Genomic DNA, 111560 nt, shown 5'->3' on the forward strand with positions numbered 1-111560 from the left:
CAGTTCCAGAAGGGTTACATCCTGCCGCCCAACGCGCTGGAGCAAATTCCGATCGGCGCGAGCCAGGATCAGGTGCTGATCGTGATGGGCACCCCCTCCACGGTCGCAACCCTCGACGGCGAGGTGTTCTATTATATCTCGCAGCGCTCGGAGCGCATGGTCGCCTTCATGAACCAGAAGGTGGTCGACCAGCGCGTCATCGCCGTCTATTTCGACAAGTCGCGACGCGTGCGTCGGCTTGCGAATTACGGTCTCCAGGACGGCAAGATCTTCGACTTCGTCAGCCGCACCACGGCGACGTCGGGCCAGGAGATGAGCTACCTCACGCCGATCTTCAAGCTGCTGAGCTTTAACTGAGCCTTCAGCCTGCGGCGTCGTGCCGCTGCGTGCGACTTGCCGTTGCGCGTCCTGTTCCATACGCTCCTTGCAAAACAAGAAGCAGGGAGTGGATTCGTGCCCAATAGATTGCTGTCCCGCCGTCGCGTGCTCACCGGTGCTGCCGGCCTCTCGGCCGCAGCGATCCTGCCGCGATCGAGCCTGGCAGACTGGAAACCCACCGAAAACGTCCGCGTCGTGGTGCCCGCCGCCGCCGGCGGTTCGACCGACGTGATGGGCCGGCTCCTGGCCGCGCATCTGCAGACCGCCTGGGGCCAGTCGGCCGTCGTTGAAAACCGCTCCGGTGGCGGCGGCACGATCGGCGCGGCCGAGGTGGTCCGTTCGAAGCCGGACGGCCACACCATCCTGATCGGCAATCCCGGTCCGAACGCAATCGCCTACAGCATTTTCAAGAACCTCACCTACAAGCCGGACCAGCTCCAGCCGGTCTCCAACATGATCCGGATCCCGAACATCGTCTCGGCGCATCCGAAGACCGGCATCAAGTCGATCGCCGAGCTGATCGCCTATCTCAAAACCAATCCGGACAAGCTCAGCTACGCCTCCTCCGGCGTCGGCCAGAGCCCTCACCTCACCGGCGCCTGGTTCCTCCAGCTCACCGGCCTGAAGATGACGCATATCCCGTTCCGCGGCGCCGGTCCCGCGCTCCAGGCGGCGCTCGCCGGCGACATCCAGATTCTGTTCGACAACCTCTATCCGAGCCTGCCGCAGGTGCAGAACGGCACCCTCACCGGCCTCTGCGTCACCACGACCGAGCGCAGCGATCTCGCGCCGAACCTGCCGACCATGCGCGAGAGTGCGCCGGAGCTGGCGAATTTCGACGTCTCGTCGTGGTTCTCGGGTTTTCCTGCCGAAGGGCGTTCCTCCTGCCGTGCTCGAGGCGCTCAATCTCCAGGTGAAGGCGATGCTCGAGCGCGACGACATCAAGAAGAACATCGTCGCTATGGGCGCCCGTGCCGACTACGGCACGCCGCAGCAGTTTGCCGAATTCGCGGACGTCGAGACGAAGAAGTTCGCCGGCATCATCCAGAAGGAAGGGCTGCAGATGGACGTGCAGTAGGCGTCACTTCCGTCATGCGAGCGCAGCGAAGCAATCCAGAATCCCTCCGCGGAAAGACCCTGGATTGCTTCGTCGCAAGAGCTCCTCGCAATGACGGGGTGAAAGCATCCAACCCATCGAACAGAAAACCCCGCGGCTCACGCCGCGGGGTTTTGTCTTGTTCGTTCGCGCCGCTCAGTGCGCCAAAATCGCCAGCAGCAGCAGCGCCACGATGTTCGTGATCTTGATCATCGGATTCACCGCGGGACCTGCCGTGTCCTTGTAGGGATCGCCGACGGTGTCGCCGGTCACGGCCGCCTTGTGAGCATCACTGCCCTTGCCGCCGAAATGACCGTCCTCGATGTACTTCTTGGCGTTGTCCCAGGCGCCGCCGCCCGAGGTCATGGAGATCGCGACGAACAGGCCCGTCACGATCACGCCGAGCAGCATCGCACCCACGGCCGAGAACGCCGCCGACTTGCCGGCCACGCCGCCGCCCGCGATGGCGTAGATCAGGAAGTAAACCACGATCGGCGATAGAACCGGCAGCAGCGAGGGGATGATCATCTCCTTGATCGCCGCACGGGTGAGCAGGTCGACCGCCTTGCCGTAGTCCGGCTTGTCGGTGCCCTGCATGATGCCCGGCTTCTCGCGGAACTGCCGGCGCACCTCCTCGACGATCGCGCTCGCCGCGCGGCCCACAGCCGTCATGCCCATCGCGCCGAATAGATACGGCAACAGACCGCCGAACAGCAGGCCCACCACCACGTAGGGGTTGTTGAGCGAGAAGTCCGGATTGACGGCCGGCGAAGTAAGGATGGTGCGCGGAGTCTGCAACGAAGAACTTGAGGTCCTGGTTGTAGGCCGCGAACAGCACCAACGCACCGAGACCGGCGGAGCCGATCGCGTAGCCCTTGGTCACCGCCTTGGTGGTGTTGCCGACCGCGTCGAGCGCGTCGGTCGACTTGCGCACCTCCTTCGGCAGGCCCGCCATCTCGGCAATGCCGCCGGCGTTGTCGGTCACTGGACCGAACGCGTCGAGCGCGACGACCATGCCGGCCAGCGCCAGCATGGTGGCAGTCGCGATCGCGATGCCGAACAGGCCGGCGAGGCTGTGGGTGACAAGGATGCCGGCGATGATGACGATCGCGGGCAGCGCGGTCGATTCCATCGAGATGGCAAGGCCCTGGATCACGTTGGTGCCGTGGCCGGTCACCGAGGCCTGGGCGATCGACTTCACCGGACGATAGTCGGTGCCGGTGTAGTATTCAGTGATCCAGATGATCAGCGCGGTGACGATGAGGCCGACCACGCCGCACTCGAACAGCGCCATGCCGGTGTAGTCGACGCCGTCGAGCTTGCCGAATCCGATCAGGTAATGGATCACGCCGGCGATGCCGACCAGCGACAGGATGCCGGTTGCGATCAGGCCCTTGTAGAGCGCGCCCATGATCGACTGGCTCGGCCCGAGCTTCACGAAGAAGGTGCCGATGATCGAGGTGATGATGCAGATGCCGCCGATGGCGAGCGGCAGCGTCATCATATCCATCAGGATCGGCGTCTTGGCGAAGAAGATCGCCGCGAGCACCATGGTGGCGACCGCGGTCACCGCATAGGTCTCGAACAGGTCGGCAGCCATGCCGGCGCAGTCGCCGACGTTGTCGCCGACGTTGTCGGCGATGGTCGCCGGGTTGCGCGGATCGTCCTCGGGAATGCCGGCCTCGACCTTGCCGACGAGGTCGCCGCCGACGTCCGCCCCCTTGGTGAAGATGCCGCCGCCGAGACGGGCGAAGATCGAGATCAGCGAGGCGCCGAAGCCGAGCGCCACCAGCGCGTCAACCACGGTCCGGCTATCGGGCGCGAGCTTCAGCGAATGGACCAGGAAGCCGAAATAGAGGGTCACGCCGAGCAGCGCGAGACCCGCCACCAGCATGCCGGTGATCGCACCCGCCTTGAAGGCGAGTTCGAGGCCGCCGGCAAGCGATGTCGTCGCCGCCTGCGCGGTGCGCACATTGGCGCGGACCGAGACGTTCATGCCGATGAAGCCGGCCCCTCCCGACAGGATGGCGCCGATCAAAAAGCCGACCGCGACATAGAGACCGAGCAGATAGGCAAGCAGCACGAAAATGACGATACCGACGATACCGATCGTGGTGTATTGACGCCGCAGGTAGGCCTGTGCGCCTTCGCGTACTGCCTCCGCGATCTCCTGCATGCGCGGCGACCCCGCATCCGCACTCAAAACCGAAGATGTCGCCCAGATCGCGTAGACGACGGAAAGCACTCCGCAGAGCACAATCAACCCATAATGCTGTCATGTGATTTTTTGCCTCAGATCCTTGATGAACGTACCCCCGGCGCCTTTTATTTTCCGTCGTGCGGTGCGGCGCCTTGATGTTGAACAAGGCCGCCCTTGCCCGAAGGCGCGGCCCTAGTCGGTCACAAGCTTGCCAAAATCAAATTGAGGGTGCAACGCCGGATAAGGCGAAAAAGCCGATCTCGGCAGGTATTTAGGCTCAGTCGGAGAGACTGGACGCCGGTTTGGGGCAATTCCTAGAAGTGGCTGTAGGACAGCCGCTTCAAGACCAGTTCCTGGCCCTGCCCGTCCAGGAAGCGCGGCCGCTCATGGCCCGCGACGATCGTGCCGATAGCCGTGACGGCAAGGCCTGCTGCCCGTCCCAAGGCAATCAGCGCGTCGCCTTGCGCCGGCGGCACTGTGCACAGCACCTCGTAATCGTCACCCCCGGCCAGCAGCGTCTCAACGCAAACGACGTTGGCCGCGATCAGGCCGGCCGCAGCAGCCAGAGAGCGGCACGCTCGCCACGTCGATCGTGGCCGAGACGCCTGATGCCGCACAGAGCTTTGTCAGATCTCCGGCAAGGCCGTCGGAGACATCCATCGCAGCCGTCGCATGCTTACGCACCGCCTGCGCGAGACCATTGCGCGGCTGCGGCACGCGATAGCGCGAGATCAGCACCTCGCACGCGTGCGGATCGGAGGCCAGCGCGACCGCCGCCTCGCCGCCCTTGAGCACGTCAAGGCCGAGCGCGGCGTCCCCAATTGTCCCCGTCACCAGGATGCGGTCACCCGGCCTTGCGCCGGTGCGGCCGACCATCTGCCCCCGCGGCACGCGGCCGAAGGCGGTGATTGAGATCATCTGCGGCCCCGGCGTCGACACCGTGTCGCCACCGAGCAGCGGGCAGGCAAATGTTTTCGCGTCCTCGCCCAGCGCATCCGCGAACGGCCTGAGCCAGGCGTCCTCCTTGCTGCGCAGCGCCAGCGTCAGCACGAAGCCGGCAGGGGTCGCGCCCTTGGCCGCGAGATCGGACAGATTCACCCGCAGCGCCTTGCGCGCGATGGTGTCGGGCGGATCGGTGGCAAGATAATGCACGCCCTCCACCACCGCATCGGTGGTGACGACGATATCCTCGCCTTGGGATTTCAGGATGGCGGCATCGTCCACCAGCCCTAGCGCGCCGGGATCGGTCGCCAGCGGCTTGAAATAGCGCGCGATGAGGGAGTCTTCGGCGGATACCGGTTCTTTGTCCTGCGTCACGGTACTAGACCCGTCATCCTGAGGTGCGAGCCCTTGCGAGCCTCGAAGGATGCGTGGCCGAGATGCACCCTCGGTGGCACGCCGCCGTCCTTCGAGGCCTCCGCTTCGCTCCGGCACCTCAGGATGACGGCTACGGCGGAGGTCGTCTCAATCTACCCCCGCCCGAACTCGTCACCGCGAAACTGGCGGCCGATCTGGTCGAGCACCGCGTTGACCATGCCGGTCTCCTCGCGATCGACGAAGGCGTTGGCGACGTCGACATATTCGGAGACCACGACGCGGCCCGGAACGTCCTTGCGGTGCTCCAATTCGTAGGCCCCGGCCCGCAGCACCGCGCGCAGGATCGCTTCGATGCGCTTCAGCGCCCAGCCCTTCGACAGCGCCTCGTCAATCAGGGGATCGAGCTTCTTCTGGTCGCGTACGACGCCGGAGACGACGTCGCGGAAGAACGCCGCTTCCGCCGGCAGATAAGTGTCGCCCTCGACCTCGTTGCCGAGCCAGTGGCTCTCGAACTCCGCAAAAATGTCGTTGATGCCGGCGCCGGCGATGTCCATCTGGTAGAGCGCCTGCACGGCGGCGAGCCGCGCCGCACCGCGTCGGTTCGCCTTCTTCTCCGCGCCAGCCGGCGGCCTTTTGTTGTTATCGGCCATGATCAAGCCCGCGCCAGCCGGCGTTTTATCCGCAGCATCGCAATCGCGGCGCGCGCGGCATCGCCGCCCTTGTTCAACTCGCTGGCGCGCGCCCGCGCCCAGGCCTGCGCCTCGGTGTTGACTGTGAGGATGCCGTTGCCGAGCGGCAGCTTGCGCGCCACCGCGAGGTCCATCAGCGCACGCGAGGATTCCTGCGAGACGATCTCGAAATGAATGGTGTCGCCACGGATCACGCAGCCGAGCGCGATCGCGGCGTCATAGGGCTTGCCATTGGCAGCCGCGGCATCGATGGCAATCGCCACCGCCGCCGGGATCTCCAGCGCGCCGGGAACCGTGATGACATCATGGGTCAGGCCCGCCGCCTTCAACTCGGCCACTGCGCCGTCCAGAAGCGCGTCCTGGAGATCGTCATAGAACCGCGCCTCGACAATCAGCGCGCGCGCGCCGGAAATGTCGGTCTGGTCCTTCAGGGGTGCACGCCGTGCGTCAGCCATAATCGATCCGTTTCACAGGGGTTGGCGCTATGTAGTCGCCGCCAGCGGGTAAGCCAAGTTCAAAGACACCGTCACTTCATTTCCGTCAGCCGCGCCGCGTAGCGGGCCATCAAATCGACCTCAATATTGACCTCGGTGCTTGCCTTCCAGGTACCGATCGTCGTGACCGTCAGGGTGTGCGGGATGATCAGCACCGAAAAGGTCACGTCCTTCACCGTATTAACGGTCAGCGACACGCCGTCGAGCGTGATCGAGCCCTTGGTCGCGATGAACCGCGCCAGCTCCCGCGTCGTGGAGAGCTCGAACCGAGCCATGTCGGGCAGGTCCTCGCGGCTGACGAGGGTCGCGATACCATCGGCGTGGCCGGCGACGATATGGCCGCCGAGCTCGTCGCCGATCTTGAGCGCACGCTCGAGATTGAGCCTCGTGCCGACCCTCCAGTGCTTTGCGGTCGTCAGCGCCAGCGTCTCGGCCGCAGCATCGACGTCGAACCAGGTGGAGCCACTTTCGACACCCGAGGCGACGACGGTCAGGCAGACGCCGTTGCAGGCGATCGAGGCGCCATCGGCAATGGTGGTCTGATCGTAGCGGCAGGCGATGCGCAGCCGGTGCAACTGGCCCTGCGCCGTCGGCTTGAAGCCGACGATCTCGCCGATATCGGTGACAATGCCGGTGAACATGTTATGCGCGCTCGTAGACGGTGAGAGTATCGTGCTCGAATGTCTCGCTAGCATGAACCTTGTAGGCCTGCGACTGCGTGATTTTCGACAGGGGCAATGCATCGAGCGCATCCACCCCGTCGGCGCCCACCGCTTCCGCGCCGCGGAACAGCCATATCTCGTCGGCGAGGCCGGCCGTGACGAAGGACGCCGCAACGCGGCTGCCGCCCTCGACCATCAACCGCGTGATGCCCTTCTCGGCCAGCGCCTGCAGCACGGCCGCAAGATCGAGCCCGGATGCGTTGCCCGGCGGTATGCGGATCACCTGCGCACCGGCGGCGCCGAGCCGCGTGGCGGCCGCAGCCTCCGCGAGCTCAGACCCCACCACCCACAGCGGTGTCTCGCGCGCAGAGCCGACGAGCTTGCTCGCGCCGGGAATGCGCAGGCTCCGATCGAGCACCACGCGCACCGACGAGCGCGCCGCCATGCCCGGCAGGCGGCAGTTAAGCTCCGGATCGTCCGCCAGCACCGTGCCGATGCCGATGAGGATGGCGTCGCTCTGCGCGCGCAAGAGATGCACGCGATTGCGCGCCGCCTCGCCGGTGATCGCAACCGGCTTGCCCCCGGCCGCGCCGATCTTGCCGTCGGGCGAGACCGCGAGCTTCAGGATCACATGTGGGCGGCGATCCCGGATACGGCGAAAATGCCCGGCGTGGTCGAAGGCGGCCTCCGCTGCACACAAACCCACATCCACCGTGATGCCGGCAGCGCGCAGGCGCGCGTGGCCTTGGCCGGCGACTTCCGGATTGGGATCCTCGATCGCGGACACCACCCGCTTGATGCCGGCGGCGATCACCGCATCGGCGCAGGGCGGCGACTTGCCGAAATGCGAGCACGGCTCCAGCGTGACGTAGAGCGTGGCGCCGCGCGCGGCCTCGCCCGCACGCTGCAGCGCTTCAGGCTCGCCATGCGGACGACCACCAGGCTGGGTCCAGCCGCGGCCGACGATGACGCCGTCCTTGACAATGACGGCGCCGACGGCCGGATTGGGCCAGGTGCGCCCCTGCCCGCGCCGGCCGAGCGCCAGCGCCAGCGCCATGAATCGTCGATCGGTATCCCTGGACTCGCGGGCCTTCTGTGCAAATTGATCCTCCAGGATGCGGAAGATCATTTGCGGATCGCGGCGAGCCGCGCTTGCTCCTCACCGGAGAGCTCGCCGAGCACGTCGGCGAAATCCTTGGCCTCGCGGAAATTGCGGTAGACCGAGGCGAAGCGCACATAGGCGACGTCGTCGAGCGTGCGCAGATGCTCCATCACGGTCTCGCCGATTACCTCGGAGGAGATTTCGGCCTCGCCCCCGGTCTCGAGCTCGCGCACGATGGTGGAGACCATCTTCTCGACCCGCTCCGGCTCGACCTGCCGCTTGCGCAAGGAGATCGACACCGATCGCATCAGCTTGTCGCGGTCGAACGGCACGCGGCGTCCGTTGCGCTTGATCACCGTGAGTTCGCGCAGCTGCACGCGCTCGAAAGTGGTGAAGCGGAAATTGCAGGCGACGCAAACGCGCCGCCTGCGGATCACGGACGAGTCCTCGGTCGGACGCGAGTCCTTTACCTGCGTATCGAGACTGTTGCAGTTCGGGCAGCGCATCCGTTTAACCCAACCTTACTGGTAGATCGGAAACCGGTCGGTGAGCGCCTTGACCCGTTCCTTGATCGCGGCTTCCACCAGCGGCGCCTTGCCGTCGTCGGACTGCGCGATCGCGTTCAGGACTTCGACGATCATGCTGCCGACCTGCTGGAATTCAGCGACGCCGAAGCCGCGCGTGGTTGCCGCCGGCGTGCCCAGCCGAATACCGGAGGTGACAAACGGCGACGCGGGGTCGAAGGGAATGCCGTTCTTGTTGCAAGTGATGGCGGCGCGGACCAGCGCCTTCTCCGAGACGTTGCCCTTCAGGCCCTTCGGCCGGAGGTCAACGAGCATCAGATGGTTATCGGTGCCGCCGGAGACAATGTCGAACCCGTGGCCCTTGAGCGTTTCGGCCAGCGCCTTGGCGTTCTCGACGACGTTCTTCGCATAGACCTTGAAGTCCGGACGCAGCGCCTCGCCAAAAGCCACCGCCTTCGCCGCGATCACGTGCATCAGCGGTCCGCCCTGAAGACCCGGGAAGATCGCCGAATTGAGCTTCTTGGTCAGCGCCTCGTCATTCCACAGCATCAGGCCGCCACGCGGACCGCGCAGCGACTTGTGCGTCGTGGTGGTGGTGATGTGGGCATGCGGCACGGGTGAGGCATGCACGCCGCCGGCCACGAGGCCCGCGAAGTGCGCCATGTCGACCAACAGGTACGCGCCGACGCTGTCCGCGATCTCGCGGAAACGCTTGAAGTCCCAGGCGCGCGAATAGGCCGAGCCACCGGCGACGATCAGCTTCGGCTTGACCTCTTCGGCCTGCTTGGCGACCGCGTCCATGTCGATGATCTGGTCCTCACGGCGCACGGTGTAGTGCGCCGCCTTGAACCACTTGCCGCTCATGTTGACGGGCGAGCCGTGGGTGAGATGGCCACCGGCCGCAAGATCGAGGCCCATGAACGTGTCGCCGGGCTGGAGCAGCGCCAAAAACACCGCCTGGTTCATCTGGCTGCCGGAATTGGGTTGCACGTTGGCAAAGCCGGCGCCGAACAGCTTCTTGGCGCGATCGATCGCGAGATTCTCGGCGACGTCGACCCACTCACAACCGCCGTAATAGCGCGCGCCGGGATAACCTTCCGCGTATTTGTTGGTCATCACCGAACCCTGCGCTTCCAGCACGGCACGGCTGACGATGTTCTCGGAGGCGATCAGCTCGACCTCATGGCGCTGCCGGCCGAGCTCGCCCTTGATGGCGGCTGCGATTTCCGGATCGGCCTGATCGAGCGAGGCGGTAAAAAACGAATCGGGGGCGGAGGCGGTTTTGGCGAAGGTCATCTTGCGAATATCTCCACCGCCGCAGCCTTTTGGCGGGCTACGGGCGGGTCTGGTGTGGCGATCGGAAGCGGCGAGCGCGATCTACCACATCGCCCGCCCCCGGCCAAGGGTTTGCGGGTCGGGCGTGAGATTTGTGCAAGATATGGTGGGAGTGAAGGTTTTCGGCGCTGGGGCGGTTCTATGGAATCACCCCATCTGCGACCCTCCGAAATGGGGCCGCTTTGAGCCTCAAACGCCGCGCCGGACCCGCCAGGCGAGGTCAGCGTCCCGTCACAGTCCGGTATACCCCGCCTTCACCGGGTCCACACTGCCGTCGAGCTGGCGCAGGTAGGTCAGGCCGCACACCGTCAACCTGTGGGTGTCCTTCTCGCCGGCTTCCATCAACGTATTGAGATAGTTCGTGACCTTGGCCCTCGCCTCCGCGCTCGCCGCAGAGCTGCGGTTGGCGAGCAGGTCATAGGTCTGCATGATGCGGTCGATGGCAGCTTCCATGGCATCCTCTGGTTCTTCGACATGTTGGGAGTCGTGATCAGGCAACCGCTTTGGCCTCGGACTGCGCTTCAAACCTGGCGATGGCCTTGTTGGCCAGCCTGATCTTGTTGAATTCGCCGTGCTGGAGCAGTTTGATGACGATCTCGAGCAGGCGTTCGTCGGTGACGAGGGTGTCGCGGATCGCGCCGGAGCGGCGAAGATAGTTCGCGGCGATGGCATAGGCCTCGCTCACGAGTTCCACGTTCGCCCCCACGCCACGCTCGACCAGCATCATCAGCCTCCGATCCGAAGAGGATAAGCGCGGAACCGGGAACTCGTTCCCACCGGTTAGCGATTTTTTTCGCAACCGCGAAATGACAAAACGCACCGGTCCGGGCAGAGAGCCGGGCCGATGCGCTTGGGGAAGTTCAGGCACGTTCGGGAGGCTTGCCGGTCTTGTTGTGGGGCCGGCTTGGCCAAGTCTCGTCGAACGAACTCAGAGACGATACAGGATCTGGTCGGTCCAGAACCGCTCGAGGCGGTGCAGCGACTTGTTGAGGGTCGAGAACTCCTCACCGGAGATGCCACCGACCTGCTCCACCGTCTTGACGTGCTTCTGGTAGAGAGAGTCGACGATGCGGCGAACTTCCTGGCCCTGCGGCGTCAGGCGGATGCGCACCGAGCGGCGATCAACGCGCGAGCGCTGGTGATCGAGGAAGCCGAGCTCGACGAGCTTCTTCAGATTGTAGGAGACGTTGGAGCCGAGGTAATAACCGCGCGTGCGCAGTTCGCCCGCGGTCAGCTCCTTGTCGCCGATGTTGTAGAGCAGGAGCGCCTGCACCGAATTGATGTCCGCGCGGCCGCGGCGATCGAACTCGTCCTTGATGACGTCGAGCAGCCGGCGATGCAGCCGCTCCACCAGAGTCAAAGCTTCCAGATAGAGCGTCTGCACCGAACCCTGCTGGCCGGAGACGCGCTCTGCGGTATCTGCCGCAGTTGCGACGGCTTTCATCATGACACTTCCCCTGTTGTCGTTTTTATCGACACTCATTCGACGAAACTTGTGCTCCGTCTGATAGGTGCAACTTAAGGGGCTCGTTTGAAGATCGGCTTAAATAAGAGAATAAAGAGATCATGAATTTAAGACAGTGAATTGCGGATTAAGCCTGTGCCACAAGCACTTTCCGCAACCGTCTGTTGACTCTCGCAAGGCCCTGTTCACCCTCCGTCCGCCCCGATTGTCGCATTCCAGAACAGCCTCGCCCCGTTTCGAAACGGGCGCGTAAGAGCTGTGGCGAAATGCACGGAGTCAACGAAAAGTTACCTCGAATTTTAGGCAACCAACGGTCAACCAAGCGCGACACTCTCGTGTCCCGGACAAGCGAAGCGCAGATCCGGGACCCAGATAGCCAAGGCATGGATCGTGGAGAGATGGGCCCCGGCTCAGCCGCGCACCACGCCGCAAGTGCGGCGCGCTGCGCTGCGTCCGGGGCACGAGAATATTGGTGTGTCGAAAGCTTCGCCTATGGCGGCCGTTCCCGCGCCGCCATCCAGGCGAGCGCGAGATAGGCGGCCAGCATGAAGGCTTCGACCCCGACCACGACCAGGCTGCCGCCGTAAATGCCGGGGAACATCAGCTCGATCACCGCCATCGACACCACGGTCGTCAGCCACACCACCGCGCCCCAGGGCGTGGCGAGCCAGAGGCCAACCGCGGCAACGAGCTCGATCACGGCGAAATAAACGGTGGCGGCCTGCCAGGCCATCGACTGGTTCTCGAACGCCTCGTCCTCGCCGCCGACGAAGCCGGTGACCTGGGCCCAGTGATAGAGACCTTTCAGGATCGAGAGCAGCGCCATCACCCGCAGGAACAGCACGAGCCGGCGCGTCCAGACATTGTCGTCGGACTCGGCACGCTCCGACGAGATCGCCGCCACCGACATTGCGTTGTCTCTGGCGTTGTCTCGGATGGCGTCCCTGGCGCTGTCGCGGGCCGCATCGCGGGTGGAGATCTCGGACATGGCCCCTTCTGGCTGCTTTGCCCCGCAAAATCAATCGGCTGCCCAAGTCTTCAATTCTGCCTTGCGGCAGGTCAAGCCGCGGTGACGGGAACCATGCGAACTGGTATAAGAATAATTCCAGCCGGAGGAAGAATGATGGCGATCAAATACGGACGTCCGATCGAATTGCGCGAGGTTTCGCGCCGGGATGGCGCTGGCGCCTCCCCTGCCCTCGATCTGACCATCCGGCCGCGCCGCAACCGCAAGGCCGAATGGGCCCGGCGCATGGTGCGCGAGAACGTCCTCACCACCGACGATTTGATCTGGCCGCTGTTTTTGATCGACGGCAACAACAAGCGCGAGCAGATCGCCTCGATGCCGGGTGTCGAGCGTCTTAGCGTCGATCAGGCCGTGCGCGAGGCCGAGCGCGCGATGAAGCTCACCATCCCTTGCCTCGCGCTGTTTCCCTACACCGACCCTTCCTTGCGCGACGAGGAAGGCTCGGAGGCCACCAACCCGAACAATCTGGTCTGCCAGGCGGTGCGCGCGATCAAGAAGGAGTTTCCGGAGGTCGGCATTCTCTGCGACGTTGCGCTCGATCCCTTCACCAGCCACGGCCATGACGGCCTGATCTCCGACGGCAAGATTTTGAACGACGAGACGGTCGCCGTGCTGGTGCGCCAGGCCCTGGTGCAGGCCGAAGCCGGCTGCGACATCATCGCGCCCTCCGACATGATGGACGGCCGCGTCGCCGCGATCCGCGAGGGCCTGGATCGCACCGGCCTGCTCGACGTGCAGATCATGGCCTATGCCGCAAAATACGCCTCCGCCTTCTACGGCCCGTTCCGCGACGCCATCGGTTCGGCCAAGACGCTCACCGGCGACAAGCGCACCTATCAGATGGACAGCGCCAACACGGATGAAGCGCTACGCGAGGTCGAGCTCGACATCGCCGAGGGCGCCGACATGGTGATGGTGAAGCCCGGCATGCCCTATCTCGACGTGGTCCGCCGCGTGAAGGACACCTTCGCAATGCCGACCTTCGCCTACCAGGTCTCCGGCGAATACGCGATGATCGCGGCCGCCGCGAACAACGGCTGGCTCGACGGCGACCGCGCCATGATGGAGAGCTTGTTGGCGTTCAAGCGCGCCGGCGCCGATGGCGTGCTGAGCTACTTTGCACCGAAGGTGGCGGAGAAGCTGCGGGCGCAGGGGTAAGGCACGCCGGTCCCGGGTTTGTAGCGGTCGCAACTCGCCCCACCGCCCCCGAATCGCCGGAATATTTCGGCTTGTTAACGCCAGCGCGCCCTTGGCACACGGACGGCCTGTTCCCATCTCCTGCCACGGGAGTTTTCCCTTGGGAGGACGGACATGTCTTATTCGGATTCGGGCAACGCCTGGCGCAATGACGGCGGAGCGCAGCCGCACGCCTACGATCCCTATCTGCACCCGGAACTGTTCCGCGGCGTTGCGACGCGGCGGGTGTTCGCCTTCCTGATCGACATGGTCGTGATCTCGGTGCCGGTGATCCTCGGCTACCTCTTCATCGCGGTATTCGGCGTGGTCACGCTCGGCATCGGCTGGGCGCTGTTCTGGCTGGCCTGGCCGGCTTCCGTGATCTGGGCCATCGTCTATTACGGCGCCTGTATCGGCGGTCCGTCGTCCGCGACGATCGGCATGCGCCTGATGGATCTGGAGCTGCGCACCTGGTACGGCGCGCCGGGCTATTTCGTGCTCGGCGCCACCCACGCCGTGCTGTTCTGGGTGACGGTCTCGTTCCTGTCGCCCTTCGTGGTGCTGGTTGGGCTGTTCAACGGCCGCAGGCGCTTGCTGCAGGATTTCGTGCTGGGAACGGTCGTGATCAACAATTCCGTTCGCGCGCCGGTGCCGCAGGGCGCGCGGACCTACTAAACAACGACCTTTTGATCAAGGACCTACTGATCAAGAACCTATCAACCTGGACCCGCTATGCTGACCCATCTGACCTGCCGAGTTGACCGATTGACCAGGGGCTTTGGTAGCGCGATGCTGATACGTATTTTGGAGGCCCACGACGTCCCTTGACCCAGCACTCGCGCGACACCCCCCAATTTTACCTCACGGCGCCCTCCCCCTGCCCCTATCTGCCGGGCCGGCACGAGCGCAAGGTGTTTACGCACCTCGTGGGTGAGCGCGCCGGCGACCTCAACGACCTCCTGACCCATGGCGGTTTCCGTCGCAGCCAGTCGATCGCCTACCGGCCGGCCTGCGACCAGTGCCGCGCCTGCGTCTCGGTCCGGGTGATCGCCAACGAGTTCCGCCCCTCCCGCAATTTCCGCAAGGTGATCGCGCGTAACGCCGACATCATCGGCGAGCAGCGCAGCGCGGTGCCGACCTCCGAGCAATATTCGGTGTTCCGCGCCTATCTCGATTCCCGTCACCGCCATGGCGGCATGGCCGACATGACCGTGCTCGACTACGCCATGATGGTCGAGGACAGCCACGTCGAAACCCGCATCATCGAGTACCGCAGGCGCGGCCCCGACAGCGGCATCACCGGCCGCGGCGAGGAGCTGATCGCGGTCGCGCTGACCGACGTGCTCAGCGACGGCCTGTCGATGGTCTATTCGTTCTTCGAGCCCGGCGAAGTCAGCCGCTCGATGGGCACATTCATGATCCTCGACCACATCGCCCGTGCCCGACGTCAGGGCCTTCCTTACGTCTATCTCGGCTACTGGATCGAAGGCTCCAAGAAGATGGACTACAAGGCCCGCTTCCTGCCGCAGCAGCGCCTCGCGCCGTCAGGCTGGCTGCGCATCGACGCGCAGGGCGATGCGGCGTCCGAGCCGCAGGATTGATCGGCGCGCCGATCTCATAAGCCGGGCAGCTTGTAACCTGCGAGAATGGGACCAGCTCCGGAGGTTTCCTTGTCGAGCACCTATGATCTGATCGCGCGGGGCATGGTCGAGCGCCAACAGGTGCTCTGTTTCTATCAAGGCCACCCGCGCGCAATTTGCCCCGCAATATTGGGCCATACCGATGGCCAGGAACGCACGCTCGCCTTTCAGTTTGCCGGCAGTTCCAGCAAAGGCTTGCCGCCCGGAGGGGAATGGAAGTGCTTTAGGCTGGCGGAGATGACGGGGGTCGAGCTTCAAAGCGGGGAATGGCACGCGGGCTCAAGCCATCGCGAGCGCCAACAATGTGTGAAGGTTGTAGATCTCGACGTAAATCCCCTCAGTCCTTATCAGCCGCGACGCCGGGTCTAGTCTGCGCACGGTCGGTTTGCCGAAAGACAAATGCGTGATTGCAGCTTCGGCATTTGATGCGCAGTGGCGCGCAACAGTCACGATCCGAACAGCGAATCCACGAGCAGCTTCAAGTTCAAAACCACGATGATGCCCGCGACGATCCACGCGATCGCCGCCACCCACACCGGTATGGCGAACTTGCCCATCTTGCGGCGGTCGGAGACGAAGCGGACCAGCGGGATGACGGCGAAGGGCAATTGCATCGACAGCACGACCTGGCTGAAGACCAGCAGATCAGCCGTGCCGCGCTCGCCATAGATCGCGGTGACCACGATCACCGGAATGATGGCGATGCCGCGCGTCAGCAGGCGCCGCGCCCAGCTCGGCAGGCGCAGGTCGAGAAAGCCTTCCATCACGATCTGGCCGGCGAGCGTCGCTGTGACCGTTGAATTCAGGCCCGAGGCGAGCAGAGCCACCGCGAACAGCGTCGAGGCGATGCCGAGTCCGAGCAGCGGCGACAGCAGCTCGAAGGCCTGGCCGATCTCGGCGACGTCAGAGTGGCCGCTCTTGTGGAAGGTTGCGGCAGCCACGACGAGGATCGCAGCATTGATGAACAGCGCCAGCATCAGGGCGATGGTCGAGTCTGTCGTCGCCCATTTGATCGCCTCGCGCCGGCCCGTGTCGTTGCGCTCATAGGCGCGCGTCTGCACGATCGACGAGTGCAGATAGAGATTATGCGGCATCACCGTCGCGCCGATGATGCCGATCGCGATGTAGAGCATTTCAGGGTTGGTGAAGATCTCGGTCTTCGGCACAAATCCCCTCAGCATCTCGGCAACCGGCGGTGCTGCCGCGGCAAGCTGGACCGTGAAGCAGACTGCGATCACAACAAGCATTGCGATGACGAAGGCCTCCAGGAAGCGGAAGCCGCGATTCATCAAGACCAGAAGCAGGAAGGCATCCAGCGCGGCAATCAGCGCGCCGCCGATCAGGGGAATGCCGAACAGGAGTTTGAGGGCGATCGCCGTGCCGATGACCTCGGCGAGATCGCAGGCAATGATCGCCGCCTCGCAGGCGAGCCACAGCATGAAATTCACCGCCGGCGAATAGGTCGCGCGGCAGGCCTGCGCGAGGTCGCGGTCGGTGACGATGCCGAGCCGTGCCGCCAGCGCCTGGAGCAGGATCGCCATCAAATTCGAGAGCAGGATGACGGAGAGCAGCGTGTAGCCGAACTTGGACCCGCCGGCGAGGTCGGTCGCCCAATTGCCGGGGTCCATGTAGCCCCACCGAGACCAGATAGCCTGGGCCGACGAAGGCGAGCAGGCGCCGCCACCACGCACCCGCGATGGGGATTGCGACCGTGGCATTCACCTCGGCCAGGCTCTTGGTAACAGGCGCGTCGGAGCGCCAGCCGGCGGCGTCTCGGGTCAGATCGGGAGAGCGAGCATCCATGGGTAGAGAATACCGAAGCCGAGCCTTATTGCAACTAATTTGCAACTGCATCTAGCCGCATGGGTTCCCGCGGCAGCCGCTCCTTGTCGCCCATGTCGGGAAGCGGGTGGGTTTAGCCGTCCTCGGACGCCAATACTGGCGCCAACTCGACTTTGCAGGAAATGAGCCATGTCAAATCCCCCGCGCCTCCCCGAGACATTCAACCGCCTCGCCTGGTCCAACCTGGCGGCACAGTCGGCCGAACAGATCGCGCTGGCCGCGGCTCCTATCGTCGCGGTGCTGACGCTCGGCGTGGCCGAGGGCCAGACCGGCCTGTTGCAGACCGCACTGACCCTGCCTTTCGTCCTCTTCGCCATTCCAGCCGGCCTGCTCGCTGACCGCATCTCCCGCCGTTCGCTGATGGCTGGGGCCGAGGCGCTGCGGGCTGCTGCCCTTGCGACGATCGTGCTCCTGCTCGCGCTCGGCGCCCTCAATCTGTCGCTGCTGGCGCTGCTCGGCTTCGCCGCCGTGTGCGGCACCGTCGTTTACAGCGTCGCCGCGCCGGCGTTGGTCCCCTCGCTGGTGAGTTCTGACCTCTTGCCGGCCGCCAATGCCCGCATCGAGCTCGCACGCACCATTGCCTTCGCCAGCGGCCCTGCGCTCGGTGGTGTACTGGTGGGATGGTGGGGCGCTAGTCCGGCCTTCGGCTTCGCCGCGGCTCTCTCGGTCATCGCCGTCGTGCTGCTCTCCGGCATCTACGAGCCCGCACGAACGCCGGCTCCACGGCGGCATCCGCTCCAGGACATCCGCGAAGGCGCGGCCTTCGTGTTTCACCATCCGCTGCTGCGGCCGGTGTTCATCACCCAATTCATCTTCAACACCGGATGGTTCCTGCAGATCGCGGTGTTCGTGCCTTACGCCGTGCGTCACCTCGGCCTGACCGCCGCCGGCATCGGCACCGTGCTGACGATGTACGGTGTCGGCATGGTGATCGGCGCGCTGTTCGCCACGCGCGTGATGAAGCGCATCGCCTTCGGCACGGTCGTCGGTCTCGGCCCCGTTACCGGCTTCGTCGCCGCGGTGGTGATGGCACTGACGGTGCTGGTCCCCTCGCCCTGGCTCGCGGGTTTGAGCTTCTTCCTGCTCGGCGTCGGGCCGATCCTGTGGGTGATCTCGACCACGACGCTGCGCCAATCGGTGACCCCGCCGCGCCTCTTGGGCCGCGTCTCCGCCATCAATATCATGAGCTACGGCGCCCGCCCGATCGGCTCGGCACTCGGTGCGATCGTCGGCGGCCTCTGGAGCGCGGAAGCGTGCCTCTATCTCGCGGCGGCGGTATTCGGCGTGCAGGCGTCTGGTCATCTGGCTCTCGCCCGCGGTGACGCTGGATCGGCAGCCGGACATGGTGGGCGATGAGGCGGCGGCGCGATGTTAGCGCCGCTGCGTGTGCTGGAGCAGCCAGCCTAGTTCGTCAGATACCGCTCGTAGCTCCCCGTCACCGGCGCGCTCGCGTCCACCTCCGGATCGAGCGTGTAGAGATCCTGCGCGCGGCCGATGCCGCGCAGCGCGTAGCGGCCGGTGGAGACGAGGTAGCGGCGACCGGCGGCGTCGAGGCCCTTGTAGAATTCCGCCGACGCCAGCAGCTCGCGATCGACCGAACGGCTCATCGAGGCGATGCGACTGACCTCGTTCACGGTGGGACCGACCACGGTGAAATCAAGCCGGTCCTCGCTGCCGATATTCCCGTAAAAGACCTCGCCGACATGCAGGCCGATATAGGCGGACGTGGTGGGACGGCCCTCGGCCTCCCGCCGCAGGTTCAGCGCTGCAACGTTCTTGCGGGACAGATGCTCGGCGCGAAGTGCGGCGCGGCGGGCATCCGCCATGTCCTCGCCGGTGAACATCGCGAGCACGCCGTCGCCGATCAGCTTCAAGACGTCGCCGCCGGCGTCGTGGATCGCGTCGATCACGGCCTGCGCATAGTCGTTGAGGAACGGGATGATCTCGTCGGGGCCGATGCTCTCGCTGATCCCGGTCGATCCGCGCAGATCCGAATACCAGAGCACGGCGTTGATGCGCTCGGTGACGCCGCGCGAGATCCGCCCGCGCAGCACCTGCTCGGAGGCATCGCGGCCGAGATAGACGCGGCCGAGCGTGCGCGCGATGTCGACCTGCTGCGCCGATTTGATCGCGAGCCCCAGCACCGGCACGAGATCGCGCAGAGCCTCGAGCTCGCCTTCGGCGAAGCCGCTGTCGCGGCGCGTGGTCCAGCAGGAATAGAGGCAGTCCATCAGGCCAAGCGCGCCATTCTCGCCGAAGCGATGCACGAAAGCCAGGTAGTGCCGGTGGCCGTCCTCGGCGAGCTCGCCGATCTGGGAAAAATCCATCGACGGCGCGTCGGCGAGGTCGATCACCCTCTCGTCGTCGCCATGCTCGAGCATGTGGAAGAACACCGAGCGGCGCCAGCTCTTGGCCGCGTCGCCTTCGGCGGTCGATCCGTATTCGAACGCATCGCTCTCGTTGCTCGGACGGTCGCTCCAGCGGAAGCCGCGCCCCTCGTAGATCGGATGCAGCGTATCGATCACGACGAGCCCGCGCGAAAGTTCCAGCCCTTCGGCGCGGCAGCGCTCGCAGAAGCCGCGCAACAGATCGGTTTCGGGCAGGCCGGTAAGTCCCTGGCCGGCCAGCCAGTTCATCAGGTCGAGGCGCGAGGTCAATTGCATACGCCATTATGGCGTGCATTCGTGACGAGCGAAAGGCCGCGCGAACGCGTGCAATGAAGGCTCCCGTCCACAGCAGATCGAATATGTCACGGACGCTGTTGACGCGCTCTCGTCGCCGGCTGCAAATGGAATCGATGACACTGCTGACAAGACATACAGGGACATGAGCCAGCACCAGCTTCCGATCATCCTGGCGCTCGGCACCACACAGACCCTGGCCTGGGCTTCCAGCTACTATCTGCCGGCGCTGCTCGCCGATCCCATGGCGCGCGACCTCGGCGTCTCCTCCAACTGGATCTTTGGCGCGTTCTCGGCCTCGCTGGTGATCTCGGCGATGCTCGGCCCGCGCATCGGGCGACAGATCGATCTCGTCGGCGGCCGGCAAGTGCTCTCGGTTTCGAACCTGACGATCGCCGCCGGCCTCGTCCTGCTGGGCCTCTCGCACTCGGTGGCGGTGATGGCGATTGCCTGGCTCGTGCTCGGCATCGGCATGGCGATGGGACTTTATGACGCCGCCTTCGCCGCGCTCGGCCGCATCTACGGCACCGAGGCGCGCAGGTCCATCACCGGCATCACGCTGATGGCGGGCTTTGCATCGACCGTCGGCTGGCCGCTTACCGCGTGGGGGCTGTTGCATTTCGGGTGGCGAGAGACCTGCTTTGCCTGGGCGGCCGCCAATATCCTGATCGGATTGCCGCTCAACTTCTTCATGCTGCCGGCGATCAAGGGCGCCAGGCAGGCCGCGGCGACGGCCGAGAAGCCGCATCTGCCGCTCAACCGCACCATGGTGCTGCTCGCCTTCGTCTTCGCGGCGGTCTGGACCGTCACCGGCGCGATGGCCGTCCATTTCCCGCGCCTGCTGGAGGCAACGGGCGCGACGCATGTCGAGGCGATCGCGGCCGGCGCGCTGATCGGCCCCGCACAGGTGGCCGCGCGCATTCTCGAAGCGGGTTTTCTCAGTCGCTTCCATCCGCTGTGGTCGACCCGGCTCGCCTGCCTCACCCATCCGCTCGGCGCGGCCGTTCTCGCCATCTTCGGCGCTCCCGCAGCGAGCGCGTTTGCACTGCTCCACGGCTCGGGCAACGGCATTTTGACGATCGCGCGCGGCACGCTGCCGCTGTCGATCTTCGGCCCGAAGGATTTTGGCTATCGCCTCGGCATCATCGGCGCGCCGGCACGGATGGCGCAGGCCGTGGCGCCGCTGGCCTTCGGCCTGCTCATCGACGTCATGGGCACCAAGGTGCTGATCGTCTCGTCGGCCCTCAGCCTCTCGGCGCTGGCCGCGCTGTTCATGATCCGCGCGCAACCGCGGCCGGATTGACCGGGCCGGAGCTTTCGCGCACAAGCGAAGCATGACCGAAGACACAAGCCCGCCCCGCACATTCAAAGGCCTCTTGCGCTGGGCGACCACGCCGCCGCAGGCTTGGGGCGTCTATCTCCTCGCCATCATTCTTGTGTGGCTGATCTCGTTCTATGCCGGCTCCCTGAAGCCGAAGAAGGCGCCCGAAGCAAGTCCGCCCGCCGTGACCGCACCGCGGAGCTAAGCCGCCTTGGCATCGCTGGTCGCGATCCAGATGCCGGCGAACACCGCAATCAGCCCGATCAGTAGATTGGGTGTGATCGGCTCGCCGATCAGCAGCGCGGCAAGCAGGGTGGCGGCGATCGGATTGACCGTCATCGTATTGGCGACGCGGGTCGGCGTTGCGCGCGCCAGCGCCATGACCCAGAGGATGAAGGCGAGCGCGCCGCCGCCGATGCCGAGATAGATGCCGGCGATCCACTGCCCCATCGTGAAGTGATCAAGCGCGGCAAAGCTGCCCTTCACGAAGCCCGCCAGCACCAGCACGGCGGCGCCCGCGCCCATGCCGACGGTGAGAAAGCCGAGTGGGCTCGAGCGCTGCATCAGCGGACGCGACAGCACGTTGTAGAACGCCATGCAGAACACGGCACCGCTCATGATCAGCTCGCCACGCCACGCGCCGGGCGGGCTCTGCGCCAGACCCGCGGCCAGCGCCGCCGCCACGCCGAGCACGGCGATGCCGACGCCTGTGATCTTGCGCGCCGTCAGGCGTTCCACGCCGAGGATCGCGCCGACCACCATGGTGTGGAGCGGCAGCGTCGCGAGAGCGAGGCTGGCCCGCGCCGCGGTCGTGTAGGACACCGCGATGTTGTAGAGGATGAAGAACAGCCCGAAGAAGCAGATGCCGAGCAGCGTCACGGCCGGCCAGTCGGACCGCTGCGGCCAGCGCACGCCGAGCATCAGCGCACACGGAAGAAGGCAGAGAAAGCCGATCCCCCAGCGCAGGATTGCGAGCAAGATCGGATCGGCGCCACTAACGAGATAGCGGGTGATCGCCGCGGCCGTGCCGCCGAGACTGCTCGATACCAGCGCGATCGCGACCCCGGCCCATTCTCCCACAAACGTCTCCCGTTGCGGAGCTTGTTGAGGGCGCTAGCACGTCCCTGCTGCCACCATAGTGGCAACAAGGCATTGCGGGAAGCTAGTCGTAAAACTCCGGCGCCATCTTCTGGCTGTCGCGCTGAGCCTTGTCGTGGTTGATCCAGAGCTGCGCCTTCTCCTTGCCGAGCGTGTCGGCGATCTTCTGCATCGAGGCCGCGCTCTGGTCCTTGTTGGCGTTCATGCTGGGCACGCGGCGGTTGTCCCAATTATCCCTGAAGTGCACCGCATCGCCGGACAACACCACCGCGCCGGTCTTCGGCAACTTCACCAGCAGCGACTGGTGTCCCGGCGTATGGCCGGGCGTCGACAGGATGGTCACGCTGCCGTCGCCGAACACGTCCTTGTCGCCCGCAAGCAGCTCGACCGGATGCGACGGCTTGAAGCGCGGCTCGTTGTTGGCGCCGGGCCAATCATATTCGGCCTTCTGCACGTAGAGCGTCGCCTGCGGAAACAGCTCGACATTGCCAATGTGGTCGGGATGGGTGTGCGAGACGGCCATCACCTTGACGTCAGCGGGCTTGACGCCGAGCTGGTCAAGCTGGGCGGCAAGCGTCTTCGGCCGCCGCCAGGTCACGGCCTTGGGATCGGCGGGCGGCAAGCCATTTGGCATCGCCGCGACTGCGTCGGCGATGCCGGTGTCCCACAGGAACCAGCCCTTGGTGTGCTTGATGAGATAGCAGCTATCGACGAAGTCCATCGTCTTGCCCTCGTTCAGGCCGGGCGTCCAGCGCGAGATGTCGCCGGCGGTGCCTTCTCCGCAGTTGAGGACGTAGAGCTTTTCGACACCGGTCTTTTCCGACTGCGCCAGCGCCGCATGACCGGACAGAGCCAGTGCGGCGATGGCGAGAGCGAGCTTGATCCTTGGCATCATTTGTTCCTCCCTGGCAGCCATGTCGGCTGTGACCGAGGATCAACCCCGGCCCGTACGCAGAATTCCCGCAAAGCCATCGTCAATGCGGGCAGGTCTCAACCTCGATCGTGACGTGGCTCAGCCCCTTCAGGCCGGCGAGCCGCCGCTTGTAGACGGCCGGCTGCTTCGGCTGGTCCGACACCACCGAGAGCAGCACCGCGCAATGGCCGGGACCGACCTGCCACAGATGCAAATCGGTGACGCGGTCGTCGCCGACTTCCATTCGCGCGCGGATGGTGCGCTCGAGCTTCTCGTCGGCGCGCACGTCGAGCAGCACCGCGCCGGATGTCTTGATCAGGCCGAACGCCCAGCTTGCGATCACGGCACTGCCGATCAGGCCGACTGCCGGATCGGCCCAGACCCATCCCGAATACATGGCGACCACGAGCGCGGCGATCGCCAGCACCGACGTCGCCGCATCCGCCATGACGTGGACGTAGGCGGCGCGGAGATTGTTGTCGTGGTGGTGGCGGTCATGATGATCATGATCGTGGCCGTAATCATGATGCTCATGGTCATCATGCGCATGGCCGTGATGGTGGTGATCGTGGCTGTCGCGCAAGAGCCACGCACTGGCGAGGTTGACGCAAAGGCCGAGGGCGGCGACCGCAATCGCCTCGCCATAGACGATCGGCACCGGCGTGAACAGTCGCAGCACGCTCTCATAGGCGATCTCGACCGCGATCAAACCCAAAATGATCGCGCTGGCGAAGGCGGCGAGATCGCCGAACTTGCCGGTACCGAAGGTGAAATGCGAATTCCCGAGGTGCCGCCGCGCGAAGCGATACGCGAACGCGGCAATCCCCAACGCCGCCGCGTGCGTCCCCATGTGCCAGCCGTCGGCGAGCAGCGCCATCGAGCCGAACAGCGAGCCGGCGACGATCTCGCCGACCATCATGACCAGCGTCAGGACGACAACCAGCCAGGTGCGCCGCTCGTTCTCGTCGTGCTTGTCGCCCAGAAAAGCGTGGTCATGGGTCCATTGTTCGATGGAATGGGAATGCATCGAGAATTCTCCGATAAGGTCCGGTCCGTTGACCCGCAATATAGACCTGCGGGTCTTCCCGGCAAAATTGGCGAAAACGGGCCGATTGACAGGTCGGCGCGGTTTCGGTGTAATGAAAGTCCATGGGGATTGAGCGATCTCCCCACGAGGCGACATGCCCAAGTATCGCGTCCCGTTGTTTTTTACGAGGGCGCATCATGTCTTCCTACACGACGATATCATCTGAAAAACTGGCACGGCTGATCGGCACGGCAAATGCCCCAGTCCTGATCGACGTGCGCACCGACGAGGATTTTGCCGCCGACCGGCGGCTGATCCCGGGTTCGATCAAGCTCAGCCACGACAATGTTGCGGAATGGGGCGGCGAATTCGCTGGCCGCACCGCGATCGTCTCCTGCCTGCGCGGCGGAAAGCTCGCGCAGGGCACGGCGGCCTGGCTCAGGCAGCTTGGGGTCCAGGCCGAGACGCTGGAAGGCGGCTTCGAGGGCTGGAAGGAGGCAAAGCTGCCGCTGCTCGACACAAGCAAGCTGCCGCCGCGCGACGTCAAGGGACGCACCGTCTGGGTGACTCGTGCGCGGCCCAAGGTCGACCGCATCGCCTGCCCTTGGCTGATCCGCCGCTTCGTCGATCCCAACGCGGTATTCTTGTTCGTGGCACCCCCCGAAGTGGTCGCCGTCGGCGAGCGATTCAAGGCAGCCCCCTTCGACATCGAGAACGTGTTCTGGAGCCACCGCGGCGAGCTCTGCACCTTCGACGTGATGATCGAGGAATTCGGGATCGCGGCACCGGCTCTGCTTCGCCTGGCAACGCTGGTGCGCGGCGCCGACACGGCGCGGCCCGACCTCGCACCGGAGGCCCCCGGCCTGCTCGCGGCATCGCTCGGGCTGTCGCGGATGTACGACGACGATCTCGAACAGCTCGAGGCCGGCATGCTGCTCTACGACGCGTTCTACCGCTGGTGCCGCGATGCCACGGCTGAGACCCACAACTGGCCGACCAACAAGGTGAAGGCGTAATGGATAGCCGTACTATCGAAACAGGAGCTGATGCCGGTCACGGCATCAGCTTCGGTGAAGCCTTTCGCGTCTGGCTCCGCGTCGCCTGCCTGAGTTTTGGCGGACCCGCGGGCCAGATCGCGGTGATGCACCGCATCCTGGTCGAGGAAAAGAACTGGATCTCCGAAGGCCGCTTCCTGCACGCGCTGAACTACTGCATGCTGCTGCCGGGCCCCGAGGCGCAGCAGCTCGCAACCTATATCGGCTGGCTGATGCACCGCACCGCCGGCGGGCTGATGGCGGGCGGGCTGTTCATCCTGCCCGGCATCATCGCCATCATGGGCCTGAGCTACGTCTACGCCGCCTTCGGAAATGTCAGTTTCGTCGAGGCGCTGTTCTTCGGGCTGAAGGCCGCCGTGCTCGCCATCGTCGTCGAAGCCGTGGTGCGCGTCGGCAAGCGCGCCTTGAAGGACCGCATCATGATCGCGCTCGCCGCGATTGCCTTCGTCGCAATCTTCTTTTTCGCGGTCCCCTTCCCCATCATCATCATTGCCGCCGGCATCATCGGCTATGTCGGTGCCAGGCAGGGCCGTCCGGAATTCGCGCCGGCCGGTCACGGCCCTGGCGGCAGCAGCGCCTTGGTCGACAGCATGCTCGGCGGAGCCGTGCCCGATCACGTCCGACCCGACACCGCCCGCACGATTCGCGTGGGTGCGCTGTGGCTGGCGCTCTGGCTGGTGCCGGTAATCGCGCTGCTGCTCGCTGTTGGACAAGACAACGTCTTCAGTCACATCGCGCTGTTCTTCTCAAAAATGGCGCTGGTCACCTTCGGCGGCGCGTATGCGGTGCTGGCTTATGTCGCCCAGCAGGCGGTCGAGCACTATCACTGGCTCAAGCCGCACGAGATGCTGGACGGCCTCGGCATGGCCGAGACCACGCCGGGCCCGCTGATCATGGTGCTCCAGTTCGTGGGCTTCATGGCCGCTTATCGCGATCCGAGCGGCCTGTCGCCGATGCTCGCGGCTACGTTGGGCGGATTGCTCGCGACCTGGGTCACGTTCACGCCCTGCTTCCTCTGGATCTTCGTCGGCGCCCCCTACATCGAGCGGCTGCGCGGCAACACCGGCCTTGCCGGCGCGCTCAGCGCGATCACGGCCGCCGTCGTCGGCGTGATCCTCAACCTCTCGATCTGGTTCGCGCTGCACACGCTGTTCCGCGAGACCGTGCCGGTGCATGCCTTCCCGTTTGCCTTCGACATGCCGGTGCTGACGAGCGTCGACATGCCCGCGCTCGTGCTGTCGATCGCGGCCGCGACCGCGCTCTTCCGGTTCAAGCTGGGCATGCTCACGGTGCTCGCCGGCAGCTGCGCTGCGGGCGTAGCGCTGCGGCTGGCGGGGGTGATCTAGGGAGCCGGCTCATAGGTTCGTCGCATCCGGTTTGCCATCGAAAGGCATCGTTAAGCCGTCAGGGTTGCATGGCGGCCTTGGGCCATTCACGTCGCTCAATCCCTGCCTTCGAGACGTCCGGTCTAGCCCCTGACTCCGGACCTGTCGCTGCACTGCGCCAACCGACGCGATGGGCCAATAGGCGACATTTCCGAAAACAAGAGGCGGCCAACCGCCCGGACGTTCGCTGACGGCCATTGGCAGACGAACGACGAAGCGGTTGCAGTGCTCCGAAGAGCTGGTAGAGCCGCTTCATGCCGTTCCGCTATTCGTGATAGGTTACTCTCAGCCGTAAACGTTTTCAGCCGTGTTGGACAACAACGGAGGCTTTGCCAATGAAATCCAATTTTTACTCACGGCCGGTAGATGAGTTCGCCACAAGTAAAGCTGATGCACTGATCTTGGTAGGTCGCATCCTATTTGCGTGGGTATTCGTCGGAAGCGCCTACGGAGCAATAATCAACTTCAGCGGCTCCGTCGGCTACTCCAGGTCGCTGAACCTTCCAGCACCCGAGCTGTTCACGGCGACGAACATCGCACTGGAAATATTGATATCCGTTAGTTTGGTATTGGGCATCGGAACGCGTTTCTGCGCAGTGCTGACATTTATGTTCGTGCTGGTGGCAACTGCTATTGCACACCGCTACTGGGAGTATCCGGCCGGTGCGCAGCAGATTGGTCAATACAATCATTTTCTGAAGAACATCTCGATCATGGGAGGCGCGATGTTGATCTTCGTCACTGGGGCGGGCCGCTTCAGTTTCGACCGAAGAATGTAGCCCGATCACTTCACCTTGACCTTGAAAGCCTCCTCGATCAGTCGGCGGATGCTCTTTGATAGCGGCTTGAGTGCCTCGCTCACGATCGCGAAGAGAAGCATCAGCCACGTCGCAAGCGCGGCACACCACAGCAATAGTTCAAATGTCTCCGGCATGATGACCTCATCAAAATTATCTGTTCTGAATCGGCAAATGCTACTTCAAATGCTACTTAACGGGACCGAGGCAATCGGCGCGCTCCTGCGGCGGCGTGTATCTCCCTCAACTGCCAGGCTGGGAGTACTTGCCCCGAAGCTGACTTACAGTTTGGCGGACCTTGGCAATTTCGTCCTGCGTCCAAAGCCTGACGAGGTTTACATTGTGGATGGCGACGGATGCCACCACGGTACCGGAAATGGCTGGTGCCGCACTCGGATCGGGCACATCAAAAATCACCAGGACGCCCGGACCTTCAGAAGCGGTGCTATCCATTGAGATCAGTTTCCCGCCGGCGGCTTCGATGAGGTTGTTGGCCGCTTCCACGCGATTGGTCCCAGGCTTGTCCATAATGCTGTTGAGGGATTTTGGTGTGTATTGCCCCGTCATACAAAATGCATGGTGACTTCCTCCTGTCGGAGAATGTTCAGGTCACTAAAGCGCAAGATTTATATCGGGCTCAACAAAATAGGCGGTCATAACCGCGTTGAGCGAAAGACCATATACCCCGCCGTGGCAACATGCCGCTGAGAATAAACGGACCTTCGGCACTGCCCGCTCGCGGCTGAATAAACAGCCTACATCAAAGATCTGTCGCGCGCCAAAAGAATCTGATTCGCTAGCCCTACCGCCAAGTGTCAGCGGGATTTACCTGCATCAGCCATCCCTCGAGCCAAACTATTGTCGGATCTGGGTCAAAGGTGGCGGTCGGACCCGAGTGGGACGACTTCCGCTGTACCTCTCGCTCCGGACATGTCGCTGCGCTGTGCCAGCCAACGTGATGGGCCAGAAGCGGTCGACGCAGCCTGGCGCGATGTTCGCCAGCTTCCGCCCTCAATAGCCGACATGAGTGGTTGTTACGTTCTTCTGCTTAGGCCGCAGCGGAAGTCGCTCGCCTATCCGCCAAACTTTTCTGCCCGCACGTCATTGTGGGCCGGGGAACTGTTACTGCCGCATTGGTTTCACCGAACGGCCACGAGAGAATCCAACGCTAACCAAAGTTCGTGGATAGTGCGTTTGGTTCCCAAACTGAGGAAAGGAATAACCATGCGCATCGTTACTGCATCCGTCATTATTGCAGCACTCTCGCTTGGGATGACCGCTTTCGTGCAGGCTCAAGGAGCGTCCCCGCAACCCAGAGCGCAGGAACCGCCCGCTCAGTCCGACACGGTCATTCGAAGCATACAGGTAGTCGACATCAAGCAATTGCAACCTGCGGTTCGCTCAAAGGTCGATGAAATCGTCGCGCAGACAAGCGAAGAAGATTTGCAATCACTTCGGAAGTCCATTGACGCGGCACCGGCGGCAGTATCTGCGCTTAAAGCGAAGGGCTTGAGCTCGTCGCAGGTTGTTGCCATCAACATCGCCGACGGTGTGCTCACGATGTTCGCCAAGACGGCCTAAAGCGGGAAGTTCTAGTGAAAGCTCCACCATGAATTGTCACCACTCCAAGCTTAACGGTACCGTGTTCGGCATACATGATTGGCTTATCTATCTACGGGATCAAGCGGTCACGTGTCGGAAACTTGTCGAGCAGGCCGACGATCGTCTCGTTAAAACCGAACTGCTTGCGTTGGCGTCGGTCTGCGAGGAGATCGCCGATAACATCGAAGATCATTTGGCAGGCGGGGAAGGCCGCGCGCCGCGTGGGGCAAGGCTGTCATGAAAGAGGCCGCCAACTGCGGCGGCCTCAAATGTCCGCAAGGGGTCAAAATCCGAAATACTCAACCTGCGCTAATCTAGTCCGCCATGCCTCGATTAGCGGACTTTAATGAAGCGGGTCGCCACTTCGCCGATGGGCCAGGACCACACCTGATCGTCTGCAATCAGCTAGCTCCGAATCGAACGGCTTGGATCAGCCAAATCACTGCCGCGAGGTTCAGTAGAGCAGTGCCTGCAGGACCATAGGTTTTCATCGGATCTTTGATCGTCCCGCCTATGACGGCATCACCGGCCTGAACGATGATCATGCTCCATGCGACGGCTTGGAGCCATCCAGTTGACCCCGTAATAAATGGGACCGCGCTCGCGATCACTAAAGCCGTGCTTCTCGCACAGGCATAAAGTGCCATGGTGCGGGCAGTGTTGCTCGCACCTAATGCCGCCGCCATGGAAAATCCAAGACTGATGATTGCGCTGATTGCGGTGATGGATGCGCAAGCGATGAAGGGGAGAGTCATTCAACATCCTGGTGCAGTCGTGGTTCGAAAAATCCAGTTATATACTGCTCCCGTCAGACAAACTATCGTGAGCGCAAAGACGATCGAGATCAATGCGAGCCTGGCTCGACTGCAGTGACTCGACGCGGCTGGTTTGCAGGATCAGTCCTTCGATGTCTGCTTCGGGTCACAAGCGGTCGATGATGACCGCGCCGAACGACTTCCGCTCTGCCCTCGGAAGCTGCCGTCTCTCAGCACGCGCCCTTTGGGCGAAAGCCGTCACCCTCGCCTCCCCGTCCCGTCGGGCAAAACAGCCGCGACCACTTCCGCCACACCGCCTGTCAAGCCCATCTCGCAAAATATTCCACTTTACCGAATTTCTGATTTATCGTACAGACAAAACACCCTGGCCCGAGACAAGGGGCGGATCGCGATCGTCACGAACCGCGGGCTGGGCAGCGATGGACGCGACGGCGTCGGGCGTAACAGGCATTGCAGGGCGGCTTCGGCTGTGAGCAATCGCTTCGCGCCGACGACACGACGCCGACAGCGTCTTCGCATGGCTTCGGGTGTGAGCACACGCCAGCACTCGAAGTCCCAGCGAAGACGTGCGCGGACGAACAAGTCGTGTGGTCCTGACGCCCGGGGTCTGTGCGTCAAGTCCTGCGGTGATGAGGCGGCCCGACCGGGCGCGCGCATCAGCTATCCGCAGGGCGACGGGGGCAATAGTGCATCGCTCCCCGGGGAGAGCACGAAGGACACGTTAAAACCATCGCGCAGGGAAGGCCGGGCGATCCGGCGAACCTGCGGTCCACCCCGTGTGCATTTCTATGGCGCACGGACCTTGCGGGTGCCCGCCGGCGCCCGGCCTTCCCTGCACCCTTTCCTTGAAGGTGGCGCGAGCGGTAGAACTCGGGCGAAATGCGCCGCGAGAATGCGAACTCTCGCCCGCTGTTTGAAATGTGAATTGAAGAGAAACGGCTGAATCTTGCTGCGTCATAAGACCCTCATGGTGAGGAGCGCGAAGCGCGTCTCGAACCATGAAGGCCCGGATATTTGCCCGAGGCCATCCTTCGAGACGCGCGTTCCGCGCTCCTCAGGATGAGGAGAAGAGTGGTTTGACGCAGCAGAACTACCGCCTCATCATCCGCGCAATCGCTTCCCCAATCATCACCGTCGTGAAGTGGGTGTTGGCGCGGCAGTCCGACGGCATGATCGAGGCGTCGGCGACGCGCAGGCCCGCGATGCCCTTCACCGTACCATCAGGGTTGACCACGCCGTCGGCCTGCTTGAAGCCGGTCATGCGGCAACTGCCGGCGGCGTGCTGGATGTCGCCGGTTTCACGCCGCAGCAGCGCATCGAGTTCACGATCCGGCAGCGCGGCTGCTTGCGGCAGCGTCAGATCGGTGTCGGTCAGCCGGATCCAGTCGGCGATGCCTGATAGCGCCGGCTGGGAGGTGATCACGGCCAGCCGTTTCACCGCATCCATCATGCGCAGCATGTCACGGGGATCGGCCAGCATGTTCTCCTCGACAACAGGATCGATCGCGGGGTCGGTCGAGGCCAGTTTAAGTGTTCCACGAGAATACGCGTTGAACAGCCCGGCGCCGATCGCTCCTGATACGCCGATGCCGCGGTGGTTGAAGGCGATCAGGATCATGTCCCGTTTGCCGCCATCGCCAAGGCCCGACGAATAGGTCACGCAGCAATTGGTGTGGCGGGTGTCGGGATCGCTCGGCTGCAGGTTTTCATGGAGCTGGACCGTGGCGCGAAACAGCGGATGGTCGAAGAAGTGGCGGCCGACCGGCAGATCGCGCTCGACCGCGATCCCCATCGCCTTCAGCTCATCGGCAGGTCCAATGCCCGAGCGCAGCAGGATCGCCGGACTATGGATGGCACCGGCGCAGAGCACGATCTGGCGCGCGCTGATCTCGCTGGTGCCCTGCCCCTCGATGTGAACGCGAAGGCCGGTCGCCCGGCCGTCACTGATCAGCACGCGATCGACCAGTGCGTGCCCGCGAATCTCCAGATTGGGGCGGCCGCGCGCGGGCTCCAGATAACCCTCGTTGGTGGTGATGCGGCGGCTGTCGCGGCTGTTGATGGGATAGCAAGCGACGCCCTCGCCGATGGGACCATTGACGTCGGCGCACCAGGGATAGCCGCTCGCCAGCGCCGCATCGCGCAAGCCGCGATCGATCGGGCCCCATTTTTCCGGAGGCGCGCGATAGACCGGCAGCGGTCCGCCGCGGCCATGGCCCGCTGCGTCACCGAATTCCAGATCATCCTCGATCACCGAGAACAACGGCATGACGTCCTTGGCCGACCAGCCGGTGCAGCCATTGGCGGCCCATTCGTCGAACGCATCGGCGACGCCGCGGATGGCGATCTGGCCGTTCATCATCGACGAGCCGCCGAGGCCCTTGCCGCGCCAGTAGAAGCGCGGCTCCTGCCCCGCCACCCGGCGCGTCAGAAGATCAGGCCATTGCCATTTCTCCTGGTACTCGCGCTTGTGGATGATCGGGATGGGATTTGGCGTCATCACTTCCCAGGGCGCCTCGTCGGCGCGCCAGTCGAGACCCGCTTCCAGCAGCAGGACACGCCGTGCGGGATCTTCGGAGAGCCGTGCCGCAACAGCGGCGCCGGCTGAGCCGCCGCCGACAACAATGACATCATACATCGCCGCTACTTCTCAACGTTCCAGAAAACCGGGATGGCGGACGGTATCAGACCGTGCAAACCGGCGCGAGAGGCGGCGGGCTGGGCGGGCGATGATCCGGCCTCACCCGCCGCGCGTTGCGGCATATGAAAACATAAGACAGAAATCGTCGGCGACGATAATTTGCAGGCGCGGCAGTGGCCTTGCGGCTGGTCGGGGTGATCTGAGCCGAGCTCTATGGCGTGAACTTGTAGGACAGGCCGGCACGAACGGTATCGATGGTCTGCCGGCCGCCTCGATCCGTGGTGGGCGTGCCGCCTGGCTCCGTGGTCGTGATGTTGCTGGTCGCTTCCACTGTGCCGAAATCGTAGTGCAGATATTCGATGCGGCCGATCCAGTTCGAGTTGCCGAGGAAGGTCTCGACACCGGCGCCCGCGGCCATCCCGAAATGATTGCGCGCCGTCTCGATCACAGCGGCCGTGACCGGGCTGGGGGCCGAGTTGGCCGAGCTATCGATGCGGTGCGCACGTTCGAACGCGAGACCGCCGGTGGCATAGAGAAGCCAACCGCTCGAGGGTGTCCAGCCGAGACGCCCCCGCAACGTGCCCAGGTATTTGACGTTGTCCGACAGCGCGTCGCTGATGGTGCCCGCGAGCACGGTTGGCGTCGAGCCCTTGATGCCGGTAGCGCTGCCGTCGATCTCGACACCCGCAACGACGCTCGCATACTGCCAGTTGTAGCCGGCCTGGCCGCCGCCGAGCCAGCCTTTCGACCTGATATCGCCGATGGTGACCCCGCCAAGCAGGGAGGCATTCGAAAAATCGTTCTGCTTCCAGCCATAGCCGCCATGGGCGCCAAGATAGAAGCCGGACCAGCTTTGCAGCGATGGCGGCGGGCCCGCCTTGGCGTAGGCAAGCGCAGACACCGGCAAAGCCGCGTCCGGCCCGAACTTGTAGGACACGCCCGCGCGCACGAGATCGACGGTTTGATGGCCGATCGCGGTCGCCGCGGCAAAATTCGCGAGCGGCGGCGAGACGGAAACCAGACTTGAATCCGAACGGACGCGGCCGAAATCGTAGTGCAGATATTCCAGCCGCCCGATCCAGTTGCTGCTGCCGAGCATCATCTCGCCCCCCACACCTGCAACCCAGCCGAAGCGGTCGCTCGGTGTGGCCGTCCGCGTGGTGGTGACGCCCGTCGCGGTGGTGTCCTGCTGCACCTGGGAGATCTCGAGCCGTTCCCAGCCGAGGCCGGCGGTACCGTACAGCAGTAAGGTGTCGATCGGCGTCCAGCCGAGACGGCCGCGCACGGTACCGAGATATTTCACCTTCTCGTCAAACTTCAGCGTCGAGGCGAAGCCAGGAACCGCGATCGAAGCTGTCGAGGTGCTGCCCTTGATGTCGGCCGCGCTGAGGTCGGCCTCGAGGCCGGCGACCACGCGATCATATTGCCAGTTGTGGCCGAACTGACCGCCGGCGACCCAGCCTTGCGACTTTGCGCCGGTCAGTGCGCCATCCGGTGCAAAGTCGAGCAGCGGCAGCGGCAAGTTCGCGGGATCATCGCCCCAGCCATAGCCACCATGGGCACCCGCATAGAACCCGGCCCAGCCGTTGCGCGCCGATGCCATCATGGGCGCCTTGACGTAAGGCACCGGCGCGAGACGCGCCTGCTCGCCAAACTTGTAGGACACGCCGACGCGAACCAGGTCGATGGTCTGCGACCCCGACATCGAGTTCACCTGGCCGATCGCAGCGGTGATCGCGGACGAGTCCGCGATCTGGCCGAAATCATAATGCAGATATTCAATGCGGCCGATCCAGTTCGGGCTGCCCAGCATCGCCTCGACACCGGCGCCGGCGACCCAGCCGAACCGGTCGGTCGGCGTGCGGCTGGACGACAGCGTCGCACTGACCGGCGCAGTCGAGGTCTGCAATGTCTGCGATGTGGAGTCGAGCCGCTCCCAGGCGAGGCCTGCGGTCCCATACAGCAGCACATTGTCGGCCGGCAGCCAACCGAGGCGGCTGCGAACGCTGCCGAGATATTGCGCCTTCTCGCTGAGGGTGATGGTCGTCGCGTCCGTCCCGCCGAGGAGTTGGCTGACCGCGTTGCTGCCCTTGATGTCGGTCGCCGAGAAATCGAACTCGAGCCCGGTGACGGCGCGGCCAAATTGCCAATTGTAGCCGGCCTGGGCGCCGTAGACGGCGCCTTTCCCGCGGATGCCGTTGACCGATTGCGGCGTCGCCAGCGCAAACGCTTCCGACTGTGAGAAGTCGTCGCGCCCCCAACCATAGCCGCCGTGGACGCCGAGATAGAAGCCCGCCCAGGACGCGGCGAGCGCCGGCGCCACCTTGACCACGGGCAAGTCCGCAGCGAGCGCTGAACCGGACAATGCGATGAGCGAGACGCTACATAGAAGCAGGCAGCGCGGCGGACGCAACACCGTGTTCGATCCTGGCCCCATTCCCAGTCCCCAACGAAATTCTCAAAATATCTGGTGCAGATGGAATCACGGAGATTCGTGATTCGCTATCTCTCGTTGAGCGAGCGAATCGCGAAAGCCTTTCGGCGTGTTCAAACGGCAACAGCACGCCGCGGGAAATGCTGCGTTTGTCGGCACAAAGGACGAAATCGCAATCAAACGTTAGGAGGTGCGCGATTTGCGAATCAACAAACCGCACCTCCCGTTTGAACGTCGAGCTACCCGATCACCCTGCCGAACTTGTTCGATTTCGGGAAACCCTTCGGCGCCAGGCGGCCGGCGTCGGCGCGGGTGCCTTGCCACTCGGCCAGTTCCTTCATCGTCGCCGAGAATTCGCGGCCAGCGGAATCCTTCCAGGTCAGCCCCGCCTTGGCGTCGAACACCGCGATGTCCGAAAGGCCGCCGTCCTTGTACTTCTGCAGGCGCGCGCCGCGGCCGCGCGGCATCTCCTGCGTCTGGTCGAGCGGGAAGACCAGCATCTTGCGGTTCTCGCCGATCACCGCGATAGTGTTGCCGAGCACCTCGGTGATCGCGCACGCCTCGTTCGGCATGTCGACGTTGAGGACCTGCTTGCCCTTCTTGGTGGTGCCGACGCAATCGTCCTCGTTGACGACGAAGCCCTGGCCCTCGTGGCTCGCGACCAGGAATTTGCGGCCGCCCTTGTTGACGAACAGCGTGACCGGCGCGGCCTCCGGCTCGAGATCGATGAACTGGCGGATCGGCTCGCCATGACCGCGGCCGCCCGGAAGTTTTGCGACGTCGAGCGAGTAGAATTTTCCGTTGGTGGCGAACAGCAGCAGCTTCGAGGTCGTTTCCGCGAAGAACGCGAACCCGAGCTTGTCGTCCTGCTTGAAGGCCAGCCCCGAGAGATCCTCGACATGGCCCTTGAGGGTGCGGATCCAGCCCTTGTCGGAGACGACGACGGTCACCGGCTCGCGCTCGACCAAGGCCTCCTCCATGGCGGCGAGATCGTGCTCGGGCGCGTCCGCAAAGGTGGTGCGGCGCTTGCCGAGCGCGGTCTTCGGCCCGAACATGTCGCGGACCTTGCCAACCTGCTCGGCGACCTTCTTCCACTGCTCGCGTTCGGACGCCAGCAATCCCTCGATGCCCTTCAGCTCTTTGCGCAGATCCTTGTCCTCGCTGCGGATCTCCATTTCCTCGAGCTTGCGCAGACTTCGCAGCCGCATGTTGAGGATGGCTTCAGCCTGCACTTCGGTGAGCTTGAACGCCTTGATCAGCGCCGGCTTCGGCTCGTCCTCGTTGCGGATGATCCTGATCACCTCGTCGATGTTCAGATAGGCAATCAGCAAGCCGCCGAGAATCTCCAGCCGGCGCTCGATCTCGGCCTTGCGATGGTTGGTCCGACGGATCAGCACGTCGCGCAGATGGTCAAGCCATTCGCGCAGGCACTCCGCGAGTCCCACCACCTTGGGCACACGGCCCTTGATCAGCACGTTGAGGTTCAGCGGAATCTTGTTTTCGAGCTCCGTCAGCCGGAACAGCGATTCCATCATCAGCGCCGGATCGACATTCTTCGACTTCGGCTCGATTACGATACGGACGTCTTCGGCCGACTCGTCCCTGATGTCTCCGACCAGCGGCAGCTTCTTCTGGTCCAGCAGCTCGGCGATCTTCTCGATCAGGCGCGACTTCTGCACCAGAAAGGGTATCTCGGTGACGACGACGACCCAGGTGCCGCGTGCGCCCTCTTCCTGCTCCCATCGGGAGCGGACGCGGAACGAGCCGCGGCCGGTGGTATAGGCTTCAGCGATCGCCTGCTTGGAATCGACGCAGATGCCGCCGGTCGGGAAATCCGGGCCCTTGACCCATTTCAGCAACGCCTTGGATTTCGCGTCGGGCTTCTCGATCAGATGCAGCGCGGCTTCGCAGAGCTCGGCGGCGTTGTGCGGCGGGATCGAGGTCGCCATGCCGACCGCGATACCCTGCGCGCCATTGGCGAGCAGGTTCGGGAAGCCGCCGGGCAGCACGACGGGCTCTTTCGACTGGCCGTCGTAATTAGGGCGGAACTCGACCCCGTCCTCGTCGATGCCGTCGAGCAGAAGCCGCGCGACGTCGGTCATCCGCGCTTCGGTGTAGCGGTAGGCAGCGGGATTATCGCCGTCGATATTGCCGAAATTGCCCTGGCCGTCGACAAGCGGATAGCGCGAGGAGAAGTCCTGCGCGAGGCGGACCATGGCGTCGTAGATCGCCTGGTCGCCATGCGGATGGAACGAGCCCATCACGTCGCCGACGATTTTGGCGGATTTCTTGAACGCCGTGCCGGGGTCGAGCCGGAGCAGGCGCATGCCGTAGAGGATGCGCCGGTGCACCGGCTTCAGGCCGTCGCGGGCATCGGGCAGCGCGCGGTGCATGATGGTGGAAAGCGCGTACGCAAGATAGCGCTCTTCCAGCGCCTCACGCAGAGGCACCTCGTGAATTTCGGCCGGTTCCTCCGGCGGAATCAATCGTTTTCCCATGCCGCCCGGTTAAACCGTGGAAGCGAATCGGGCAAGGATCGATTGGTTCCCTGTGGGCGGCCTACTGGCCGGCCCAGCCTGCGGTGAAGGTCTGGGTGGGTTGCGCGTTTTTAGCCTGCGTGGTGGCCGGGGCATTGGTCAGGCACCGCCGCGCAGTCTCGATCTCGGCCTCCGTCGCACCTTTGGATCGCGCCCATGCCTCTGCTGCTGCAGCGGAATATTTAGCCACATAGAACCTGACAACGGTGCAGGAGGCGCGGCGAAAGACGCCGGGTTGCTCGCCTGCGAGGGCGTCCGGCGCCAGCGTGACAAGCGCCGCCGATATCACAAATCCCTTGATCAGCATGAGGCTTATCCCCGGTTGGAACCCCGAGGGCAAGTCCAGGAAACCCAATTTGGTTCCAATGACGGTTGGCCTATTGGGGCAATGCAGAGCCGCGCCAGCCTCATGGCGCGGGAATCGCGGCCTTCGCCTGCTGTCTCGTCAGCGCGTTGATGAAGCCTGCCCGCGCGTCGGAATGGCCCTGCCCCCGCGGCTCCAGCACATGGCGCAGCAGGAACAGCCCGGTCAACCGAAGGCCGTCCTGAAGATCCTGGTCGGTGACGTCGCTCGCGGCTACGCCACGACGCAAAAACGGCGGCAGCCGCAACAACCGATCCCGCCACGGCTCGCCCGCGCCGCGTGACACCGCGCCGCCTGATTTCGGCGAGACATAGATCAGGTCGGTAGTCTCCCCGGTTACCGCGCAGTTTTCCAGCGCAAGCCCGAAGCCGAGCTCGGCGAGCATCGCCAGCTCGAAATGGATCAGGTGCACGGCGGCGCCGCCGATGTCGTCGAAATCGTCGAGCGAATGCTCGAGCTGCGCCAGGATGTTTTCGTGCGGATCGCGCTCCGGCAGCAACCGCGCAATCGAGGCGAGATGGGTGATGCCATAGACGCCGTGGGGGGATGTCAGCAGCGTCGCCGCGCGCAGCTTGAGGCCCTCGATGGCATAGGTGCCGAGATGCTCGTCGAGCCGCGCCCGCCACACCACGCTGAGGCTGTTGCCGGGCTGCAGCAGCGGCCGCATCCGCGAGCCGGCGCCGCCGCGGACGAGACCGAGATGGCGGCCGTGCGCACGCGTCAGCAGCTCGACGATGGAGCTACTCTCGCCATGCCGCCGCACGCCCAGCACGATGCCTTCGTCGGTCCATTCCATGTGCGGAGTCTAGCGCATTTCAGGCGATCGTAGGGTCGGCAAAGCGAAGCGTGCCCACCAATTTGATCAACCGCGCAAAGCGGCGAACCCTCACGCGTTGAACCAACCCTGTGCATCTCCGCTGAACGAGAAATACAATCCCATCGCCGTCAGCACGCAGGAGACGATCTCGATGGCGCTGTCGAGTTCCATGCCCTTCTCGCCGATGATCTGGCCGAGCGAGATCACCGACAGCACGAGCGCTGCCGCCAGCACCCATCGCGGCCAGTTCTTGCGCCAGCGTGCAGCGAGCCAGACGAAATAGACCAGCAGCAGGATCATGCCGCCGGCGAGCAGCGTCGCCGTCATGATCATCTGCTCGGTCATCTCGGCATTCGGCGTGCGGTCCTGCACCGCGACCGACAGGGCATCCAGCATCAAGGATGCATAGAGCAGCGCTTCGAAGCGCCGTACGTTGCCGGGTACGCTCATCGGTGACCGATCTTTTCTTGGCTATTCTTTGGGAAATTCCAGGCCCATCTCGCGGTAGCGATCGGGATCATCGCCCCAGTTCTCGCGCACTTTGACGAACAGGAACAGATGCACCGGCACACCGAGGATCTCGCCGATCTCCTTGCGTGAGTCCGCGCCAATCGACTTGATCGTCGCGCCGCCCGCGCCAAGCACGATCTTGCGCTGGCTCTCGCGCTCGACGAAGATCGTCTGCTCGATGCGGACCGACTTGTCCTTGCGCTCCTCCCACTTGTCGGTCTCGACCGTGGACTGGTAGGGCAATTCCTGGTGCAGCTTGCGAAAGATCTTCTCGCGCGTGATCTCGGCCGCAAGCTGCCGCATCGGCGCGTCCGACATCTGGTCTTCGGGATAGAGAAAACGGCCCCGGCGGCACGATCTCGGCGAGAGTATGCCTGAGGTCGTCGACGCCGTCGCCGGAGATCGCCGCGATCATGAAGGTCTTCGCGAAGGCCATGCGCTCGTTGGCCGCCTGCGCCACTGCCAGCAGCTTCTCGCGCTGGACCAAATCCACTTTGTTGATGACCAGAATCTTCTCGTGCTTGACGCTTGCGACCTTGGTGAGGATCGCCTCGGCTTCCTCGTCGATACCGGCCTTGGCATCCAGCAGCACGCAGACGAGGTCGGCGTCATGCGCGCCGCTCCAGGCCGTCGAGACCATTGCGCGGTCGAGCCGGCGCTTTGGCAGGAAGATGCCGGGCGTATCGACCAGGATGATCTGCGCGTTGTTCTCGATCACGATGCCGCGGATCAGCGCCCGCGTGGTCTGCACCTTGCGCGAGACGATCGTGACCTTGGCCCCGACCAGCGCATTGACCAGCGTGGACTTTCCGACGTTCGGGGCGCCGATCAGCGCGACAAAGCCGCAGCTCGTTGCGGCGGGCGCCTCGCCACTTGTTTCAACCGTCATTGCCGCCGCCAACACCTTCGCGTTCGATCATCACTGAAGCCGCTACCTTCTCCGCTGCGCGCTTGCTGCCGCCGGTGCCTTCGGCCGGCGCCAACCCCGGCAGATCCACCGCGACACGAAACTCCGGATCGTGATGCGGACCGGTGCGCTCGACCTCGCGGTAGACCGGCGTCGGCAGTCCCTTGCCTTGCGCCCATTCCTGCAGAACGGTCTTGGGATCGCGCAAGGGACGCCGCGGCTTGTGCATGCGTTCGGTCCAGTTGCGCTTGACGAACTCGGACGCCGCCGCGTAGCCGCCGTCGAGGAAGACGGCGCCGATCACGGCCTCGCAGATGTCGCCGAGCACGCTCTTGCGCAGGCGCGCGTCGGCACCAGGACCGACCGAGCCGAGCTTGATGTCGTCGAGTAGACCGAGCGACTTGGCGACGTCGGCGCAGCTCTCCTTGCGCACCAGTTCAGCAAGTCGCTTGGACATCTCGCCTTCGTCGGCGTTCGGGAACGCGTGATAGAGCATGTCGGAGACGACAAGTCCGAGCACGTGGTCACCGAGGAATTCCAGCCGCTGATAGCTGTCGCCACGCTTGCGCCCGGACTTCAGCGCCGAGACATGCGTGATGCCCTGCATCAAGAGGTTTGGATCGGCGAAACTGTGGCCGATGCGGGCCTCAAGCGCCGCGTTCGCATCCGGGCCCTTGGTCTTGCTGCTCCGCACCCGCTTCTTCTTTGCAGGGGTCTTGATTTCAAGGGTGTTGGTCGCAGCTTCGCCGTCGGGGCCCGCTTGCGCCTCGGTCGGGTGGGTCGCGATGTCCTTGACTTCGTCTTTCATCGGACGATTTTGAAGAAGCGATTCCAGCGCACCGCCCACGGCCAGCGCCAGAACATCCAGGCATGCTCGCCTTCGGCGATCGAGAAGAAGATCATCTGGGCGCGCCCGACCAAATTCTCCTGCGGCACGTACCCGACCTGGCCGAGAAAGCGGCTGTCAGTGGAGTTGTCGCGGTTGTCGCCCATCATGAAGAAGTGGCCGGTCGGCACGGTATAGACGTTGGTGTTGTCCACGTAGCCGTTATCGGCGCAGTCCAGCGTCTCGTAGGACACGCCGTTCGGAAGCGTCTCCTTCCAACGCTTCACCCGGGAGACGCCGCCGCCTTCCGAACCGCAGGGATCCTCGCCGACAAATTCGCTCATGCGCTGCCGCTCGACCGGCGTGTCGTTGATGTAGAGCAGACCGTCCCGCATCTGGATGTGGTCGCCGGGAAGCCCGATCACGCGCTTGATGTAGTCCGTGGAGTCGTCCTTCGGCAGGCGGAATACGACGATGTCGCCGCGGCTCGGGTCCGAGCCCCAGATCCGCCCCGAAAACAGCGGCGGCGAGAACGGGATCGAGTAGTGGCTGTAGCCGTAGGAATATTTCGAGACGAACAGATAGTCGCCGACCAGCAGCGTCGCCTTCATCGAGCCGGATGGGATGTTGAACGGCTGGAACAGGAAGGTGCGGATCACGAGTGCGATCAAGAGGGCGTGGATCACGACCCGGATGGTTTCGCCCACGCCGGTCTCAGTTTTGGTCCCTGAAGTCACGCTCATTGCTCTCTCAATTCCGGCCAGCGGTCCACAGCGCGCCCCCCTCCCGCGAACGGCCCGTCGGTTCGCGTCCCAAGGAGATTGTCCTGATTCTGATAATGAGAGCCAATTCCGGCGTAAAGCCGAATTCGCCCAGGCTGATTTGCGTCCGCGGACTTTTAGACGGTTGTCGCAGACCACGCAATCAAGGAACGCATCAAAACTGGATAAGTATTTGATTTTTAATAATAATTATAAAATCGTGGGAGACCCGTCAGGGTTTGGCCAGCGGCACGGCGGAAATGATGACGAAGGCCTGGGCTAACGGCCAGTCATCGGTGATCGACAGATCGATCTGTGCTTCGAACCCCTCCGGCGTCAGGGCCTGGAGCCGGGCCAGCGCCCCGCCCGTCAATTGCATGGTTGGCCGTCCTCCCGGCAGGTTGACCACCCCCATATCGCGCCACCACACGCCGCGCCTTATGCCGGTGCCGAGCGCCTTGGAGCAGGCCTCCTTGGCGGCGAACCGCTTGGCGTAGGTCGCCACAACCATCTTCTCGTTCTTGGCGCGCCGCTCCGCCTTGGCTCGCTCGGCCGCGGTGAAGATGCGATCGAGGAAGCGCTCGCCATGGCGCTCGATCACCTTGCCGACGCGGGTGATGTCGATCAGATCGGAGCCGATGCCGATGATCATGCCCGGCTCCGGCCGCGGTCCATCGCTGCGCGCATGTTGCGCACCGTCTCGGCGAGACCGACGAACAGCGCTTCGCCCATCATGTAGTAGCCGATGTTGAGCTCCATGATCTCCGGCAGGGCCGCGATCGTCTCCGCCGTGGCATAGTCGAGCCCGTGTCCGGCGTGAATCTCCAGCCCTGCCTGCTTCGCCAACTTTACGCCCGCCACGATCCGCCGCCATTCGGCCTCGGCCTTGTCGGTGTGGCCGTCGACGACGGCGTCGCACCAGGCGCCGGTGTGGATCTCGATCACGGGCGCGCGCAGCCGCGCCGCCATCTCGATCTGGGCGGGATCGGCGGCGATGAACAGCGACACCCGGATGCCGGCATCGTTCAGCCGCGCGATATAGGGCGCCAGCGCGTTGTGCTGACCGACGACGTCGAGCCCGCCCTCGGTCGTCACCTCCTGGCGCCGCTCCGGCACGAGGCACACCGCGTGCGGCTTGGTGGCGAGGGAGATGCGCATCATGTCGTCGGTCGCCGCCATCTCGAAATTGAGCGGCTTGGAGATTTCGGCTTTCAGCCGCGCCATGTCCTCGTCGCGGATGTGCCGGCGATCCTCGCGCAAGTGAGCGGTGATGCCGTCGGCGCCGGCCTGGATCGCCAGTAGCGCCGCGCGTACCGGATCTGGATTGCGGCCGCCGCGCGCATTACGCAGGGTCGCGACATGGTCGACATTGACGCCGAGGCGGAGCGGAGGTGCAGGCATTTCAGGACTCACGGAACCATAGGGACAGACCAAGACAGAAGGCGTCTATCCATTAACACGTTCGACGCGGGCGACGACCGCCTTCGCGCGCAGCTGGGCCAGGATCGCGCTCAAATGCTTCAGATCGTAGACTTCGAGATCGATCGTCGTCTCCGTGAAGTCCGGTGAGCGGCGCTGCATGCTGATGTTGTCGATGTTGCCGTCGTGCTCGGCAATCACGGTCGCGATCTGCGCCAGCGCGCCGGGCTCGTTGACGTTCTCGACCCTGATGCGGGCCGGGAAGCGCTGCGGCGCGGAGTCCTCGATGTCCCAGCGGACGTCGAGCCAGCGCTCCGGCTCTTCCTCGAAATCCTTCAGGGCAGGCGCCTGGATCGGGTAGATGGTGATGCCCTCGCCCGGCGTGACGATGCCGACGATGCGGTCACCGGGCACGGCGCCGCCGTTTCGGCGCGAACTTCACCGGCAGGTCCGAATTGATGCCGCGGATCGGGATCGCGACCGAGCTGCGCGGCGGTTCCGACGACTTCTCCTTGAACTTGGCGGCAAGCCCCTTCTTGACGCCGTAGCGCGCGATGCGCTCCTCCTTGTAGTCGGGATACATCGCACGCGCGACGTGGGAGGCCTTGATCTCGCCGCGCCCCACAGCCGCCATGACGTCCTCGATCGAGGTCCGCGCGAGCCGCGGCAGCGCGCCCTTGAGCTTGTCGTCGGCGTATTCGATCTTGGCGCGCTCGAACAGGCGTTCCACGATGCGCCGGCCGAGACCGACATATTGATCGCGTACCGCAGTCCTGGTGGCGCGGCGGATCGCGGCGCGCGCTTTGCCGGTGACCGCGAGCGTTTCCCAGGCGGACGGCGGCGCCGCTTGCGCTTCCGAGGTCAGCACCTCGACCTCGTCGCCGTTCTGGAGCTCCGATGACAGCGGCGCGAACTGGCCGTTGATCTTGCAGCCCACCGCGCTGTTGCCGACGTCGGTGTGCACGGCATAGGCGAAGTCGATCACGTTGGCATGGCGCGGCAGCGCGATCAGCTTGCCCTTCGGAGTGAAACAGAACACCTGGTCGTGGAACAGCTCGAGCTTGGTGTGCTCAAGGAATTCCTCCGGGTTCGCACTTTCGGAGAGGATGCCGATGGTGTGGCGCAGCCAGGCGAACGCGTTGGACTCGCGCTTGAGGAACTCGGTCGGCGAGCCGGCGCCCTCTTTGTAGAACACGTGCGCGGCGATGCCGCGCTCGGCGATCTGGTCCATCGCCTCGGTGCGGATCTGCAGCTCGACGCGCTGGTTGCCAGGGCCGATCACGGTGGTGTGGATCGAGCGGTAGTCGTTTTGCTTCGGGGTCGAGATGTAATCCTTGAAACGCCCCGGTACGACCGGCCAGGTGGTGTGGACGATGCCGAGCGCGCGATAGCAGGACTCGATGTCGTTGACGACGAGGCGAAAGCCGAAGATGTCGGACAATTGCTCGAAGCCGACCGATTTGCGCTCCATCTTGGTCCAGATCGAGAACGGCTTCTTGCTGCGGCCATAGACCCGCGCGCCAAGGCCCCTGTGCCGCAGATTGTTGGAAAGCTGCGCCTCGATCTCGCCGATCAGATTGCGGTTGCGCTCGGCGAGCGCATCGAGCCGCTGCATCACCACCGAATAGGCTTCGGGATCGAGAGTCCGGAAGGACATATCCTCCAGTTCCTCGCGCATTTCCTGCATGCCCATGCGCCCGGCCAGCGGCGCATAGATGTCGAGCGTCTCCTCGGCGATGCGCCGTCGCGATTCCGTCGGCACGAAGTCCAGCGTGCGCATGTTGTGCAGGCGATCGGCGAGCTTCACCAGCAGCACGCGGACGTCGTCGGCAATGGCCAGCAACAATTTGCGCAGATTCTCGGCCTGCTTGGCCTCCCGCGACACCAGCTCCAGCCGCTTCAGCTTGGTCAGACCCTCGACCAGCGCGCCGATCTCGGGCCCGAAGATCTGGTCGATCTCGGCCCGCGTCGCTTCGGTGTCCTCGATCGTGTCGTGGAGCAACGCAGCCACGATGGTTGCGTCGTCGAGCTTCAGATCGGTGAGAATCGCCGCCACTTCGAGCGGGTGCGAGAAATACGGGTCGCCTGAGGCGCGGGTCTGCGAGCCGTGCGCTTTCATGGCGTAGACATAGGCGCGGTTCAGCAGGTCTTCGTCAGTGTTGGGATTGTAGGACCTGACGCGCTCGACGAGGTCGTATTGACGCATCATGCGCGCGCGGGACTTCGCCGGACGCGCCACCGGCGCAGTCGGGGCCACGGCAACCGATTCGGTTGCGGCCTGCATCTGCGTTTGTGTGCGACGCCGATATACCATGCCGTCCTGCCTTCAAACGGGCCACGAAGCAGCCCGTTGCATACATCTTAGCTCCGATCGCGCGCGTGTCCGATCAATTCGGTGACAGGGCCCCGCGCGAACCGACAACACTATGGTAACCACGAAAACGCCAACAAAAGCAAAGGCCCGAACAACGGTTCGGGCCTTTGCCAAGATCACAAGAAGTCGATGACTGCGACGGGACGATCTACTCGTCCTCCTCGGGCTGCTCCTCGGGTGGCGCGAGGCCTTCGAGACCCTTCAGGAGCTCCTCTTCCGTCATGCGCTCGACCGCGACTTCGGTATCGTCCGCGTCTACGCTTGCACCGGCGGAACCGATCAGCGGCACAGTGTCCGGCTCCGGCTCGTCGACTTCGACGAACTTCTGCAGCGAGTGCACCAGCTCCTCGCGGAGGTCCTCCGGCGAGATGGTCGAGTCAGCAATTTCACGCAAAGACACAACAGGGTTCTTGTCGTTATCGCGGTCAACCGTTAGTTGTGAACCAGACGAAATCATGCGGGCCCGGTGGGCGGCCAGCAGGACCAGGTCAAACCGGTTGTCGACCTTGTCGATACAATCTTCTACGGTGACGCGAGCCATGGACTGTCGCTCCGTTGTGGGTGGGACGAAATATGTGGATGATTGGCGCTAGTTATAGGGGCCGGGACGGTTTCGCAAGGCCAATTTGTAATTTGGCCTCGCCAAACGGCTCTGCTACGCCCACATTGGGGCTGGGATGGGTGGTTTCCCGGGCTGCCATCGAGGGCGGCGCGGGGTGTATGCAAGTCCGCCATAACTATACCTTGATTGCCCCGGCTTCTCCGGATTTGCGGTTTCGACGGGTTTCGGCGGGACTTTAGAACTGCGCGGCTTGCTGTCGCCGCGCCAACAATAAACGATCAATCACGAACTCTACGCGAGCAAACTGAATGTCACCTTCCTCTACCGACAAGATCGCGCTCTTCATCGACGGAGCCAATCTCTACGCGACGGCGAAAACTCTCGGCTTCGATATCGATTACAAGCGCCTTCTGAAGGAATTTCAGAGCCGCGGGACACTGACGCGGGCATTCTACTACACCGCGATCATTGAGGATCAGGAATACTCCTCGATCCGCCCCCTGATCGACTGGCTGGACTACAACGGCTACACGGTCGTGACCAAAGCGACCAAGGAGTTCATCGACGCCTCCGGCCGCCGCAAGGTCAAGGGCAACATGGACATCGAGCTCGCCGTGGACGCCATGGAACTCGCCGAACACATCGACCAGATGGTGCTGTTCTCGGGTGACGGCGACTTCCGCTCCCTTGTCGAGGCCGTTCAGCGCCGCGGCGTGCGGGTCACCGTGATTTCCACGATCGCCAGCCAGCCGCCGATGATCGCCGACGAGCTGCGCCGCCAGGCCGACGTCTTCACCGACCTCGTCGAGCTGCAGGCCAAGCTCGGCCGCGACCCGTCCGAACGCCCCGCCCCGCGTGACCGCGGTGACCGCGAGCCGCGCCATCATGCCCCGCAATTCCTCCAGCGCGCGACGACGATGGCGCCGAGGGGCGATGACGACCTCGACGAGTGAGGCGGCGCGGCCAAGCCGCCCGCCCCTCACAGTCGTCCCCGACCGTGACTGTCCGCTCTGTCCGCGCCTGGTTGCCTTTCGCGAGGCCAACCGTGCGCGCGAGCCATTGTGGCACAATGCGCCGGTTGCGCCTTTCGGCGACATCAAGGCGCGCCTGCTGATCGTCGGCCTCGCGCCGGGGATGCAGGGGGCCAACCGCACCGGCCGTCCCTTCACCGGCGATTATGCCGGCGACCTGCTCTACGCCACGCTGCTCGAATACGGTTTCGCCAAGGGCAAATATCAGGCGCGTCCCGACGACGGCCTGAAGCTGGTCGACTGCCGGATCGCCAATGCGGTGCATTGCGTGCCGCCGCAGAACAAGCCGCTGCCGGTCGAGATCCACACCTGCCGCCAGTTTCTCTTGGCGAATCTCGCAACGATGCCGAACCTGCGCGCGATCATCGCCCTCGGACGCATTGCGCACGACACTGTGCTCAAGCCGCTGAACCTGAAGGCATCGCAAGCCCCCTTCGGCCACGGCGCGGTGCACCAGGCCGGCGCGTTCAGGCTCTACGACAGCTATCACTGCTCGCGCTACAACACGAACACCCGCGTGCTGACGCCAGACATGTTCCGCTCCGTGTTCGCGAAGGTGAAGGCGGATCTCGACTAGGTCTTGGCCGGATTGGCCTTCAACCAGTCCAGGACATCGCCGGCGTTCCGGTCGGGCGGGAACACCGGATAGAACACATGCGTGATCTCTGCGTCGTCGACGATCAACGCGAGGCGCTTGATCAGCGTGAGGCCTGCGACCTCCATGGTCGGCAAATTCAGGGCGCGCGTGAGCGCCAGCTTCTCGTCCGACAGCACCGGGAACGGCAGATGCAGCCGCGAGGTCATCTCGGTCTGGTACGCGTTGCTCTGGGTCGAGAGGCCGAACACCTGCGCGGCGCCGGCGGCCTTCAGTTCGGCGAACAGATCGCGAAACGCGCAAGTCTGCGGCGTGCAACCGCGGGCGCCGGGAATCATGTCCCAATCGTCGACGAGCGAGATTTTGCCGGGCTCGCCAGTGCGTGGATAGGCGAACACCACGGTGCGACCGGAGAGCGCCGACAGCGTCACCGAAGTGTCGTCGGTCGCGAGCAGGCTGATCGCGGGCAGCGTCATGCCTTTCAGATGCGCCGCGCCGCCGTCATCTGCGGGTGCGGGAATCCGGCTCCAGTCGACCTCAAGCAGGTTTTTCTGAGTCATCTCGCTAGCCCCTCGCGCGCAGCAGGCGGCCCTTCTCCCGGCTCCAATCGCGCTTCTTCTCGGTCTCGCGCTTGTCGTGCAGCTTCTTGCCCTTTGCAACCGCGAGCTGCAGTTTGGCGCGACCGCGCTCGTTGAAGTAAAGCTTGAGCGGGATCAGCGTCATGCCTTCGCGATCGACCGCGCCCATCAGCTTGTTGATTTGCTTGCGATGCAGCAGCAGTTTGCGCGGCCGCTTCGGCTCGTGATTGAAGCGGTTGCCCTGGAGATATTCCGGAATGGTGGCGTTGATCAGCCAGATCTCGCCGTCCCTGGAATCGGCGTAGGACTCCGCGATCGTGCTCTTGCCGCTGCGGATCGACTTGACCTCGGTGCCGGTCAGCGCAATGCCCGCCTCGACCGTATCCTCGATCGCATAGTTGAAGCGGGCCTTGCGATTCTCCGCCATGACCTTGATAGGACGTTCGTTCTTATCGGCCATGACAGACAGATCCGGTCGAGATGCGCGCGTAAGCTAACAGTTTGGATGAAGCGCGCGCGTCACTTCTTGAGGAGATCGCGGATCTCGGTCAAGAGCGCGACTTCCGCTGACGGCTTCGGCGGCTCCGCGGGCTTGGCCTCGTCCTTGCGCTTGAACTGGTTCATGGTGCGGATGACCATGAACAGCACGAAAGCGATGATGACAAAGTTCACGACCAAGGTGAGGAAGTTGCCATAGGCCAGTACCGCACCCTGCTTCTTGGCTTCGACAAGATTGGTCTGCGTGACCTGCTTGGAGAGTCCAACGAAGTAGTTGGAGAAATCCAGGCCGCCGGTGGCTGCACCGATGATCGGCATGATGATGTCGTTGACCATCGACGTCACGATGGCACCGAAGGCGGCGCCGATGATGACGGCAACGGCGAGATCGACGACGTTGCCCTTCATTGCGAATTCGCGGAATTCCTTCAGCATATCCGTCCCCTTCCTTCGATGTCACGCGCGGGACCAGCCAGTGCGGATTCCCAGATCTCAGTTGATCAGGCCAGCGTGCACCATAGCGCTGCGCACGGCAACGCGCGTCGGTTCGGTGACCGGAACCATCGGCAGCCGCAGCGTCTCGTCCAGCTTGCCGAGCAACGACAGCGCGTACTTGATCGGCGCCGGGTTGCTCTCGATGAACAGGTTGTTGTGCAGCGGCATCAGCTTGTCGTGCAGCTTCAGCGCAGTGGCATGATCGCCCTTGGCCCAGGCGGCCTGGAACTCCGAGCACAGGCGCGGCGCGACGTTCGAAGTCACCGAAATGCAGCCATGGCCGCCATGGGCCATGTAACCGAGGATGGTCGCATCCTCGCCGGAGAGCTGGTTGAATTCCTCGCCCATCGCCGCGCGTTGCTGCGAGACGCGGACCATGCTGGCAGTGGCGTCCTTGACGCCGGCGATGTTCTTCAGCTCCCACAGCCGCTTCATGGTGTCGACCGACATGTCGATCACCGAGCGCGGCGGAATGTTGTAGATGATGATCGGAATCCCGATCGCGTCGTTGATCGCCTTGAAGTGCTGGTACATGCCTTCCTGGGTCGGCTTGTTGTAGTAAGGCGTTACGACCAGCACCGCGTTCGCGCCCGCCTTCTCGGCGTGCTGGGCGAGCTCGATCGCCTCCTTGGTCGAGTTGGAGCCGGCCCCGGCGACGACGGGCACGCGGCCCTTCGCTTCCTCGATGCACCATTCGACGACCTTCTTGTGCTCGTCATGGCTCAGCGTCGGGCTCTCGCCGGTGGTGCCGACGGGGACCAGGCCGTTGGTGCCCTCTGAAATCTGCCAGTTGACCAGGGAGCGGAACGCCGACTCGTCCAGCGAGCCGTTCTTGAACGGCGTGACCAAGGCGGTGAACGAACCCCGGAATTTCGTCTTGGCTGCCATGGACTTCCTCCTCCGTACGGCGATCTCGAGAGCAAGCCGCATTCATATCGGGTCTATCCCGCCGGTAAAAGACCCGCCTCCGTGTGACGCACCGTTTAGGCCGCGATTTTGCCGCTGTGGTGGTGCAAACCCGGCAAAGGTAAGCGGCTGTTGGTATTTTGTCCGCATATTCAATCAAATACAGCCAAATCTTGTACAACTGGGTCTGAGCCAATTGACTGATTCGGGGGACGAAACGCCATGACCTCCTTTCCGCGTGCCACATGGCGATTGACCGGTCTGGCCGTGTGCCTGATGGCAGGGCTGTCGGTCGGCTGCGCCGCCTGGGCCAAGTCCAATGAGACGACCGCGGAAGGGACCAAGGATACCGCGAAGGACACCGCGAAACCAGCCGCCAGGACCACTGCAAAAGGATCGTCCAAGGGAACCGGCAAGGAAACTTCGAAGGACGCCGCCAAGGGCGCGAGCAAGGGTGCGACCAGCGCCCCCGCCAAGGATGCCGCGAAGAAGCCTGCCACGAATGCCAGCAAGGATGCTGGCAAGAACGCCGACAAGCAACCCGCGAAGGACAAGCCCAGGCCTGCGGCGGCCGCCGCGCCAAAATCAAGGCCGACCGCCAACGGTTCGCCCCCCAAACCCGCACCCGCGCCGTCCGTGACGGCCACCGTCAGACCGACCGCCCCGACCCCCGCCAAGCCCGTCCCGGCTCCGGTCCTGGCGCCAGCGACCCGCCAGCATGCCGCGCCGCGCAAGCCGGTCACGCCGGCCGCGGTTGCTGCGACCTCCTCGACGTCGCAAGCCGACAAGGACACGCTGGAGACCGTTATCGAGCTCGTGCGCAAGCGCAGGTCGGGCGACGCCACCAATGCCGCGGCCACGATGTCGGATCCCGTGGCGCGAAAACTCGCGGAATGGATCATCCTGCGCGGCGAGGATAATGGCGCCACCGTGGAGCGCTACCGCGCCTTCCTGTCCGCCAATCCGAGCTGGCCGTCGCAGACCTTCCTGCGCCGACGTCTGGAGGCCGCGATGTGGGACGACAGGCGCGACGATTCAGTCGCGTGGTCGTGGTTCGAGAATGAATCCCCCGTGTCCGCCAAGGGCCGCTTCACGCTCGCCAAGGCGATGCTGGCGCGCGGCGACCGCGCCAACGCCGAACGTCTGGTGCGCGAGGCCTGGCGCAGCGATGCGATGTCGGAAGACACCGAGAACAACGCGCTCGACCAGTTCGGTGCGCTGCTGACGCCCGGCGATCAGAAGGCGCGGATGGACACGCTGCTCTACGGCAGCGAGAACGAGGCCGCGCTGCGTGCTGCAAAGCGCCTCGGTGCCGGCTATGTCGCCCTCGCCAAAGCCCGCATCGCCTCCCTCAGGAAAGCGCCGAACGCACGCGCGCTGCTCGAGGCCGTGCCGCGCGAGCTGCATGGCGATCCCGGCTTCATCTTCAGCAAGATCCAGCTGCTGCGCCGCGAGGAGAAATTTGCAGAAGCCGCCCAGCTCATGCTGTCGGCACCGAAGGATCCGGGCCGGCTCTACAATCTCGACGAATGGTGGATCGAGCGGCGCCTGCTGGCGCGCAAGATGATCGACACCGAGGAATTCCGCACCGCCTATCTGATCGCGCGTGATGCGGCCCTGCCCTCGCGCGACATCTACAAGACCGAGCAGGAATTCACCGCCGGCTGGATCGCGCTGCGCTTCCTCAACGATCCCGCGGCGGCCACCCAGCATTTTGCCCGCATCGGGATCGGCAGCGTCAATCCGACCACGCTGGCGCGCGCCGGCTATTGGCAGGGCCGCGCCGCCGAAGCGGCAGGCCGCCAGCAGGAGGCGCGCAACGCCTACGCGCGGGCAGCCGAGCAATCTACCAGCTATTACGGCCAGCTCGCACGCGCCAAGCTCGGCCTGCCGCAGATCGAGCTCAACAGCCAGCCACGCGGCCGCGGCGCCGAACGGCTGGAGATCGTGCGCGCCGCGCAACTGCTCTACGAGCTCGATGAGCGGGAGATGGCGGTGCCTGTTCTCGCCGATATGGGCGAGAACGGCGATCCCGAAGCGCTTGCCGGCCTCGGCGAGCTCACCCAGCGCTACAGCGACGCGCGCGGCATGCTGCTGCTCGGCAAGGCCGCGCTCAATCGCGGGCTGCCGTTCGATTTCTATGCCTATCCCGTCAATGGCATTCCGCAGTTCACGCCGATCGGCCCCGAGGTCGAGCGCAGCATCGTCTACGCCATCGCGCGGCAGGAGAGCGCCTTCAACCCCTCAGTCGTCTCGCCGGCGCAGGCCTATGGGCTGATGCAGGTGACGCCGGACGCCGCGCGCTATGTCTGCAAACGGCACGGCGGGACCTACGATCTGGGGCGGCTGAAGAACGATTCGGTCTACAACGCCACACTCGGCTCGGCCGAGCTCGGCGGCCTGCTCGAGGATTATCGCGGCTCCTACATCATGACCTTTGCCGCCTACAATGCCGGCCGCGGCAGTGTGAAGAAGTGGATCAATCGCTACGGCGATCCGCGCGACCCGAAGGTCGACGCGGTCGACTGGGTCGAGCTGATCCCGTTCTCCGAGACGCGCAACTACGTGCAGCGGATCATGGAGAACCTTCAGGTCTACCGCGCCCGCTTCGGCGGCGGCACGCGCTTGCAGATCGAGGCCGATTTGCGTCGCGGCGCCGGCAGCGTGGAATAAAGGCCACCCTCTTTGCTCGCTGCCGGGAAGGCCCATTGAGGACGACGGCCCGGCGCGGGGGCGGCTCCTCGGTTTGGCGAACGGGTTGTCGAACTAATGGCGAAGGAACTTCCTGCAGCCTGACTAAGATCGAACCCCTGTCAGCCGATTTACGAGAGACGGGGCGCGAATATGCGACGGCAGAAAGAAATAATAAAATCAATGGCTTAACAGCATCGGCGGGACGGATTCGAATCATTGACAGGCTTCTCTCGAGCAAGCCGCCTCCCATTTGTAAGCAAATTCAACTATTTAGCCGGGTTCAACGAGACCGAAACCCTCCTTGCTACATCCGCAAAAGGTCCAGCGCCGTGTCCGTTGTCGCGACGTTATGTTCTCGCTCCGGGAGCAAACCGCTTCGTTTCGAAAATCGCTGGGAATATTCGAGCGAAAACACGCGCTTCCAAATTGACCGGCCCAAGTAATTAGATGCATAAGGCTCGCACCGGAGAGGTGGCCGAGTGGCTGAAGGCAACGCTTTGCTAAAGCGTCATACGGTCTCAAGCTGTATCGAGGGTTCGAATCCCTCCCTCTCCGCCATATCCTTCGTTGTCCAGCCCGGAGACATCGGTAACAGATTGTACCTAAGACATGGGTGACAACCTCGTGCCGAACGGGTTGTCGAGGGGTTGCAGGGTTTTCTGCTCCAGGTCGAAGTATCCCAAATCATAGTGCATGAAGCTGACGAGCCAAATGCCGTCGTCGACCTCCTTGATGCCGAGTTTCTGGCCGGCCAGCACGGTCGAGATGTTGATTCGCTTGCGATGCAGGCAGAGGCGCCCGCAAGCGGTCACGAGAATCTCGCGATCGTGGAACGGATAGATCAACTCGGGCAAGCCATCGTAACGGCGTGGTGAGGCGCGATAGAGTTCGGCGGGGCATTTCATCTGCAGCGCCTCATGCGGCCGTTCGGTATTGAACTCGCGGACGAAGGCGTCGAAGCGTTCCTGCTGCTGCAGGCTGTTGGCGCCCGGCGGACGGGTCGTCTCCTTCTTGAGGGTGAGATGCATGCGCTCATGGCGGCCGTTCTGCTGTGGATGGCCGGGCTTGATGCGTTCGATGACGATGCCGAGCCTCAGCCACCAGACCGCGAGCTTTGAGAGATTGAACAGGGCATTGGGACTGGCAAAGGGCACGCCGTTGTCGGAGCGGATGGCGAACGGCAAGCCGCGCTCGCGGAACAGCCGTTCAAAGGCGGTAATGGCAGGCTCTTCACGCGTGGAATCGAGCGCCTCGCACAACAGCAGGAAGCGCGAGGCATGATCGGTGACGGTCAGCGGGTAACAGTAGCGGCCATTGCCGAGCTTGAACTCGCCCTTGAAGTCGGCGCACCACAGATCATTGGGTCCCGTGCCCGCGGAGAGCGGCGTGCCGCGCGCGCGGTGGCGCGGCCCGCCGGCGCGCTTGACCAGGTCATGGCGGTCGAGGACCGCATGGATGGTACTCTTGGCCGGAACCCGGATATCGCCGTCCAGCCGTCGGACCAGCAGTTCCCGGATCTTGCGCGCGCCCCAGTGCGGCTTCTCGCCCTTGAGCCGGACAATCAGGCTCTCGATCTGCTCCGGCAGCTGGTTGGCGTAGCGCACCGGCCGCCGCGAGCGATCGCTCAGGGCCTCAAGACCGTGCTCCTTGTAGCGATCGAACATCTTGTAGCCGGTCTTGCGCGAGACGCCGAAATCCCGGCACACGTCCGTCATGGCCTCCCCGTCCAACAGGCGGGCGACAAAGCGCAGGCGTTCTTCCATGACCGAACTCGCTTTCCACGGCATCCACACCTCCCGCTTGCAAAAAAGCGAAAAGTGTAACCCATGTGTCCGGTACGAAATGCCACCTATGTCTCGGGCCGCTCACGTGTCCAGCCCGGAGACATCGGTAACAGGTCGTCCCTAAGACATGGGTGGCGGCCTTGAGCAATCGCTCGAGGCGGCCGGTGCGCTATGCCACCTATGTCTCGGGCCGCTCAATCAAAGATCCGTGCGTTCCATCATCTGAAAGCGATCGTTGAGACGGTGCGCAAGCCTGGCGCAAGGATCAGCGCCACGAGCTCAGCTCGATTCGCGCTCTCCTGATATAGGTGTGTCCGCATCCGGCGGATGGATCGCCAGATCGGCCCATGCGAGGGCCAATCGGCACCGCGGCCGTCCGAGTTCCAGATCGCCGTCGTCGGCCGCGATCTGAATCGGCAGCCATTGAGTAAGTCTCGGACCCACGCCGGGTCATTCCCGTCGGGGTCGCTCACGCCGCGCCCGGTTCAGATGGCGGCACGACGAACACATTTGACTCAGCGTAATCAGGCTCAGCTATGAAAACACCGCCCCGGATGTGATGCTGGGCTCCGTGGGCGGAGACCCACGCCCTCGCATCGCGCTGCGCGGCCGAGATCTCGGCATCCGACATCTGCCCGGCGATTTCCTGGCGCAGCGTCACGGCGTCCTTGCGGCCCTTCAGGGCGGCAAGATTGAACCATTTATGCGCGGCGACGAGATCGACGAGACCGGAGCGTCCGCTCGCCCAATAAATCCCGCGCTCGAACAGCACGTCCGACAGCGCGCCTGCGTCGATAGGTGTCGCGGTCTCCAGATCGAAAGTACCCTGAAACATAACGCATCCCCTTTTTTATGCCGTCTCGTCCCCCGAGCGCGGCTCCCGTCCGATCAACTGTTCAACTCATCCCCAGCGTCTTTTTGCCCAAGCCGTTTGCCGGCTTGTTGGAGGTAATGATGGCGGGCAAATTTGAATGGCAGTTTAAGTATCGCGATGAAGCAGACGTAAACGCGCCCGCCCGGGGCGCGCGCGATAAATGCAATAAGCCCCTGTTTTGCAGGCACTTCTGCAATTCGTCAGATTCGGTTTACCTTGGGATCTTGGGAGAACGATAACCATCGCGCACGGTGACGCGGGTCCTGTGGCGTCCCCGCCCGCTGTCGTCACCTGCATTCCAGAGACAGCAATTGTCCCACGGGAAGCCGCGGCGTACCGGATCGCCCGGGCGGGGACCGGCGAAGACACCGCGAATGGAGAAGCGGCGCGGGAACAGCGTGCACTTGCGCCGCAGCCCTCGCCTGCCCCGAGGCAGAGCGGCCAAGGCAGAGCAGCCACGTCAGCGCAGCCACGTCGCGGTCAGATCAGCAATGTCGGGATATGGGAATGCCGGCAATACCCCGGCCTCAAGAGAACGAGGGCGTCGGCGAACACGTCAGGACCAGATTTCACGTTGGCCCGAAGGCCGCCTGTGAAATTGCGGAGCTCCTTACGGAGAGCCGCACCGAACGAAGAAAACTTGTTTCTTCTGCCGGACCGGGCTTAGCGGGCGAACCCGCGAAGAGAACGATCCGACCGTTGACCTGATGTCTCGCCGACACCCTCTATCGTCGACCAGAACCTTTTGAGAGGCGCTGATGACGTGCCGGCTCTCTAGGAGCCGGCAACTTCAAAAAGCGAAGTTACTTCTTCTTCGCGACCTTGCGGGTCTTCTTCGCAGTCTTCTTCACTGCGGACTTCGCCTTCTTCGCCTTCTTCGCCTTCTTAGCTTTCTTGGCCATGTTGCCCTCCGATGTGTGAGATGGCTTAATCGCTGCATGCAGTCGGGGATCGAGTGCACACTCATCCCGAATACACCAACACAACGAAAAAAACAGCGTCTCGCTTAAAGAAGTGTTGACGAGCAGAGACGCGTGCGCTTGGCGAGCGCGATGCAAGCGCACTGCATGACGCGTGCTTGCGATCGCGGGGAGTGCCCGCAGCATCAGCTTCCGCGAGAGATGCAATTGCAGGAAACACTACGCAGCAAGTATTTTTCTGCACGCACACATCGCGCGCGATCGTCGCGACGACGCGCATCTCCAATCCCGCGACGGCCTCGCGAAGGCGCTTCGCGGACTCTGAGTCGCGACTTTTGGCAACGAAAATATTTTCATGATTAACGCCGCGAACGCTCGTCAGAGCGTGTGCAAGCCGCCGTTTTGCGCGAATCGCGTGCGGCGATTCGGTCGGCGTATCGCGGTCGATCAGGATGAAGTTTGCCGCCGAGGATGCGCGCGAGCATCGCATCGCGAACCGAAAGCGAGGTGACGACGCGTGTCCGTCACCTCGTTCGAACGCGCGAAGTCAGATGCCGAGCTTGGACTTGAGCAGGTCGTTGACGCTCTGCGGGTTGGCTTTGCCGCCGGACGCCTTCATCACCTGACCGACGAACCAGCCGAGCGACTGCGGCTTGTCCTTGACCTGCGCGGCTTTGTCGGGATTGGCCGCGATGATGTCGTCGACCACCTTTTCGATCGCCGAAAGATCGGTCACCTGCTTCATGCCGCGGCTTTCGACCAGCGCGCGGGGATCGCCGCCCTCCTGCCAGACGATCTCGAACAGATCCTTGGCGATCTTGCCGGAGATGGTGCCCTCGCCGATCAGGTCGATGATCGCAGCCAACTGCTCGGCGCCAACCGGAGTGCCCGTAATATCCCGGCCTTCCTTGTTGAGACGGCCGAACAGCTCGTTGATGACCCAGTTCGCGGCGACCTTGCCGTCACGCGCGCGGTTGGCGAGCTTGTCCAGCACGGTCTCGTAGAACACCGCGCTCTCGCGCTCGGCGACCAGCACGCTGGCGTCGTAGGCCGACAGGCCGAGATCCGCGACGAAGCGCGTCTTCTTCTGGTCCGGCAGCTCGGGCAGCTTCGCCTTCAGCCCGTCGACGAACTCTTGGCTGAACTCCAGCGGCAAAAGGTCGGGATCGGGGAAGTAGCGATAGTCGTGCGCCTCTTCCTTGGACCGCATCGACCGCGTCTCGCCCTTGTTGGGGTCGTAGAGCCGGGTCTCCTGGTCGATCGCGCCGCCGTCCTCGAGGATTTCGATCTGGCGCCGCGCCTCGTACTCGATCGCCTGGCCGATGAAGGTGATCGAGTTCATGTTCTTGATTTCGCAGCGGGTGCCGAGCGGCGCGCCCGGCTTGCGCACGGAGACGTTGACGTCGGCGCGCAAGCTTCCCTTCTCCATGTCGCCGTCGCAGGTGCCGAGATAGCGCAGGATCGAGCGCAGCTTGGTCACATAGGCCTTGGCCTGCTCGGCATCGCGGATGTCCGGTTTTGATACGATCTCCATCAGCGCGACGCCGGAACGGTTGAGGTCGACATAGGACAGGGTTGGCGACTGGTCGTGCAGCGACTTGCCGGCGTCCTGCTCCAGATGCAGTCGCTCGATGCCGATGGTTGCGGTCTTGCCGCCGTCCAGTTCGACAACGACCTCGCCCTCGCCGACGATCGGCGACTTGTACTGGCTGATCTGGTAGCCCTGCGGCGAGTCCGGATAGAAATAGTTCTTGCGGTCGAACACCGAGCGCAGATTGATCTGCGCATTGAGGCCGAGCCCGGTGATGACAGCCTGCCTGACGCATTCCTCGTTGATGACGGGCAGCATGCCCGGCATCGCGGCGTCGACCAGCGATACGTGACTGTTCGGCTCGCCGCCGAACGCGGTCGAGGCGCCCGAGAACAGTTTTGAGTTCGACGTCACCTGGGCATGGATCTCCAGGCCGATGACCATCTCCCAGTCGCCGGTGGCGCCTTTGAGAAGCTTGTGCGTGGCCGTGCTCATGTCTTGCTCCCGAGCAGCGTGGCAGCGATCCGCTCCCACTCCGCCTGCAATGAATCCTTCGCCACCGGCTGGCCGGCCTGGCGATACCAATAGCCGGCATTGCCGAGGTCGCCCTCGACCCGGTGCAGATAGGCGTGCACCCAGGCGGCTTCGCGGCTGCCCTCGTCCTGAACGATCTTGTGCGCCTGGTCCCAGTCGCCCTTGGCGGCCCACCACAGGCCGGCGAGCGGCGCGCTGAGATCCGGCGCCGGCGCGGCGCCGTCGAGGCTGGCGATATACGCCGCCATATTCACCACCATTTCGCCGGCGTGAAGCGGCCGGCCGCCTGCTCGATCACCTCGCCGAGCGAGAACAGCGTCTCCTCGTCGAAGGGCCGGCCGATCAGCTGCAGGCCGAGCGGCAGGCCCTGCGCGTCCTTGCCGGCGGGCACCGCGATGCCGGGCAACCCCGCCATGTTCACGGTCACCGTGAAGATATCGTTGAGGTACATCTCGACGGGGTCGGCCCCACCCTTCTCGCCAATGCCGAAGGCGGCGGACGGCGTCGCCGGCGTCAGGATCGCGTCGACGCCCTTGGCGAAGCAGTCCTCGAAATCCTTCTTGATCAGCGTACGCACCTTCTGGGCGCGCAAATAGTAGGCGTCGTAATAGCCGGCCGAGAGCACGTAGGTGCCGATCATGACGCGGCGCTTCACCTCCGCGCCAAAACCTTCAGCACGGGTGTTCTCGTAGAGCTCGTTGATATTCCTGCCCTGCTCGCGCAAACCGTAGCGCACGCCGTCGTAGCGCGCGAGGTTGGAGGACGCCTCCGCCGGCGCCACGATGTAATAGGCCGGCAGCGCGTACTTCGTATGCGGCAGCGATATCTCGACCAGTTCGGCGCCGGCCGCCTTCAGCCAGGCCGCGCCCGCTTCCCAAAGTTTTTCGATCTCGGCCGGCATGCCGTCGAGACGGTATTCCCTGGGAATGCCGATCTTCATGCCCTTCACGGACTTGCCGATCGCGGCCTCATAGTCCGGCACGGGGATATCGACCGAGGTCGTGTCCTTCGGATCGTGGCCGGCCATCGAGCGCAGCAGCATCGCGGCATCGCGCGTGCTGCGCGCGATCGGACCGGCCTGGTCGAGCGAGGAGGCAAAGGCGACGATGCCCCAGCGCGAGCAGCGGCCATAGGTCGGCTTGATGCCGACGGTCGCGGTGAACGCCGCCGGCTGACGGATCGAACCGCCGGTATCGGTCGCGGTCGCGCCCATGCAGAGCAGCGCGGCCACCGCAGAGGCCGAGCCGCCGGACGAGCCGCCCGGCACCAGCGTCGTGTTGCTTCCGTCGCGCCGCCAGGGATTGCCGACCGGGCCGAAGCACGAGGTCTCGTTCGACGAGCCCATCGCGAACTCGTCATTGTTGAGCTTGCCCAGCATCACCGCGCCGTCGCGCCAGAGCTGCGAGGTGATGGTGGACTCGTAGGTCGGCACGAAATTGCCGAGGATTTTTGAACACGCCGTGGTGCGCACGCCCTTGGTCGCGAACAGGTCCTTGATGCCGAGCGGAATGCCGGCGAGCGGCCCCGCATCGCCTTTCCCGATCCTGGCATCCGCCTCGCGCGCCATGGTCCGCGCCTGATCCGGCGTCTCCATGACGAAAGCATTGAGCACGCGCGCGGCTTCGATCGCGTTCAGATGCGCATCGGTCAGCTCGAGTGACGTGAAAGTCTTGGCCGCGAGGCCCTTGCGGGCTTCGGCAAGCGTCAGCGATGTCAAATCGGTCATTTATTGATCGGGCTGCAGAAGAACGGAGACAGGGACTTGTCGTTGGCCGGGTCGTCTTTCTTGGCGGCCGCTTTCGCAGCCGCCTCGATCTCGTCGAGCACGGCATTGACGGCGACGTTGGGGTCGGCAGCCTTGCCCTGCCTCTCCATCTTGTCGAGATAGTTCATGTAGGCCTGATAGGCCTTCTCGTCGTCGCAAAGCATGCACATCGGACAGCGTCCTGAGAATTACTCGACCACTTTGGGCACAAGAAAGAAGTGACCTTCGGTCGCCGGCGCATTGGCAACGATATCGTCGGCGATCTCGCCGTCGTTGACCACGTCTTGCCGCTTCTTCATCTGCATCGGCGTGACCGAAGTCATCGGCTCCACGCCCTCGACATTGACCTCCGAGAGCTGCTCGACAAAGGCGAGCATGGCGTTCAGCTCGCCCTGCAGATGCGGAACCTCGCCTTCGGAAACAGCAATGCGCGCCAGATGCGCGATGCGGCGGACGGTAGCGGCGTCGACGGACATAATATAAGGCCTCTCACGGCAAAACCTATGTGCCGTATAGCAGAGGCCGCTTTTGCGCCGCAACCGGCGCTGGGGACTAGCCGGCCAGCGCCTTCATCCGGGCAAGTGCCGATCTGGCGAGATCCCGGGTCAATTCGGCCGCCGGGACCTCGCGGCCCAAGGCAATGGCCTGGCCGGCCCAGAGATTGGTGAAATCCACCCTGCCCTGCTTCTCGGCAGCCGCCTTCAGCGGTCCGAGCGCCGTTGCGGCATGGGGAAATGGCGGCGCATCCGGCGAGATCGGGCCGGCCTCGCGCATCAGACGGTTCTGGACGCCGCGCGCCGGCCGCCCGGTCATGACATTGGTGATGACGGTGGAATCGTCCCGTCCTTCGGCGAGCGCCGCGCGGGCCGCCGCACTGACCTTGGATTCCGGACAACGCAGATAGGCGCTCCCGATCTGCACGCCGGCCGCGCCGAGCGCAAACGCCGCCGCGATACCGCGGCCATCCGCAATGCCGCCGGCCGCAATCACTGGCACCTTCACCGCGTCGACCACCTGCGGCACCAGTGCAAAGGTGCCGGGCTGTTCCGAGATCTTGTCGGTCAGGAACATGCCGCGATGGCCGCCAGCCTCCGCACCTTGTGCGATCACCGCGTCAGCGCCGTGCTGCTCGAGCCAGACCGCCTCCCTCACCGTGGTCGCCGAGGCGATGACGAGACATCCTGCCGCCTTGACCCGCTTGAGCAGCGCGTCCTCGGGCAGACCGAAATGGAAGCTGACGATCTCCGGCTTCAACTCCTCCACGACCTCGCAGAAGCCGGCGTCGAACGGTGCGCGGTTTGCGGCATTGATGGGTGCGGCGGGATCGAGGCCATGCTCGCTGTAGTAGCCCGCGAGGCGATGCTTCCAGCGCACCTCCGCCTCGGCCGTGAGCTCGACCGGTGTATGGCAGAAGAAGTTCATGTTCACCGGCGCGGAGACGCGTTGTCGGATGATATTGACCTGCTCGCGCGCCTTATCCGGCGACAGCATCGCGCTCGGCAGCGAGCCGAGCCCGCCGCCTTGCGCGACGGCGATCACCAGTTCCGCATCCATCACACCAGCCATCGGCGCCAGCACGATCGGAAATTCGGTCTTGAAGAGGTCGATCAATCGACGGTCAGGCCACATGGTTTTGCTCTCTCGTGGTTCAGGCAAGCGGTGCCATGGAATTACGCCGGCCGGTTAGCAGTTGCTCGGCCTCGGTCGCGATACGTTCGACGATCTCGGCGGCGGGCGGAATATCATGGATCAGGCCGACAGCCTCGCCGGCAAAGACCGCGGCGACCTCAAAATTGCCCGCGGCCCTGGCCGCAGCATACTCAACGGTCACCTCGGCCGCGCGCTGCATGAGCTCGATCTCGCGGCCGGTCCAGCGCCTGATATGATCGTTGACCAGCGTTCGCGCGGTGAACGGAGCCGGCCAGAACAGGCTGCGCGACCAGTCGACAATGACGCCGCGCACCGTGTCATTGGGATCAGCGTCGCGAATGCGCTGCTTCGCTTCCTCCGCGCCGTCGGCCTCCACGCTCGCATAGAAGCGCGTTCCGATCAGCACGCCGGAGGCGCCCAGCATCATCATCGCCGCGAGCCCGCGGCCATCGGCAATTCCGCCGGCGGCAACGACCGGCACGCGCCCGGCCGCGAGATCGACGATAACAGGCACGATGTCGACGGTGGTGCGCGATGCGCCATGGCCGCCGGCTTCGGTGCCCTGCGCGATCAGGATGTCCGCACCGGCGTCGAGCGCCTGCTTCGCCATTTCCTCGCTCTGCACCTGGCAGATCAAGCGCGCCCCGCACGCCTTGATGCGCGCCGCAAATGGCGCGGGGTCGCCGAACGATAGCATGATCGCCTGCGGTTTGGCATCCAGCGCAATGTCGAGAAGTTCAGGTTGTTTTGCGAGGCTCCAGGTGATGAAGCCGATGCCGAATGGCGCAAACCCGCTCAATCTCTTTGCCTCGGCCTCGAGCCGGGCCCGGTCGCCATAGCCGCCACCCAAAATCCCGAAACCGCCGGCTTCGCTGACGGCCCGCGTCAGCCGGCTGCCCGCGATCGTATCCATCGGCGCCAACAGGATCGGATGCGTGATTCCCAGCAGCTGGGTCAGCGATGTCACGATCGGCATGGTCTCCCTCCCGGCTGGACACGGACACTAGGCTTGAATAACATTCTGGAAAAATGATTTCCAATGAACGCTGTCATCTCAAAAGCGAAACGATGCGATGGAACTCAGCGACATCCAGACCTTTGCGGCGGTTGCCCGCACCGGCGGCATCACCCGCGCCGCGGAAGAGCTCAACACCGTGCAGTCCAACGTCACCCAGCGTGTGAAGGCGCTGGAAGCCGAGATCGGCACACCGCTATTCGAACGGCACAGCCGCGGCATGACGCTGACGAGCGCGGGCAAGCGCCTTTTGCCTTACGCACAGCGGATGGCCGCATTATCACGCGAAGCTGTGCTTGCCGCCCGCGACGACGGCGAGCCGAAGGGACCGCTTGCGATCGGCTCGATGGAAACCACCGCGGCGGTGCGGCTGCCGCCATTGCTCGCGGACTTTCATCGCCGCTTTCCTGCCGTCCGGCTGAGCCTGCGTACCGCGCCCACCGCCGACCTCGTCGCGAGCGTGCTCGAAGGCACGCTCGACGGCGCCTTCGTCGCGGGTCCGATTGCGCATGCCGATCTCACCGCGACAAGCGCGTTCCGCGAAGAGCTGGTGTTGGTCAGTGCGCGACGCTGGGCTACGCTCGCCGAGCTACGCGCCGGCACGCCGGAGTCCGGCCCGACTGCGCTGGTGTTCCGCACCGGCTGCACCTACCGGCAGCGGCTCGAACAGATTTTTGTCGAGTTCGGCTGGCCGTCAGCCGCACGCTTCGAGCTCGGCACGCTCGACGGCATGATCGGCTGTGTCGCCGCCGACATGGGCGTGACGCTGCTGCCGCGTGCCGTCGTCGAACGCAGCGCGATCAACGGCAGCGTGACGATCCACGCGCTCGGCGCCTCGCATGCGCGCGTCGAGACCCTCTTCATCCAGCGCCGCGCCGGGCATCAAACCAGCGCGCTGAACGGGTTTTCCGCCGCCTGCCTGAAGAAAAACGACGAAATCATCGCGGCCTGAGACGCCATCGCCGCAGCGCCACGACGGTCCAGATCGCCTCGACGACGCCGAACGGCCAGGCCCCTTGCAGGAAGCCGTAAGTCGAACCGAGCACGCAGGACATCGCGAACAGCAGCACGAACCAGTGGCCGCGGTCTTCCAGGGCGTAAGTGACCAGCATCGCCGTCACGGCGAACAGGCCAAATAGTGTCAGCGCATCCATTGTTTCGGGTTCACTCCATAGCGCGACGCGTGATATGCGCTAATCCCATGCCGGCTCTTATCCTGCCTCTCGTCGATGCTGCAACCCACTGGCCCGAACGCGGCGGGTTGGTCGGGCTCGATCTGGGTACCAAGACCATCGGCGTTGCCGTCTCCAATCCGGACCGCCGGTTAGCTACCGGCGTCGAGACCATCCAGCGCAAGGCCTTCAAACAGGATGCCGCCCGGCTGCTCGCGATTGCCGGTGAACGCAAGGCCGTCGGCTTCGTGCTCGGCCTGCCCATCAACATGGACGGCAGCGAGGGCCCGCGCGCGCAATCGACCCGGGCGTTTGCCCGCAACCTCGCCGGCCTGACCGCGCTGCCCATCGGCCTCTGGGACGAGCGTCTGTCGACCGCTGCGGTCGAACGCGAACTGATCGGCATGGACGTCAGCCGCGCCAAGCGCGCCGAGGTGATCGACGAACACGCCGCGATCTTCATCCTGCAAGGCGCGCTCGACCGGCTCGCCAATCTGCGCGCAGCGCCGGGGCCTGACTGATCCATGGCCGTCGTGATCGCGGCGCTCCTCCCGGTCTTTATCCTCATCGTGCTCGGCGTCGTGCTGAAGCGCACCCTGATGCGGCTCGACACGCAATGGCACGGGCTGGAGCGGCTGACCTATTTCGTCCTGTTTCCGATGCTGCTGATCCAGACTCTGGTGAAGGCCGACCTGTCCAGGGTCCCGGTCGCCGGCGTCGGCGGCGCGCTGCTGCTGTCGGCGCTCGCGATGTCGCTGCTCTGCCTCGCGCTCCGCCCGGCTCTCGCGCGGCTCGACATCGACGGTCCCGCCTTCACCTCGATCTTCCAGGGCGCCACCCGCTGGCAGACTTATGTCGCACTCTCCGTCTCCGCCAACATGTTCGGCGATGTCGGGCTGGCCCTCGCCTCGGTCGCTATGGTCGCGATCATCCCGCTGGTCAACGTGTTCAGCGTCGCTGTGCTGGCCCATTACGCCGCGCCGGAAAAGCAGTCTGCCCGCGCGATCGTAATGACGCTGGTCCGCAATCCCCTGATCTGGGCCTGCGTGATCGGCCTCGTCATCAACGTTGGCCATCTGCCGCTGCCAAAAATCTGGCACGAGGTCGCGGATGCGCTCGGCCGCTCCTCGCTCGCCATCGGCCTGCTCGTCACCGGTGCCGGCCTGCAGCTCAAAGGCCTGCTCCGCCCGAGCGTGGGCGCGACGATCGGCGTAACGTTCAAGCTGGTGCTGATGCCCGTGCTCGCGCTGGCGCTTGCCGTCTGGTTCGGGCTAGCAGGCACCAACCTCGCGATCATCGCGATCTGCGCGGCGGTGCCAACCTCGCCCAGCGCCTACGTGCTGGCCCGCCAGATGGGCGGCGACGCGCCATTGCTGGCGCAGATCATCACGCTGCAAACGATCCTGGCGGCGATCACCATGCCGATCGCGATCGCGCTGGTGGCCTAGCTCCCGAGCCACATCGTCAGCACCACCGCCGTCAAATTGTTTAGCGCATGCAGCACGATCGTGAGCCAGAGCGAGCTGCTGCGGTAGCGCATGTAGCCGAACCACAGGCCGATGGAGAAGACCTCGGCGAGGAAGTACATGTCGTATTGCAGATGCACCGCCGTCCACACCAGCGACGACAGGACGATCGCGCCGGGCACGCGCAGGAAGCTCGCCGACCAGCCACGGTAGAGGAACCCGCGCGCCAAAACCTCCTCGGACATCGGCGCTGCCACGCTGAAGGCGAATAGCAGGAAGAAGGCTGCGCCCTTGTCGCGGCCGGATTTCAGCAGATCGGTCATGAAGCCCGGCGTCGCCTCGCGGCCGAGGCTCCGCGACATCGTCTCCCAGGCCACCACGATCAGGACAAGCCCGACGGCGCCGAACAGGAGTTGCTTCCAGGACGGCCAATGCAGCGCGAGATAATCGGCGAAAGCGGCCTTCTTGATGCGGATGGCCAGCCACACCGCGGCCAGCGTCGCCGGCAGGCCCATGGTCACCGACAGCGCAAGCGCCTGCGGCTCGCGGCCGACGAGCTGAAGCGAGGCGAGGTCCATCGGCAGGCCACGCTGCACCACCAGCAGAACGATGGCGCCGATCTGCCCGACGAACATCGCGACGAAGATGAGCAGGCCCCACAGCGCCGTGCCCCAAAACTTCCAGACGCGCGGCGTCGCAAGGGTCACGGTAAGCGGCGGATAGTCGGGATTGAGGGAGTCCATTAGGGGCTTTCGTTAGAAGCAGAAGCGACGCCGTCCTTCGGACGGATGTGCCCGGCCATGACGATGTGGTTCCAGCATGCCCCGTTCAAGGCAGCGCCCGCTCCAGCAGTGCACGCACCTCGCCGCTCTCCAGCTCCACCGCGCCATACATGCTGGCGTGGTTAGCCGCGAGCCGAGTGACGGCGAACAGCTCGGCATGGCGGGGCGACACAGCGTTGAGCGCGGCGGCTGCGGCAAGTAGGGCCAGCTTCTCGACCGCAAGCCGCGCGACGCGCTCGCCGTCCGCCCGGCGGAAGCTCTCGCCGATGAAAGTGATCGCCTCGCCTGCTCCGGACAAGCCCTTCGTCTCAGCCGCAAGTCCTTGCAGCACCGCCATCGCCGCATCCGCCTCGCGCGAGAGCGCGCGCAGCACGTCGAGGCACATCACATTGCCCGAGCCTTCCCAGATCGCGTTGACCGGCGACTCCCGGTAGTGACGTGCCAGAATGCCGTCCTCGACATAGCCATTGCCGCCGAGGCACTCCATCGCCTCGTAGAGAAACGCCGGCGCGCTCTTGCAGGTCCAGTATTTGATCGCGGGCGTGAGCAGCCGCATATAGGCGGCGTCCGCCGCATCGTGCGGCGTGCGGTCGAAGGCGCGGCAGAGCCGCATAATCAGCGCGACGCTCGCCTCGACATGCAGCGCCATGTCCGACAGCACCGCCTGCATCAAGGGCTGATCGGCAAGATGCTTCTGGAACACACTGCGGTGACGGGTGTGATGCAGCGCGTGCGCGAGCCCCGAGCGCATCAGGCCGACGGAGGCGATTGCGCAATCCTGGCGCGTGAGCTGCACCATCTGGATGATGGTGCGGATGCCCTTGCCCTCCTCGCCGACGGCTTCCGCATAGGCGCCGACGAACTCGACCTCGGACGAGGCATTGGAGCGGTTGCCGAGCTTGTCCTTCAGACGCTGGAACTGGATCGCGTTGACCGAGCCATCAGGTGCAAACCGGGGCATGAAGAAGCAGGTCAGCCCCTGCTCCGCCTGCGCCAGCACCAGGAACGCATCGCACATCGGCGCCGACATGAACCATTTGTGGCCGGTGATGCGATAGGCATCCCCATCGCGCACCGCCCGCGTCATGTTGGCGCGCACGTCGGTGCCGCCCTGCTTCTCGGTCATTCCCATGCCGAGCGTGATGCCGCGCTTGTCCCACCACGGCGCGAAGGCGGGATCATAGCTCTTCGTCGACAGCACCGGCATCACCTTGCCGAGCAGATCCGGCTGCATCACCAGCGCCGCGACGGAGGCGCGCGTCATCGTGATCGGACAAAGATGCCCTGTCTCGACTTGCGCGGCGATGTAGAATTTTGCCGCACGAATGACCTCGGCGGCATCGCCCGTAGGCTTTCCATCCGTCGTCCACGTCGAATTGTGCAGGCCGGCATGCGCGCTGTGCGCCATCAGCTCGTGATAGGCGGGATGAAACTCGACCTCGTCGCGGCGGTTGCCCTTGGAATCGAAGGTCCGCAGCTTCGGCGTGTTCTCGTTCGCGACGCGCCCGCGGTCCGCCATCGCGGCCGAGCCCCAATGCCTCCCGAACTCCGACAGCGCCCGTTCCGCCGCCGCGCCGCCATTGGCCTTCACCGCCTCGACTAGCGGCCGATCCATGGCGAACAGGTCGACGTCCTCGAGCGGCGGCGACTGGTTGAAGACCTCGTGAGTCGCGAAGCTGGGCTGGGTCATCTTGTTTCTCGGCGCGGGATCAGTTCCGCCGCGGCGGAATCGGGAAATCATAGGCCGCCCCGCCCGCTCTCGGCAGGGAAAAATGCCACCACTCCTTCGAATAGTTCACAAAGCCTTGCTTCGCCATCGCAGCCACCAGCCGCCTGCGCCAGGCGCGCTGGTCCGGATCGATCGACGGTGCGGCGGTATGCCCTTTCACGTCGGTGCAGTCATAGCCCGTGCCCATGTCGACGCTGCCTTCCGGCAGCCGCGCCTCGACCGGCGCAGTGCAATCGGCGTAGCTTTTTGACGGGTCGTATCTGCCCGAATTGTCGGCTTTGAGATCGACCAGGGTGAGATCGAGCGCCGCGCCGGTGGAATGCTGCGAGCGGCTCGCGATGTAGCCGAGGCGGAACAGCTCCGTCTTGGGAATTTTGGGATTGTAGCGCAGCTCGGCGGCGGTCTCGTGGCCGTTCTGCGACCACCTGACCATGTCGAGCGAGGCCCGCGCCGGCCGGTAGCAGTCGAACATCTTCAGCGAGAGATTTTGCCCCGCCAGTTCCTGCTGAACCGCCTTCAGCCGCAGCCCCACCTCACGCTTCACGACGCATTCACCGGCGCCATAGCCGGCCAGCGGACGGCCGACGAAATTGTTCGAGGTGGCGTAGCGGATGTCCTGGACGATGCTGGCGTCGATGTCGCGCAAATAGACGAAACCGCCGGGAAGCGATTGGGCGTAGGCGGATGAGATTGAGGCGACCGTTAAAAGTACAATCAAAATCAGGCTAGCGGAGCGCATTGAAACTTCCCTCGTTCCGGGTTCGATGCTTCGCATCGCCCCGGAATGCCAGCAAGACAGATCAGGGGATAACTCACCGGTTCGGCTTTGGCCCTTGCCCCCTCAGCCATCCCCGCCTATAGCTCTCGTTTTAATGACATCGAAATCGACCTTCGTCCTCGGCCACCGGCATTTGCTGGGCATCGAGGGCCTTTCCGCGGCCGACATCACCGGCCTCCTCGACCTGTCCGAAGAATATGTCGAGGTCAACCGCCAGGTTGACAAGAAGCGCACCGTCCTGCGTGGACGGACGCAGGTGAACCTCTTCTTCGAAGCTTCCACCCGGACCCAATCCTCGTTCGAGCTCGCCGGCAAACGGCTGGGCGCCGACGTCATGAATATGTCGGTGTCCTCTTCGTCCATGAAAAAGGGCGAGACGCTGATCGACACCGCGGTGACGCTGAACGCCATGCACCCGGATATCCTGGTGGTCCGGCATCACGCCTCCGGCGCGGTGGAACTGCTGGCCCGCAAGGTCGACGGTTCCGTGGTCAATGCCGGCGACGGCGCCCATGAGCATCCGACGCAAGCGCTGCTGGATGGCCTCACCATCCGCCGCAACAAGGGCCGCATCGAGGGCCTCGTCGTCGCGATCTGCGGCGACGTGCTGCATTCGCGCGTCGCCCGCTCCAACATCATCCTGCTCAACACCATGGGCGCGCGTGTCCGTGTCGTCGGCCCCTCGACGCTGCTGCCGCCGGGGCTCGAACGGATGGGGGTTGAGGTTGCGCGCGACATGCGCGAGGGGCTCAACGGCGCGGACATCGTCATGATGCTGCGGCTGCAGCGCGAGCGCATGAACGGCTCCTTCGTGCCTTCCTCCTCCGAATACTTCCATTATTTCGGGCTGGACCAGAAGAAGCTGGCCTACGCAAAACCCGATGCGCTGGTGATGCATCCCGGCCCCATGAACCGCGGCGTCGAGATCGACACGGCGGTCGCCGACGGCGCACAGTCCCTGATCCGCGAACAGGTGGAGATGGGGGTCGCCGTGCGCATGGCCGTGCTGGAAGCGCTCGCCCGTAACCTTCCGAACGCGTGATGCCCATGTTGATCGATCGACGACCCATTCTGCTTGCCAATGCCCGCGTCGTCGATCCCTCCAGGGATTTTGACGGCATCGGCGACGTCCTGATCGCCGACGGCACCATCCGCGAGACCCGCCGCGGCATTGGAGCTGCCGGCGTCCCCGAAGGCACCGACATCGTCAACTGCTCCGGCAAGATCGTGGCACCCGGTCTGATCGACATGCGCGCCTTTGTCGGCGAACCCGGCTTCAGCCATCGCGAGACGTTTGCTTCGGCGAGCCAGGCGGCGGCGACCGGGGGCGTCACCACCATCATCTGCCAGCCCGAGACCGAGCCTGTCATCGACAATTCAGCGACCGTCGACTTCGTGATGCGACGCGCCCGCGACACCGCAATCGTCAACATCCTGCCGATGGCGGCGCTCACCAAGGGCATGCACGGCGAGGAGATGACCGAGTTCGGTCTCCTGAAGGCCGCAGGAGCGGTCGCCTTCAGCGACAGTGACAGGAGCGTCACCAACTCGCAGGTGATGCGCTGGGCGCTGACCTACGCGCGCGATTTCGACGCGCTGATCGTGCATTATACCGAAGACCCCAAGCTGGTCGGCGAAGGCGTGATGAACGAGGGCGAGTTCGCCACGAGGCTCGGCCTGATGGGCATCCCAAACGCGGCGGAGGCCGTGATGCTGGAACGCGACATGCGCCTCGTCGCGCTTACCGGCGGTCGCTATCACGCGGCTTCGCTGTCCTGTACGGATTCGCTCGACGTCCTGAAACGCGCCCGCGATACCGGGCTCCCCGTCACCGCGTCGGTCTCGATCAACCACCTCGCGCTGAACGAGAACGACATCGGGCCCTACCGGACATTCCTGAAGCTGTCGCCCCCGCTGCGCACGGAGGACGACCGCCGCGCGCTGGTCGCAGCCGTCGCCTCCGGTCTTCTCGACGTCATCATGTCCGACCACAATCCGCAGGACGTCGAGGGCAAGCGCCTGCCGTTCGCGGAAGCCGCTCCCGGTGCCGTTGGGCTCGAGACCATGCTGCCCGCGGGCCTGCGGCTCGTGCATAATGGCGAGCTGGAATTGAAGACGCTGATCCGGGCGATGTCGACCCGACCGGCCGAGATCCTGAGCTTGCCTGGCGGAACCCTGCGCACAGGTGCCCCGGCCGACGTCATCGTGATCGACCCCGATGTCCCCTGGGTGGTCGATCCCGCCGACCTCAAATCGCCCTGCAAGAACACGCCGTTCGACGAGGCCCGCTTTACAGGCCGCGTGGTGCGCACCATTGTCGGCGGACGGACGGTGTACGAGCATGTCTGACGTGCGGAGCTGCAGCCATGGGATCTTCAGACATGGGATTTTCAGACATGGGGCTTGAAGCCTTCCTGCCGGTGGCTTTCGTCATCGGCTACCTGCTCGGCTCGATTCCGTTCGGGCTGATTCTGACCAGGCTCGGCGGTACACAGGATCTGCGCTCGATCGGCTCCGGCAGCATCGGCGCCACCAACGTGCTGCGCACGGGGCGCAAGGGCCTCGCCGCGGCAACCCTGCTGTTCGACGCGCTCAAGGGCACCGTGGCCGTGGTGATCGCCGGCTACATCGCGGGTCCCAATGCCGCGATGCTGGCCGGGCTCGGCGCCTTCCTCGGCCATCTCTTCCCGGTCTGGCTCAAGTTCAAGGGCGGCAAGGGCGTCGCCGTCTATATCGGCATCCTGCTCGGCCTGATCTGGCCCGCAGCGGTGGTGTTCTGCCTGCTCTGGCTCGCCACCGCAGCCACGACCCGCTACTCATCGCTCTCGGCGCTGGTGGCGGCTTTCATCACGCCGATGTTCCTGTGGTGGTTCGGCCAGCCTGCATTGTCTGCGCTATCAGCCGTGCTGACGCTGCTGCTGTTCTACGCGCATCGCGAGAACATCAAGCGGCTACAATCGGGCAAGGAAAGCCGCATCGGCGAGAAGGCCTGAGCCGGGCATCTACGGATACCGAAGTGGCCCCCTTCTGCATTATGTCCCAAATGCTGTTCGCAACTTGCCGCCGAATCACGGCTGTATGGTGGAATGGGTTCCTGGCCTGGCCCTGATCATGGGCATGGCTCTACGCGGTTGCTCAGAATGAGCGAGAAAATTGTCGGCGCGCACGTTGAAGGTGGCTTGCAGGGCACGGCGGCTAGCCGGCTGCTCTCGATGACGGACATCTGGTCCAGTGTGCCCTCGCCGTTTCCTGCTCCCAAGCCTGTGCCCGTTTCGCCCCCAGCGCCGCAGCCTGCTCGCATCGCGCAAGCTCCTCTGACGGTTGAGGCCGTGATCGCGGCCGCACCAGTTGCGCCGGCGCGGCCCAGCGCCAACCCATGGCCGCCGCAGAAATTGTCGCTGGCACTCCAGGGCGGCGGCACCTTCGCCGCCTTCACCTGGGGCGTGCTGGAGCGACTGCTGGAAGAGCCATCCATCGCGATCGACACCATCAGCGGCGCCAGCGCCGGCGCCATCAACGCGCTGCTGCTCGCCTCCGGTTTCGCGGAAGGCGGTCGTGAAGGCGCGCGCGCGCGGCTGAACCGGTTCTGGATCCGCCTGATGCACGAGGCCTCGTTCCGATCGCTGATGTTGATCGGCGGCTTCTCGCCGGCGGGAAGCTCGGTCGCGTTCGGTCCGACGCTGCGCTCCGGCCAGTTCGATCCGTTCGATCTCGATCCGCTGCGGCAGGCGCTGTCGCGCGACATCAACTTTTCCGCCTTGCGCGACGCGCGCTGCCCGAAGCTTCTGATCGCGGCGACGCGGATCTGCGACGGGCAGCAGCAGATCTTCCGCAACGACGCGATCACCGCCGACGTCGCGCTGGCCTCGACCTGTCCGCCGCTGGTTCACTGCGCCGTGGAGATCGACGGCGAGGCCTATTGGGACGGCGGCCTCGGCGGCAATCCGCCGCTGCTGCGGCTCGTGCAGGACACAACAAGCTCCGAAATCCTGCTCGTCCAGGTCACGCCGGCGCGCGACAGCTACGTGCCGATCACGCTCGCTGCGATCGACCGCCGGCTCGACCAGATCGCGGCCAATGCCGCCCTCAATGCCGAGATCGCGGCAATCGAATGGACGCAATCGCACGCGGCATCTTCGCTGCGGCTCTCCAGGATCGCCGCGGAAGATTTCGTCGACGGGCTGGCGCAGCGCTCATCCACCGATCTCGGCCGCGGCTTCATTCGCACGCTGCACCGGAGTGGGCGCGAGGCCGCGGAGTGCTGGCTCGGGCAAGGCGCGACAGGCGCGGAGGCCAAACGCGCTCTTCCCGCACCTGAACCGGCGCTAGCCTGATTTCGCCAACGCGTTCTCCAGGAACCACGCGGCAGCAAGCGCGCCGGGATCGTTGCCGAATCGCGCGATCACCTGCACGCCGATCGGCAAGCCCGCGACCTTGTGCACCGGCACGTTGACGCAAGGATTGCCCATCAGCGTCCAGAGCCTATTGTAGCGGGGGTCGCCGGTGGAGGCGAGGTCCTTGGCCGGCGGCGTGCCCGGCGCCGAATAGGTGAGCAGCACGTCGACGCCCTCGAACAATTCACTGACCTCGCGGCGGCCGCGGCGGCTGGTCCGGCGTGCGTCGTCGTAGTCCTTCGGCGTCAGGCCGACGGTCGCATCGAGGCTGGCGCGCAGCATCGGCGCGATCTCGTCGTGATGCTCCGAAAATTCCCAGGCGAGCGCGCGATGCGCCTCAAAATCCTGGATGATCGGATGGATGCGCCAGGCCTCCTGCACCGCCTCCGGCAGATCGATGGTCTTCACGCTGGCGCCGGCCTTCTCGGAGGCCTTGATCGCGGCTTGCAGCCCCTCTTCGGCCGCCGGCTCCACGGCGCCGGCAAACTCCTGCCTGACCACGCCGATGCGCGGCGCCTTCGCCGCGACGATGCCGGAGAATTCGGTGCGACCGGTCATCGCCAGCAATCCGCGCGCGAGATCTTCCGCGTGCGCCCCGAACAGGCCGACCGTGTCGAGCGCCCACGAATAGCATTTGACGCCGACCGTCGGCAGCATCCGGAACGACGGCTTGATCGCAGCAGCCCCGCAATAGGCCGCAGGCCGGATCACCGAGCCGCCGGTCTGCGTGCCCAGCGCCAGCGGGATCATGCCGGCACCGACGGCCGCGGCCGAACCGGAGGACGAGCCGCCCGGCGTATGGCCGAGATTGTGCGGATTGAGCGTCGGGGTCGGATCGCGCGAGGCGAATGCCGTGGTCGTGGTCTTGCCGATGATGGTGGCGCCCGCCCGCTTCAGCATCATCACGACAGGCGCGTCCGCGCGCGGCTGCCAGCCGCGATAGATCTCCGAGCCCATCTCGGTCGGGAAATCGGCGGTGTCGATGATGTCCTTGATCCCGACCGCGATGCCGCGCAGCGGACCGGAGGCTTGCGCCTGCGCAGACTTGTCGTGACGGACGAAGGCGTGGACCTCCTTCTCCCGGGCCTCGATCGCCGCGTGCGATTGCGCGATGGCGGCCTCGGGCGAAAGCTCGCCGGCTTCGATGCGGCGCTGGAGATCGGCGAGTGAGATCATGGCAATACCCTTCTTATTGCCATCGCTTTTAGCATCGCGACGAGACCGCGCAAGCGCACGTCACTGTTGCCCACGCCCTCAGGTTGTTCCATGCTGCGCCTGCAAGGAGCCGCCGTGGACGCCATCAATCCCAGCGTGGAGCTGACCGAGGCCGACAGGCTCGACCGCCTGCGGCTGATCCGCTCCGACAATGTCGGGCCGCGCACCTTCCGTTCGCTGGTCAATCATTTCGGCACGGCCCGCGCGGCGCTGGAGCGGCTGCCTGATCTCGCAAGCCGTGGTGGCGCGCAGCGTTCGGCGCGCATCTGCAGCGCCGACGAGGCGAAGGCCGAGCTTGCCGCAAGCCGCAGGTTCGGCATCGCCTGGCTCGCGCCCGGCGAGGATGGTTATCCGACCCGGCTCGCAACGCTCGACGATGCACCGCCGCTGCTCGCCGTGCGCGGCGACAGTGCAACGTTAATGCGGCCGATCATCGCCATCGTCGGCTCGCGCAACGCCTCGGGCGCTGGACTGAAATTCGCCGGTCAGCTTGCCCGCGAGCTTGGCGAGGCCGGCTTTATCATCATCTCGGGGCTCGCCCGCGGCGTCGACCAGGCCGCGCATCGCGCCAGCGTCGAAAGCGGCACGATCGCGGTGCTCGCCGGTGGACATGATTGCATCTACCCGCCCGAGCACGGCGATTTGCTGGCTTCCATCCTCGACCACGAAGGCGCGGCGATTTCCGAGATGCCGCTCGGCCACGAGCCGCGCGCCCGCGACTTTCCCCGCCGCAACCGGCTGATCTCGGGCGCAGCGCTCGGCGTGGTCGTGGTGGAGGCGGCGCACCGCTCGGGCTCGCTGATCACCGCACGCATGGCGGCCGAACAGGGCCGCGAAGTGTTCGCGGTCCCCGGCTCGCCGCTCGATCCGCGCGCCGCCGGCACCAATGATCTGATCAAGCAGGGCGCGACGCTCGTCACCGAAGCCGCCGACGTCGTCAACGCGATCCAGCCGATCATGGAGCGGCCGCTGATGCATCCGGCGAGAGAACCCGACAGCGAGCCGTTCGAGAGCGATCCGCAAGGGCACGACCGCGACCAGATCACCGGCCTGCTCGGCCCCACGCCTGTCACGATCGACGATCTCGTACGGATGTCGGGCGCCTCGCCCGCGATCGTGCGCATCGTGCTCCTGGAGCTGGAACTCGCCGGCCGGCTCGAGCGCCACGGCGGTGGTCTGGTGTCGCTGCTTTAGGTTTCGTTGCGCTGATCGAAACGCGTCCTTGCAGCCTCGATTTGCGCCAGATGGTCCATCGCCCATTTGCCGAGAGCTTCGACGGGCTGCGACAGCCCGCGGCCGAGATCGGTCAGCTCGTAGTCTACGCGCGGCGGAATGGTCGGAAAGATCGTGCGCGTGACGAGGCCGTCGCGCTCCAGCCCGCGCAGCGTCAAGGTCAGCATCCGCTGCGAGATGCCGTTGATCATGCGCTTGAGCTCGTTGAAGCGCCTCGGCCCGCCCCCAAGCATCATGATCACGAACACGCTCCATTTGTCGCCGACGCGGGACAGCACGGAGCCGACCCCGCGGCAGTCCGCATGGTTGGGATCCGGCCTCGGTGAGGCAGGCAAATCGATGTGTGCAGGTTTCAGGGATGTGCCCATGGCTCAAAAAAGTGCGTTCTTGCGGGGATTTCGATAGTCACTCATGTAGCTCTGGTTACAAACATATACCAGGGTGACCCCAAATGAAACTCCTCCATCTCGACTCCAGCGTGCTCGGCCCCCACTCCGTCTCCCGGCAGGTCTCCGCCGCTATCGTCGACCGGCTCCGACAGGCGACGCCGTCGCTCGACATCGTCTATCGCGATCTGACCCAGACCCCCCTCGCCCACCTCTCCGGCTCGCACCTCGCCGCCGCACAAGGCGCACCTGCGCCGGCGGAGCTCGGACCCGATCTTGCCGCGAGCGCGGCGGTGCTGGACGAGTTCCTGGCCGCCGACATCATCGTGATCGGCGCACCCATGTACAATTTCACCATTCCCAGCCAGCTCAAGGCCTGGATCGACCGGGTCCTGGTGGCGGGAAAGACGTTCAGCTACGGGGCGAACGGACCGCAGGGTCTTGCCGGCGGCAAGCGCGTGATCGTGGCTATCTCGCGCGGCGGCTATTACGGCCCAGCCGCGCTCGGGGAGCATCTCGAAACCTATCTGCGCTGGGTGTTCGGCTTCATCGGCATCACCAGCCCCGAGTTCATTTTCGCCGACGGTATTCAGGTTGGTCCGGATCACCGCGAGAAAGCGGTGGCTGGCGCACTTGAGGCGGCCACCAGCTTGCGCGCGGCGTAAAGCTTACGCCGACACCAGCCGCTGCCGGACTCCGGCGGCGGCTGAGAGTTCGACGAAACTAAAACCAGGCGCCCTGAACGCCGAGAATGACGGCGACGAGCGAAACGAACAGACCGATGCCTGAGAAAAGAGCCACCCCGATGAACTCGGAGGTGTCGGACCGCTTGGCGGGAATGGCGGAACGTTCGGCGTAAATACGCGGTGCTGAAATCGACGAAGAAATGCGAGCTGCCTTCGGCATATCGGGCTCCCTTGAAAATGAGTCTTGTGACCCTCTGCCCGTAAAAGGGTCTTTGCAGCGCAAGCGAAGGTTCAACGCCTCACGCAAGGTTCAGAAAAAGGTCTCGCAGGACGAGGGAACCGGCCGGCGCAACCGCTTGCCGCGGCGCCGACCGATTCAATTTTCGCAAAGATTGATCAGCCGCGATAGATCGGCGCGCCGCTCGGAGAAGCGACCGCGCCACCGTCGACGAAGATCTCCTGGCCCTGCACATGCGCGGAATCATCGGAGGCGAGGAACAGCACCGTCTTCGCAACGTGATCTGTTTCACCAATGCGGCCGAGCGGCGTCGACAGCGAGATCCGCTTCTCGAACGCCTTCTCGGCTTCGGGTGTCGCGGTCGCAGGTCCCCAGATTGGCGTACGGGTCGCGCCGGGCGCGACCACGTTAACGCGGATGCCGCGCGGCGACAGTTCTGATGCCATGACCCGCGCCATCGCGCGCACGCCCGCCTTCGCAGCTCCGTAAGCCGAGTAGCCGGGAATGCCGAGCACGGAGATCACCGAGCCGTTGAGGACAATCGAGGCATTATCGTTGAGATAGGGCAGCGCCGACTGAACGGTGAAGAACACGCCGGTGAGGTTCGTGCGGATGACCTTCTCGAAGACCTCCAGCGTCGACGAACCGAGCGGCGTGCCGCCGGCGATCCCGGCATTGGCGAACACGATGTCGAACTTGCCGAATTTTTCGGCGCCCTTCTTGATTGCAGCTTCCGTCGCGGCGATGTCAGTGGCGTCGGCAGCGAGCGCGAGCGCGTTCGGGCCAAGCTCTTTCGCCGCCGCCTCCAGCGTCTCCTTGTTGCGCCCGGTGATCACCACCTTGGCGCCCTCGGCCACGAAAAGTTTCGCCGTTGCCAATCCAATGCCGCTGTTGCCGCCGGTGATCAGGGCCGTCTTGTTCTTCAGTCTCACGCTCGCCTCCAGTGGTTGCATCATAAAACTAGATTGCCATCTAGGGCCTATGGTTTTATGATGCAACCACACAAGCGCGTGACTGATGTCAAAACGCACGGCACGACGGAACGAAGACGATGGTGAAACGAACGAGCTTCGAGGGCGATGCCTGCCCGATTGCGCGATCACTGGACGCAATCGGCGACTGGTGGTCGCTGCTGATCATCCGCGAGGCGCGGTTCGGCCTGCGCCGCTTCGGCCAGTTTCAAAACAAGCTCGGCATGGCCAAGAACATTTTGTCCGCGCGCCTGCGTGTGCTGGTCGACCACGGCATTCTGGCAACCGCCCCCGCTTCCGACGGCAGCGCGTATCAGGAGTATGTGCTGACGGAGAAGGGCCGCGGCACCTTCCCGATCCTGGTGGCGCTGCGGCAATGGAGCGAGGAATTCGACGATCACCCGGAGGAGATCGCGACGATTCTGGTCGATCGCGAGAAGGGCCGCCCGGTGAAGAAGCTCGAAATGCGCGCCGAGGACGGGCGGCTGCTCAGTCCCGCGGATACGATGCTGAAGCCGCGGCCGGCGCCGCGGCGGCGGTCGGCTGCAGCGCGCTCAGATCGTTGACCGTCATGCTGAGGTGCTCGTCCTGCAAAGCAGGGCGAGCCTCGAAGGATGACAGCCTGGCTGCATCCCAGCCGCTCATCCTTCGAGGCTCCCGGCGCGATGCCATGCATCGCGCCGCTCACACCTCAGGATGACGGGTCTGATACTGGCCGGCGCCCTCACGACAGCTTGCGCTTGCTCCGCAGCCGCAGATGCTCGTCGGCTTCCAGCTTGGTCATCCCCAGGAGATAATGCAGCACGTCGAGCTTGTGCCGCTCGGCGAGCTTGCGCAATGCGCCGACCTGCTCGGTGATGAAGGCTACCGCCTCCTCGACGCCGCCCTCGCCCGGTTCCTCGTGACGCGAGCCTCCCGACGCGCCTGATACGGCGCGCGCCCGCTTCTTTCCTGGCCTAGTCACCAGACCCCACCTGAATCCATATCCCCGCAGAAACATTACGCCGACATCGACCGCAACTCAAAGGTGGTATTTTGCAACTTTCTCGATATGAAACTTTTCCCATCGGGACGGCTTTCAACAGCCCTCGATTTGACAGCGAGGGTCGCACCACCCATGTTCGGGACGAAACGGCCGACCCGAATCTCATCGAATTCGGCCCCAAATTTCCCCGTAAGTTACTGGAACTACATGAATATCGTCATTGTGGAGTCGCCGGCGAAAGCCAAGACGATCAACAAGTATCTGGGCTCGTCCTACGAGGTTTTGGCCTCGTTCGGCCATGTCCGGGACTTGCCTGCGAAGAACGGCTCCGTCGATCCCGATGCCAATTTCAAGATGATCTGGGAGATCGACCCCAAAGCGGCCGGCCGGCTCAACGACATCGCAAAATCCCTGAAGGGCGCTGACCGCCTGATTCTCGCGACCGACCCTGATCGCGAGGGCGAGGCCATCTCCTGGCACGTGCTGGAGGTGCTGAAAGAGAAACGCGCGCTGAAAGACCACAAGATCGAGCGCGTGGTGTTCAACGCCATCACCAAGCAGGCCGTCACGGACGCGATGAAGAATCCGCGCCAGATCGACGGCGCGCTGGTCGACGCCTACATGGCGCGCCGCGCGCTGGACTATCTGGTCGGCTTCACCCTCTCCCCCGTGCTGTGGCGCAAGCTGCCCGGCGCCCGCTCGGCCGGTCGCGTGCAGTCGGTGGCGCTGCGGCTGGTGTGCGACCGCGAACTCGAGATCGAGAAGTTCGTCGCCCGCGAATACTGGTCGCTGGTCGCGACCCTGCTGACGCCGCGCGGCGATGCCTTCGAGGCGCGTCTCATCGGCGCCGACGGCAAGAAGATCCAGCGTCTCGACATCGGCACCGGCGCGGAAGCGGAAGACTTCAAGAAGGCGCTGGAAACAGCGGCCTTTGCCGTTACCTCCGTCGACGCCAAGCCGGCCCGGCGCAATCCGCAGGCGCCCTTCACCACCTCGACGCTGCAGCAGGAAGCCAGCCGCAAATACGGCTTTGCGCCGGCGCACACGATGCGCATCGCGCAGCGGCTTTATGAGGGCATCGACATCGGCGGCGAGACCACCGGACTCATTACTTATATGCGTACCGACGGCGTGCAGATCGATCCGTCCGCGATCACCCAGGCGCGCAAGGTGATCGGCGAGGATTACGGCAACGCCTACGTGCCCGACGCGCCGCGCCAGTACCAGGCCAAGGCCAAGAACGCCCAGGAAGCGCACGAAGCAATCCGCCCGACCGACATGTCCCGCCGCCCCGACAGCATGAGCCGCAGGCTCGATGCCGATCAGGCGAGACTCTACGAGCTGATCTGGAAGCGCACCATTGCGAGCCAGATGGAATCGGCCGAACTCGAGCGCACCACGGTCGACATCACGGCGAAAGCCGGCGGCCGCACGCTGGATCTGCGCGCGACCGGCCAGGTGGTGAAGTTCGACGGTTTCCTCGCACTCTATCAGGAAGGCCGCGACGACGAGGAGGACGAGGACTCCCGCCGCCTGCCCGCGATGAGCCCGAACGACGCACTGAAGCGGCAGTCGCTCGCCGTCACCCAGCACTTCACCGAGCCGCCGCCGCGCTTCTCCGAGGCCTCGCTGGTCAAGCGCATGGAAGAGCTCGGCATCGGCCGACCCTCGACCTATGCCTCGATCCTCCAGGTCCTGAAGGACCGCGGTTACGTCAAGCTGGAGAAGAAGCGCCTGCACGGCGAGGACAAGGGCCGCGTCGTGGTCGCGTTCCTCGAAAGCTTCTTCGCCCGCTACGTCGAATACGACTTCACTGCCAATCTGGAAGAGCAGCTCGACCGCGTCTCCAACAACGAGATCTCCTGGCAGCAGGTGCTGAAGGATTTCTGGACCGGCTTTATCGGCGCCGTCGACGAGATCAAGGATCTGCGCGTCGCGCAGGTGCTCGACGTGCTCGACGAGGTGCTGGGACAGCACATCTATCCGCCGCGCACGGATGGCGGCGACATCAGGCAGTGTCCGAGCTGCGGCAACGGCCGGCTCAACCTCAAGGCCGGCAAGTTCGGCGCCTTCGTCGGCTGCTCGAACTATCCGGAATGCCGCTACACCCGTCAGCTTGCCGCCGACGGCGAGGCGACCGCCGACCGTTCGCTTGGCCAGGATCCTGATACTGGTCGTGATGTCTGGGTCAAGGCGGGTCGGTTCGGGCCCTACATCCAGCTCGGCGAGGCCAAGGATTATGCCGAAGGCGAGAAGCCGAAGCGCGCAGGCATTCCGAACGGCACCTCGCCCGGCGATGTCGAGCTTGAGCTTGCGCTCAAATTGCTGTCGCTGCCGCGCGAGATCGGCAAGCATCCGGAGACCGGTGAGCCGATCACGGCCGGTCTCGGCCGCTTCGGGCCGTTCGTGAAGCACGAGAAGACCTATGCCAGCCTGGAGGCCGGCGACGAAGTGTTCGACATCGGTATCAACCGCGCGGTCACGCTGATCGCGGAGAAGATCGCCAAGGGCCCGAGCCGCCGCTTCGGCGCCGACCCCGGCAAGGCGATCGGCGATCATCCCACCCTCGGCACCGTCACGGTGAAGGGCGGCCGCTACGGCGCCTATGTCACAGCCGGCGGCGTCAACGCGACGATCCCGAGCGACATCGAGAAAGACGCCATCACGCTGCCGCAGGCGATCGCGCTGATCGACGAACGCGCGGCCAAGGGTGGCGGCAAGAAACCGAAGAAGACGGCGAAGCCGGCCAAGGCCAAGGCCAAGAAGGCCGCGGGCGGCGATGACGCCGCGCCAAAAACCAAAAAGCCGGCCGCGAAGAAGGCGGCCAAACCTAAATCCGAATCCACCAGCAAGGCGCGCGCCGCCGTGTCGTCGTCGGCCAAGACTTCGGCCATCAAGACGTCGCCGACCAAGGCAGCTGGCGCCAAAGCTCCGGCCAAGAAGAGTGCCGGCACCAATTAGAGGCTAAGTGAAACGTAACAATGGCCGTGGCTTTCCCGACCGGAACGCCATCGTCGCCTTCATCAAGGCAAATCCCGGAAAGGTCGGAACCCGCGAAATTGCGCGCGAGTTCGGCCTGAAGAACGCCGATCGCGTCGAGCTCAAGCGCATGCTCCGCGAGCTCGCCGACGACGGTCTCGTCAAGAAAAAACGCCACACCATCTCCGAGCCCGACAGCCTGCCGCCGACGCTGGTCGCCGACATCACCGGCCGCGACGCTGACGGCGAGCTGGTCGCCTCCCCCACCGAATGGGACGAGGTCGAAGGCGGCGAACCGCCAAAGATCCTCATCACAATGCCGCGCCGGCCAAAGCCTGGCACCGCGGCCGGCGTCGGCGATCGCGCGCTGCTGCGCGTCGAGCGCTCCGATGAGACCGAAGGCCCGGCCTATCGCGGCCACATCATCAAGGTCTTCGACAAGACCAAGACCCGCATCCTCGGCGTCTTCCGCAGCCTGCCCGAAGGCGGCGGACGGATCATTCCGGTCGACAAGAAGTCCGCCGACCGCGAGCTGAACATCGCCCCGACCGAGATGCACGGCGCGCAGGACGGCGATCTCGTCAGCGTCGACATCATCCGCTCGCGCGGCTTCGGCCTGGCATCAGGCCGCGTCAAGGAGAAGCTCGGCTCGGTCAAGTCGGAGAAGGCGATCAGCCTGATCGCGATCTACGCGCACGACATTCCGCTGCAATTCCGCCCCGCGGCAGAGCGCGAAGCCGAAGCGGCTGAGCCGGCCAACCTGAAAGGCCGCGAGGACTGGCGCGACGTCCCGCTGGTCACCATCGATCCGCCGGACGCGAAAGATCACGACGACGCGGTGCATGCGCAGCCGGATGACGATCCCCACAACAGAGGCGGCTTCATCGTCAACGTCGCCATTGCGGACGTGAGCTTCTACGTCCAGCCGGGCACCGCGCTCGACCGCGACGCGCTCGACCGCGGCAACTCGGTCTATTTCCCCGACCGCGTCGTGCCGATGCTGCCTGAGCGCATCTCCAACAATCTCTGCTCGCTGGTGCCGGGCGAGCCGCGCGGCGCGCTCGCGGTGCGGATGGTGATCGGCCCCGACGGCCGCAAGCGCTCGCATACGTTCCACCGCATCCTGATGCGTTCGGCAGCGAAGCTGAGTTACGCGCAGACGCAGGCCGCGATCGACGGCCGGCCCGACGACACCACAGGCCCCCTGCTCGATCCGATCCTGAAACCGCTCTATGCCGCCTATGCCTGCGTCAAGCGCGCGCGCGACGAACGCGATCCGCTCAATCTCGATCTGCCCGAGCGCAAGATCCTGCTGAACAGCGACGGCACGGTCGACCGCGTCGTCGTGCCTGACCGGCTCGACGCGCACAAGCTGATCGAAGAGTTCATGATCCTCGCCAACGTCGCGGCGGCGGAGATGCTCGAGAAGAAGTCGCTGCCGCTGATCTACCGCGTGCATGACGAGCCGACGCTGGAGAAGGTCCACGCGCTCAGCGAGTTCCTGGCGACGCTGGACGTCCCCTTCGCAAAGGGCGGCGCGCTGCGTCCCGCTCTGTTCAACCGCGTGCTGGCGCAGCTCGAAGGCCACGACCACTTTCCGCTGGTGAGCGAAGTCGTGCTGCGCGCCCAGGCGCAGGCGGAATATTCCTCGGAGAATTACGGTCATTTCGGCCTGAACCTGCGCCGCTATGCACATTTCACCTCGCCGATCCGCCGCTATGCCGACCTCGTCGTGCACCGCGCCCTGGTCCGCGCGCTAGGCCTCGGCGACGGCGCGTTGCCCGACAGCGAGACGCCGGAAACTCTCGGCGAGGTCGCCGCCCACATCTCGGTGACCGAGCGCCGCGCGATGAAGGCGGAGCGCGAGACCGTCGACCGCCTGATCGCCCATCACCTCGCCGACCGCATCGGCTCGAGTTTTCAGGGCCGCGTCTCCGGCGTCACGCGCGCCGGCCTGTTCGTCAAGCTGGCCGAGACCGGCGCCGACGGATTGATCCCGATCCGATCCCTCGGCGCGGAATATTTCAACTATGACGAAGGCCGCCACGCGCTGGTCGGCACGCGCAGCGGCACCATGCATCAGCTCGGTGACGTCGTCGCCGTCCGCCTGATCGAAGCAGCACCCATCGCAGGCGCGTTACGCTTCGAGCTGCTGTCCTCCACGGGCGAAACCGCGCCACGGCACCGCAGGTCATCTGGTCCGCAACGCCGCCCCTCGTTCAAGGCGCATCCCGGGCGTAGTCCAGCCAAGAAAGGCAAGCCGGAGAAGCAGAAGAAGCCCGGTAGGGGCAAAAAGGCCAAGGGAAAAGGCAAAGGACAGAAGGGCAAGGCGTGGTGACAACAAGCACAGCCCCAAAAATCTGGACCCGCGAGACCGGCCTCGTCGAGAAGCGCGACGTCTGGACTGCCATGAAGCGCGGCTTTCGCGGCCGCTGCCCGCGCTGCGGCGAAGGAAAGCTGTTCCGCGCCTTCCTGAAGACCGCGGACAATTGCTCCAGATGCGGCCTCGATTTCACGCCGCATCGCGCCGACGATCTGCCCGCCTATCTCGTCATCGTCATCGTCGGCCACATCGTGGTGCCGACTATTTTGTGGATCGAGACCAACTACACCACGCCGGTCTGGATCAGCTTCGCGGCCTACCTGCCCTTCACCTTCGTCGCCTCGCTCGCACTGCTGCAGCCGGTCAAGGGCGCCGTGGTCGGATTGCAATGGGCTCTGCGTATGCACGGGTTTGACGAGAACCCACAGGATGGTATTCCGCCGGTGTAAGCAAAATAAACAAGAAGCGGTTTGGGTGAGGACATGACGGATACGTCGCAGACAGCCGAGAAGGCAAAGATCCACGACGGCAAGGAAGCCGACCACCATCCCTATTTCCGTCCCCGGGATGCGGCCACACTGATCTTGGTCGATCGCAGCGGCGCCGTTCCCAAAGTCCTGGTCGGCAAACGCCACGACAAGGTGGTGTTCATGCCCGGAAAGTTCGTCTTCCCCGGCGGCCGCGTCGACAAGGACGATTATCGCGTGCCGTGCGCGGCGCCGATCACCGCCGAGCTCGAAGCCAATCTCGCCAAGGGCAGCCCGAAGACCCCGGCCTCGCGTGCGAAGTCGCTCGCCATTGCCGCGATCCGCGAAGCCTGTGAGGAGACCGGCCTCTGCCTCGGGCGCAAGATTCAGGACAAGTTCGAGGGCAAAGCCAAACTCGAAGGTGCTTGGAAGCCGTTCGCGGATGCTGGCCTGTTGCCCGATCCCTCCAGCCTGTTCCTGATCGCGCGCGCGATCACCCCGCCCGGCCGCGTCAAGCGGTTCGACACGCGCTTCTTCACGGCGGACGCCTCCGCGATCACCCATCACGTCGAAGGCGTGATCCATGCGGATGCCGAACTTGTCGAGCTGATCTGGGTCGAGCTCGGCTCAAAGCCGCTCGCCGATCTGCATCCGATGACCCGCAATGTACTCAACGAACTCCACACGCGCCTTGCTACCGGCCCGCTCCGTCACGATGCGCCGGTGCCGTTCTTCCATTTCTACGGCGGCAAGATGCAGAAGGATATTTTGAGCTGACTACTCGTCCGCATCGAGCTCGGTGGAGACATAGTCGCGCGCGGGAAGGTTCAGCGCTCGCCCGAGCTCGTTGGCGAGCTGGCTGGCTTCCTCGCGCTTGGTGAAGCTCATCAGCGCGATGGGCTCGGTGCCCTTGTTGCCGCACAGATTGACGTCGTACGTCGTCGCTTGCGGATCGTAGTCGTCGGTGATGCCAATGAAATGATAATCGGCGAGATCGCGATGCTTGCGAAAATTCAGCGGACCGAACTGCCTGGTGATGACGATCTGGCGCAGCGTCTCGTTCAGCACGACGAAATAGCGGAACGTCAACAGGATGATTCCGGGAATCCCGACGAGCAGCCCGAGCCCCGTGAACACCAGCACCGGCACGAGATCATCGGCCAGCCTTCCGAAGCCGGCAAAATCCTGGCGCAGGCCGAGCGCGACATTCCACAGCAGATAGCCGCTCGCCGCCAGCAGCGGCAACGACAGCAGCCGCCCGACCCAGGGCATGGGCCGGTCGATGCGGACGATACTGCCGTCCACGGTCATAGCGTCTGCCATTGAAGGCCTCCTCACGAGCCGAAGTCATGGCTTGGTCGGAGCGAGCGGCGGATCGGTTCGATAGCCCCTCGCCGTCGTTCCAGACTCGCGCCCCGGAATGACGGAATTGTGCTGAGTGCGTCGCGAAAAACAAAAAAATCTTCCCGCTCTTACCAATGGCGGAGTTCCCCGGCGTGCCTATGTCTTCTCCAACCACACAAGGAACGGATACGGGGCGATGGCACAACGGCAACTCAAGCTCGGCGCGTTCATGCGCCCGATCAGCATCCACACCGGCGCCTGGCGCTATCCCGGGGCCTGGCCGGACGCCAATTTCAATTTCGGCCACATCAAGACGCTGATCAGGAAGCTCGAGGCCGGCAAGTTCGACGCCTTCTTCATGGCCGATCACCTCGCCGTGCTGAACATGCCGGTCAACGCGCTCAAGCGCAGCCACACCGTGACTTCGTTCGAGCCGTTCACGCTGCTGTCGGCGCTGTCCGCCGTCACCGAGCGCATCGGCCTGATCGCGACCGGCTCGACCACCTTTGACGAGCCCTATCACGTGGCACGGCGCTTCGCCTCGCTCGACCATCTCAGCGGCGGACGTGCGGGCTGGAATATCGTCACCACCTCGAATCCGGATGCCGCGCTGAATTTCGGCCTCGACGACCACATGGAGCACGCCGAGCGCTACAAGCGCGCCCGCGAGTTCTACGACGTCGTCACCGGCCTCTGGGATTCCTTCGCCGACGACGCCTTCGTGCGCGACGTCGAAAGCGGCGTGTTCGTCGATCCCGCGAAGATGCATGTACTCGATCACAACGGAAAATATCTGAAGGTGCGCGGGCCGCTCAACATCGCCCGCCCCGTGCAGGGCTGGCCGCTGATCGTGCAGGCCGGCGCATCGGAAGACGGCAGGCAGCTTGCAGCCGAGACAGCAGAGGCCGTGTTCACCGGCGGCGGCAGCCTCGCCGACAGCCAAAAGCTCTATGCCGACATCGAGGGCCGCATGGAGAAGATCGGCCGCGACCCCGAGCATCTGAAAATCCTGCCAGGCGCCTTCGTGGTGGTTGGCGACAGCGTCGACGAGGCCAAGGAGAAGCGTGCGTTGCTAGACAGCCGCGTGCACTACGACAGCGCCATCGCCTCGCTGTCCGTCATCCTCGGCACCGATGCCTCCGGCTTCGATCCCGATGGACCGCTGCCCGAAATCCCCGAGACCAATGCCAGCAAGAGCGGCCGGCAGCGCATGGTCGACCTCGCCGCGCGCGACAAGCTCACGGTGCGCCAGCTCGCCCAGCGCGTCGGCGGCTATGGCGGGCTGTCCTTCGTCGGCACCGCAAAAACCATCGCCGACCAGATGGAGGAATGGCTGGTCGGGCGCGGCTCGGACGGCTTCAACATCATGTTCCCGTTCCTGCCCGCCGGCCTCGACGACTTCGTCGACAAGGTCGTGCCGGAGCTGCAGCGGCGCGGGATTTTCCGCAAAGAGTATGAAGGGCCCACCTTGAGGGAGAATCTGGGCCTGCCGCGGCCGAAAAACCGGTTCTTCGAGGGGTGATCGGGCCGATTTGAGTGCTTTTCGACCCCTAAAATCTTGACATCAGGCGGTTTCTGGCTAGGTTGCCGCCCAACGCGGGCCGTTTGGCCGGCTCCAGATTCCCTTATTGTTGAGGTTCAGAACATGGCCAAAGCGGTCACCATCAAGGTCAAGCTCGTGTCCTCGGCCGACACCGGCTTCTACTACGTCGCCAAGAAGAATTCGCGCACCATGACCGACAAGATCGTCAAGAAGAAGTACGATCCCGTCGCGCGCAAGCACGTCGAATTCCGCGAAGCCAAGATCAAGTAAGATCGGCTAAACGCTGCTGAGTTTTGCGGGGCCCTTTCGGGCCCCGTTTTTATTTGTGCCTCTCTCCGTGTCTGCGCTGATGCAAGCGCTTTCACATTTCGGAAAGCTTCCGGAAAGGCGGCCGGCAACCAGACGCCCGGCGTTGGCGCGAGGGCTGCGACTGCGCCCCGCACGTTCTCTCTCGTGTCCCGGACGCGCTGCAGCGTGAAACGCTGCTGCGCCGAGCCGGGATCCAGAAAGCAACACAACACGGTGCAGGAGACGTGGGCCCCGGCTCTGCCGCGCACCACTGAAGAAGCGTTGCGCTGCGTCCGGGGCGCGAGAGCGCGAGGACGCGTGCTTCTGGAAATGTCGCGTCCGCTATGCGCGCAGAAGACGACGCTGAAGCCGAGTCGCTCGATGTCGACAACGGGCCGATAACCGCCATCATCGGCCATTGGACACAATCAATTCATCGCAGCAAGAACCATTTTTTTCATGTTTGCAAGGGCGTGGTAACCCTTCGCCAATTGCAAAAGGTTTTCCCTTTCCGGTCCATGCGGTAAGCGAGCGGCATCTTCACGCAGGGCTTTCGCTAGTTCGTCGCACTGGTCGATGGTCAGGTGTTCCTCTTGCATAGCGGCCCTCAAAGCATTCGAGTTGGTCGTTCCCAACCGATGCCGGCCCGAGGCGTTCCCGGATCATTGTTTGTGTCCCGCGGGATTAGCTTGTCACACTGACGCAACCGGGAGCTATGCAAATGCGGCAGATTCTTCTAACTTCTATTTTGCTACCGTTGCATAGTTCTCGTCGATTTTTGTTTCCCAGGACAGGCGCTCGATCCGACCGTCGCACCTAGTAATTGCTGAGTGGAGATTGGAAAATGGCTTGGAGCAAAGTTCTCAGCTTTACCGATCCGTTCCCGTATCAGACGAACGTTCGTGCCTCCGACATGCGAATATTTCCCACCGCCAAGGGAGAATTTCGAGGCCAGGTGACGCAAATCGTGATGAACGAATTGTGGATGCAGCGATTTCATGAACAATTGCCACGTGTCCACAAAGGGACGGTGCGGCCCGGCCGCAAGGTATTCACCTTTCTCTCGGAAGCTCAGCCAGAGGTGTATCACTGCGGCCGATTGTTGTCGCAAGGTGAATTGATCTCGGAAGACTACGAAGTACAGCACATGAGGACCACGGGAGATTTCCACCTCGGATGTATTTCTCTTGCGCCAGAAGAACTAGTAAGGGCGAGCAAGGCGATAGCAGGTCGCGAATTTGATATTGAGCGCACCAAACACGTCATTCGGCCAAGGCCAGACCTCGTGAGGCGATTGCTGGCGCTCCATGAGACGGCAGAACACATTGCCAAGACCACGCCAAACTTTTTCGAACTTCCGGAACTTGTTCGGGCATTTGAACAGCAATCTGTTCACGTGTTGATCAGATGTTTGACCGACAGCATTATATCAACGCCCAACAGCCGCAATCTTCGCTATGAAACCGTCGTCGCGCGCTTCGAAGAGTTCCTGGAAGCGAACCCAAACAAGCCCCTGTATCTGACCGACGTATGCGCGGCCGTCGGCGTAGCAGAAAGAACTCTGCGATTCGCCTGTGAAGAGCACGTCGGAATGGGCCCTGTCCGCTACCTCAATTTGCGGAGAATGCACCTTGCCCGTCGCGCGCTGGTGCAAGGGATTCCTTCGACGACAACGGTAACCCGAATTGCCACCGATCACGGCTTTTGGGAGCTGGGTCGCTTCTCGGTCGCCTATCGAACGTTGTTTGGTGAAATGCCTTCGGAGACCTTGAGAAGTCCGCCAGTTGACTACAAAGATTTTCCTGATCGCCCGTCGTCGCGCCAAGGTCCAGTCGAGGTGATCAGGACAAGATGATCGATTCGGTCATGTTGATCTCAGCCATGACTATCGATCAATCATCTTGCTTCTCGACCACGACTCCGGACGCCCTTGGCTGCTGATGAAAAACAATATGCTGTACGCGACGATGGTCGAGTCGAGCAGAAAGGGAAGCAGGTAGCCCTTGGCCCATGGCTGCTGCCCAAAATTGCTGATGCACAAGAAGACCATGAAAGCTTTCTCGATGGCGCTGAATACCATGGTCTCGAAGCGCAGCCATGGGCGAAAGGCAGCGACCACCATCAGCACTCCGATCCCGAAGACCATGATGCCCCAGTGCCGCAGGGCTGGCACGCTGGAAGGCGTATAGTCGACGAGGCCGCCAAACATCGGCGTCAGAAGGTGGATGTCGATGGCGAACGGCAATGACAGGCCGGTAGCAATGCCGAACACGATGAGAAATGGTTTGATCGTGTTGATGATGAAGATGTCCAAACCCTTCATGGGAATACCTGCCGGTTGTGCTCCGTCCGAATAGCTCTCCGCCTTCGGAAGCCGAACCACGCTATCCTTGCCGGGATCAGATGATCCTGACGCACGCCGATTCTGATTGCGTCACCAAGGAAGGACCAGATGGAAGCAACCGCCTGGTCCGAACCACGGCTTCTAATCCCCCTGCCCAAGCGCCGCTCCGCCGCCGGTGCGATTTACCTTCATGTTCACTCCGCACGATACCGGGTAACCTGCACGATCCGACTCATGGACGCGGCAATCACGACAGTTATGGCTTGCGCATCATTCCCATGCGCGGCGGTTGCACGGGAGCTGCCACTCCGTAAATGACGGTGATGCCCGAACCTCCACCCCACGTCGAAGTCGGGCGAACCGGATTGGGTGAGGCAGCGCCGTTAAGGTCGTTCCAGTTGTTCGCCGCCCAAACATTGCCGGCCGAGTCGATCGACACGTCGGTCAGCATCTGGATGCTGCCGCCTTTGAAAACGTGGATGACATCACCCGTCTTTGTGCCTGCCGGATGGCCCTTCGTGTTGTCTCCAGCCATCAGCACCACCCCACGGCCCCAGAAGTTGCCGATCCATACGTCGTCATTGCCGTCGATATTCAAGCCCCAGGGCACGCTGATTGCCTTGTCACCGGTGAAACCGGTCGAAGCAGGCTGAGAGCCATCGGGGCGGATCATATTGACTACGCCGGTGACCATAGTGGGGTGGCTTTCGAGGACCTTGAGCATATGTCCGGCGGCAATCTTGAACTGCTCCATGATCGACGCGCCATCCGGAATGACGGGCGGCGGAAAGTCGAGCGACATATTACTCGCGACCCACACGTTGCCCTTCGAGTCGAGCGCGAGCGCGCGAACACCGATCCCGGCGCGGAATGACTCCGCTTTGGAGGGATCGTCCGCGGGGAACCGCACGACCTTGTCCGACTGGGAGTTGCTGACCCAAACGCGATTTTGGGCATCGATAACGATGTCGAAGGGAGACTTCAGTCCGGCGACTTTTACGATCCGGCCGTCCTTCACTCGTCCGCCGGGAAAGTACAGCAACTGATTGTCCGACCCGTCGGCTATCCAGACGTCTCCATTCGCGGCGACCCCGATGCCCATCAGGCCGAGAAATTTTTCTTTGAACGGGAAGTCGTTCTCTGTACCGATGGGACGACCGTCGAAATCCAGTACGAGGATCTTCCCGTCGAAGCTTGTGGCCCACACCTTGTCTTTCGTCACGGCGGTGCCCCAGCCGACTCCGTCAATCCCCATTCCGGTGAAGCCGGTGATCGGGGGCGAAAGAGCGGTTCCGTTGGGAGAAAGTTTGACGACACCGCCGCCGACACTCTGATTGACGCCCGACTGCGACCCAGCCATCCAGTTTTGCCCGCTCCAGAGATTGCCCTCGGCGTCAAACATCAGCCGGCCGGCCGAATAAACGCCGCCTCCAGCGAAGCAAAGCGACAGGACGAAATCATCCGGAACGTAGGCCAGATACGGCACGAATGGAGCCTTTCGTCGAGACCCATCCTTGGGTTGCGGATACGCCTCGTCGAACAACGCAAAGATTTCCTTAGGCTGAGCCCATGGCTGGCGGGCGATACTAGCCATTGCATCAATGGCGTTCTTGGGCGTCGTTCCGTCGGGGAGGGTCGCAGCCTTAAGAAAGCGGGCTCGCCAATCGTCGTTGGCTACCGTGGCGAACGCCGTGACGAGCGATCCGAGGGTGTCCAAGTTCGCGAGCGTCGTCGTCTGGGTGCTATTGAGCGGGTCCAAAAGCACTTTGCCCCACCCACCGGTCGCGGGATCAACCAAATTCGAGACGTTCCCGGCAGCAATCCACAGTCCGAGCGGATTACCGGAGATCGCTTCTCCCTTGATGAATTGCGCAGCAACGAACGCCGAAGCCACAGTGGTGAGCTCGTTGACGGTGACGGTTCTGGGTACGGGATTCCCGAGCAATACCATCAGTGCGGTGGCATTGGTGACGCCTTGGCTCGTGGCTGCTCTGGGCGTGCCGCCTTTGGCGACCAGATAAACCGTCGCGTTATTTCCGACCGCAGGTGGAACGCTGAGCGCAAAACGGCCATCTGCGCCGGTTTGCGCCTGAGCGAGCTGGGCAGGCGCGTCTGGACCCGCCTTCCAGAGAGTGACTGTCGCCCCGCCAATCGGCTCTCCCGCCAAGAGAACCCGACCGTCGAGTGGCTGCTGAGCGGACGCCGGTGCACCCGCGACCGCAATCGCAGCGCCGAGCGCAAGAATACAGATCCAGATTTGTCGAGCCAGCTTCATGAGTCGTCTCCCTGGTCTTCGTCTGTCGTTCGCGTCGCGCACGGACCTAAATCAATCGGCCGTAAGCACGTCACTTCGACTTGATGCTCGGCCGGCGAGCAGTCTTTGCAGCGGCCGTTTTGAGGGGATATTCATCGGTCGAAGATTGGCGCATAGCCATTTTTAGGACTATGCATTTCCGGCATTGAATGGATTTTTATGCGGACCTTCATCAGGGCCCTCATGCCGGTTTGGGTCACAAGCGGCCCATCACGACCAAGCAGCGTGGCGTCCGTTCAAAGCTCGCAAACTGACGATAGCGACCACACGCCCCGCCTACGCCGTCCGTAACACCGGCGCCGGGGGATGCGACGGCCGGATCAGCGCGAACGCGACCTGGATGATGCCACCGGCGAGGCCGAGCGCCACGCCGATGCGCCAGGCCATGGTGTAGGAGCCGAGCGCGTCGTAGATCACCCCTCCTCCATACGCGCCGAGGAAGCTGCCGATCTGGTGGCTCATGAAGGCGAGGCCCTGGATCATCGCCTGCCAGCGCAAGCCGAACATCTCGGCGACCGCGCCCGCGACCAGCGGGCCGACGCCCATCCAGAGGAAGCCCATGATCGCGCCGAACAATAGCGTCGAGGCCGGCGTCGCAGGCAGCATGAAGTACCAGGCGAGTGCGAGCGAGCGCAGGATGTAGATACCGCCGAGTAGCGCCAGCTTGTTCCAGCGCTGGCCGGCCCAGCCGAAGAACAGCGATCCCAGCACATTGAAGCCGCCGATCATGCCCAGCGTCTGCGCGCTCAGCATCGGATCGAGGCCGCAGATCGCGAGATAAGACGGCAGGTGCGTGGTGAGGAACACGAGCTGCATGCCGCAGACGAGATAGGCGCAGGTCATCACCACGAAGGATGCGTTGCCGAACGCGGTCCTCGCCGCGGTCGCGGCCGTTGCATCGCCGATGTCATCGGCGGCTGGCTTCGGCAGCGGGATCGCGTCGACACGCCCGGCATACCAGGCCGCAGGGATCATCAGCACCGACATGACGACGAAGCCGGCGAGGCCGGCGCGCCAGCCGAATCCCTCGTTGAGCATCTGCCCGATCGGCGCCGACAGCAGTGCGCCGAGCGAGCCCGCTCCAGAAACGATGCCGAGCACGGTGGAGCGCACCGTCGCCGGCACCGCGCGCGCCGCCACCGACATCGCGATCGCAGCCGCGGTGCAAGCCAGCGACGTCCCGATCAACACGCCGGCACCGATCATGATGCTGACGAGCCCGTTGGCGGTCGCCATCAGCACCAGGCCCGCGATGTACATGAACGACCCGACGATCATGATCGGACGAAAGCCGTAGCGCACGGTCAGCGCGCCGATAGGCGGCTGGAGAAAGCCCCAGGCGAGATTCTGCACGGCCAGCGCCAGCGTGAAGTCGGAGATCGACAGATGAATGTCGTGCGTCAGCGGCTGCATGAAGATGCCGAGGCTCTGCCGCAGCCCCATGCTCAGCGTCAGCATGATCGAGGCGCCGATCAGGATAGGCAATGTCGGACGCAGGACCTGCAGCAGGGGCATTTTCTTCTCCCTCATCGGTGCGGCGCGCGCGCCGTCGTCTGCATCGCTCGTTAATTTTGGTTACACAGACCTGTGTACTTAGGCTATGGATAGAGTGCGCTGTCAAGCGAACAGGACATTCACCGCCGCATGGCTCCCCCGCCCACCCCACAGACGATGAAAGAGCGGATCCTCGAGACCGCCGACAAGCTGTTCTATTTGCAAGGCATTCGCGCCATCGGCGTCGATACCATCGCGGCCGAGATCGGCATCTCCAAGCGCACGCTCTACAATCACTTCCCCTCCAAAGACGCGCTGATCGCGGCGTATCTCGAACGCCGCTTCGTGCAGCCCCGCGCCTCCGACAAGGCCCCGGCCGAGCAGATCCTCGCGACCTTCGATTCGCTGGAGCGGCGTTTTGCGGCCAAGGATTTTCGCGGCTGCCCGTTCGTGAACGCGGTCGCCGAGCTTGGCCCGGCGGACCGCGCCGTGAAGAAGATCGCAATCGCCTTCAAGGAAAGCCGCCGCGTCTGGTTTCGCGACCGGCTGAACGAACTCGGCGTTACGGACGCGGAGACACTGGCAACACAGCTCGTGCTGCTGGTCGACGGCTCGATCGCGCAGGACCTCGTGCGCGACGATCCCGCGATGGCGCGCGCGGCGAAGGAAGCGGCGAAGGTGCTGCTGCGGAATGCGGGGGTGGATGTGGGAGATAAGGCTGCAGTGAAGCCAGGCAAGCGGGCGGCCCGGTATCCCTGAAGCAGCTGAAAGATCAGAGCCCGATCCGCTCGCCGCAAGAGCCCGGATAGGCGAGCACGCCCCGAACGTCCAACCCAGTTCACCGTGCTTCACCTTCGATCTCTTGAAGAGAGCGAGCCGATATCCCTGAGGGAGCGACAGGGCAGAGTGACGCTCTTAAGGTTGATTAGGTTAGATTACCGAAAGCTCAACGTTGCACGACTGCGACCCAAGGCCAATGGCAGTGCGACCGCAACAGACCCTTCCGAGTTGCGTTACGTATCCTTGCCGGTCGACCCTGGTGAACTATGAGCCGTCAGCAGCCTGAGGCCGAAAGCAACGCGGCAAACACGTCCCAAAGGCGCGCCATCCCAAACACGGCGGTCGCAGTACTCTACTTCGTGCCATCTTCATCGCGACGGCGGCCTGGCTTTACTTCTTGACCCGAGGGCTCGCTTGGACAATCGGAGCTTTGTTCAAGTGAGGACAGTCGCAGCCGGCAACGCCTCTTAACCTTGACAAGTTAGGTTAATCATACAGCTGGCTGGAGCGAGCTGTGCGCCTGCTCTATGAAAGGACTGTCGCGCTAGCAGTCTGCTGAAAAACCTTGAAATGGAGAATTTTCATTTTTCCGCCGGTCGTTTTTGGAGCGGCGCGGTAGAGTTGGATGTAATTTCTAGCTTGTTATTGAGTGTGCCCCGGCGCGGGGTGGCTATGCGGCGAGCAGTTTGGGAATTCGGATCAGGTTATAGGCGATCAGATTAAGCAGGAAGTCGGCGGCGACGCGAGCGATGCCCCGATGTTTGGTCTTGCGCATGGTGCCATGCTGCTTGCCCCATCCGAAAATGCACTCGACCATCGCCCGGCGCGATTGCGACATGCCGTATCCCGGATGCCGCGTGGTTCGTTCGTCGATCGCGCTGTTACGGTTCTTGCCGGTTTTGGTGATGGCCTGGTTCTGTGTCACATGCGGCGTCACGCCGATGGCGCGAAGGTTGGCGACATGATCGGCCGTATCGTATGCCTTGTCCTCACCAGCCGTGATGCGGCGACCTGCGGCTTTGCGTCTCGCCTTCAGCATGACCTCCGCAGCCCGGCGTTCGGCGGTGCCATTGGCATGCGTGACCCTGCCGGCCACCGCCAGCCCATGCCGGTTCTCCATGGTGGCGTGGCCCATATAGCAAAGCTTGGCCTCCCGTCCGGCCGCCTTGCGATAAAGCCTGCTGTCCGGGTCACTGGTGCTCGCATGGGTGTCGTTCTTGCGTTTCTGGCCATGGAAGTTGGCGCCGTCATCATCGTCGCCGCTGCCGTCCTTGGGGCGAAAACTCTTCTGCGAAGCCCAGGCTTCGATCAGCGTTCCGTCCACCGAAAAATGCTCGTCCGACAATAGCGGCTTGACCTGAGAATGGTTCAGAAGCCTGGTCATGAACTTCGTGAACACATCGCCGTTCTGCAGCCGCTCCCGGTTCTTGGTAAAGGTGGTCGGGTCCCAGACCGGATCGTCCGGCGACAGTCCCACGAACCAGCGATACAAAAGATTGTAGTCCAGTTGCTCCATCAGCTGGCGTTCCGAGCGGATGCCGTAGAACACCTGCAGCAGCAAGGCGCTCAGCAATTGCTCCGGAGGGATCGAAGGACGTCCCTCGCTGGCGTATAGCTTTCCAAGGCTGCGGTTCAAATCATTCAAAACATCCCGGACAAGTTCCCGGACCTTCCGCAGCGGATGGTTCGCTGGCACACGTTTTATCCGGCGCGATGTACGAAAACAGGCCGCCCTGATCCGTAAACCTGCCGCGCATGATCGTCTCCGCCGATTCGAGATGATAAAGTGAATCATCAAGTCCCCTTCCTGGCGAGGCGGTTTTTCAGCAGACTGCTAGAGATGGTTTTGAGCTGGATCAATATCTCGACCGCGCGGAACGGCCGCCCGAATTACCAAGAACCGGCGGCACTCATATTTAGGAGATTTCTCAGCGCAAATGGCAATTTCCATCCCACAAGTTCGCCCTTGGCTCGGCGAGCCCGAGATCGCGGGTGCAATCAGTGCGATCGCAAACAATTGGATTACTGAAGGTCCAAAGAGCGTTGAATTTGCTGACAGGCTGAAGACCCTGATCGGAGCTCCATTTGGAGTCTTCGCCCCGAACGGAACGCTCGCGTTGGCCTTGGGGCTGATGGCACTTGGTATCGGTCCAGGTGACGAAGTCCTAGTTCCTGACATCACTTTCATCGGGTCCGCCGGCGCGGTGATTTTGTGCGGCGCCATTCCCGTGTTCGTGGATGTGGAGCCGAGAACCTTCCAAATCGATATTGCGCATGCCGCACAGAAAACGGGGTCGCGCACACGCGCGATCATGCCTGTTCATTTGTACGGGACTGCGTGCGACATGATCGAAGTCGGAGCCTTCGCTCAGCGTCACGGGCTTAAAGTTATTGAAGATGCTGCTCAAGGAATTGGCGTCAGTCATCGTGGAAAGCACGTTGGGAGCTTCGGCGACGTTGGCTGCTTTTCATTCTTTGCCGACAAAACGATCACGACCGGCGAAGGGGGATTTGTGGTCTGCCAAACCGCTGAGATTTTCGACCGGTTAAGGCACTTAAGGAACCAAGGACGATTAAACTCGGGAAACTTCGTGCACGCGGCCGTTGGCTACAACTTTCGAATAACGGATATTCAAGCCGGCATCGGGCTCGCTCAATTGGGCAGACTTGACACAATAATCGAGCGCAAACGGATTATCTACGAGTGGTACAAGCAGGGCTTAGCATGCATCGATAGCATTCGTCTTCTTGGCCCAAGCCCGGAGAGCACTCATGTCCCATTTAGATGTGTTTTGATTTACGAACGCGCAAAGCAGCTCGCGCTGCACTTGGAGTCGCAAGGCGTTCAATCCCGCGGCTTCTTCCACCCGATGCATAATCAGCCCTGCTTTGGCGATCACTTCAAAGGAACGGATTGGTCACTGTCACATCAAAATCTGGACTTCCCCAACTCAACTTTCGGTTTCGAGAACGGTTTGTGCCTTCCAATTTTCCCGACCATCTCGCGAGAAGAGGTGGAGTATATCACGCGCGCAATCGTCTCGTTTTGCTCGGACAACTCATCTGCTCCTGCCGCGTATCGAACAAACAGATAGGGAGTGTACACCACCAAGCCCTTTGCCGGATCGCCGAGGAACGTGTCACCGGACCCGTCGCTGGCAAGAAGCGTGCCGATCGCGGCGCAGATGCCATCGGGCGCTCCCCCCGTCGCGTTGGTCAGAAACTCTGACTGCACTCGCTTGTCGCCGTTGGGCAGCGGATGGATCATCGCGTATTGGTTTTTACATGTCCCGGCGGCCCGTACCGATCTCGCCCGTCGCGAGGTTCAGGCGGGCGAACGCCGCGCCCTGCACCAATCCGTCGTAGCAGATGACCGACACCCAATCCCGCCCGACGGAACGTACATCGAAACGCAGTGACATGCGCGTCGGCCTTGCCGCCGGAATGCCCGCATAGTTCTGGAAGACCTGATGGAAGTAGTTGGTGGTCGTCTCCAGCAACTGCTGGCCTGGAGGTGAAGACGTCGGCATCCCGAGCTCCTGCCTCGTCCAAGCCGCGTTCGTGAAGTCGCCCGGCGAAACAAACAGGTTGGTCTTGCCAGCCGCCTCGGGGCTCGCGAACAGATTTGCAGCGACCGCGTAGAACTTGCCACCAGGCACGCCCGCGGCATTCCGATAGTGCTCGAACGTGACGCAATGATTGATGCGGGCTGCCGTATTCGGAGCTAAAATCAACTCAGTCCTTGTGCCGTATCGCGTCGTCGGGAGGATCAGATAGAAGCCGACGCCGGGCACCATCTTGAACCCGATGCGCGTCTTTGACCGTAAGGCAGGTTGGCGAACGTGCCGGATGCCTCGATCGGATTGGTGATGTTGCCGCTCACATCCTGCGCGTAGTACTGGATCTGGTAGGAGCCGGCGGTGTATGAGAAGTGGGCGCTATACGCACCAACGGCCAGTTGCCCTTCCCCCGGCACCAAGGTCAAAGCCTGCACGTCGTTGGCGTCGCTGAACGAGGTCTCTGCAATGACCTCTTCGATTTCCTCCCGGCATTTGAGCGTGTTGTAAGTTGCCGTCACACTCTTGACGACCAGGGCGCCGTTTTCGACTTCCGCGGACGGCCCTACCCCGTAATAGGCCAGCCAGAGCCTTTCACCCGTTTGCGCGTTGCCGGGCGCGCCGTTCGGCATCGTTGTGAAGTCAATCCAAACATTGCCGCGCAGAAGTCCGTTCGCACTCTCTGAGGGAGCGGCTTGCGTCAACAATCTGGGTATTCTGGGGCCGACGAATGGGCTTGGAACGACTTGCCGATTGCAAAGTTTTCCCGTTGCCCTTTGCCAAGGGGTGGCTGCCTTCCCCAGGGCAGCCTCAACAGCCCCAGCTTCACCGCCCTGAAGCTGGGGTCCTTTTGCTGTCTGGACAATTTGGTCTGCAGACCTCAGGAGGCGTTGATGCAAGCTGATCACGCGACCCTTCTTGTTGAACGGTTTAACGACCTCTCTTCTCAACTGTCAGATCTGAAAGATCTCCGGCTTAAAGTCGAAGAGGCGGAGCGACGCGCTTGCATTGTGCCTCCATTGCAGTCGCCCCCGAGCACTCAATCGCCTCCGGGCCAGCCGACATCTTCCTGAGCGCGTCATGGACCGCGCTGGCCGAACCAGCGCCCCTGAGGCAGTGAGCCTGACGTATTGAAATCCGATGTTCGCCCATGGTAGTTTTCTACTTTTTCCCGATAGTGTTTTTGTGCTGGGGAGGACATTTATGCAAAGCTCTCGCGCAATCCTTTATGCCCAACAACTTAGCGAACTCACTTCTCAGCTCTCAGAATTGGAATATCTTCGAGGTCTAGTCGAAGAAGCAGAGCGAAGCGCCCGCGGTGTGCCTCCATTACGCTTGACACATCCTGCTTCGCGCCGCCTTCGAAGGCGTGAACCGGGCGCCCTGTCTGTCCGCCTCCGTCGCCACGCGCCACCAAGCAGGAATGCAGGAGCTATCAGCCCGCCTGACAACGACAACCAAGTCGATTGGACTTTGCTGGAGCCATTCCCCGACGGATGGTGGGCTTCCCCCTAAACCTCTCCAAGCGCTGGGACGAAGAGATCGGTCCAATGCCCGAGAGACGCTCCCCTGAAGAGAGCGAGCCGATATCCCTGAGGGACTAAACCAAGCCGACAGGTCGCCCTTGCTGGGATTGCAGCGGAGGACGTAGGATGGTGCAGTTTAGTTGGACGCAATGATTGGTATATTTGTATTTCTGGCGATCTTCGCGAGTGGCTTTGCTGTGGGATACACAGTGAGAGAAGTGATCTCGCGTCGGTGACGTCCGCTGCCGCGCGGCTTGAGTAAGTAGGCGCATGCCGGCAACAGTTAACCTTTGATCCGCAGTAGATTGTGGGGCGATCATGATTTCAAGAATCTTGAGCAAAATTACTCATCTGGCGCACGACCTCGATGCTCTAGGATTGTACGCTACCATGCAGGGCGCTCGATCAATGTCCGGCGAAGGCGCCCTTTCCCTACAACTGCCCGGAAGTTCGCGGGTCACCATTCGTCGACGTGATAGCGACTATCTCACGCTTCGTCAGGTCTACGTTCAGCAAGAGTACTGGTTCAACACGACCGTCATACAGAAGGCGATCGCCGCCAGACATGCGGACATTGTTTCGAGTGGCAAAACGCCAGTAATCGTCGACGCAGGAGCAAATATCGGGTTGGCGAGCATCTGGTTCTCCGAAAAGTATCCAGGCTCTGTCACAGTGGCGATTGAACCCGATCCGAAGAACTACGGGGTCCTGAAAAACAACACGCAAAGTCACAGCGACATCATTCCAATTATGGCAGCCATCGGCTCCAAGTCGGGTTCAGCAACCCTCTCAAACTCCAGCGGGCAATCGTGGGGTCACGAAACTGCGCGATCATCGACGGGCGAAATAGACATCGTGACCATCGATGACGCGCTCGAACAAGTAAAAAACGGAACGCTGCTTATTGCTAAAATCGACATCGAAGGATTCGAGAGCGACCTCTTCACAGACAATCTCGCCTGGTTGGATGACGTGTGCGCAGTCTTCATCGAGCCACATGACTGGAAGCTGCTGCCGTTGGCAAAGAGCAGCCGAGCCTTTCAGAAAGCCTTCGGTGAGCGAGACTTCTCTATCTTCACCCGAGGCGAGATCATCCTTTACCTAAATAACAAATATGTTGCGCCTTCTATGACGAGATAGGTCACTCCAAGATCTCCAGTGGATTCTCGCCGACAACACCAGGGAGTGCCTCCAAACCAACCTGAAGAATTTCCAGGCTGGTTAAGGGATTGAAAAGCATCTTGGCTTCCTGAAGGGAGGGGACCGGCACCCCTACAATCGGGCCGAAGTTCGAATGCAGCGGAAAATGTGAGCAGTTTCATAAAAGTGCACAGAAAGCAGGGCTAGAATCCGATACCTTCCTTCGGTTCACCGCCTAGTGCGGCTGCCTGCCCTTTCTTTTGCTAAGAGTTTTCAGCGGCTTTGTGTTGGAGGCATTGATGAAGAACTCTCCCGGTCTCCTTTTTGCCCAACGGTTGAACGAACTCAATTCTCAGCTCTCAGAATTGGAAGAACTTCGAACCCGGATCAAAGAAGCGGAGCGACGCGCCTGCGCTGCACCTACACTACGATCGACGCCAAAAACTCCGAAGTCTCGAAAATCGATATCGGTCCTGACATTCGTCCCACCTGCCGAACGTCGCCTGAGGCTTCGTCCCTGAGAGGAACGGCTTGCGCTCCGCCTCGATATTAAACAAGCTCATGCGCCACCGGAGCGTAGTATTGGGTGGCCGCCCCACCTTTTATTAGGACCTTTGGCTAGAACCGCCGTCGCCTCCCAGGGCGGCGGCGGTTTCGATTTGTCGATACATATCAAGCGGCTTGAAGGGAGTGGAAGGTCTCAGGTGACGCTTGACACGCAACAACGACCCAAGGAAGCATCTGGCGTTTTTCATGCCCTTTGGAGAGTTGCCCATGACTACCATCCACATGGACTCGTCCCTCAGCCAGACCGCCACCCGCGCCGTTTTGAACGGAGGAGTTCTGCGCTGCACAAAGACCAGCGACAAGGACGTTTATTCCCATTCGATTTGGGCGACCGAAAGCAACATCCGTCAATTCACGATGCACGAAGGGGACAGCATCGTCATCCCACCCGGTTCGACCGTGACGATATGGATATTCCGAAGGCAGCCGGGAAATTCTACTTGGACCATGGACTTCGAACTCAAGGAAAAGGCTGCCTGACAAGCCATTCGAAACAGCCGCTCTCGGAAAGTCCAAGAGCGGTCCCTTTGAAGAGAGCGAGCCGATACCCCTGAGGGAGCGGCTTGCCTCAACAAATCCGGGAATTCTGCGGCCGACGAATGGCTTTGGAACGACCTGCCGATGGCAAAGTTTTCCCGTTGCCCTTTGCCAAGGGGCGACTGCCTTCCCCAAAGGGCAGCCTCAAGACAGCCCCAGCTTCACCGCCCTGAAGCTGGGGTCCTTTTGCTCCAGATTCACATGCTTTAATGAATTTGCGCCCGCCCGATGAATGCTCTGAAGTCTTGGAAGTCGCGCACCCAACGGCGAAGGGGCGAAAGAGTGTGAGTCATAGTCATCAGGCCGCCTCGATCAGGTAAGCGCCATCGGCATCCGTGAGAAATGCCCCGTCGGTATCGACGAGGAAGACGAAGCCATTCGGCAGCGGCGGCAAGCTTGCTGTTCCAAAAATACCGAGACCCGCATCCTAAGGCCGCGTTCACCGGTGCGGGCAGCAACGCTTGAGCCGAGACGCTGCGGCGGACTGGATTCCCCGCCTGCCGCCCACGCTAAAAGCTTCGGCGCCACTGGACCTCACCTCGGCGAAGCCTTGGCGTAGCCGGGTCGCGGGGAATGACGGCGCTGTTTGTTGACGTTCGGGATGCTAGCAGCATGCCCCTGTTTTGCCCGACGAGTCAAACGGCGTTGCTGTCTGCATCAGCTGTTTTGCGGCCGACGTAAGCCGTTGATTTCACTATCACCGGCTACTGTGCATGGGGTTGTTTTCGCGTTTTTTTTCGCGCGGCCCTGTGCGAGCGACCTCACGCGGCCTGCGACACCACGCGGTTGCGGCCGTCGTGCTTGGCGCGATACATCGCGGTGTCGGCGCGCTTGAGGACGTCGCCAACCGCCTCGCCCTTCTGCTCCAGCGTGGTCAGCCCGATCGAGATCGTGACTTCGATGCGCTTGGTGCCCTTGTGGATCGCGAACGGCTCGCCCGCGATCGAGCGGCGCAGCCGCTCGGCGACCATGCCGGCGACGTGGAGATCGGTCTCCGGCATCACGATGACGAATTCCTCGCCGCCGTAGCGGCAGGCGAGATCGATGCCGCGGATCGACTTGCGCACCCGCACGGCGAATTCGCGCAGCACGTCGTCGCCGGCGTCGTGGCCGTAATTGTCGTTGATCGACTTGAAGTAGTCGATGTCCAAAATCATCAGCGCCAGCGGCTTGCCGCGGGTCGCGGCCTGCTCGGCCAGCGTCGCGAGATGGCTCTCCATGTAGCGGCGATTGTGCAGCCCGGTGAGCGCGTCGGTGATCGCCATCTCGATCGAGTTCTGCACGTTGTCGCGCAGATGATCGGTGTAGCGGCGGCGGCGGATCTGGGTGCGGGCGCGCGCCAGCAGCTCGATCTTGTCGATGGGACGCAGCAGGTAGTCGTTGACGCCGATCTCGAGGCCGCGGAGCAGCCGCGTCGAGTTCTCGGGATCGGCGATCGCCAGGATCGGCACGTGGCGGGTACGCTCCAGCGAGCGCGCCTGGCTGCATAGCCGCAACCCGTCGAAATTGTTGAGGTCGAGCGAGACGATCAGGAGGTCGTAATTGCCCTCGGCGGCGTGGAACAGCGCTTCCGTCGGGTTCGGCTCGACGTCGATGGTGTGCTCGGCGGCCAGGATCGTCGCCAGCCGCTCAAAAGAGGACTCGCGGTCGTCGACCAGCAGGATGCGGCCGCCCTTGCCGGTGTCGGCCACGGCGCTGCGTTCGGGCGCCTGCATGCCGATCTCGAGCGAGGTGATGGCGCGCATGCGCAGCTCGTCCGTCATCATCTTCAACCGGGTCAGCGAGCGCACGCGCGCAATCAGCACGACGTCGGAGACCGGTTTGGTGAGGAAATCGTCGGCGCCGGCTTCCAGCCCGCGGTTGCGGTCCGCGGGGCTGTCGAGCGCGGTGACCATCACGACGGGAATGTGGTGCGTCGCCGGATCGGTCTTGAGGCGGCGGCAGACTTCGAAACCGTCGATGTCGGGCATCATGACGTCGAGCAGGATGATGTCGCATTCGGCACGGGCGCAGATCGCCAGCGCCTCGGTGCCGTTCGAGGCGGTCATCACGTCGAAATATTCGGCGGACAGGCGGGCTTCGAGCAGCTTGACGTTGGCAGGGACGTCATCGACGACGAGGATACGCGCGGACACTGTGAACTCACTTCCTATCCGATGAAACGCCGGACCGTCTCGATAAATTTGCCGACCGAGATCGGCTTGGACAAATAGGCTTCGCAGCCGCCCTCGCGGATGCGCTCTTCGTCGCCCTTCATCGCGAACGCCGTGACGGCGACGACGGGAATGCTGCGCAGCTCCGGATCATCCTTGATCCAGCGCGTCACCTCCAGGCCCGAGACCTGCGGCAATTGGATATCCATCAGCACGAGGTCGGGCCGCGTCTTGCGCACGAGGTCGAGCGCCTCGTAGCCGTTGCTGGTACCCGAGGTCTGGTAGCCGTGCGCTTCCAACAGGTCGCGGAAGAGCTTCATGTTGAGCTCGTTGTCTTCCACGATCAGGACGGTCTTAGCCATCCCGCCCTCCTGTTTGGTCCACAGACCGATACATGTGCCGCCTCAGGCGCCGCTCACCGGCGCTTCGAAAACTGGATTCAAACTAGCCTCAGATTCGCTTGAGTTTCGTTAAACCCGGGGGCCGACTTTCTGCGATGTGGTTTCCAGTTGCTTGTCCGGGGTCGCAAGACTTGGGCACGAGACTCGGGCATGATGACTCCAAAGTAGACACTGAAAGTTAACGGAAAGGCAAACCGGCCACGTGAAAAAGCCTGTTCACAACCCCCGCGAAGTCGCTGAAATCGTTGCGCTTCAGGCGCTATCCTTCGTCGCCGGCGAGCCTGAGCGGCTAGGCCTGTTCCTGGCCGAGACGGGGGTCGGCCCGGAGATGTTGCGCAATGCCGCCTCGGACCCGAATTTCCTCCTCAGCGTGCTCGATTTCGTGATGCGCGATGACGCCACCGTGAAGGCCTTTGCGGACACTGCGGAGCTGCATCCGACCAACGTTGCTGCGGCGCGGCAGGTCCTGGGCGAAGCGCTCGGCGACCGCCATTGGGAGCGCGACGTGCCGTGACCGCTCCGGAGGCGGCCGGGCCTCTCTGCTTTTGCCGGGATTGTTCGGCCGATCTGGACATGGCCATCCAAAGCCTGGGCCTGCGGCGCTGTTCCGCCTGCGGTTCCCCTCGCGTCGTCCGCCACCGTGCGCTCGCAACCCTGACCATCGCCCATATCGACTGCGACGCCTTCTACGCGACGGTCGAGAAGCGCGACAATCCTGAGATCGCCGACAAGCCCGTCATCATCGGCGGGGGAAAACGCGGCGTGGTGTCGGCCGCCTGCTACATCGCACGCACGTATGGCGTGCGCTCGGCCATGCCGATGTACAAGGCGTTGGAAGCCTGCCCGCACGCGACGGTGATCGGGCCCGACATGGCCAAATATGTCCGGGTCGGGCGCGAGGTTCGCCAGGCCATGCAGGCGCTGACGCCGCTGGTCGAGCCGCTCTCGATCGACGAGGCCTTCCTCGATCTCTCCGGCACCGAGCGGGTGCACGGCATGATCCCGGCCAAGGTGCTGGCGCGGTTCGCGCAAAACATCGAGCGCGATATCGGCATCAGCGTCTCGGTCGGCCTCTCCTGCAACAAGTTTCTGGCCAAGATCGCCTCCGACCTCGACAAGCCGCGCGGCTTTGCCGCGCTCGACCAGGAGGAAGCCCGCGAGATGCTGGCTTCGAGGCCGGTCGGCTTCATCTTCGGCGTCGGACCGGCCACGCAGGAGCGCCTGGTGCAACGCGGCTTCCGCATCATCGCCGATCTGCAAAAGGCCGACGAGATTGAGATGATGCGGCAGTTTCCGAGCGAGGGCCGCAGGCTGTGGCGGCTCGCGCGCGGCATCGACGACCGCCGCGTTGAGCCTGATCGGGGCGCCAAGACGATCTCGAGCGAGACGACGTTCGAGACCGACATCCGCGATTTCGCGGCGCTGGAGCGGATCCTATGGCGGCTGTGCGAGAAGACGTCGTCGCGGCTGAAGAGCAGCGAGCTTGCCGGCTCCGCCGTCACGTTGAAATTGAAGACCGCCGACTTCCGCCAGCGTACGCGCTCGCAGTCGATCGCAGCCCCAACGCAGCTTGCCGCAAAGATCTTCTCGATCTGCCGCGAGATGCTGGCCAAGGAGATCGACGGCACCGCCTTCCGCCTGATGGGCGCCGGCGTCAGCGCACTGCGCGAGGGCTCGGTCGCCGACGACACCGACATGCTCGACCGCCGCGCCGCCCACACCGAGCGCGCGGTGGACAGCTTGCGTAAAAAATTCGGCAGCGCCGCGGTGATCCGAGGCATCGCCTATGAGGGGCCGGAGAAGGCGCAGGAGTGATGACAGGCGAACGCGATCTCGACGCGCTGCTGAGACACATGAAGCCGGAGATGCGGCCAGGCATCTTCGTGTTCTGCGCGATCCCGACAGACCCAGCCGATTCCCGCCGCGCTCAGTCCGCTGCTGACGTTTCGCGAACGGGAGGGCATCACGCTCGTGATCCCTCGCGAAGAGGCCGAAGCAGCAGGCCTAAGCTACGCGTTCGCCTCGCGCCTAATCACGCTGACGGTTCACTCCGCACTCGATGCAGTAGGCTTTCTGGCGGCGATCACGGCGCGTCTCGCCGCAGCCGGCATCAGCGTGAACGCCGTGTCGGCCTTTTATCACGACCATCTCTTCGTGCCTGCTGACCGGGCCGACGAAGCGATGGCTGTTTTGCAAGAGGCGTCTGGAGCGTAGCCCGAAATCAATCCGCGACCGCGATCGCCTCGATCTCGATCATCCACTCCGGCGCGGCGAGCGCGGAGACACCGACGAGGGTAGAGGCCGGCGGCTCCATGCCTTCGAAGAAGGCCGAGCGGGCCTTGCCGATGATCGGGCGCAGCTCCGGCTTGTAGTTCACGACGAAGGTCGTGATCTTGACGATGTTGGCGTAGCTCGCGCCGGCCGCTTTCAGCGCGTGGCCGAGATTCTGCATCACCTGCGTGGTCTGCGCGGCGAGATCGCCCTCGCCTACGATCCGTCCCTCCTCGTCCACCGACACCTGGCCGGAGATGTAGATGGTCCGCGCCCCCGTGGCGGTGACGACGTGCGAATAGGCCGGATTGTGATGCAGGCCGCTGGGCCGGAGATGATCGAGCTTGGGCATGGTTGGCCTCCCGTATGTCAGTGATTGGGAGGGAGCGTAGCTGGAGAGGGAGCGGAGAGCCAGCCCCGTCATTGCGAGGAGCTCTTGCGACGAAGCAATCCAGAATCTTTCCGCGGAGGGAGTCTGGATTGCTTCGCTTCGCTCGCAATGACGAAAAAACCCTCAATTGCAGGGCTTGCTGTCCTTCGCGTCGAACTTGCCCATCGCGCCCGAAATCACAAAATCGTTGTAATCGAGCACGAGCTGGCGCGAGACGCCGTTTTCGTAGAGCTCGAACGCCATCGCGTAGACCGGCGTCTGCTCGCCTTCCTTCTGCTGGGCCTCGCGGTCGAAATAGCTGACGGTCACGGGCCAACGCTTGAGCGACTTCATGTGCTCGTCGGACGTCGACGGATCGGGCGAGCCCTCGCGCTCGGCCGGGATCGGTTGGCCGATCACGGTCAGCGTGTTGTAGACCTTCTGGCCATCGTCGGAGCCGTCATAGACGGAGAGCTCGAGCAGCGACTTGCCGTCCTTGGCGGCGGCAATGATGCGCTGGATCTGTTCGGTCGGGAATACGATCTTGCCGTCGAGCGTAAAGCTCTTCGGCGCCGGCAGCTTCAGCTTGACGTTGATGTGGTCGCCGTCGCGCTCGGCCGAGCCGTCGACCCGGCCGGCATCCGCCTCGTTCATCCGCGTCTCGATCTTGAAGCGGTAGCTTTTGCCGGCGGCGTCCTCCCAGGAATTGGAGCGGAGGTCGCTAAGCGTGACCTTGCCCTCGCCGCTGTCGAGCTCGGAGACCTGGCGGAATTCGGAGGTGTAGCCCTCGCACGAACTGCCGGCGAAATTGTAGAGGATGCGACCGCGCGCGCTGTTGACCGAATTGGAGCGCGATTTCACCAGGCTCAAATCGTAGAGTGCCTGATGCGAGAGGAATGGACCGTTGGCCGCCTGCGCGACGCCTCCGGGACCGAAAGTGGCCGCCGCGAGCGCCGTCACACCGAGCGAAGTCCGGAAAAGGTGCAGCATGTCTGGTCCCTTGGGGAAAGCGCAAATTTGACATTTTAATGAACGTTCCATTGCGTCGCAACTGAGGCCGTTTCACGTAAAGTTGCGGCTACAGTTGAACCACCTGCCCCACCTCGACAAGATGCGGCCCCTTGCAGGCCCTTGGGCTTGCTTGCATGTGGCGGCACGATGGGCGAAACAGGGCGCGCCCGGACTGCAACGGATGCGCCCGGGCGAATGGATTTTGGACAACGAGGTCGGACATGGCGGGCACGGTCGAACAGAAGCTGGCGGAACAGGGCATCAAGCTGCACGAGGCGCCCACCCCCGTGGCCAATTACGTGCCGTTCGTGCGTACCGGTAATGTGCTGTTCGTCTCCGGTCAGGTCTGCTTCGCCCCCGACGGCAAGCTGATCGCCAAGGGCAAGCTCGGCGCCGGCGTGACCATCGAAGACGGCGCGGCGGCCGCCCGCGGTTGCGCCGTCAATCTGCTGGCCCAGGTCAAAGCGGCGCTGGGCGACCTCGACAAGGTCGTTCGCGTGGTGCGCCTCGGCGGCTTCATCAACTCGGCGCCGGACTTCCTGGACGGGCCCAAGGTCCTCAACGGCGCCTCTGACCTGATGGTGGCCGCCTTCGGCGACAAGGGCCGCCATGCCCGCACCACCGTCGGCGTCGCCTCGCTGCCCGCGGATGCGGCGGTTGAGGTCGACGGCGTGTTCGAGGTCGCCTGAGCGGAATGCGCGCTCCCGATTGGCTGACAGCCCGGCCGGTCGCCCATCGCGGCCTGCACGACATTTCCCGCGGAATCGTCGAGAACATGCCGGGCGCGGTTCAGGCTGCGATCGCGGACAATTTCTCGATCGAAGTCGACATCCAGCTGTCGTCCGACGGCGAGGCGATGGTGCATCACGACCATGAGCTGGGCCGCCTGACCAAAGCCGCCGGCGCGCTGGTCGAGAAGACCGCCGCCGAGCTGAAGGCCGTCGCGTTCAAGGACACGGCCGAGCGGATGATGTCGCTCTCCGACCTCTGCAGCATGGTCGCCGGCCGCGTGCCGCTGGTGATCGAGGTCAAAAGCCATTTTGACGGCGACCGCAAGCTGGTGAAGCGGATGGCCGAGGTGCTGGCGTCCTATCAGGGGCCCGCGGTCGGTATGTCGTTCGATCCCGACCAGGTGCTGGCGCTGCGCGACCTGTTGCCCTCCCTCCCGCGCGGCATCGTCGCGCAGCGGAGCTATGAGGACGAATATTGGGCTTACCTGAACCAGGAGCAGCGCGACAGCATGCTGTACCTGCGCCACGGCTTCCAGACCCAGCCGCATTTCGTCGCCTTCAAGGTCGACCACCTCCCGGCCCCCGCCCCCTGGATCGCCCGCAACGTCTTCGGCTGCGCCCTGCTCGGCTGGACCGTGCGCACGACCGAGCAGCGGACGCGGGTCGGGCAATATGCAGACCAGATGATCTTCGAGGGCTTCGTGCCGTAGGCTTGATGTTCCCACTCTTGAAGTCGCTGCTGCAATGCACGATCTTGGGCACGATGGCACCATCCGAAATCACCCTCGAAGCAGTACCTTCCATTGGCGAAGTGTCGCCGGACGATTGGGACGCCTGCGCCAATCCCGTCAAGATTTGTAACGGGCATGGCAAGGAAACCTCATCCGGGCTTCCAGGCGATTCCCATGGCCTCTCAAGGCCCGCCTATAACCCCTTTGTCTCCCACGCATTTCTTTCCGCGATCGAGAAATCGGGTTCGGCAACAATCCGCACCGGCTGGGGGCCTCGGCATCTCGTGGCCAAGATCGATGGCCGCGTTGCGGGGGTAGCGCCCTGCTATCTGAAATCGCATTCGCAAGGCGAATACGTCTTCGACCGCGGCTGGGCGGATGCCTATGAGCGTGCCGGCGGGCGCTATTATCCGAAGCTGCAGGTTTCGGTTCCCTTCACGCCGGCGACGGGGCCGCGGCTGCTAGTTCGCAACGGCGTTGACCACGAGCGCATCACGGAGGCGCTGGCGAGCGGGCTGGTGGCGCTGTGCGGCGTCAGCAAGGCCTCTTCGGTGCACGTTACCTTCGCGCGCGAGGCGGAGTGGAAGCTGCTCGGGAAGCACGGCTTCCTCCAACGCACCGACCAGCAGTTCCACTGGCACAACCCGGGCTTTGCGACGTTCGACGATTTCCTGGCGACGCTGAACTCACGCCACCGCAAGTCGATCAAGCGCGAGCGGCGCGATGCACTGGCCGCCGGGGTCACCATCCACTGGCTCACGGGCAAAGACATCACCGAGGATGCCTGGGACGCCTTCTTTCAATTCTACATGGAGACCGGCTCGCGCAAATGGGGCCGGCCGTATCTGACGCGGGAATTCTTCTCGCTGATCGGCGAGACCATGAGCCAGGACGTGCTGCTGATCATGGCACGCCGCAACGATCGCTGGATCGCTGGCGCGATCAACTTCATCGGCTCGGACACGCTGTTCGGCCGCAACTGGGGTGCGGTCGAGCATCATCCCTTCCTGCATTTCGAGGTCTGCTATTATCAGGCGATCGACTTCGCCATCAAACACGGCCTGGGGAATGTCGAGGCCGGCGCGCAGGGTGAGCACAAGATCGCGCGCGGCTACCTGCCGCGGACCACCCACTCCGCCCACTTCATCGCCGATCCCGGCTTGCGCCGCGCCATCGACGATTACCTCAAGCGCGAGCGCGCCTATGTCGCAGAAGCCGGACGGGAGCTGGCCGAGCTCGGCCCGTTCCGCAAAGGCGCCGACGAGGCGCCTTGACGGTTCACTGCTGCTGGTGACAGTAGCGCGAAATTCCAGGGAGCTGCCGCCATGACCGCCTACGACACCAACAACATCTTTGCAAAAATTCTGCGCGGCGAATTCCCCTGCCACAAGGTCTACGAGGATGAGCACGTGCTTGCCTTCCTCGACATCATGCCGCGGGCACCAGGCCACACGCTGGTGATTCCAAAAGCCCCTGCCCGCAACATCCTCGACATCAAGCCTGATGACTACGCCCATGTCGCCCGCGGCGCGCACAAAATCGCAGCCGCTGCGATGACAGCGTTTAGGGCTGACGGTATCACCGTGCAGCAGTTCAACGAGGCGGCCGGCGGACAGGTGGTATTTCATCTCCACATGCACGTGATGCCGCGCCACGACGGAGTGGCCCTACTGCCGCCCGCCAGCCGCAAGGAAGACGTCAAGGTGCTGGAAGAGAACGCGACCAAGCTGATCGCGGCGTTGAAGGAGGTTTGAGTTTCTCGGCTCGTCATTGCGAGCGAAGCGAAGCAATCCAGACTGTGTCCGCGGTGGCAGTCTGGATTGCTTCGTCGCAAGAGCTCCTCGCAATGACGCGGATGGAGCGAAGCGCCTTCACTCCGTCTGAAAATCCCCCGGCTGCGGTGCGGCCAGCGGGGTGAACTCGCAACGATCGGGCTTGATGTCGATCAGCGGCGTGTTGTCGATGCAATCGAGTCCACGCACCAGAATCGCATTGCCCTCGATGCCGACGAGCTTCACGATCGACGTGCCGAT

Annotated in this window: 105 protein-coding genes, 1 tRNA gene and 10 pseudogenes (2 of these 116 running past the window's edge); 46 read left to right on the plus strand and 70 right to left on the minus strand. The window is 63.6% G+C overall.

Annotated features, from left to right (window positions below):
- Both ACVWYI_RS23675 and ACVWYI_RS23680 read left to right on the plus strand, forming a co-directional pair.
- Window positions 1–357, plus strand: partial view of an outer membrane protein assembly factor BamE gene (locus ACVWYI_RS23675; RefSeq protein WP_456663345.1) — the 3' portion only. The gene continues 129 nt to the left of window position 1, outside the view; 357 of the gene's 486 nt are visible here — the last part of the coding sequence; its start codon lies off the left edge, out of view; it ends in the stop codon at window positions 355–357.
- A 96-nt stretch (window positions 358–453) separates the two neighbouring features.
- Window positions 454–1456 (plus strand): annotated as a pseudogene (locus tag ACVWYI_RS23680) (Bug family tripartite tricarboxylate transporter substrate binding protein).
- A gap of 174 nt (window positions 1457–1630) precedes the next feature.
- Here the strand turns inward: ACVWYI_RS23680 and ACVWYI_RS23685 are convergent.
- From ACVWYI_RS23685 to ACVWYI_RS23740, 12 genes and pseudogenes are all read right to left on the minus strand, one after another.
- Window positions 1631–3753, minus strand: a pseudogene (locus ACVWYI_RS23685) (sodium-translocating pyrophosphatase).
- A gap of 235 nt (window positions 3754–3988) precedes the next feature.
- Window positions 3989–4991: pseudogene (gene thiL / locus ACVWYI_RS23690) on the minus strand (thiamine-phosphate kinase).
- Between the two features lie 152 nt (window positions 4992–5143).
- The gene (gene nusB / locus ACVWYI_RS23695; protein WP_456663346.1) at window positions 5144–5641 is read right to left on the minus strand and encodes a transcription antitermination factor NusB; all 498 of its coding nucleotides are present in this window, start codon (window positions 5639–5641) and stop codon (window positions 5144–5146) included.
- A gap of 2 nt (window positions 5642–5643) precedes the next feature.
- On the minus strand, window positions 5644–6135 hold the full coding sequence (ribH, locus tag ACVWYI_RS23700) for a 6,7-dimethyl-8-ribityllumazine synthase (RefSeq protein WP_247444266.1): 492 nt from the start codon (window positions 6133–6135) through the stop codon (window positions 5644–5646).
- Between the two features lie 71 nt (window positions 6136–6206).
- Window positions 6207–6815, minus strand: a complete 609-nt coding sequence (locus tag ACVWYI_RS23705; RefSeq protein ID WP_456663347.1) for a riboflavin synthase — start codon at window positions 6813–6815, stop codon at window positions 6207–6209.
- A gap of 1 nt (window position 6816) precedes the next feature.
- Window positions 6817–7965: a bifunctional diaminohydroxyphosphoribosylaminopyrimidine deaminase/5-amino-6-(5-phosphoribosylamino)uracil reductase RibD gene (gene ribD / locus ACVWYI_RS23710; protein WP_456663348.1), complete on the minus strand. Its 1149-nt coding sequence runs from the start codon at window positions 7963–7965 to the stop codon at window positions 6817–6819.
- On the minus strand, window positions 7962–8444 hold the full coding sequence (gene nrdR / locus ACVWYI_RS23715; protein WP_247349424.1) for a transcriptional regulator NrdR: 483 nt from the start codon (window positions 8442–8444) through the stop codon (window positions 7962–7964). Before nrdR ends, ribD begins: the two co-directional genes overlap by 4 nt.
- A gap of 15 nt (window positions 8445–8459) precedes the next feature.
- Complete coding sequence (gene glyA / locus ACVWYI_RS23720; protein ID WP_247349425.1) at window positions 8460–9758, minus strand: serine hydroxymethyltransferase; 1299 nt, start codon at window positions 9756–9758, stop codon at window positions 8460–8462.
- A gap of 270 nt (window positions 9759–10028) precedes the next feature.
- Window positions 10029–10250 (minus strand): hypothetical protein, encoded by a 222-nt coding sequence (locus ACVWYI_RS23725; RefSeq protein ID WP_247349426.1) that lies wholly within the window; start codon window positions 10248–10250, stop codon window positions 10029–10031.
- A 37-nt stretch (window positions 10251–10287) separates the two neighbouring features.
- Entirely contained in the window at window positions 10288–10521 is a 234-nt protein-coding gene (locus ACVWYI_RS23730) for a hypothetical protein (protein WP_354051695.1), read from the minus strand.
- A gap of 204 nt (window positions 10522–10725) precedes the next feature.
- Entirely contained in the window at window positions 10726–11244 is a 519-nt protein-coding gene (gene ldtR / locus ACVWYI_RS23735) for a transcriptional regulator LdtR (protein WP_007603420.1), read from the minus strand.
- Window positions 11245–11752: 508 nt separating this feature from the next.
- Window positions 11753–12250, minus strand: coding sequence for a DUF6163 family protein (locus ACVWYI_RS23740; protein WP_456663349.1), 498 nt, complete (start codon window positions 12248–12250; stop codon window positions 11753–11755).
- Window positions 12251–12385: 135 nt separating this feature from the next.
- Between ACVWYI_RS23740 and hemB the strand changes: the two genes are divergently transcribed.
- From hemB to ACVWYI_RS23760, 4 genes are all read left to right on the plus strand, one after another.
- A complete protein-coding gene (gene hemB / locus ACVWYI_RS23745) occupies window positions 12386–13447 on the plus strand; it encodes a porphobilinogen synthase (RefSeq protein WP_456664568.1) in 1062 nt (353 codons plus the stop codon).
- A 153-nt stretch (window positions 13448–13600) separates the two neighbouring features.
- The gene (locus tag ACVWYI_RS23750) at window positions 13601–14140 is read left to right on the plus strand and encodes an RDD family protein (RefSeq protein ID WP_247349429.1); all 540 of its coding nucleotides are present in this window, start codon (window positions 13601–13603) and stop codon (window positions 14138–14140) included.
- A gap of 149 nt (window positions 14141–14289) precedes the next feature.
- Window positions 14290–15066, plus strand: coding sequence for an arginyltransferase (locus tag ACVWYI_RS23755; RefSeq protein WP_247349430.1), 777 nt, complete (start codon window positions 14290–14292; stop codon window positions 15064–15066).
- Between the two features lie 69 nt (window positions 15067–15135).
- Window positions 15136–15474: a hypothetical protein gene (locus ACVWYI_RS23760; RefSeq protein ID WP_247444270.1), complete on the plus strand. Its 339-nt coding sequence runs from the start codon at window positions 15136–15138 to the stop codon at window positions 15472–15474.
- Window positions 15475–15551: 77 nt separating this feature from the next.
- Here the strand turns inward: ACVWYI_RS23760 and ACVWYI_RS23765 are convergent.
- A pseudogene (locus ACVWYI_RS23765) lies at window positions 15552–16908 on the minus strand (Nramp family divalent metal transporter).
- 168 nt (window positions 16909–17076) lie between these two features.
- On the opposite strand from ACVWYI_RS23765, the pseudogene ACVWYI_RS23770 reads away from it, so the two are divergent.
- Window positions 17077–18322: pseudogene (locus ACVWYI_RS23770) on the plus strand (MFS transporter).
- Window positions 18323–18350: 28 nt separating this feature from the next.
- Here ACVWYI_RS23770 and ACVWYI_RS23775 read toward each other — a convergent pair.
- The gene (locus ACVWYI_RS23775) at window positions 18351–19610 is read right to left on the minus strand and encodes an adenylate/guanylate cyclase domain-containing protein (RefSeq protein ID WP_456663350.1); all 1260 of its coding nucleotides are present in this window, start codon (window positions 19608–19610) and stop codon (window positions 18351–18353) included.
- A gap of 163 nt (window positions 19611–19773) precedes the next feature.
- On the opposite strand from ACVWYI_RS23775, the gene ACVWYI_RS23780 reads away from it, so the two are divergent.
- Both ACVWYI_RS23780 and ACVWYI_RS23785 read left to right on the plus strand, forming a co-directional pair.
- A complete protein-coding gene (locus tag ACVWYI_RS23780; protein ID WP_456663351.1) occupies window positions 19774–20931 on the plus strand; it encodes an MFS transporter in 1158 nt (385 codons plus the stop codon).
- A 31-nt stretch (window positions 20932–20962) separates the two neighbouring features.
- The gene (locus tag ACVWYI_RS23785) at window positions 20963–21154 is read left to right on the plus strand and encodes a hypothetical protein (RefSeq protein ID WP_247349438.1); all 192 of its coding nucleotides are present in this window, start codon (window positions 20963–20965) and stop codon (window positions 21152–21154) included.
- On the opposite strand, the gene ACVWYI_RS23790 is transcribed toward ACVWYI_RS23785, so the two are convergent.
- The 3 genes from ACVWYI_RS23790 to dmeF form a co-directional block, all read right to left on the minus strand.
- A complete protein-coding gene (locus ACVWYI_RS23790; protein WP_456663352.1) occupies window positions 21151–22029 on the minus strand; it encodes a DMT family transporter in 879 nt (292 codons plus the stop codon). The genes ACVWYI_RS23785 and ACVWYI_RS23790 overlap by 4 nt on opposite strands.
- A gap of 82 nt (window positions 22030–22111) precedes the next feature.
- A complete protein-coding gene (locus ACVWYI_RS23795) occupies window positions 22112–22942 on the minus strand; it encodes an N-acyl homoserine lactonase family protein (RefSeq protein WP_456663353.1) in 831 nt (276 codons plus the stop codon).
- 79 nt (window positions 22943–23021) lie between these two features.
- A complete protein-coding gene (gene dmeF, locus ACVWYI_RS23800) occupies window positions 23022–23987 on the minus strand; it encodes a CDF family Co(II)/Ni(II) efflux transporter DmeF (RefSeq protein WP_456663354.1) in 966 nt (321 codons plus the stop codon).
- A gap of 197 nt (window positions 23988–24184) precedes the next feature.
- On the opposite strand from dmeF, the gene ACVWYI_RS23805 reads away from it, so the two are divergent.
- The 3 genes from ACVWYI_RS23805 to ACVWYI_RS23815 all read left to right on the plus strand — a co-directional run bounded on the left by ACVWYI_RS23805 (window position 24185) and on the right by ACVWYI_RS23815 (window position 27206).
- Window positions 24185–25003, plus strand: coding sequence for a chromate resistance protein ChrB domain-containing protein (locus tag ACVWYI_RS23805; RefSeq protein ID WP_456663355.1), 819 nt, complete (start codon window positions 24185–24187; stop codon window positions 25001–25003).
- Window positions 25003–26388 (plus strand): chromate efflux transporter, encoded by a 1386-nt coding sequence (gene chrA, locus ACVWYI_RS23810; protein ID WP_456663356.1) that lies wholly within the window; start codon window positions 25003–25005, stop codon window positions 26386–26388. The genes ACVWYI_RS23805 and chrA overlap by 1 nt, the downstream gene beginning before the upstream one ends.
- Before the next feature lie 374 nt (window positions 26389–26762).
- A complete protein-coding gene (locus tag ACVWYI_RS23815; RefSeq protein WP_456663357.1) occupies window positions 26763–27206 on the plus strand; it encodes a DoxX family protein in 444 nt (147 codons plus the stop codon).
- Window positions 27207–27211: 5 nt separating this feature from the next.
- Here ACVWYI_RS23815 and ACVWYI_RS23820 read toward each other — a convergent pair whose 3' ends face one another.
- Window positions 27212–27361, minus strand: a complete 150-nt coding sequence (locus ACVWYI_RS23820; RefSeq protein ID WP_247349445.1) for a hypothetical protein — start codon at window positions 27359–27361, stop codon at window positions 27212–27214.
- Between the two features lie 106 nt (window positions 27362–27467).
- On the minus strand, window positions 27468–27791 hold the full coding sequence (locus tag ACVWYI_RS23825) for a GYD domain-containing protein (RefSeq protein ID WP_456663358.1): 324 nt from the start codon (window positions 27789–27791) through the stop codon (window positions 27468–27470).
- A gap of 657 nt (window positions 27792–28448) precedes the next feature.
- On the opposite strand from ACVWYI_RS23825, the gene ACVWYI_RS23830 reads away from it, so the two are divergent.
- Complete coding sequence (locus ACVWYI_RS23830) at window positions 28449–28805, plus strand: hypothetical protein (RefSeq protein WP_354104924.1); 357 nt, start codon at window positions 28449–28451, stop codon at window positions 28803–28805.
- 91 nt (window positions 28806–28896) lie between these two features.
- Here the strand turns inward: ACVWYI_RS23830 and ACVWYI_RS23835 are convergent, their stop codons facing one another.
- Together ACVWYI_RS23835 and ACVWYI_RS23840 are read right to left on the minus strand one after the other, a co-directional pair.
- Window positions 28897–29019, minus strand: coding sequence for a hypothetical protein (locus tag ACVWYI_RS23835; RefSeq protein ID WP_354051668.1), 123 nt, complete (start codon window positions 29017–29019; stop codon window positions 28897–28899).
- Window positions 29020–29227: 208 nt separating this feature from the next.
- Complete coding sequence (locus ACVWYI_RS23840; protein ID WP_456663359.1) at window positions 29228–29371, minus strand: hypothetical protein; 144 nt, start codon at window positions 29369–29371, stop codon at window positions 29228–29230.
- Window positions 29372–29471: 100 nt separating this feature from the next.
- On the opposite strand from ACVWYI_RS23840, the gene ACVWYI_RS23845 reads away from it, so the two are divergent.
- Complete coding sequence (locus ACVWYI_RS23845) at window positions 29472–29699, plus strand: hypothetical protein (protein WP_456663360.1); 228 nt, start codon at window positions 29472–29474, stop codon at window positions 29697–29699.
- A gap of 993 nt (window positions 29700–30692) precedes the next feature.
- Here the strand turns inward: ACVWYI_RS23845 and ACVWYI_RS23850 are convergent.
- The 13 genes and pseudogenes from ACVWYI_RS23850 to rpoZ all read right to left on the minus strand — a co-directional run bounded on the left by ACVWYI_RS23850 (window position 30693) and on the right by rpoZ (window position 45730).
- Window positions 30693–32237, minus strand: coding sequence for a GMC family oxidoreductase (locus ACVWYI_RS23850; protein ID WP_456663361.1), 1545 nt, complete (start codon window positions 32235–32237; stop codon window positions 30693–30695).
- A gap of 214 nt (window positions 32238–32451) precedes the next feature.
- Entirely contained in the window at window positions 32452–34572 is a 2121-nt protein-coding gene (locus tag ACVWYI_RS23855) for an outer membrane protein (protein ID WP_456663362.1), read from the minus strand.
- A gap of 341 nt (window positions 34573–34913) precedes the next feature.
- Window positions 34914–37172, minus strand: coding sequence for a DNA topoisomerase IV subunit A (parC, locus tag ACVWYI_RS23860; RefSeq protein WP_456663363.1), 2259 nt, complete (start codon window positions 37170–37172; stop codon window positions 34914–34916).
- Between the two features lie 61 nt (window positions 37173–37233).
- Entirely contained in the window at window positions 37234–37518 is a 285-nt protein-coding gene (locus tag ACVWYI_RS23865) for a hypothetical protein (protein WP_247349456.1), read from the minus strand.
- Window positions 37519–37618: 100 nt separating this feature from the next.
- Window positions 37619–38371 (minus strand): DNA repair protein RecO, encoded by a 753-nt coding sequence (gene recO, locus ACVWYI_RS23870; protein WP_247349458.1) that lies wholly within the window; start codon window positions 38369–38371, stop codon window positions 37619–37621.
- 90 nt (window positions 38372–38461) lie between these two features.
- Window positions 38462–38842, minus strand: coding sequence for a hypothetical protein (locus tag ACVWYI_RS23875; protein ID WP_247349460.1), 381 nt, complete (start codon window positions 38840–38842; stop codon window positions 38462–38464).
- 21 nt (window positions 38843–38863) lie between these two features.
- Window positions 38864–39791: pseudogene (gene era / locus ACVWYI_RS23880) on the minus strand (GTPase Era).
- On the minus strand, window positions 39781–40617 hold the full coding sequence (rnc, locus tag ACVWYI_RS23885) for a ribonuclease III (protein ID WP_354104932.1): 837 nt from the start codon (window positions 40615–40617) through the stop codon (window positions 39781–39783). Before rnc ends, era begins: the two are co-directional and overlap by 11 nt.
- Window positions 40614–41378: a signal peptidase I gene (gene lepB / locus ACVWYI_RS23890; protein ID WP_247349463.1), complete on the minus strand. Its 765-nt coding sequence runs from the start codon at window positions 41376–41378 to the stop codon at window positions 40614–40616. Before lepB ends, rnc begins: the two co-directional genes overlap by 4 nt.
- Before the next feature lie 250 nt (window positions 41379–41628).
- The gene (gene acpS, locus ACVWYI_RS23895) at window positions 41629–42048 is read right to left on the minus strand and encodes a holo-ACP synthase (RefSeq protein ID WP_247349464.1); all 420 of its coding nucleotides are present in this window, start codon (window positions 42046–42048) and stop codon (window positions 41629–41631) included.
- The gene (locus ACVWYI_RS23900; RefSeq protein WP_247349465.1) at window positions 42045–42797 is read right to left on the minus strand and encodes a pyridoxine 5'-phosphate synthase; all 753 of its coding nucleotides are present in this window, start codon (window positions 42795–42797) and stop codon (window positions 42045–42047) included. Before ACVWYI_RS23900 ends, acpS begins: the two co-directional genes overlap by 4 nt.
- A gap of 45 nt (window positions 42798–42842) precedes the next feature.
- A pseudogene (locus tag ACVWYI_RS23905) lies at window positions 42843–45129 on the minus strand (RelA/SpoT family protein).
- Window positions 45130–45337: 208 nt separating this feature from the next.
- Window positions 45338–45730, minus strand: a complete 393-nt coding sequence (gene rpoZ, locus ACVWYI_RS23910) for a DNA-directed RNA polymerase subunit omega (protein ID WP_024512695.1) — start codon at window positions 45728–45730, stop codon at window positions 45338–45340.
- 329 nt (window positions 45731–46059) lie between these two features.
- Here rpoZ and ACVWYI_RS23915 point away from each other — a divergent pair, with 329 nt between their 5' ends.
- Window positions 46060–46704, plus strand: a complete 645-nt coding sequence (locus ACVWYI_RS23915; RefSeq protein WP_354051643.1) for a LabA-like NYN domain-containing protein — start codon at window positions 46060–46062, stop codon at window positions 46702–46704.
- Window positions 46685–47359, plus strand: coding sequence for a uracil-DNA glycosylase (locus ACVWYI_RS23920; protein ID WP_247340599.1), 675 nt, complete (start codon window positions 46685–46687; stop codon window positions 47357–47359). The genes ACVWYI_RS23915 and ACVWYI_RS23920 overlap by 20 nt, the downstream gene beginning before the upstream one ends.
- On the opposite strand, the gene ACVWYI_RS23925 is transcribed toward ACVWYI_RS23920, so the two are convergent.
- From ACVWYI_RS23925 to dapA, 4 genes are read right to left on the minus strand one after another with little or no spacing between them, the layout of a single operon-like run.
- Window positions 47356–47937, minus strand: coding sequence for a peroxiredoxin (locus ACVWYI_RS23925; RefSeq protein WP_354104935.1), 582 nt, complete (start codon window positions 47935–47937; stop codon window positions 47356–47358). The two genes, ACVWYI_RS23920 and ACVWYI_RS23925, sit on opposite strands and share 4 nt — an antisense overlap.
- A 4-nt stretch (window positions 47938–47941) precedes the next feature.
- Complete coding sequence (gene smpB / locus ACVWYI_RS23930; RefSeq protein WP_247340603.1) at window positions 47942–48415, minus strand: SsrA-binding protein SmpB; 474 nt, start codon at window positions 48413–48415, stop codon at window positions 47942–47944.
- 59 nt (window positions 48416–48474) lie between these two features.
- Window positions 48475–48888, minus strand: coding sequence for a large conductance mechanosensitive channel protein MscL (mscL, locus tag ACVWYI_RS23935; RefSeq protein ID WP_247340604.1), 414 nt, complete (start codon window positions 48886–48888; stop codon window positions 48475–48477).
- Window positions 48889–48945: 57 nt separating this feature from the next.
- Window positions 48946–49836: a 4-hydroxy-tetrahydrodipicolinate synthase gene (dapA, locus tag ACVWYI_RS23940; protein ID WP_247340605.1), complete on the minus strand. Its 891-nt coding sequence runs from the start codon at window positions 49834–49836 to the stop codon at window positions 48946–48948.
- Window positions 49837–50076: 240 nt separating this feature from the next.
- On the opposite strand from dapA, the gene ACVWYI_RS23945 reads away from it, so the two are divergent.
- Complete coding sequence (locus ACVWYI_RS23945; protein WP_456663364.1) at window positions 50077–52527, plus strand: transglycosylase SLT domain-containing protein; 2451 nt, start codon at window positions 50077–50079, stop codon at window positions 52525–52527.
- A 486-nt stretch (window positions 52528–53013) separates the two neighbouring features.
- Window positions 53014–53106, plus strand: a tRNA-Ser gene (locus tag ACVWYI_RS23950).
- 44 nt (window positions 53107–53150) lie between these two features.
- Here ACVWYI_RS23950 and ACVWYI_RS23955 read toward each other — a convergent pair.
- The 10 genes and pseudogenes from ACVWYI_RS23955 to ACVWYI_RS24000 form a co-directional block, all read right to left on the minus strand.
- The gene (locus tag ACVWYI_RS23955; RefSeq protein ID WP_456660981.1) at window positions 53151–54335 is read right to left on the minus strand and encodes an integrase core domain-containing protein; all 1185 of its coding nucleotides are present in this window, start codon (window positions 54333–54335) and stop codon (window positions 53151–53153) included.
- Window positions 54336–54903: 568 nt separating this feature from the next.
- Window positions 54904–55167 (minus strand): annotated as a pseudogene (locus tag ACVWYI_RS23960) (hypothetical protein); the annotation flags it as partial.
- 1002 nt (window positions 55168–56169) lie between these two features.
- Window positions 56170–56616 carry a hypothetical protein gene (locus ACVWYI_RS23965; protein WP_456663365.1) on the minus strand — a complete coding sequence of 149 codons (447 nt, stop codon included), beginning with the start codon at window positions 56614–56616 and terminating at the stop codon, window positions 56170–56172.
- Between the two features lie 57 nt (window positions 56617–56673).
- Window positions 56674–58152 (minus strand): Asp-tRNA(Asn)/Glu-tRNA(Gln) amidotransferase subunit GatB, encoded by a 1479-nt coding sequence (gene gatB, locus ACVWYI_RS23970; RefSeq protein WP_456663366.1) that lies wholly within the window; start codon window positions 58150–58152, stop codon window positions 56674–56676.
- Window positions 58149–58451 carry a hypothetical protein gene (locus ACVWYI_RS23975; protein ID WP_247340609.1) on the minus strand — a complete coding sequence of 101 codons (303 nt, stop codon included), beginning with the start codon at window positions 58449–58451 and terminating at the stop codon, window positions 58149–58151. The genes gatB and ACVWYI_RS23975 overlap by 4 nt, the downstream gene beginning before the upstream one ends.
- Window positions 58442–59917 carry an Asp-tRNA(Asn)/Glu-tRNA(Gln) amidotransferase subunit GatA gene (gene gatA, locus ACVWYI_RS23980; RefSeq protein ID WP_247444297.1) on the minus strand — a complete coding sequence of 492 codons (1476 nt, stop codon included), beginning with the start codon at window positions 59915–59917 and terminating at the stop codon, window positions 58442–58444. Before gatA ends, ACVWYI_RS23975 begins: the two co-directional genes overlap by 10 nt.
- Entirely contained in the window at window positions 59914–60126 is a 213-nt protein-coding gene (locus tag ACVWYI_RS23985; RefSeq protein ID WP_007611210.1) for a hypothetical protein, read from the minus strand. Before ACVWYI_RS23985 ends, gatA begins: the two co-directional genes overlap by 4 nt.
- Before the next feature lie 18 nt (window positions 60127–60144).
- Window positions 60145–60432, minus strand: a complete 288-nt coding sequence (gatC, locus tag ACVWYI_RS23990; protein ID WP_007611211.1) for an Asp-tRNA(Asn)/Glu-tRNA(Gln) amidotransferase subunit GatC — start codon at window positions 60430–60432, stop codon at window positions 60145–60147.
- A gap of 76 nt (window positions 60433–60508) precedes the next feature.
- Entirely contained in the window at window positions 60509–61585 is a 1077-nt protein-coding gene (locus ACVWYI_RS23995; RefSeq protein WP_456663367.1) for an NAD(P)H-dependent flavin oxidoreductase, read from the minus strand.
- Window positions 61586–61604: 19 nt separating this feature from the next.
- Entirely contained in the window at window positions 61605–62582 is a 978-nt protein-coding gene (locus ACVWYI_RS24000; RefSeq protein WP_456663368.1) for an NAD(P)H-dependent flavin oxidoreductase, read from the minus strand.
- A 97-nt stretch (window positions 62583–62679) separates the two neighbouring features.
- Here ACVWYI_RS24000 and ACVWYI_RS24005 point away from each other — a divergent pair, with 97 nt between their 5' ends.
- Window positions 62680–63573 carry a LysR substrate-binding domain-containing protein gene (locus ACVWYI_RS24005; RefSeq protein WP_456663369.1) on the plus strand — a complete coding sequence of 298 codons (894 nt, stop codon included), beginning with the start codon at window positions 62680–62682 and terminating at the stop codon, window positions 63571–63573.
- On the opposite strand, the gene ACVWYI_RS24010 is transcribed toward ACVWYI_RS24005, so the two are convergent.
- Window positions 63560–63775 carry a hypothetical protein gene (locus tag ACVWYI_RS24010; RefSeq protein WP_456663370.1) on the minus strand — a complete coding sequence of 72 codons (216 nt, stop codon included), beginning with the start codon at window positions 63773–63775 and terminating at the stop codon, window positions 63560–63562. The genes ACVWYI_RS24005 and ACVWYI_RS24010 overlap by 14 nt on opposite strands.
- Before the next feature lie 47 nt (window positions 63776–63822).
- Here ACVWYI_RS24010 and ruvX point away from each other — a divergent pair, with 47 nt between their 5' ends.
- Window positions 63823–64314 carry a Holliday junction resolvase RuvX gene (ruvX, locus tag ACVWYI_RS24015; protein WP_247340622.1) on the plus strand — a complete coding sequence of 164 codons (492 nt, stop codon included), beginning with the start codon at window positions 63823–63825 and terminating at the stop codon, window positions 64312–64314.
- Window positions 64315–64317: 3 nt separating this feature from the next.
- Window positions 64318–65241, plus strand: a complete 924-nt coding sequence (locus ACVWYI_RS24020) for an AEC family transporter (RefSeq protein ID WP_456663371.1) — start codon at window positions 64318–64320, stop codon at window positions 65239–65241.
- Here ACVWYI_RS24020 and ACVWYI_RS24025 read toward each other — a convergent pair.
- The 3 genes from ACVWYI_RS24025 to ACVWYI_RS24035 form a co-directional block, all read right to left on the minus strand.
- The gene (locus ACVWYI_RS24025) at window positions 65238–66002 is read right to left on the minus strand and encodes a CPBP family intramembrane glutamic endopeptidase (protein WP_456663372.1); all 765 of its coding nucleotides are present in this window, start codon (window positions 66000–66002) and stop codon (window positions 65238–65240) included. The two genes, ACVWYI_RS24020 and ACVWYI_RS24025, sit on opposite strands and share 4 nt — an antisense overlap.
- 85 nt (window positions 66003–66087) lie before the next feature.
- Window positions 66088–67731 carry an acyl-CoA dehydrogenase family protein gene (locus ACVWYI_RS24030; protein WP_456663373.1) on the minus strand — a complete coding sequence of 548 codons (1644 nt, stop codon included), beginning with the start codon at window positions 67729–67731 and terminating at the stop codon, window positions 66088–66090.
- 19 nt (window positions 67732–67750) lie between these two features.
- Window positions 67751–68509 (minus strand): M15 family metallopeptidase, encoded by a 759-nt coding sequence (locus ACVWYI_RS24035; RefSeq protein ID WP_456663374.1) that lies wholly within the window; start codon window positions 68507–68509, stop codon window positions 67751–67753.
- Between the two features lie 133 nt (window positions 68510–68642).
- Here ACVWYI_RS24035 and ACVWYI_RS24040 point away from each other — a divergent pair, with 133 nt between their 5' ends.
- From ACVWYI_RS24040 to ACVWYI_RS24055, 4 genes are all read left to right on the plus strand, one after another.
- On the plus strand, window positions 68643–69590 hold the full coding sequence (locus tag ACVWYI_RS24040) for an aspartate carbamoyltransferase catalytic subunit (RefSeq protein ID WP_247340632.1): 948 nt from the start codon (window positions 68643–68645) through the stop codon (window positions 69588–69590).
- 5 nt (window positions 69591–69595) lie between these two features.
- A complete protein-coding gene (locus ACVWYI_RS24045) occupies window positions 69596–70897 on the plus strand; it encodes a dihydroorotase (protein WP_456663375.1) in 1302 nt (433 codons plus the stop codon).
- A 47-nt stretch (window positions 70898–70944) separates the two neighbouring features.
- Window positions 70945–71541, plus strand: a complete 597-nt coding sequence (gene plsY, locus ACVWYI_RS24050) for a glycerol-3-phosphate 1-O-acyltransferase PlsY (RefSeq protein WP_456664569.1) — start codon at window positions 70945–70947, stop codon at window positions 71539–71541.
- A gap of 147 nt (window positions 71542–71688) precedes the next feature.
- Window positions 71689–72882, plus strand: coding sequence for a patatin-like phospholipase family protein (locus tag ACVWYI_RS24055; protein WP_456663376.1), 1194 nt, complete (start codon window positions 71689–71691; stop codon window positions 72880–72882).
- Here ACVWYI_RS24055 and ACVWYI_RS24060 read toward each other — a convergent pair.
- The gene (locus tag ACVWYI_RS24060; RefSeq protein WP_456663377.1) at window positions 72874–74118 is read right to left on the minus strand and encodes an amidase; all 1245 of its coding nucleotides are present in this window, start codon (window positions 74116–74118) and stop codon (window positions 72874–72876) included. The two genes, ACVWYI_RS24055 and ACVWYI_RS24060, sit on opposite strands and share 9 nt — an antisense overlap.
- Window positions 74119–74208: 90 nt before the next feature.
- On the opposite strand from ACVWYI_RS24060, the gene dprA reads away from it, so the two are divergent.
- Entirely contained in the window at window positions 74209–75351 is a 1143-nt protein-coding gene (gene dprA / locus ACVWYI_RS24065; protein WP_247444308.1) for a DNA-processing protein DprA, read from the plus strand.
- Here dprA and ACVWYI_RS24070 read toward each other — a convergent pair.
- Window positions 75348–75758, minus strand: a complete 411-nt coding sequence (locus ACVWYI_RS24070) for a winged helix-turn-helix transcriptional regulator (protein ID WP_247340636.1) — start codon at window positions 75756–75758, stop codon at window positions 75348–75350. The two genes, dprA and ACVWYI_RS24070, sit on opposite strands and share 4 nt — an antisense overlap.
- Before the next feature lie 83 nt (window positions 75759–75841).
- On the opposite strand from ACVWYI_RS24070, the gene ACVWYI_RS24075 reads away from it, so the two are divergent.
- On the plus strand, window positions 75842–76441 hold the full coding sequence (locus ACVWYI_RS24075) for an FMN-dependent NADH-azoreductase (RefSeq protein WP_456663378.1): 600 nt from the start codon (window positions 75842–75844) through the stop codon (window positions 76439–76441).
- Between the two features lie 58 nt (window positions 76442–76499).
- Here the strand turns inward: ACVWYI_RS24075 and ACVWYI_RS24080 are convergent, their stop codons facing one another.
- Window positions 76500–76682 carry a hypothetical protein gene (locus tag ACVWYI_RS24080; RefSeq protein WP_247340638.1) on the minus strand — a complete coding sequence of 61 codons (183 nt, stop codon included), beginning with the start codon at window positions 76680–76682 and terminating at the stop codon, window positions 76500–76502.
- Between the two features lie 176 nt (window positions 76683–76858).
- On the minus strand, window positions 76859–77632 hold the full coding sequence (locus ACVWYI_RS24085) for an SDR family oxidoreductase (RefSeq protein WP_456663379.1): 774 nt from the start codon (window positions 77630–77632) through the stop codon (window positions 76859–76861).
- Window positions 77633–77751: 119 nt separating this feature from the next.
- On the opposite strand from ACVWYI_RS24085, the gene ACVWYI_RS24090 reads away from it, so the two are divergent.
- The gene (locus tag ACVWYI_RS24090; RefSeq protein ID WP_247340640.1) at window positions 77752–78237 is read left to right on the plus strand and encodes a winged helix-turn-helix transcriptional regulator; all 486 of its coding nucleotides are present in this window, start codon (window positions 77752–77754) and stop codon (window positions 78235–78237) included.
- Between the two features lie 158 nt (window positions 78238–78395).
- On the opposite strand, the gene ACVWYI_RS24095 is transcribed toward ACVWYI_RS24090, so the two are convergent.
- The gene (locus ACVWYI_RS24095; RefSeq protein ID WP_456649601.1) at window positions 78396–78635 is read right to left on the minus strand and encodes a hypothetical protein; all 240 of its coding nucleotides are present in this window, start codon (window positions 78633–78635) and stop codon (window positions 78396–78398) included.
- 228 nt (window positions 78636–78863) lie between these two features.
- Here ACVWYI_RS24095 and topA point away from each other — a divergent pair, with 228 nt between their 5' ends.
- The 4 genes from topA to ACVWYI_RS24115 are packed head-to-tail and all read left to right on the plus strand — an operon-like array spanning window position 78864 to window position 85202.
- The gene (gene topA, locus ACVWYI_RS24100) at window positions 78864–81617 is read left to right on the plus strand and encodes a type I DNA topoisomerase (RefSeq protein ID WP_456649600.1); all 2754 of its coding nucleotides are present in this window, start codon (window positions 78864–78866) and stop codon (window positions 81615–81617) included.
- 7 nt (window positions 81618–81624) lie between these two features.
- Complete coding sequence (rnr, locus tag ACVWYI_RS24105) at window positions 81625–83973, plus strand: ribonuclease R (RefSeq protein ID WP_456663380.1); 2349 nt, start codon at window positions 81625–81627, stop codon at window positions 83971–83973.
- The gene (locus ACVWYI_RS24110; RefSeq protein ID WP_247444317.1) at window positions 83967–84407 is read left to right on the plus strand and encodes a DUF983 domain-containing protein; all 441 of its coding nucleotides are present in this window, start codon (window positions 83967–83969) and stop codon (window positions 84405–84407) included. The genes rnr and ACVWYI_RS24110 overlap by 7 nt, the downstream gene beginning before the upstream one ends.
- Before the next feature lie 33 nt (window positions 84408–84440).
- The gene (locus tag ACVWYI_RS24115; RefSeq protein WP_456663381.1) at window positions 84441–85202 is read left to right on the plus strand and encodes an NUDIX hydrolase; all 762 of its coding nucleotides are present in this window, start codon (window positions 84441–84443) and stop codon (window positions 85200–85202) included.
- Here the strand turns inward: ACVWYI_RS24115 and ACVWYI_RS24120 are convergent, their stop codons facing one another.
- A complete protein-coding gene (locus ACVWYI_RS24120) occupies window positions 85203–85748 on the minus strand; it encodes a hypothetical protein (RefSeq protein ID WP_456663382.1) in 546 nt (181 codons plus the stop codon). It abuts the gene before it with no gap.
- A 217-nt stretch (window positions 85749–85965) separates the two neighbouring features.
- Between ACVWYI_RS24120 and ACVWYI_RS24125 the strand changes: the two genes are divergently transcribed.
- Both ACVWYI_RS24125 and rpmG read left to right on the plus strand, forming a co-directional pair.
- Window positions 85966–87291 carry an LLM class flavin-dependent oxidoreductase gene (locus tag ACVWYI_RS24125; RefSeq protein ID WP_456663383.1) on the plus strand — a complete coding sequence of 442 codons (1326 nt, stop codon included), beginning with the start codon at window positions 85966–85968 and terminating at the stop codon, window positions 87289–87291.
- Window positions 87292–87414: 123 nt separating this feature from the next.
- Window positions 87415–87582: a 50S ribosomal protein L33 gene (rpmG, locus tag ACVWYI_RS24130; RefSeq protein WP_247321864.1), complete on the plus strand. Its 168-nt coding sequence runs from the start codon at window positions 87415–87417 to the stop codon at window positions 87580–87582.
- Window positions 87583–88028: 446 nt separating this feature from the next.
- Here the strand turns inward: rpmG and ACVWYI_RS24135 are convergent, their stop codons facing one another.
- A complete protein-coding gene (locus tag ACVWYI_RS24135; RefSeq protein ID WP_247340648.1) occupies window positions 88029–88199 on the minus strand; it encodes a hypothetical protein in 171 nt (56 codons plus the stop codon).
- Between the two features lie 245 nt (window positions 88200–88444).
- On the opposite strand from ACVWYI_RS24135, the gene ACVWYI_RS24140 reads away from it, so the two are divergent.
- Window positions 88445–89455, plus strand: coding sequence for an AraC family transcriptional regulator (locus ACVWYI_RS24140; RefSeq protein WP_247340649.1), 1011 nt, complete (start codon window positions 88445–88447; stop codon window positions 89453–89455).
- Between the two features lie 30 nt (window positions 89456–89485).
- Here the strand turns inward: ACVWYI_RS24140 and ACVWYI_RS24145 are convergent, their stop codons facing one another.
- From ACVWYI_RS24145 to ACVWYI_RS24155, 3 genes are all read right to left on the minus strand, one after another.
- Window positions 89486–89923: a hypothetical protein gene (locus ACVWYI_RS24145; protein WP_247340650.1), complete on the minus strand. Its 438-nt coding sequence runs from the start codon at window positions 89921–89923 to the stop codon at window positions 89486–89488.
- Window positions 89924–90200: 277 nt separating this feature from the next.
- On the minus strand, window positions 90201–92219 hold the full coding sequence (locus ACVWYI_RS24150; protein ID WP_456663384.1) for a hypothetical protein: 2019 nt from the start codon (window positions 92217–92219) through the stop codon (window positions 90201–90203).
- 315 nt (window positions 92220–92534) lie between these two features.
- Entirely contained in the window at window positions 92535–93773 is a 1239-nt protein-coding gene (locus tag ACVWYI_RS24155) for an MFS transporter (RefSeq protein WP_456663385.1), read from the minus strand.
- A 129-nt stretch (window positions 93774–93902) separates the two neighbouring features.
- On the opposite strand from ACVWYI_RS24155, the gene ACVWYI_RS24160 reads away from it, so the two are divergent.
- Entirely contained in the window at window positions 93903–94511 is a 609-nt protein-coding gene (locus tag ACVWYI_RS24160; RefSeq protein ID WP_456663386.1) for a TetR/AcrR family transcriptional regulator, read from the plus strand.
- Window positions 94512–95202: 691 nt separating this feature from the next.
- On the opposite strand, the pseudogene ACVWYI_RS24165 reads toward ACVWYI_RS24160, so the two are convergent.
- A pseudogene (locus ACVWYI_RS24165) lies at window positions 95203–96289 on the minus strand (IS5 family transposase).
- 180 nt (window positions 96290–96469) lie between these two features.
- Here ACVWYI_RS24165 and ACVWYI_RS24170 point away from each other — a divergent pair.
- The gene (locus ACVWYI_RS24170; RefSeq protein WP_456663387.1) at window positions 96470–97627 is read left to right on the plus strand and encodes a DegT/DnrJ/EryC1/StrS family aminotransferase; all 1158 of its coding nucleotides are present in this window, start codon (window positions 96470–96472) and stop codon (window positions 97625–97627) included.
- Window positions 97628–97813: 186 nt separating this feature from the next.
- Here the strand turns inward: ACVWYI_RS24170 and ACVWYI_RS24175 are convergent, their stop codons facing one another.
- Window positions 97814–98329, minus strand: a complete 516-nt coding sequence (locus ACVWYI_RS24175) for a hypothetical protein (protein ID WP_456663388.1) — start codon at window positions 98327–98329, stop codon at window positions 97814–97816.
- On the minus strand, window positions 98302–98793 hold the full coding sequence (locus ACVWYI_RS24180; RefSeq protein ID WP_456663389.1) for a hypothetical protein: 492 nt from the start codon (window positions 98791–98793) through the stop codon (window positions 98302–98304). Before ACVWYI_RS24180 ends, ACVWYI_RS24175 begins: the two co-directional genes overlap by 28 nt.
- A gap of 1155 nt (window positions 98794–99948) precedes the next feature.
- Between ACVWYI_RS24180 and ACVWYI_RS24185 the strand changes: the two genes are divergently transcribed.
- On the plus strand, window positions 99949–100755 hold the full coding sequence (locus ACVWYI_RS24185; protein ID WP_456663390.1) for an FkbM family methyltransferase: 807 nt from the start codon (window positions 99949–99951) through the stop codon (window positions 100753–100755).
- A 774-nt stretch (window positions 100756–101529) separates the two neighbouring features.
- Complete coding sequence (locus tag ACVWYI_RS24190) at window positions 101530–101802, plus strand: hypothetical protein (RefSeq protein WP_456663391.1); 273 nt, start codon at window positions 101530–101532, stop codon at window positions 101800–101802.
- A gap of 818 nt (window positions 101803–102620) precedes the next feature.
- Here the strand turns inward: ACVWYI_RS24190 and ACVWYI_RS24195 are convergent.
- Together ACVWYI_RS24195 and ACVWYI_RS24200 are read right to left on the minus strand one after the other, a co-directional pair.
- The gene (locus ACVWYI_RS24195) at window positions 102621–103994 is read right to left on the minus strand and encodes a PleD family two-component system response regulator (protein ID WP_456663392.1); all 1374 of its coding nucleotides are present in this window, start codon (window positions 103992–103994) and stop codon (window positions 102621–102623) included.
- 14 nt (window positions 103995–104008) lie between these two features.
- On the minus strand, window positions 104009–104374 hold the full coding sequence (locus ACVWYI_RS24200; RefSeq protein WP_247340659.1) for a response regulator: 366 nt from the start codon (window positions 104372–104374) through the stop codon (window positions 104009–104011).
- A 241-nt stretch (window positions 104375–104615) separates the two neighbouring features.
- Here ACVWYI_RS24200 and ACVWYI_RS24205 point away from each other — a divergent pair, with 241 nt between their 5' ends.
- The 3 genes and pseudogenes from ACVWYI_RS24205 to ACVWYI_RS24215 all read left to right on the plus strand — a co-directional run bounded on the left by ACVWYI_RS24205 (window position 104616) and on the right by ACVWYI_RS24215 (window position 106627).
- A complete protein-coding gene (locus tag ACVWYI_RS24205; RefSeq protein ID WP_456663393.1) occupies window positions 104616–104927 on the plus strand; it encodes a DUF3572 domain-containing protein in 312 nt (103 codons plus the stop codon).
- Window positions 104924–106228, plus strand: a complete 1305-nt coding sequence (locus tag ACVWYI_RS24210) for a DNA polymerase IV (RefSeq protein ID WP_456663394.1) — start codon at window positions 104924–104926, stop codon at window positions 106226–106228. The genes ACVWYI_RS24205 and ACVWYI_RS24210 overlap by 4 nt, the downstream gene beginning before the upstream one ends.
- Window positions 106228–106627: pseudogene (locus tag ACVWYI_RS24215) on the plus strand (ACT domain-containing protein). The gene ACVWYI_RS24210 and the pseudogene ACVWYI_RS24215 overlap by 1 nt, the downstream one beginning before the upstream one ends.
- A 7-nt stretch (window positions 106628–106634) precedes the next feature.
- Here the strand turns inward: ACVWYI_RS24215 and ACVWYI_RS24220 are convergent.
- Both ACVWYI_RS24220 and ACVWYI_RS24225 read right to left on the minus strand, forming a co-directional pair.
- Window positions 106635–107036 (minus strand): RidA family protein, encoded by a 402-nt coding sequence (locus ACVWYI_RS24220; protein WP_354051585.1) that lies wholly within the window; start codon window positions 107034–107036, stop codon window positions 106635–106637.
- 162 nt (window positions 107037–107198) lie between these two features.
- The gene (locus ACVWYI_RS24225; protein ID WP_456663395.1) at window positions 107199–108044 is read right to left on the minus strand and encodes a cell envelope integrity EipB family protein; all 846 of its coding nucleotides are present in this window, start codon (window positions 108042–108044) and stop codon (window positions 107199–107201) included.
- Between the two features lie 242 nt (window positions 108045–108286).
- On the opposite strand from ACVWYI_RS24225, the gene ACVWYI_RS24230 reads away from it, so the two are divergent.
- The 4 genes from ACVWYI_RS24230 to ACVWYI_RS24245 are packed head-to-tail and all read left to right on the plus strand — an operon-like array spanning window position 108287 to window position 111281.
- Window positions 108287–108754 carry a RidA family protein gene (locus tag ACVWYI_RS24230; RefSeq protein WP_456663396.1) on the plus strand — a complete coding sequence of 156 codons (468 nt, stop codon included), beginning with the start codon at window positions 108287–108289 and terminating at the stop codon, window positions 108752–108754.
- Between the two features lie 5 nt (window positions 108755–108759).
- Window positions 108760–109506, plus strand: a complete 747-nt coding sequence (locus tag ACVWYI_RS24235; protein WP_456663397.1) for a glycerophosphodiester phosphodiesterase — start codon at window positions 108760–108762, stop codon at window positions 109504–109506.
- 53 nt (window positions 109507–109559) lie between these two features.
- Window positions 109560–110801 carry a GNAT family N-acetyltransferase gene (locus ACVWYI_RS24240; protein WP_456664570.1) on the plus strand — a complete coding sequence of 414 codons (1242 nt, stop codon included), beginning with the start codon at window positions 109560–109562 and terminating at the stop codon, window positions 110799–110801.
- Window positions 110802–110852: 51 nt separating this feature from the next.
- Window positions 110853–111281 carry an HIT family protein gene (locus ACVWYI_RS24245; protein WP_247340675.1) on the plus strand — a complete coding sequence of 143 codons (429 nt, stop codon included), beginning with the start codon at window positions 110853–110855 and terminating at the stop codon, window positions 111279–111281.
- Between the two features lie 117 nt (window positions 111282–111398).
- Here the strand turns inward: ACVWYI_RS24245 and tsaA are convergent, their stop codons facing one another.
- Window positions 111399–111560, minus strand: the 3' end of a protein-coding gene (gene tsaA, locus ACVWYI_RS24250) for a tRNA (N6-threonylcarbamoyladenosine(37)-N6)-methyltransferase TrmO (RefSeq protein ID WP_354104966.1). Its footprint extends 330 nt past the window's final position; only the last 162 of its 492 coding nucleotides appear in the window; the start codon falls outside the window, past its right edge; the stop codon is at window positions 111399–111401.

The sequence above is a fragment of the Bradyrhizobium sp. LB13.1 genome (genome assembly GCF_054056815.1).

Coding starts and splice junctions, on each gene's coding strand:
- ACVWYI_RS23925 (WP_354104935.1), bottom strand. CDS start 47,937: ATGACTCAGAAAAACCTGCTTGAGGTCGACTGGAGCCGGATTCCCGCA.
- ACVWYI_RS23985 (WP_007611210.1), bottom strand. CDS start 60,126: ATGTGCATGCTTTGCGACGACGAGAAGGCCTATCAGGCCTACATGAAC.
- rpoZ (WP_024512695.1), bottom strand. CDS start 45,730: ATGGCTCGCGTCACCGTAGAAGATTGTATCGACAAGGTCGACAACCGG.
- ACVWYI_RS24155 (WP_456663385.1), bottom strand. CDS start 93,773: ATGCCCCTGCTGCAGGTCCTGCGTCCGACATTGCCTATCCTGATCGGC.
- acpS (WP_247349464.1), bottom strand. CDS start 42,048: ATGATCATCGGCATCGGCTCCGATCTGATCGACATCACCCGCGTCGGC.
- ACVWYI_RS24140 (WP_247340649.1), top strand. CDS start 88,445: ATGGCTTGGAGCAAAGTTCTCAGCTTTACCGATCCGTTCCCGTATCAG.
- ACVWYI_RS24035 (WP_456663374.1), bottom strand. CDS start 68,509: ATGCGCTCCGCTAGCCTGATTTTGATTGTACTTTTAACGGTCGCCTCA.
- topA (WP_456649600.1), top strand. CDS start 78,864: ATGAATATCGTCATTGTGGAGTCGCCGGCGAAAGCCAAGACGATCAAC.
- ACVWYI_RS24060 (WP_456663377.1), bottom strand. CDS start 74,118: ATGATCTCACTCGCCGATCTCCAGCGCCGCATCGAAGCCGGCGAGCTT.
- ACVWYI_RS23875 (WP_247349460.1), bottom strand. CDS start 38,842: ATGAGCGTACCCGGCAACGTACGGCGCTTCGAAGCGCTGCTCTATGCA.
- ACVWYI_RS24150 (WP_456663384.1), bottom strand. CDS start 92,219: ATGAAGCTGGCTCGACAAATCTGGATCTGTATTCTTGCGCTCGGCGCT.
- gatB (WP_456663366.1), bottom strand. CDS start 58,152: ATGAGCACGGCCACGCACAAGCTTCTCAAAGGCGCCACCGGCGACTGG.
- ACVWYI_RS24030 (WP_456663373.1), bottom strand. CDS start 67,731: ATGACCCAGCCCAGCTTCGCGACTCACGAGGTCTTCAACCAGTCGCCG.
- ruvX (WP_247340622.1), top strand. CDS start 63,823: ATGCCGGCTCTTATCCTGCCTCTCGTCGATGCTGCAACCCACTGGCCC.
- ACVWYI_RS24200 (WP_247340659.1), bottom strand. CDS start 104,374: ATGGCTAAGACCGTCCTGATCGTGGAAGACAACGAGCTCAACATGAAG.
- ACVWYI_RS23775 (WP_456663350.1), bottom strand. CDS start 19,610: ATGCAATTGACCTCGCGCCTCGACCTGATGAACTGGCTGGCCGGCCAG.
- ACVWYI_RS23805 (WP_456663355.1), top strand. CDS start 24,185: ATGTCTTCCTACACGACGATATCATCTGAAAAACTGGCACGGCTGATC.
- dmeF (WP_456663354.1), bottom strand. CDS start 23,987: ATGCATTCCCATTCCATCGAACAATGGACCCATGACCACGCTTTTCTG.
- ACVWYI_RS23705 (WP_456663347.1), bottom strand. CDS start 6,815: ATGTTCACCGGCATTGTCACCGATATCGGCGAGATCGTCGGCTTCAAG.
- ACVWYI_RS24075 (WP_456663378.1), top strand. CDS start 75,842: ATGAAACTCCTCCATCTCGACTCCAGCGTGCTCGGCCCCCACTCCGTC.
- chrA (WP_456663356.1), top strand. CDS start 25,003: ATGGATAGCCGTACTATCGAAACAGGAGCTGATGCCGGTCACGGCATC.
- ACVWYI_RS23900 (WP_247349465.1), bottom strand. CDS start 42,797: ATGCCTGCACCTCCGCTCCGCCTCGGCGTCAATGTCGACCATGTCGCG.
- ACVWYI_RS24240 (WP_456664570.1), top strand. CDS start 109,560: ATGGCACCATCCGAAATCACCCTCGAAGCAGTACCTTCCATTGGCGAA.
- ACVWYI_RS23820 (WP_247349445.1), bottom strand. CDS start 27,361: ATGCCGGAGACATTTGAACTATTGCTGTGGTGTGCCGCGCTTGCGACG.
- ACVWYI_RS23995 (WP_456663367.1), bottom strand. CDS start 61,585: ATGTGGCCTGACCGTCGATTGATCGACCTCTTCAAGACCGAATTTCCG.
- ACVWYI_RS23795 (WP_456663353.1), bottom strand. CDS start 22,942: ATGATGCCAAGGATCAAGCTCGCTCTCGCCATCGCCGCACTGGCTCTG.
- ACVWYI_RS24115 (WP_456663381.1), top strand. CDS start 84,441: ATGACGGATACGTCGCAGACAGCCGAGAAGGCAAAGATCCACGACGGC.
- ACVWYI_RS24090 (WP_247340640.1), top strand. CDS start 77,752: ATGGTGAAACGAACGAGCTTCGAGGGCGATGCCTGCCCGATTGCGCGA.
- ACVWYI_RS24175 (WP_456663388.1), bottom strand. CDS start 98,329: ATGGTGCCCGGCGTCGGCTTCTATCTGATCCTCCCGACGACGCGATAC.
- ribD (WP_456663348.1), bottom strand. CDS start 7,965: ATGATCTTCCGCATCCTGGAGGATCAATTTGCACAGAAGGCCCGCGAG.
- ACVWYI_RS23740 (WP_456663349.1), bottom strand. CDS start 12,250: ATGTCCGAGATCTCCACCCGCGATGCGGCCCGCGACAGCGCCAGGGAC.
- ACVWYI_RS23915 (WP_354051643.1), top strand. CDS start 46,060: ATGTCACCTTCCTCTACCGACAAGATCGCGCTCTTCATCGACGGAGCC.
- ACVWYI_RS23815 (WP_456663357.1), top strand. CDS start 26,763: ATGAAATCCAATTTTTACTCACGGCCGGTAGATGAGTTCGCCACAAGT.
- recO (WP_247349458.1), bottom strand. CDS start 38,371: ATGGAATGGACCGACGAAGGCATCGTGCTGGGCGTGCGGCGGCATGGC.
- ACVWYI_RS23975 (WP_247340609.1), bottom strand. CDS start 58,451: ATGGTGGTGAATATGGCGGCGTATATCGCCAGCCTCGACGGCGCCGCG.
- ACVWYI_RS24160 (WP_456663386.1), top strand. CDS start 93,903: ATGGCTCCCCCGCCCACCCCACAGACGATGAAAGAGCGGATCCTCGAG.
- ACVWYI_RS23850 (WP_456663361.1), bottom strand. CDS start 32,237: ATGTATGATGTCATTGTTGTCGGCGGCGGCTCAGCCGGCGCCGCTGTT.
- ACVWYI_RS23825 (WP_456663358.1), bottom strand. CDS start 27,791: ATGACGGGGCAATACACACCAAAATCCCTCAACAGCATTATGGACAAG.
- ACVWYI_RS24125 (WP_456663383.1), top strand. CDS start 85,966: ATGGCACAACGGCAACTCAAGCTCGGCGCGTTCATGCGCCCGATCAGC.
- ACVWYI_RS24225 (WP_456663395.1), bottom strand. CDS start 108,044: ATGCTGCACCTTTTCCGGACTTCGCTCGGTGTGACGGCGCTCGCGGCG.
- gatA (WP_247444297.1), bottom strand. CDS start 59,917: ATGACCGATTTGACATCGCTGACGCTTGCCGAAGCCCGCAAGGGCCTC.
- ACVWYI_RS23780 (WP_456663351.1), top strand. CDS start 19,774: ATGAGCCAGCACCAGCTTCCGATCATCCTGGCGCTCGGCACCACACAG.
- ldtR (WP_007603420.1), bottom strand. CDS start 11,244: ATGATGAAAGCCGTCGCAACTGCGGCAGATACCGCAGAGCGCGTCTCC.
- ACVWYI_RS24070 (WP_247340636.1), bottom strand. CDS start 75,758: ATGGGCACATCCCTGAAACCTGCACACATCGATTTGCCTGCCTCACCG.
- ACVWYI_RS23785 (WP_247349438.1), top strand. CDS start 20,963: ATGACCGAAGACACAAGCCCGCCCCGCACATTCAAAGGCCTCTTGCGC.
- rnc (WP_354104932.1), bottom strand. CDS start 40,617: ATGAAAGACGAAGTCAAGGACATCGCGACCCACCCGACCGAGGCGCAA.
- ACVWYI_RS24120 (WP_456663382.1), bottom strand. CDS start 85,748: ATGGCAGACGCTATGACCGTGGACGGCAGTATCGTCCGCATCGACCGG.
- ACVWYI_RS23965 (WP_456663365.1), bottom strand. CDS start 56,616: ATGCGATGCTCGCGCGCATCCTCGGCGGCAAACTTCATCCTGATCGAC.
- ACVWYI_RS24145 (WP_247340650.1), bottom strand. CDS start 89,923: ATGAAGGGTTTGGACATCTTCATCATCAACACGATCAAACCATTTCTC.
- ACVWYI_RS24025 (WP_456663372.1), bottom strand. CDS start 66,002: ATGGACTCCCTCAATCCCGACTATCCGCCGCTTACCGTGACCCTTGCG.
- ACVWYI_RS24045 (WP_456663375.1), top strand. CDS start 69,596: ATGTTGATCGATCGACGACCCATTCTGCTTGCCAATGCCCGCGTCGTC.
- ACVWYI_RS24010 (WP_456663370.1), bottom strand. CDS start 63,775: ATGGATGCGCTGACACTATTTGGCCTGTTCGCCGTGACGGCGATGCTG.
- ACVWYI_RS24020 (WP_456663371.1), top strand. CDS start 64,318: ATGGCCGTCGTGATCGCGGCGCTCCTCCCGGTCTTTATCCTCATCGTG.
- ACVWYI_RS23750 (WP_247349429.1), top strand. CDS start 13,601: ATGTCTTATTCGGATTCGGGCAACGCCTGGCGCAATGACGGCGGAGCG.
- ACVWYI_RS24080 (WP_247340638.1), bottom strand. CDS start 76,682: ATGCCGAAGGCAGCTCGCATTTCTTCGTCGATTTCAGCACCGCGTATT.
- ACVWYI_RS24040 (WP_247340632.1), top strand. CDS start 68,643: ATGACATCGAAATCGACCTTCGTCCTCGGCCACCGGCATTTGCTGGGC.
- ACVWYI_RS23920 (WP_247340599.1), top strand. CDS start 46,685: ATGACGACCTCGACGAGTGAGGCGGCGCGGCCAAGCCGCCCGCCCCTC.
- dapA (WP_247340605.1), bottom strand. CDS start 49,836: ATGGCAGCCAAGACGAAATTCCGGGGTTCGTTCACCGCCTTGGTCACG.
- plsY (WP_456664569.1), top strand. CDS start 70,945: ATGGGGCTTGAAGCCTTCCTGCCGGTGGCTTTCGTCATCGGCTACCTG.
- ACVWYI_RS23730 (WP_354051695.1), bottom strand. CDS start 10,521: ATGCTGGTCGAGCGTGGCGTGGGGGCGAACGTGGAACTCGTGAGCGAG.
- gatC (WP_007611211.1), bottom strand. CDS start 60,432: ATGTCCGTCGACGCCGCTACCGTCCGCCGCATCGCGCATCTGGCGCGC.
- ACVWYI_RS23955 (WP_456660981.1), bottom strand. CDS start 54,335: ATGCCGTGGAAAGCGAGTTCGGTCATGGAAGAACGCCTGCGCTTTGTC.
- ACVWYI_RS24005 (WP_456663369.1), top strand. CDS start 62,680: ATGGAACTCAGCGACATCCAGACCTTTGCGGCGGTTGCCCGCACCGGC.
- ACVWYI_RS24170 (WP_456663387.1), top strand. CDS start 96,470: ATGGCAATTTCCATCCCACAAGTTCGCCCTTGGCTCGGCGAGCCCGAG.
- ACVWYI_RS23725 (WP_247349426.1), bottom strand. CDS start 10,250: ATGGAAGCTGCCATCGACCGCATCATGCAGACCTATGACCTGCTCGCC.
- dprA (WP_247444308.1), top strand. CDS start 74,209: ATGCTGCGCCTGCAAGGAGCCGCCGTGGACGCCATCAATCCCAGCGTG.
- mscL (WP_247340604.1), bottom strand. CDS start 48,888: ATGCTGAAGGAATTCCGCGAATTCGCAATGAAGGGCAACGTCGTCGAT.
- ACVWYI_RS23845 (WP_456663360.1), top strand. CDS start 29,472: ATGGTGCGGGCAGTGTTGCTCGCACCTAATGCCGCCGCCATGGAAAAT.
- parC (WP_456663363.1), bottom strand. CDS start 37,172: ATGGGAAAACGATTGATTCCGCCGGAGGAACCGGCCGAAATTCACGAG.
- ACVWYI_RS24190 (WP_456663391.1), top strand. CDS start 101,530: ATGACTACCATCCACATGGACTCGTCCCTCAGCCAGACCGCCACCCGC.
- ACVWYI_RS24220 (WP_354051585.1), bottom strand. CDS start 107,036: ATGCCCAAGCTCGATCATCTCCGGCCCAGCGGCCTGCATCACAATCCG.
- ACVWYI_RS23945 (WP_456663364.1), top strand. CDS start 50,077: ATGACCTCCTTTCCGCGTGCCACATGGCGATTGACCGGTCTGGCCGTG.
- rpmG (WP_247321864.1), top strand. CDS start 87,415: ATGGCCAAAGCGGTCACCATCAAGGTCAAGCTCGTGTCCTCGGCCGAC.
- glyA (WP_247349425.1), bottom strand. CDS start 9,758: ATGACCTTCGCCAAAACCGCCTCCGCCCCCGATTCGTTTTTTACCGCC.
- smpB (WP_247340603.1), bottom strand. CDS start 48,415: ATGGCCGATAAGAACGAACGTCCTATCAAGGTCATGGCGGAGAATCGC.
- ACVWYI_RS24000 (WP_456663368.1), bottom strand. CDS start 62,582: ATGCCGATCGTGACATCGCTGACCCAGCTGCTGGGAATCACGCATCCG.
- ACVWYI_RS23865 (WP_247349456.1), bottom strand. CDS start 37,518: ATGCTGATCAAGGGATTTGTGATATCGGCGGCGCTTGTCACGCTGGCG.
- ribH (WP_247444266.1), bottom strand. CDS start 6,135: ATGGCTGACGCACGGCGTGCACCCCTGAAGGACCAGACCGACATTTCC.
- nusB (WP_456663346.1), bottom strand. CDS start 5,641: ATGGCCGATAACAACAAAAGGCCGCCGGCTGGCGCGGAGAAGAAGGCG.
- ACVWYI_RS23830 (WP_354104924.1), top strand. CDS start 28,449: ATGCGCATCGTTACTGCATCCGTCATTATTGCAGCACTCTCGCTTGGG.
- ACVWYI_RS23840 (WP_456663359.1), bottom strand. CDS start 29,371: ATGATCATCGTTCAGGCCGGTGATGCCGTCATAGGCGGGACGATCAAA.
- ACVWYI_RS24235 (WP_456663397.1), top strand. CDS start 108,760: ATGCGCGCTCCCGATTGGCTGACAGCCCGGCCGGTCGCCCATCGCGGC.
- lepB (WP_247349463.1), bottom strand. CDS start 41,378: ATGAGCGTGACTTCAGGGACCAAAACTGAGACCGGCGTGGGCGAAACC.
- nrdR (WP_247349424.1), bottom strand. CDS start 8,444: ATGCGCTGCCCGAACTGCAACAGTCTCGATACGCAGGTAAAGGACTCG.
- ACVWYI_RS24245 (WP_247340675.1), top strand. CDS start 110,853: ATGACCGCCTACGACACCAACAACATCTTTGCAAAAATTCTGCGCGGC.
- ACVWYI_RS24230 (WP_456663396.1), top strand. CDS start 108,287: ATGGCGGGCACGGTCGAACAGAAGCTGGCGGAACAGGGCATCAAGCTG.
- ACVWYI_RS24135 (WP_247340648.1), bottom strand. CDS start 88,199: ATGCAAGAGGAACACCTGACCATCGACCAGTGCGACGAACTAGCGAAA.
- ACVWYI_RS24055 (WP_456663376.1), top strand. CDS start 71,689: ATGAGCGAGAAAATTGTCGGCGCGCACGTTGAAGGTGGCTTGCAGGGC.
- hemB (WP_456664568.1), top strand. CDS start 12,386: ATGGCGATCAAATACGGACGTCCGATCGAATTGCGCGAGGTTTCGCGC.
- ACVWYI_RS23835 (WP_354051668.1), bottom strand. CDS start 29,019: ATGATCTTCGATGTTATCGGCGATCTCCTCGCAGACCGACGCCAACGC.